We start from the raw sequence: 115,343 nt of genomic DNA on the forward strand, positions 1-115,343 counted from the left end.
CGCAGAGCAACTAACGCTAGAGCGACTTTTTGACGATCCGTCTCTTTCAGGTAAAGCACCTGTAAAACTGCAATTTTCTCCTGACGGTTCTCGTGTTACTTATCTTCAAGGTAAAAAAGAAGACTATAACCGTTACGACCTTTGGGAATACAATCTCAAAGACAATACAAACCGCTTGTTGGTAGATTCTGCGGCACTATTTTCTGGCCCAGAGAACCTCTCAGATGAAGAAAAAGCACGTCGTGAGCGTCAACGTATTTTTGGCCGTGGTATTTTAGAATACAAATGGTCAAAAGATGGCAAAGCGCTACTTTTCCCACTCAATGGCGACTTGTACTACTATGAAATCGCTTCTGGTAAGAGTAAGAAACTAACGGAAACTGAAGCATTCGAAACCGACGCTCGCTTCTCGCCAAAAGGCAATTTTGTTTCTTTTATTCGTGAGCAAAACCTCTATGCCATTAATCTTAAATCGGGTAAAGAAACGCAATTAACTAAAGACGGCGGTGGCGTAATTAAAAACGGCATGGCTGAGTTCGTTGCTCAAGAAGAAATGAGCCGTATGACAGGCTATTGGTGGTCGGGTGATGAGCAACAAATTGCTTTTACTCGCATTGATGAAAGCCCAGTTCAGGAAGCCATTCGTAACGAAATCTATGCCGAAGAGGTCAAGCTATTCAATCAACGTTATCCATACACCGGGACTGCTAACGTTGAGATTGAATTAGGTGTTGTAAAGATCAATGACCAAAAGGTGGATTGGATTGATTTAGGCGAAGATAAAGATATCTATATTGCCCGTGCAAATTGGTTAAAAGACAATAAAACATTGTCATATCAGTGGCAAAATCGCTCACAGCAAAAACTGGAACTGCGCTTTTACGATACTAAAAGCAAAAAGCAGCAAGTCGCCCTAACCGAAACCAGTGATACTTGGATTAACCTACACTTTGACCTTGAATTCTTAAAGGACAAAAAGCATTTCGTTTGGGCATCTGAGCGCGATGGCTTTAAACACCTTTACCTGTACAGAACCAATGGCCAACTGGTGCGCCAAATCACTAAAGGCGATTGGATTGTTGAGAGCCTTCAGGGAATTGATGAGAAAAAAGGCATCGTATACTTCTCCGGCCGCAAAGACACGCCGCTTGAAAGCCACCTATACAGCGTACCACTTTTTAAAGATGGCGATGCAAAACGTATTACCGAAAAAGGCAGCTATCATAGTGTCGTACTGGCAAAAGATAACCGTACCTTTATCGATAAAAGCTCTTCTGTAAACCGTCCACCAGCGGTTGCGCTACGCAAAGTGAATGGTGACTTTGTGACTTGGCTTGAAGAAAATGCGCTGAATAACGAACATCCGTTAACGCCTTATTTGAGCAATCTAGCTACGCCAGAATATGGCACACTTAAAGCGGAAGATGGTCAAACTATGTATTACCGCTTATTTAAGCCAGCAAAGCTTGAAAACGGTAAGAAATATCCTGTTATTGTGAACGTGTATGGCGGACCTCATGCACAACGCGTGACCAACAGCTGGCGTAGTAAAAACTTGTACTTCCAATATCTTGCCCAGCAGGGTTATGTGATTTTCCAATTAGATAACCGAGGTTCTTACAACCGTGGTAAAAAGTTTGAAGATCCAATCTACAAGCACTTAGGTGTAGTGGAAGTGGCTGACCAAATTAAAGGCGTTGAGTTCTTACGTACACTAGAGTACGTCGACCCTGAGCGTATCGGTATTTATGGTCACAGCTATGGTGGTTATATGGCGCTGATGACAATGTTTAAAGCAGGCGACTACTTTAAAGCTGGTGTCTCTGGTGCGCCAGTAACAGATTGGGCTCTATATGACACCCATTACACTGAGCGTTACTTGGGTCACCCAGATACAAATGCTAAGGGCTATGAGCAAAGCGCGGTGTTCCCTTATGCTGATGGACTAAAAGGCCCGCTGATGATCTATCACGGTATGGCGGACGATAACGTGCTATTTACCCATGCAACGAAACTATTTAAGCAGTTGCAGGACGAGGTTAAGCCATTTGAAATGATGACTTACCCTGGATCGAAGCACAGTTTACGTGGCAAAAAAGTACAAACCCACTTGCATCAAACCATTACTGACTTCTTTAATCGTCATTTTGAGGTTGAAGCTAAGTAAACACTTAATAGCGCCTAGCTTCCTATGAGCTGGGCGCTTCTTCTTTTCTCTCCATTTAGTTCTAATCCATTGGTCTAATTGTTTATTCTTCTAGACTAAGAAAAACTGAAATTATTGTTCTATCTCAAGTTATATATCAATTGCATTAAGCAAATGAGCTATTTGAAGCGGAGAAATAGCTTTAGTAGCAAGGCAAAAATTTTGCTATTTAGTTGTTCTAAATGAGAAATTTTTAACTAAGCTAATATGGTATTTCACCCTTCAAATTGGTTGGAGAATTAACGCAATTGGTATTACTACTAAGATTAACTAGTATGAATTGATGAGGCGTTCGCGCTTGCTACTTTCAATAATAAAAACGACATAAGGATTGCGTTATGTCCAAACAGTTTTTTCGAAATCTCACCATTTTCCAGCGCCTCGCGTTACTGATCATTGTCGTTATTATCGGCGTTATCCTTCAAAGCGCAGTAAGCTTATCGCAACAGTATGATGCTCTCGAAAAGCAGCAATATCATAAAACTCAAAACCTTGTTGAAAATGCCTATAGTTTAGTGGCTTACTTTCACCAACAATATGTATCTGGGAAACTCCCAGAGGCGCAAGCGAAATCCGCAGCCCTTGATGCCGTTGCCGCTTTACGATACGAAGGAAACAATTACTTTTGGATCAACGACTATCATCCAAAAATGGTGATGCACCCATTTAAAAGCGAGCTCAACGGTAAAGATCTCAGCCAATCAAAAGATCCCACCGGCAAGCGCTTATTCGTTGAAATGGTACAAGTGGCAGAAAAAAGTGGTGCGGGATTTGTTCCCTACCTTTGGCCAAAGCCTGGTAAAGAAGCCCCTGTCGAAAAAATATCTTACGTCAAAGCGTTTACACCTTGGGGTTGGATCATCGGCTCCGGTGTATACCTCGACACTATCGAAGCTGAGTTTGCCTATATTCGAAATTTGCTATTAATTGAGATGGCTGCACTCATCGTGCTGCTATTCCCGTTTAGCGCAGTCATTAGTAAGAGCATAATCACCCCCATTCAACAAGCCAAAGACATGATGAAAGATATCGCTCAAGGCGAAGGCGATTTGACTCGACAACTCGACGAAAGCGGTAAAGATGAGATAACCGCGCTTGCCAAATACTTTAACTTGTATACTGAGAAGATGCGTCATTCCATCGCGACAGTGGCCCATAACGCTAAAGAAGTTGAAACACTGGCTAATCAGGTAAAAGCGGCTGGCGAAGAAAACTTGGCATTTATTGAGTCGCAAAATGACAATAACCGCCAAGTCGCCACAGCTGCCGAACAAATGACCATGCAAGTTCGCGAGATCAGTAGCAATGCAGATACTGCAGAACATTCCGCCGCAGACGCACGCAATTACAGTGAAAAAGGCAAACAAACGATTTCTCAAACCATTGCCGCCATTAAAAAGCTGTCGGAGCAAATTCAATCTGTGAGCGTGACAACGACAAGCCTTGCACAAGAGAGTCAGCATATAGGATCGGTGCTCGATGTTATTCGAGGTATTGCGGAGCAAACCAATTTACTTGCACTAAACGCGGCAATAGAAGCCGCTCGAGCAGGTGAACAAGGACGAGGCTTTGCCGTAGTTGCAGATGAAGTTCGCACCCTTGCAAGTCGTACAGGTCAAAGCACAGATGAAATCCACAACATGATCGAGCGACTGCAAAAAGAAGCGCAGCAGGCCGTAGCAGCAGTTAAAGTTAGCCAACAAATCTCGGAGCAAACGGTTGAACAGGTACAGCTTGCCGATAACGCATTAACCGAAATTGAGCGCCTTATTGACGCTATCTCAGATATGAGTACCCACATCGCCAAAGCCACCGACGAGCAAAGTCTTGCAGCACAAGAAGTTAATGAGCGAATAGCTCAGCTTTCTGACTCCACCCATCACTCTTTGGATACCACGCATTCGCTCAACAACACCAGTGAGCAACTAACACGAGCAAGTCACGAATTGAGTGACATAGTTAACCGCTTTAGAGTATGATATCCACCCTGCAGAGCACCTGTCAGTGCTCTGCTTCTTGCCCAATAGATGATTGATATTCCTTATCTTGTCGATAAAAATAATCCGTGAGCGTCTAAGCTATTTTACCGCTATATTGCCAATTTATTTGCTGAGCAAAAATAGCCCGTGAAAATCTGTTTTATTATGTACCCTTGGGAGCGTGTAGAAGCTGAAAACGACAGCACGCTAAGACTTATCCACGAAGCCGTATCGCGCGGTCACGTCGTTGCCATCACCACCGTAAACAACCTCACTATTCGCGAAAGTGTCGCCAGTGCCTTCTGTGATGTATTTGTTGCGGGCCAAAAAGTATCTGACAACTTAGTGAGCTTTTACAACAAAGCTGAGTTTAAAAAAGTACAGCTTCCTTTGGCAGGTTTTGACGCAATATTTATGCGCGCCAATCCGCCGCTTGATACCTTGGCGATGAACTTTTTAGACTCTGTTCGTGATGATACTTTCATCATCAACGACATCGATGGCCTGCGTATCGCAAATAACAAGCTATACACGGCATCTTTCCAAGGCATCGCGAGAGAGTTTATTCCAAATACGCATGTATCTAAAAACAAAGAGTATTTAGAGCGTATATTCTCTGAATCAGAGCAAGAGAAAATGATCTTAAAGCCGCTTGATGGCTTTGGCGGTCGCGGTGTTATCGTCGTTGAAAAACGCGCGAAACAAAGCTTTAGCTCACTCCTTGAGTTTTATATTGGTGGCGACGAGGCTGGTAAAGGCAGCAACTACGTCATTTTACAAGACTATGTTGAAGGTGCCGACGAGGGTGATGTTCGTATTCTAATGCTTAACGGCGAACCGATTGGCGCCATGAAACGTGTGCCTGCAGCAAATGAAGTGCGTGCCAACGTACATGCCGGTGGCAAAGTAGTGAAACACAAACTCACCAACCAAGAAAAAGCGCTATGTAAGCACATCGGCCCTAAGCTTGTGCGTGATGGTTTGTATTTTGTTGGCATTGACGTGATAGGCGGCAAGCTTATTGAAGTTAACGTGCTCTCGCCTGGCGGGATAACCCGTATTAACCGTTTAAACCGCTGTAAGCTGCAAGTGCAAGTTATCGATTTTGTAGAGAGTGTGGTGCACGCCAAAGAGCTAGTAACGCATCGCAAAAACCAATTCCGTCAAGTAATAGAAGATGCTCATGCTATCTGAACAAGCCATCATTGCCGCGCTTGAAGCCGGCAAACCCATCAATGGACAATTTGCTGAAGGTGCTTTTCACCTCGAAGTGAGGGAATACGTGCCTTATGTCGCCACTGCTGTACACGCAGGCCACCGCACCCGTGCTAGCCTAAAAGGCTTGTTCGCCATTAGCGATGCTGAGCGTTTACAAGAGGAAGATCCGTTTACCGACGGCATGATTGAATCATTACCCATCACGCTTATCGCGCGTGACTCACGTTACGAATACGATCTTAACCGTGCGCCAGAGCTTGCGATATACAAAGAAGCATGGGGTAAACAAGTGTGGAGCCAAGCGCTACCAAATGCAGACATAGATGTTAGCTTGTCTAAGCATGCAGCCTATTACCGTGTGCTCAGTGCGCTGTTAACCACGCTTGAGCGCAAGTTTGGTGCCTGCTTGCTATTTGATGTGCACAGCTATAATTATCAAATTCGTAGCTACCCTTATGCACCAACCTTTAATATTGGCACTGCACAACTTGATACCTTGCGTTTTCGCGCCGTATTAGATGAGCTGAAAAAACAGCTAGGACTGAAAAAACTGGCAGGCCAGCTGGTGGATTGTGCTGAAAATACCGTCTTTCAGGGCCATGGTTATCAAGCGCAATATATTACCAGCCACTTTGATAACACCTTAGTGGTACCGCTTGAAGTAAAAAAAGTCTTTATGGACGAAAACAGCAGCGAATTATTCCCTGTAGTGTTTGAAAAACTACAGCGCAACATGCATGTTGCTTTGAGCAAAACGGCAAAAACATTTGCTAAAAATCACTGCTATAAGCCACTTCGCAAAGCAAAATCAACGTCGCAGCTTGACCCTGCGCTGATTAACGTGGACTCTGCGCTGTACCGCATAGCCAGAAACCTTGAAACGCTGCATTATGTTAACCCAAGCAATATCGCACAAGAGAAACGTCGCTTTTTCTCGAAACGTCATTATCAGCCTGCGTTTAAATATCGCCCGCTGAAAATTGACCCGTATGAGTTTAAAGAGCAACTCTATCGCTTGCCCGTTGGAAAAATCCAAGATCCGATCGTAAAAGATTTATATCGTAAAGTGATCGACAGCTACGCGACTAAAATCGAACTGATCACCCAAATTGGTCGCGAAGCCTTTTTGTATAACTCGCTACGCTATTATGGTGAGCCGGATTACAACGATATAAATAATGCGACCTTCTTGCTGCACGCGCGCGAAACAGAGACCTTGCCAAAAAAAGACATTACAGCCGAGCAAGCCTTGGTACGTTTTAATCAAGCGATTGAGGCTATGGGCTTACCTTGTAAGGTCGCTATATCAAGCAAGCTCGTTGCCAAAGCAATGGTCGACAATAGTAAGCGTCTTCTGCTTGTAAATAGCAGTGCGATGCTATCTGAGCTTGATATCAATGCCTTGATAGAGCATGAAATTGGCGTGCACTTACTCACGACTTTAAATGCTGACGCCCAGCAACTTAAAGTGCTGCACTTAGGTTTACCTGGCAATACCTATACTCAAGAGGGCCTTGCCATCTACCGCGAGTATCAATCTGGGCAAATAAATCTGACACGATTGAAAGTATTAGCGCTTAGGGTGATTGCGGTTAACATGCTACTTAAAGGCGATAAATTCTATCAAGTGTATGAGTTTTTAGCTGACTCGGGTGTATTAAACGTCAATGAAGCCTTTGCGCTGACCACTCGGATTTTCCGTGGTGGTGGCTTTACTAAAGATCATCTCTACTTAAAAGGCTTTAAAGACATAGTGCAGCTTGCCAATACCCGCAGCTTAGATAATTTATATCTCGGTAAAACGGGCATTGCGCACTTAGATGCACTGGACGCGTTAGTAGAACAAGGTATATTCACAAGACCTAAATATCTGCCGGATACGAACCGAGATCCCGAGCCAGATGCAATCCTAAGTTATTTAATTTCTTCAATTAAATAGGCCAAATTCGCCACTGTGGTTATACTAGTGCCATCTAGTATCTACCCAGTGGCTTTGTTTTGACACAACAGGAAATAGATTTACTCGCTTTTGAGCTGGCAAACCTTCGTCTCAATGCCGATCTCACGCTCGCACCAAAGTACAGTTATTTTTCAGATAAACCCTACCCGCTTGGTCGCTGCCTAGAAATTCGCGATGAAATGTTTAAACTCGTCACCACGGAGCTCAAGCAAAATTCAGAACGTTTATCTGTGCTCAGAAATTACATGCTTAAAGAGAATGCCGAGCTCAAAAAAGTATGGGGTTCGCTACGCGATGAGTACTTTCAAAATGCGATGTTGGTGGGAGATTGGTATATAGATACCGCAAACGATACGGTGAATGCAAACAAACCCAGAGTTGAAATCAAACCCATCGCACAATCAGGCTTTTCAGCCATCACTAATTTCGAGCAGTTTGTTAAGATTGCTCGCGCTTATTGGCAAGTGGAGGTGTTTAAAAACACCGCCTTTCCAGCTATCGCGCCTTATTTACCGTTAATTTGTGTCAACGCAAAAGGCGCTACTTGGTTAGCTGCGGCCAATGACGATATGATCAAGGTCGCTACCAACAGTGAGTTTAGGCTATCTGAGCAAATCCTCTGTCAGCTGCCAGAGCCTGACTCTGTTATCGTATCTCGCTGGCAACAGACCCTAACTGGCATCGATGCTTTAGATGACATCTTATTGCAAACAGGAAAGCCCGAGGGGTTTTGCCAACTATACAGAGCTGCCGAAAAGGCAACGGATTTAGCATTTAGGGATAGGGTCGTACGCGCCTATATGAGCTTACCCAAAGGCGCGTAGTGAATTAGAAGGAAGTGGGATAAGTCGGTTTTTCGTCCGTAATTTCCCATTTATCTTCTGTTGGTCTATCCACTCGACATTGATTTTGCTGTTGGAAACACCTGTCCTCACAGTTTTGTACTTGCATCGGATCTGAGTAATCTTTGCGACAGCTCATAGAACACGAACGTGAATCACCTTCGCAATCGACCGGCACATTGCTGACTCTAGTTGTAAAATGTCCACTACAGCCACTCACAAACGCAGCGGCGAACACTGCTGCTACACATAATTTTGTTGTCATTGTTCTGCTCTCAAAAACACCGGTTCTTGAGCCTTTTGCGTTGCTTCTTCACTAAAGCGGTATCCTGCAATATCAAACGCTTTCAGGCTTTCCAAATCCGATACTTGGTTCTCAATGATATACCTTGCCATCATACCGCGCGCTTTCTTCGCGTAAAAACTGATGACTTTGTATTGACCATTTTTACAATCTTTAAAGATAGGAGTGATAATGTCACCTTTCAGCGCCTTCTTATCTACCGCTTTAAAGTACTCATTTGAAGCTAAGTTCACCAAGTATTGTGTTTGTGCCCCTTCCATGACCTTATTCAGTTTTTCAGCGATAATCGTGCCCCAAAACTCATACAGGTTTTTGCCACGCGGGTTACTTAACTTTGTACCCATTTCTAAACGATAGGCCTGCATTAAGTCAAGTGGTTTTAGGATGCCATACAGCCCAGATAAGATACGTAAATGATTTTGCGCATAATTTAAATTAGCCTCAGTTAGGCTTTGTGCTTCTAAACCGACATACACATCGCCATTAAAAGCAAAAATAGCTTGTTTAGCATTGTCTTGTGTAAAAGGCTCTGACCACTCGGCAAACCTTGCCGCATTTAAGCCAGCGAGCTTGTCGCTTATCTTCATTAAGCTACCGATCTGCTGTGGTGATAAATCGCGACAAACTTGAATAAGTGACTCGCTATGCTCCAGCAGCTCTGGCTGTGTGTGCATCTTGGTTGGTGCGGGTGTTTCATAGTCTAGGTTTTTCGCTGGAGAGATAACTGTGATCATGGTTTGCCTATTGACTTAGCTAGTAATTAATGTCAATTTCAACACTATCCCCAAGTAACTTCAAGTGTTTGTCCGCTTTCACTTGGGTTTAAGCAATTCGCTGTTAAAGTACAGCTTCGCTTTACAACTCGACCTTATATAACAACAACCTCAAATAGCGAGTGTGATATGTCGCCCGATACGGACATATGACCTATTCAGCTATTTCACGGTGTTGCAACATAAGGCGTCTAATATCACTTCGCTGTTATCAATATTGGAATGAGGAACACATGACTTCAGCATTAGATAGGCTAAAACAACATTCATCAATCGTCGCTGACACCGGTGACATTGAAGCCATCCGCAAGCTACAGCCTGAGGATGCAACAACTAACCCTTCTCTTTTACTTAAAGCGGCAGAGACGCCTGCTTATCAGCCTTATCTAACAGAAGCTTGGGATTATGCCAAAGCCAATGAAAGTGACGCTGACAAGCAATTAGCGCTTGCTTGTGACTATTTTGCCGTTGTGATTGGTAAAGAAATCGCAAACTCTGTGCCGGGATATATCTCAACCGAAGTAGACGCACGTTTATCTTTTGATACCGAAGCGACTATCGCAAAAGCAAAAACGCTATTAAATTTATATGAAGCGCAAGGCGTAAGCAAAGACAAAATCTTGATTAAGATTGCATCGACTTGGGAAGGTATTAAAGCCGCTGAAGCACTGGAAAAAGAAGGTGTTAAGTGTAACCTAACGTTGCTATTTAGCGAAGCGCAAGCACGTGCATGTGCCGACGCAAACGTATTTTTAATCTCACCATTTGTTGGGCGTATTCTAGATTGGCACGTTGCCAACGGCCTAGAAAAACCAACTAACCCACTACAAGATCCGGGTGTGCAATCTGTTCGTAGTATTTTTGAATTCTATAAACAGCACGGTTATAAAACCGTTGTAATGGGCGCCAGCTTCAGAAATACAGGTGAAATTCTAGCCCTAACAGGTTGCGATAAGCTCACGATTAGCCCTTCTCTATTAGAAGAGCTTGCTGCAATGCCTGCAAACGAAGATTACCTACTTGAGGCTGACTTTACGCCTAAAGCAAAACCTGCAGCGCTTAGCGAAAGTGAGTTCCGTTGGTTACATAACCAAGACGCAATGGCCACAGAAAAGCTTGCTGAAGGTATTCGCTCATTTGCCGATGCACAAGAAACACTAGTCGCACGCTTTAAAGCACTGTAAGTGCCTTAAACATTCGATTTCGAAACGCCGCAATATGCGGCGTTTTTGTTATCGCTCTCAATACAAAACTTTCTGAACACCTCCTAGATATCACCCGAATTGACCTTCATCAAACTGTCACTTGCTTTTAACCCAAAAGACACAATTGTGTTTTATTTTTATCCCGTCTGTGGTATATCAATATCACTTGAAGTGAAAATTGATGCCGCTACTTTCTGGTTTTGGTACAAAAAGCAAGCAACGCGGGGTTGTTTGTAGCGTACTTTAGCTATCAGACTTTTATCGGTTCCTCATATTGAGGTTTGCCAAATAGTATGAAGAGATCAACGGTGTCATTGCAGTTGTAATGCTAACAACAGCCAAAGCAAATGCCACTTTAGGTTGTTTTTATCAATAGGAGATTTTCATGGATACCCTAGACGAGTTATTAGAATTATTAGAAAGTCCGGATACTAGGAAAAAAACTTCATCTAAGGGCAAAAAAAGAAAATGGCGTGAAATTGAAGCGCTAAAAGATAAACAGCGACTACGCAAAGAACTACAGGAATTGGATATTTTCGCAGACAATGTTGATTTAGACGAATTTGATTTTAACTAAAAAGAGCGCCCTTCACGGCGCTCTTTTTGGTTTTTATCTGCTATAGCTCGGCCAATCGCCAGTCGATTGGCTGCTTACCCATTTGTGTGAGCAGCTGATTGGTTTTGCTGAAATGGCCACTACCAAAAAAGCCGCGATGTGCTGAGAGCGGCGAAGGATGTGGCGCGTGTAAAACATGGTGACGGTTTGTATCTATGCTTTTACCCTTTTTCTGGGCGTGTGAGCCCCAGAGTAAGAAAATCACACCTTCGCTGTGGGCATTCAGCCTTTCAATCACTACATCTGTAAAGCGCTCCCAGCCCAAATGCTTGTGTGAATGGGCTTGGCCTTGTTCTACCGTCAACACCGTATTTAACAGCAGTACGCCCTGTTTAGCCCAGTCAATTAGGTAGCCGTGATTAGGTATGCGAAAGCCGTCAATATCCTGCACTAATTCTTTATACATATTATTTAACGACGGCGGCGGCTTAATCCCTGGTAACACAGAGAAACATAGACCATGAGCTTGATTGGGGCCGTGATAGGGATCTTGCCCTAAAATCACCACTTTAACCTGATCAAAAGGCGTGACTTTGAACGCGTCAAATACTTGTTCATGGGGCGGAAACACATTTATACCTTGAGCACGACGCTCTGCCACGTAATCCATGGTTTGTTTAAAGTAATCTTGTTGTTTTTCCTGACCTAACACGTCACTCCACGTTGTCATGCTTCACCTTTTTTCATCATATTATAATGGCTTCGAGAAACGTCGAGTTTACCACATAAATCCGATATTCCCTCAAGCATACGATAGCTGTAACGATGGAGCAGATCGGCATCTACCGAAATAGTTTGTTGATACTTTACCGCAGGGATCGACGGCCATTGCTGCCATGCAATTGCTTTAACCTCTTGTTTGGTCTTTTCTTCAGGGATCACAATCACTTGCGGTGATTTCAACAGAACATTCTCAATGCTAATTTGTGGATAGTCCGTGGTGGCGTCGGCAAAAACATTTTTCACATTACACACAGTAAAGACTTGCTGTAACCAACTTTCGCCTCCTACGGTCATCAGCGGTGATGGCCACAATTGATAAAATACAGCTAAGCTAGCGCTTTGTTTATACTGGGCCTTTAGTTCATTTAAACGTTTAGCAAATAAATCAGCCTGTTGCTGAGCTTGAGCTCCAAGGCCAGTAATTTTACCTAGGCGTAGTAACTCCTCGGGTAGTTTATCTAGATATTTCGCTTCACTATAAATCACGTCAACACCAAAACTCTCCAGCTTTTCAAGCATAGGAACGTGACTTGCATTTTTCCACGCAATGATAAGATCAGGCTTAAGTGCCAAAATTTTCTCAACCGAAATGCCTTGATAGTCGCCAACTTGAGGCAGTTGCTTGGCTGATTCTGGATAATCGGCATAGGCGACCGTGCCTACAATCCGCTCCCCAGCTCCTATTGCATACAAATTTTCGACAATATGAGGCGCAAGCGCGATGATCCGCTCTGCGGGCTTAGCACTAACGCTAAAGGCAAAGCCTAGTACAATAAACAAGGCGAATTTTAGCATCAGTAGTCAAACCCTTTTTGCGCCTTAATGCCGGCCTCAAACGCATGCTTCACATTACGCACTTCGCTCACGGTATCTGCAAGCTCGGTCAGGCGACGATGTGCACCGCGTCCAGTTACAATCACTGACTGCATGGTAGGACGGTTTTCTAGCGCCGTTATGACTTCGTCCAAATCTAAATAGTCATAGCTCAACATATACGTAATTTCGTCAAGCAATACCAAATCGATGCTTTCATCTTGTAGCCATACTTTTGCTTGCTGCCACGTCGCCTGCGCAGCGGCAGTATCGGTTTCACGGTTTTGCGTTTCCCACGTAAAGCCTGTTTTCATTACCGCAAATGGCACGCCGACTTTTTCGAGCAAATTGCGTTCACCGCAATCCCAAGTTCCTTTAATAAACTGTACAACCGCAGCGTTCATACCATGACCGACACAACGCGCAACGGTGCCAAAACCAGATGTTGACTTACCTTTACCGTTACCTGTGATCACTTGCAAAATGCCCTGCTCTTGCTGCGCCGCGGCAATTTTTTCATCGACTTGTTGTTTTACTTTTTGCTGTCGTTGCTGATGCTTATTTTGTTGTTCGCTCATGTTATTCCTCAATTATTTTCATCAATTTTTGCCAATCTAAATGTGCTTCACAGCTGTCGGCAAGACGCGTAATTTGCTGCTCTCTGTGCCTCGCTAAATCAATCGCGGCAGTGCCCGCTTGCTTACTACCGGCCCAAGACAAGATAGCCTGTGTGGCGGCGACCGTATCAAATAAACCATGTAAATAGGTGGCTGCAATTTGATTATCTCGGGAGATAAAACCGTCCTGCACACTGTTATTTGGATGTGTGTTAAATCGCAAGAATGGCACCTTTAGTGCCGCTCCAGAAGAAATCCCAGCATGGATCTCGTAACCACAAATTTCAGCACTTTGCTCATCCAATTGGCAAGTGCCAGACACTTGCGTCAGTACTTTTTGCTCTGAGAGTGTGGTCTCAAAGTCAGCCAGACCAAGTCCTGCAACTTCACCGAGTGTTGATTCCACCGCATTTGGATCTCTGATGAACTTACCTAACATTTGCAAACCGCCACACACACCTAGTACCTTACCACCGTACCTCAGGTGCCGTTTGATTTCTTCTGCCCAACCCTGTTTGCGTAAGAAGGTTAAATCGCTCAACACATTTTTGCTGCCAGGCAGAATGATTAAGTCACAAGGACCGATAGATTCTTGATAGCGTACGTAACGCAAATCCACTTCAGGGTTTAAGCGCAAGGTGTCAAAGTCGGTGTGATTGCTAATATGAGGAAATAGTAAAACCCTGATGCTTAACGATCCCCGTTCACAGATATTGTCCACCGTCACCGCATCTTCTGCATCGAGCGCTAAGCCATGCAAATAGGGCAATACCCCAAGTACAGGCTTACCCGTTTTTTGCTCGAGCCAGTCAAGTCCAGATTGCAATAACGCAATATCACCACGGAAGCGATTGATCACAAAGCCTTTAACTAAGCTTTGTTCATAGTCACTTAATAGCGCAAGTGTGCCAACCAAGTGTGCGAACACCCCGCCTTTGTCGATATCAGCGATAATGATCACGGGGCATACAACTTCACAGGCAAACCCCATATTGGCAATGTCATTTTCACGCAGATTGATCTCAGCAGGGCTCCCCGCCCCTTCCACTATGCACAGCTCAAATTGTTCGCTGAGGCGTTGATGTGAGGAAAGTACGGCCTCCATCGCTACCTTTTTGTAATCATGATAAGCGGCTGCTTCCATATTGCTAATGGCTTTGCCGTGAATGATCACTTGTGCGCCAGTGTCAGAGTTTGGCTTAAGCAAAATAGGATTAAAGTCTGTGGATAGCGGGACTTTTGCGGCTTCGGCTTGGAGTGCTTGTGCCCGACCAATTTCACCGCCACAAGGTGTGACGGCACTATTTAGTGCCATATTTTGCGGCTTAAAAGGCGCAACAGATAAGCCTCTTCGTTGCAGCACCCGGCAAAGTCCCGCAACCAGTGTACTTTTACCGGCATCAGACGTGGTGCCCTGCACCATTAAGGTTTTCATACGTCTTGACCTTTTAAACATTGTGGCAAGCCTGCAATAACAAAATCGACTCTGTCGGCCACTTTAGCAATGTCTTGATGGAGCCAACCAGATTCATCAACAAACTCACGGCTTAGCTCGCCAAGCGGAATTATCCCATGCCCCACTTCGTTACTCACCAAAATAACAGTGGCAGCACAGCTTTCTAGTGCCGCCAGCACATGTTCTTTTTTGTCTATGGTCGCGGCCTTACCCATTTCGCATAAGCCAAAACTCAGCCATAAGGTCAAACAATCGATAAGTAACAGCGCATCTTCGCGTGCAGTAGCAATAAGCTTATCAATATGCCACGGCTCTTCCACTAGCTGCCAGCGGCTATCACGCTGCATCTGGTGAGCAAACACTCGGCTTTTCATTTCTTCATCTTGGGCTTTTGCAGTTGCAACATAGTAAAGTTCGTTCACCGCACCTTGCTCTAACAATAGAATAGCGCGCTGCTCTGCCAAGCGACTTTTGCCTGAGCGAGCACCGCCCAGTATTAACTGTATTTGTGCCATTAGAGATGACCCACAATAAAAAGCAAAATAACAAGCTCAGCAAGCTGTTGCGCAGCCCCTAAACAATCTCCGGTGTAACCACCAAGCTGAGCGTTAAACCATTTAATGCACACACGCCTTAGCACAAACAAGCAAGTACACAGCATCAACAAGTCGAACAGTGAAAGCGCAAGCCATGACCAACAAAAAATTAAAATCGCGATGGTAGTGAGCGTAAGGCGGGTCGCCGCAGCACTCGATAGATGTTTCGCTACCGGCTTAACTTTGCTCAGCTCATCAGCCTGTACATAGTTAAGCGCACCGATTAAAGACACCGCAAAGGCACGGCTTAGGCTATGGGCTAAAATAAGTGCAGCGAGTGTCACAGCAAAGTCATTAAAGAGCATGGTCAAAAGCGAAAATTTGGCCAATAACAGCAATATCAGCGCACAACTACCGTATGTACCAAGACGGCTATCTTTCATGATCTCAAGCTTTTGTTCACGGCTCCAGCCACCGCCAAAACCGTCAAAAACATCGGCAAGACCATCTTCGTGAAAAGCCCCGGTAAGTAAGATACTCGCAGCCAGTACGATAACGGCACCAAACATCGGCGATACACCACTACTGGCAACATAGCCAAGCATGGCCGAGAAGCTACCAACAAATAAACCAACCAAAGCAAAGTAACCACTCACTTCGCTGAGTTCATCAGAAGAAGGGGCTGGTTCCAAACGAATTGGCACCCGCGTTAAAAACACCACAGCAAACTTAAACAGTCGCCACTCTTGTTGCCACTGCATTATGCGTCTACCACTTGCGTAACATCGGCATCGGCAAAGCTTGCCATTTCGCAAAAGAAGCCTAGCGCAGCTTGTAATAATGGAAGCGCTAGAGCGGCGCCCGTTCCCTCACCCAAGCGCATATCTAAATGCAGTAATGGCTCAGCGTTTAACTGCTCTAACATTAACTTATGGCCTTGCTCCATAGAGCCGTGAGCAAACACCATATATTGCTTACTTTGCGGTGCTATTCTACTTGCCAACATAGCCGCTGTGGTAGAGATGAAGCCATCCACTATGATTACTTTTTGTGCCCGTGCAACCGCCAGCATGGCACCAACCATTTGCACAATTTCAAAGCCACCTAGGCGCTGCAAAATTTGTTCTGGTGTCGCAAGCTTATCTTGATGATATTCTAGAGCCTGTTTGATAAGTGCCCGTTTTTTGCAAAGCGTTTCATCGTCAATGCCTGTACCGCGCCCCACACATAATTCCACACTCGCCCCGCTGAGCGCCGCTAAAATTGCAGCTGCAGAACTGGTATTGCCAATCCCCATCTCACCAAAAGCAATCACGTTGCTACCCGCTTCAATAGCGGGCATCACCACTTGCTCTCCATATTCAAGTCCTTGCTTGAGCTGCATTTCGCTCATCGCGGGCTGTTTATGGAAAGCATGAGTAATATCGCCAAGTCGCTGCGAGCGCAAATTCGGCGAAGGCTCGCATGGCACTAATGTGCCACAGTCTACTACGGTTAACTGCCAACCAAGTTGTCGACAAAAGACATTGATCGCGGCCCCCCCCTGCACAAAGTTTGCAACCATTTGCCCAGTTACTTCGCTTGGCGCAATAGAAACCCCTTGGCTTGCAATACCATGATCACCCGCAAAAACAAACATTGCAGGGCGTGTTATTGCTAACTGCTCTATGTCTAATTGCGTCAGCCCTTGTGAGAAGATCTGTACTAGCTGCGCAGCCAAGGCTTCAAGCTTACCAAGCGCACCTAGCGGTTTGGTTTTTAAGTCAATGCGCTGTTGAATAAGTGTGTTTAAGCGAGTATCTAACGGTTTAACCATGGGTAACTCCGACGCCTCCAGAGCGGCGATTTTTGAAAATAAGCAATGCTAAGAAGAACACGCTGCCAATGGCGGCGGTGATCACACCCACAGGAAGTTCCTGATTATCGATAAGAGTGCGCGACAATACATCCACCCATAGCATCAAAAGCGAACCGCAAAGCGCGGTGGCCACAAGCCCAATGACCTTTGCTTGCGAGATAAAAAAGCGTACGATATGCGGGATCATCAAGCCTACAAATCCGACTCCGCCGCACGCAGCCACAAGTACTGCGGTGAGTAAGGAGCTCAATAACAACATACCTATTCGCACTCGTCCTACATTCACGCCAAGCGTGGTGGCGCTCTCATCTCCGAGTAACAAGGCGTTGAGCGGCCGACGCATCACTAAAAGCGTGATAAAACTCAGCAACACGACCAAACATGGAAGCCATAGCCATTGCCAGCTCGCCCTTGCAAACGAGCCTAGATTCCAAAACAAGATTGCACTGATGGCTTGAGGGTCACTCCAATAGAGCAACAAGCTAGTAAAGGCACTGAACAGAAAAGAAAGTGCGACGCCCGCCAAGAGCATAGTTTCTACCTGCTGTAGTGCATTGCGTTTTGCCACAAATAAAAGCAGCAAGATAGACAGCAAACTTCCGACAAATGCAGCCCCAGACATCATTAGGCTAGACTGTGCACCAAATAGCGCAATAAGCACCACCACACCGAATGAAGCACCTGAAGAAATACCAAATAAATAAGGATCAGCTAGCGGGTTACGCGTCACGGTTTGTAAAATAAGACCCGCTATCGCCAGTCCTGCTCCCGCGCTCATCGCCAGTAACGTCCGTGGCAGACGAAGCTCAACTACCACCCGTTGTTGAAGTACGTTGGGATCGAAATTAATAATCGCTTGTATAACCGTATGCCAAGATAAATCAATCGCACCGATCTTAAGTGCCATCAGCATGCTAAAACAGCACAAGCTCAATAGCAGTATCGATATCAACGCGATCCGCTTTGCGGCAATCATAATTGATACCCGTAATGAAAGCGTATATGTGGGATCTCACTGTTATTTGGCGGATGGCGGACAGTAGAAACCTCTGTACATACCCCAAAAACTTGGCTTAATAGGCTTTCGGTAATGACTTCAAGTGGCGACCCATCTGCAACAAGCTCACCGTTATTTAATACTAATAAGCGGTCGCACAAGGCGCTAGCCAAATTTAAGTCGTGAAAAGACGCAATGATAGTAACACCAAGCTGTTTGGCCAGCTCCATAATTTGGATTTGATATTTAATGTCCAAATGGCTGGTGGGCTCATCCATTATCAATACTTGAGGCGCTTGCACCATGGCACGTGCGATCATTGCCCTTTGCTTCTCCCCACCAGACAAGGAGCTAAAACATTGCTCTAATTTATGGCTCAATCCAACCTGCTCAATGGCATGTAAGATTGCCTGTTTTTCAGCAGCCGTCGTTGTCGCGAGCAGTGATTTGTTCGGTGTTAGCCCCATCAATACCATATCAAATAATGGCAGAGTAAACTCAGCGGGGATCTCTTGTAGCACCACAGCAACATGTCTCGCGTAGGCTTTACGTCCATAACTAGCTAGCGGCTTACCATTGAAAAGTAGCGACCCAGAACTTGGCGCTGTGTATTGATATAAAGTGCGCAGCAAAGTCGACTTTCCAGCACCATTCGGTCCGAGCAAACCAATAAATTCACCCGAATTAATAGCAAAGCTGAGTGCCTTTAAGATGGCTTTACCACCAAGCTGCACGCTAAGTTTATCGACTTGAAACTGTGGAGTGACTGCCATAGCACCTCTGATTGGGCACGGCAAAGTAGTAGCTTATAGACAAGCGACAACTTTGACTTAAGTCTGCCCGCTTAAGTATATAGATAGGCCTTGGTATCTGACTTATGCAAGAGGTAACACTCATACACTTACAGTTGCGGGGACAGTTGAGGACTCACACCTCATTCCCAATATCTGCCTATCACGAAATTTGCAATATTATGAAGTCTAGACGTCTAAAATACAACTTTTGGCCAAGCAGTTTGGCTGCTGTCGTAAAACACCTCAACTTTTACTATACCCGCATAAGGAATATCTATCTTCGATTGGTATGCAGTAAGCTCAGGCGATAGGTCAAGAATAAGTGCTACAAGCGCTTTTATTACTCCAGCATGCGCTACGACGGCGGTACACTCTTCACTTGGCGATTCCAAAATGCTGTGCCACCATGTGGCAACCCGATGATGAAAATCATACATAGACTCGCCCTCAGGAGGCGTGTGCAGCCAAGGGTTTTGCCAAAAGTCACCAATACTTGGAAATTGGGTTTCTCGCCAAAGCGTATCATAAGGTTGTCCATCCCATAATCCAAAATCAAATTCGGCGAGATTTGGCTCCACCTCAACGGGGAGTTGATACTGCTTTGCAAAGGCTGTGGCTGTATTCAGGCAGCGCTTCCTTGGAGAGCTAATAATACCCTGCAGGCCACTTAGGCTCGTTAACGATTGCAGCAATTGCTGAGCACCAGTACTACTGAGTTCGGGATCTGTCACTCCAAGTAAATGGCCTGATAGGGTCGTTTCACCATGACGAACAAAATATAGCTGCCGCTGCATTTTTACTTAACCTGAGGTTTGTTACCCAAAAAGCAAAAACGCAAGCTAAGCTTGCGTTTTCAATTAATACCATTCTACGGTTATAGGATCTGGTTTTCTTTCCACATCTCTTCTTTTGCTAACCGCTTTTTGCGTTTGTCGCATGGATCGTCGCAATCACAAATTTTGTCAATGCCCATTGAGCCCAAACCACCACAGCTACTTGCCATGGATTTCTTTTGTACGATAACGCCTACAGCCATCGCAACAGCGATAAGCATAAGTAAACCGAAAGTAAGGAGGAATAAAGACATTATCTAGCCCCTTTTATTGCTACATTGAATTGAGTGACGACGCGCAAATTATACGCTTTCATGGCGTCACTCACAATTAAATTATGGGGTGTTGTACAGCTTAATTCAAGTACGGCTGAAATGCTTCACTCGCGTAACTCTTGATCCCTTCAGGACTTTTATACATCAAATACACGGGGAGTTGATGCTCAGTGGCATACGCCTTTGCACGCTCAGTGCCCATCACAGTCAATGCTGTCGCTAGGCCATCAGCCGTCATCGCAGATGGATGTAGTACCGTTACAGACACCAGCTCATGTTTAACTGGGCGACCCGTTGTAGGGTCAATAAGGTGTGTAAAGGTTTCACCGTCCATTTCATAAAAAATACGGTAGTCTCCTGAAGTTGCAATACCGTTTTTACCAGGCTCTATCACGCGGTGAATTTGGCGTTGACCAACAGGCGCATCGGGTTTCTCGATAGCAATACGCCACTCACCATCCGGCTTCTTGCCAGAAACGCGAAGCTCGCCACCGATTTCTACCATATAGTCATGAATATCATGACTCTCAATCACCTCAGCGACCTTATCTATGCCATAGCCTTTAGCGGTTGCAGAAAATGATAATTCCAGCCCCGTAACTGTTTTCGCAAGACCACGGTCATTTAAAATAAGCTTATCAACACCGATACGAGTGCGCATATCGTCTAACTCGACCTGTGACGGACGCATTGTTGGTCTTTTGTCAGGACCAAATCCCCACAAATCGATAAGCGGTCCCATCGTAACATCAAGCGTTTTGGTCGACTTTCCAAGGCGGATAGATTCGGCAACTACCAAGCGAAAGTCTTCACTGATAGGCATAACGGTATTTGCGGCTAAACGGTTGAACTGGTTAATCTCAGAATCTGGGATATAGGTGGACATAGATTGATTAACAGCCTTTAATGCTTGCTCGACCTCATCGTGCAACTGCGCTTGTTCGAGCGGCTTTTCACCGGGGAATACCTTGATGTTGTAAGTCGTGCCCATGGTTTTACCAGACAGCACAATTTCCTTGGCTTCAGGTTTGGCGTCTTGGCACCCTGTTAAAAAAACGAATAAAAACGAAATAATAAAAAATCGAGATAAAAAAGCGTAACTTGCTTGCATCAGAATTCCCTGAGTTTAGTACCAACGGGTATAAAAAAGCCCTCGAGCAAAGTATTTTGCTGGAGGGCTTATATTCTAACTTAAGTTCATTGTTAGACCGAAACCTAATTAACCACCGAAGTCATCAAGTAGGATGTTTTCGTCTTCAACACCTAAGTCTTTAAGCATGTTAATAACTGCCGCGTTCATCATTGGAGGACCACACATGTAGAACTCACAATCTTCTGGCGCTTCATGGTCTTTAAGATAGTTTTCAAAAAGTACGTTATGAATGAAGCCAGTGTAACCTTCCCAGTTATCCTCTGGTTGAGGATCTGAAAGGGCAACATGCCATTGGAAGTTATCATTTTCTTCAGCTAGACCGTCAAAGTCTTCCACGTAGAACATTTCACGCTTAGAACGTGCACCGTACCAGAAAGACATCTTACGCTTAGAGTTAAGACGCTTAAGCTGATCGAAGATGTGTGAGCGCATTGGCGCCATACCAGCACCACCACCAACAAATACCATTTCTGCATCTGTGTCTTTCGCGAAGAATTCACCGAATGGACCAGAAATAGTAACCTTATCACCTTCTTTAAGTGACCAGATGTACGATGACATCTTACCACAAGGTAATGTTAGGTTATTTGGCGGCGGAGTTGCGATACGTACGTTTAGCATGATGATGCCAAACTCTTCTGGGTAGTTAGCCATTGAGTACGCACGGATCGTTTCGTCGTCAACTTTAGACTCTAGCTTAAAGAAACCAAAACGTTCCCAGTCAGCACGATATTCTTCAGGAATATCATAGTCTGCATATTTAACATGGTGAGCTGGTGCTTCAATCTGAATGTAACCACCGGCACGGAAAGGTACAACTTCACCTTCAGGGATGCCTAGTTTTAGCTCCTTGATGAAAGTTGCTTTGTTATCGTTAGAGATAACAGTACATTCCCACTTTTTAACACCGAAGATTGATTCTTCAACTTCGATTTCCATGTCGTTTTTAACATTAACCTGACACGCTAGACGACAGCCTTCACGTGCTTCACCTTTAGAGATGTGGTCAAGTTCGGTTGGTAGAATATCACCACCACCCTCTTTAACATGTACGCGACACTGACCACATGAGCCACCGCCACCACATGCAGACGATACGAAAATACCCGCGTTTGCAAGTGCACCTAGTAGCTTACCGCCAGCAGGAGTCTTGATCGCTTTTTCAGGATCGCCGTTAATATCAATTGTAACGTCACCGCTTGCTACAAGCTTCGATTTCGCTGCAATGATGATAAGCACTAGCATCACAACGATAGCGATGAACATGCTTACGCCTAATACAATAGTTTCCATCGTATAGTTTCCTCGCTACCTTACAGTGAAATACCAGAGAATGACATGAAGCCAAAGCCCATTAGACCTACAGTAACAAAGGTAATACCTAAGCCACGTAAACCATCAGGAACGTCTGCATACTTCATCTTCTCACGAATACCTGCTAACAATACGATAGCAAGTGCCCAGCCCACACCTGAACCTAGACCATAAACTACAGATTCACCGAAGTTTAAGTTACGCTCAACCATGAATGATACCGCACCGAAAATCGCACAGTTAACTGTGATTAGCGGTAGGAAGATACCTAGTGCGTTATATAGCGCAGGGAAGAACTTATCCAATGTCATTTCTAGAATTTGAACAAGCGCTGCGATTACACCGATAAACGTCAAGAAGCGTAGGAAGCTAAGATCCACTTCAGGGAAGCCTAACCATTCCAATGCGCCCGGCGCTAGCACTGCGTGATAAACCAAGTTGTTTACTGGTACAGAGATACCAAGAACTACAACTACCGCAATACCTAGACCTAGCGACGTTGTTACTTTCTTAGATACCGCCAAGAAAGTACACATACCTAAGAAGAAAGACAAAGCTAAGTTTTCAATGAAAACTGCTTTTATAAATAAATTGATATATTGTTCCATCTCTCTCCCCTTATGCCTTCGCTTCTACTTGCTCTTTCTTCCAAGTACGTAGTGCCCAAATAAATGCACCTACGATGAAGAACGAACTGAATGGCATAACTAGTAGACCCATAGGCTGATACCAACCACCTTCAGAGATAAGTGGTAAGATTTCAACGCCAAACAATGTGCCCGCACCGAATAGCTCACGGATAAAGCCAACTGTTAAAAGCACAACAGAATAACCTAAACCGTTACCAATACCGTCAAGGAACGACATTGTTGGTGGTGACTTCATTGCGTATGCTTCTGCACGACCCATTACAATACAGTTAGTAATGATAAGGCCGATGAACGTTGATAGTTCTTTTGCTGTTGAATAAACAACGGCTTGAAGCACTTGGTCTACAACGATTACTAAAGATGCAATAATCGTCATTTGGACAATGATACGCACACTTGAAGGAATGTGATTACGGATCATTGAGATAAATAAACTTGAAAACGCAGTAACCAATGTCAACGCAATTGACATGATAAGTGCATTTTTAAGGCTTGAAGTTACCGCTAGTGCAGAACAGATACCCAACACTTGCAGTGCAATCGGGTTGTTCGCAAAAACAGGACCAAACAAGACTTCCTTCATTTCTTTTGCATTAGCCATTAGTTCAATGCTCCTTTACGTACTTTCGCAAGGAATGGACCAAACGCTTTGTCGCTTGTCCAGAAATCTACTGTATGATCAACACCATTAGAAGTAAGTGTCGCACCAGATAGACCATCTACCTTGTGTTCGTTACCGCCAGCACTACCTTTAACAACGTCGATAGGAAGCTCTTTTCCTTCCCAAAGTGCAGTCCACTTAGGGTTTTGGATTTCGCCACCAAGACCAGGAGTTTCACTGTGCTTATAAAAGTTGATTGACTTAATCGTCTCACCATCAGCTTCTAGCGCAATGAAGCCATACATCACACCCCAAAGGCCATAACCTTGGATTGGTAGAATGATAGTGGACACTTTACCTTGGTCATCTTTTGCAAAATAAACTGGAGAGTTATTTGTGATACGTTGAATACCCGCTTTGTCTTCTTCTTTTGAAAGCTTGTAACTACGTTTGGCATCAAACTTAGTCGCTTCAAAATCAAAAGTTTCCGCTTTAACGTCTTCAACAAACTCACCCGTTTTAAGACTAACAACACGTGATTCGATATTTTGGTTAAAAACTTCAGATACGTTTTTAACTTTATCGTAGCCAGCAACGGCTAAAATGTTACGCTGAATATCTTCGTTTTTGTTTGCTTGCTGCATAGGACGAAGCTGAACCGAAGCAAAAGATACTACGATTGCACACACTAAACATAAGCCAACAACTACGCCGAGCGTTTTGCCCATTGATTCATTATTAGTTGACACGTGCCAATCTCCTCTTCACATTTGACTGCACTACGAAGTGGTCGAATAGTGGAGCAAAAAGGTTAGCGAATAAGATTGCTAACATCATGCCCTCTGGGTATGCCGGGTTAACAACACGGATAAGCACAACCATTACACCGATTAGCGCACCGTATAACCACTTACCTTTGTCTGTGAAAGACGCAGATACTGGGTCTGTTGCCATAAAGAACATACCAAATGCAAAACCACCAAGTACTAAGTGCCAGTGCCAAGGCATAGCAAACGCAGCGTTTGTTTCAGAGCCAATTGCATTTAGAACGAATGACATTACAACCATACCAATGAATGTACCTAGTACGATGCGCCATGAAGCGATACGAACATAAACAAGGAACAAACCACCAAGTAAGATTGCTAGTGTTGATGTTTCACCTACAGAGCCTTGGATAAAACCGTAAAACGCGTTAAACCAAAGGTCCATATTGCTGTAGTCTAGTGAACCTGCAGTCGCTTGACCTAAGTAAGTTGCACCAGAGAACGAATCAACAGCTGTCCACACTGTGTCACCAGAAATGTCAGCAGGGTACGCAAAGAATAAGAACGCACGGCCTGCAAGTGCTGGGTTTAGGAAGTTACGACCTGTACCGCCGAAGATTTCCTTCGCGATTACAACACCGAACGTAATACCTAAAGCAGCTTGCCATAGCGGAATTGTTGCAGGCAGGATAAGCGCGAATAACACTGAGGTTACGAAGAAGCCTTCGTTTACTTCGTGCTTGCGAACTGACGCGAATAACACTTCCCAGAAGCCACCAACCGCAAACACAGTTGCATAAATAGGCAAGAAGAAACACGCACCATAGAACGTCTTGGCGCCCCACCCGGCATCAGCGGTTAATTCTCCGCCAAGCGCTTGGAAGATAGCTACCTGCCAAGTATTAGCAAGCTCAAAACCGTTACCTAGTGCAAGTGCAGCTTGGTGACCGATGTTGAACATACCAAAGAACATTGCAGGGAACGTCGCCATCCACACTAAAATCATAATACGTTTTAGGTCGATGTTATCACGAACGTGCGTTGCACCTTTGTTTACATAACCAGGAGTATAGAAGATAGTTGCTACGGCTTCGTAAAGCGCGTACCACTTCTCGTGTTTACCACCAGGTTCAAAGTGAGGTTCAATGTCTTCTAAAAATTTCTTTAAGGCCATTTTTAACCTTCCTTCTCGATAGTAGTCAGGCAATCGCGCAGGATTGAACCGTACTCATATTTGCCCGGACATACGTAAGTACATAGTGCTAAATCTTCTTCATCTAGCTCTAGTGCACCCAACGAAATCGCAGAATCTAGATCACGTGAAATAAGATCACGTAATAATAGCGTTGGCAAAATATCGAGTGGCATAACACGCTCATAGTTACCGATTGGTACCATCGCACGCTTAGAACCACCAGTAGACGTTGTCATCTTGAACAAACGGCTAGGTGTTAAGTGTGAAATGAATGTACGTGTTACTGAGAATTTGTCACTACCCGGAGCGATCCAGCCAAATAGCTCTTTCTCGCGACCTTCAAGTAAAACTGATACTTGAGTATGGTAACGACCAAGGTAAGCGTGAGGGCCAGTTGCTGTTTTACCAGCTAACACAGAGCCAGAAATGACTCGGTTATCACCGTCTTCAAGCTCGCCTGCAACTAAATCTGTTAGCGACGCACCGACATGAGTTTTTACTAAGCGAGGGTTCTTAACTCGAGGACCTGCTAGAGCAATAACTCTGTCTGAGTAGATTTCACCTGTCAGGAACAACTTACCAAACGCGATGACATCTTGATAACCAATGTGCCAAACTTGCTTGTTTGTACCTACAGAATCTAGGAAGTGAATGTGAGTACCCACGTTACCTGCTGGATGCACACCTGCAAACTCATGAACTTCTACTTGTGAGATAGAAGAACTAGGTACATTAGCACCCGCTTTCTTACACACAAATACTTTGCCTTCAGTCAAACGAGATACAACCGCTAGACCCGCTTCAAACGCTTCCACGTTTTCTGCGATGATAACAGCAGGATCTGCTGCTAACGGATTAGTATCTGTTGCTGTCACAAAGATTGAGCTAGGTGTTGCACTCGGCACAGCGACACGGCTGAATGGACGTGCACGAAGCGCTGGCCATTGACCAGACTCGATTAGCACTTCCTTCACTTTTTCAGAGTCTAAGTTGCTTAAATCAGCAGCTGAAAACTTCTCGAAAGTGATTTGCTCGTCGCCTTGAACTTCGATCACAACGGATTGAAGTACACGCTTAGCACCACGGTTAATTTCTTTAACTACACCAGAAGCTGGCGCAGTAAACTTGACGCCTGGGTTCTTTTTATCTTCAAAAAGAACTTGGCCTTTTTTGACTTGGTCATCCACACGAATATGCATGGTAGGACGCATACCGATGAATTCTTCACCTAGCACAGCTACTCGTTTGACAGCAGAACCATCATGAATAACTTGCTGAGGTGCGCCCTCTATTGGTAAGTCCAGACCTTTTTTTATGTTGATCATACGCACTTGCATTACATTAACGGAAAGAAACTGAAAATATCTTTAGTCACCACAGCGCCACCTCGTTTGTACTAAGTATTAGGTATAAAGAGCAGAAAGTTATGAGTCCGGATAGGGTTCCCAAACAAGCCCCTTTAAAATACCTCTCAACGCGCACAAAAAAGCAGCGTCGTGATAAAAGTCCTCACATATTTCTCTGATTTTAACATTAATCGTACTGAGTATGCGAGTGGAATTATGAAATTAATACGACTTTAACGTGGATTTAGATTAGTTGAAAAATCCATCACTGGAAGGAGTATAGACCAAAGTTGCATAGATAAAATTTTTCTTACCCTAATCTGCAAAATAAGTAAAAATTCACGGTCAAACAAAAACGGGCAAAGTACCAATTAGCACTTTGCCCGCAAAATCAAAAACAGTGAGATCAAAAACCGTGAAATTAAACTAGGTGATTAATTTCTACCGTTGCATCCACATCAGCTTCGTAATCTACGCCGTCAACCCCGAAGCCGAATAGCTTCAAGAATTCGTTGTGATAACCAACATAATCCGTCAATTCATCAATTGTATCTGTGTCAACAGTATCCCAAATAGTTTGCACACGAGCTTGAACGCCGTCTTCTAGTTCTTTATAGTTTTGGAACAAGTGACCGCCATCATCAAAGCGTGGTGATTGACCATATAGATTTTCAGTAAACAACCCATGGATTTGCTCAATTGTGCCCTCATAAGTTCCATCACCTTTCATCACTTTGAATAGCGCAGAGATATAAAGAGGCATAATTGGAATAGCAGAGCTCGCCTGTGTCACTACCGCATTCAAGGACGATACATACGCTTCGCCTTTAATATCCGCTGTGGTTTCACGAATTGCCAGCGTCGCACGGTCCAAGTCTTCTTTTGCTTTACCAATCGTTGCATGACCGTATATTGGCCAAGTCAACTCTTTACCGATATAAGTGTATGCCGTTGTTTTGAAACCATCAGCCAGTACATCAGCTTGCTTAAGCGCATCAATCCAAAGTTCCCAGTCTTCACCACCCATCACTTTAACCGTATTGGCGATTTCGTCTTCGTTAGCAGCTTCAACTGTCATTTCATCAATAACGCGCTTTGAAGTATTTAGATTTTTAGTCGTGATAGCTGAGCCAATTGGCTTAAGTGTTGAAGAATAAACTTCATCTGATTTAGGATCTTTACGACGAGGAGACGCAAGGCTATATACCACTAAATCTACTTTACCCAATTCAGCTTTGATTGTGTCGATAGTTTTTTGCTTCAACTCATCAGAAAACGCATCACCATTGATATTTTTAGACCATAAACCCGCTTCTTCTGCAGCTTGCTGGAATGCAGCCGTATTATACCAACCCGCTGACGCGGTTTTCTTCTCTGAGCCTTCTTTTTCAAAGAAGATACCTAGCGTTTTCGCACCGGCACCAAATGCAGCGGTGATACGCGACGCCAAGCCATAGCCTGTCGATGCACCAATTACTAATACATTCTTAGGACCATTTTCGATTTGGCCTTGTTGTTTTACGTATTCAATCTGTTCTTGAACGTGTGCAGCACAGCCTACTGGATGCGCATTAGTACAAATAAATCCACGAATTTTTGGTTTGATGACCATAAGAGATCCTATCCATTGATTTGATACAAAATAAAAGTGAGATTGGTCTCACTTTATTAAAATTACTGCGTAGTGTACTGGCAGATATGTAAAACACACATCTGATCAGCTATCGAACTTAGAGCCACCCAAGCATTTTGGTGACTCTGGCGTCTGACCTTCTTTGTCCGAAAACTCTTCTGGTGTATAGGCATGAATGGCCAAAGCGTGAATATGGTTTTGTAATTCATCTTTTAGCACTTCATTGATCTTTCGGTGACGTTGCAGCAGCCTCTGGCCGATAAATTGTTCGCTTACAACAATGACTTTAAAATGAGACTCTTCGCCACGGCTGTGCATATGGCTTTCATTGATAACGTTCAGATGCTTGCACGCAACGGCTTCAGCTATTTTGTCATAAATCTGTGATTGCATTGACATTATACTTTGTCTCCTTGAGCAATTCGTGACGCTACTATACGCCGTTCAGCGCGTATTTCCAACACTTCGAAAAGTGAGATTAATACGCCCCTGAGTCACCTTGGCCTGCTTTGGCAAAGCATGTTGATAATCGCGCTGACTATCACCTTGCATTACCAATAGGCTGCCAGTTTCCAATAAAATGTCGGTTACAGAGTGGCTTACTTTGTGGCGTATTTTAAATTTGCGGGTCGCGCCAAGCGACAGTGAAGCGATTGTGGGCGTCAAACCAAGTTCGGGTTCATCATCACTGTGCCAGCCCATACTGTCTTGACCATCACGATAAAAATTAGCCAATACCGCATTAAAAGGAATATTAAATCTGCGTTCTAGCGTTTGTCTCATCCCAAGCAATACCGAAGGCCAAGGAGCATTTTCAAGTCGCTTTCCAGAATAACTGTAATGCACGTCAGGGTCGGCAATAAATCGTTCAAGTCGAGGCGTTTGATGGGTCTTACCAAATAAGGTGATGGTATTTTGCTGCCACGCAAGGGTATTCAGTAGTACATTATATAGCGCTAGACTTTTATCGAAGCTAATAGCCTGTGCTTGATAGCTAAAACCGCACGGCAAGTTCCGTGCTTTGTCTACTGCTCTCATGTTAAACTACCCGCTGCTTTTATTTATAGAACATTCACATGACGACTGATGCAATTCTAGCCGGAAACCCTTTTACGCTACATAGGTTTCCACTCGATCAAAAAAATCGTAGCTTACAAGCTTGGGATTCAGCCGACGAATACCTGTTAGATTATGTCTTTGAACATCACCGCGATGCAAATCGTATTCTCATTCTCAACGATAGTTTTGGCGCATTATGCTGTGCACTTGCTGACAAGCACTGTACGGTAGTGACCGACTCTTATGTGAGTACCCTCGCCTATGAGTATAATTTAGAGGCCAACGAACTTGCGGACGCTAAGGTTGATGTACTCACTAGCATGGATGAGCTGCCAAAAGATATCGATCTGATATTAATAAAAATTCCCAAAAACTCAGGGCTATTGCAAGCGCAACTTGCACAGTTAAGTAAACTGACTACAGACATTCCCGTAATTGCGGCTGGCAAAGCAAAAGAAATTCACACCTCAACATTAAAAAGCTTTAGCCACTTTTTGACGGAGCCAACGACTAGCTTAGCGGTAAAAAAATCGCGTTTAGTGTTCAGCAAGACGTCAGCCAAAGCCATTGATAGTAAATTCCCTGTGTCTTGGCCGCTGGAAAAAACCAATTTTGCCTTGTCGAATGAAGCAAATGTCTTCTCACGAGATTCTCTTGATATTGGCGCACGTTTTTTTATCAATTACCTTCCTATGGGGAAAAAACCATTGAAGGTCATTGATCTCGGCTGTGGTAACGGTGTTATTGGATTGATGACGCTCGCAAAAATGCCAAATGCCACCGTCACCTTTATCGACGAGTCGGCGATGGCTGTGCATAGCGCGGAGCAAAATATCGTCAATAACCTACCCGAGCGTGTTGCTGATTGTCAGTTCGTACAAAACGACTGCCTTACGGGTTTTGAAAATTACGGTGCGGATCTGATACTGTGTAACCCGCCATTCCATCAGGCCAATGCAATCACCGATCACATCGCTTGGCAGATGTTTTTACAAGCTAAGGCAGCGCTTCGCCATGGGGGAGAGTTAAGAATTATCGGTAACCGCCACTTGGAATATGACGACAAACTCAAGCGCTTATTCGGTAACAGCAAGACACTAGGCAACAACAAAAAATTCACTGTTTTAAGTGCAATAAAAAGGAGCTAACTTCATGCGTTTTTCATTGCTGATTATTCTGCTAACCTTGATACTCGTGGGCTGTGAAAGCTCACCACGCAGTGTCATTCTTCATCCGGAATATCAAGGTCCTTCGTCAAACGCGCTTGCCGCCAACGTGGCGGTACAAGTAAACGACCTACGGACTACAAAATACACCATTCGCGTGAAGAACCAAGAACCCGCACTTTACGTACCCGATGCTAATTTACCGGTTAACTTCAATCAGGTATTAACGCAAGCACTCACTGCACATGGCGCGCAAATAACACCGGTTGCAGCAACGCAAGTCACTGTGGATATCAATCGCTTTAAAGCCATTATTGAGGAGTCTTTCTCGACTCACCAAAGTGATGCTGAAGCTGACGTCACCGTACTGATAAAGCAAGGCACTCGCAGTTTCAAAAAGCAATATAAAGGTAGCGCTAATTTAAATGGTCCACTAAAACACGACCAAGCTAAAATCGAAGAACAGCTCAACAATCTAGCTCAACAGGTTGTTACTCGAATCATTCAAGATCCTGAATTTATTCAATTTGTGAGAGGAAGTTAATGAAAAAAATAATTCTAAGCTTAACCATCCTATTATTAAGTATGAATGTATTTGCCGAAATGAACGGTAAATTCGTACAAAAGAATAACCTATTCCCTCGAGTTCAAATCAATACTAGTAAAGGGCCTATTATTGTCGAACTAGACAGATCGAGAGCGCCTATAACAGTAAATAACTTTTTAACTTACGTTATTAACAAAGATTATAACGGCTCTGTCTTTCATCGAGTTGAGCGTGATGAAGCCAACGAAAAAGACTTTGTTATCCAAGGTGGAGGTTACGACAAAGAGTACGATGGTATGTTTGAGCGCGAAGCTATCTTCAATGAAAGCGGTAATGGCTTGAAAAATGATATGTACACCATTGCCATGGCCTACCAAGACAACAAACCACACTCAGGTACTAGGCAGTTTTTCTTTAATATGGATGACAACGATCACTTGAACCCGGGAAGAGGCTGGGGTTTTGCCGTATTCGGGAACGTCTCTGAAGGTTATGAAACACTGGACGCAATTATGAAGGTGGAAACCGGCTACAATGAAAAACTTGGCTATACCTTTATACCTAAAGAGCCCGTCATTATTCTTTCAGTTGAAGTATTAAAGCAGCCAGAGTAATTACCTTTTATGTTGATATCATCTAGCTTTTCGCAATATCTCGGTTATTACAAAGACAAACGTCTATTAACTGTCTTTGCTTTTGGAATAAGTAGCGGTTTTCCTTGGGTATTGATTGGCTCTGTGATGTCAGCTTGGCTTAAAGATGAAGGGTTAAGCCGTAGCACCATTGGCCTATTTGGCCTAGTATATGGTGCCTATACAATCAACTTTTTGTGGTCCCCACTCGTTGACCGAATAAAAATCCCCCTACTGTACAATCGCTTAGGGCAACGACGAAGTTGGATAGCAGGTTGTCAGTTTATTATTATTATTGCCACCTTTGCATTAGCCACTATTTCAATTAAAGACCATCTTTCACATGCCGCATTATTGTGCTTTATTATTGCGTTATTTTCAGCTACCCAAGATATTGCAATAGATGCTTATCGCATCGACATTTTACCAGAAGACGAAAGTGAAAAGGCAACGGCAGCGGCAGCGATGGCGACTTCAGGTTGGTGGTCTGGCTATGCCTTACTTGGTGCAATTCCATTCTTTATGGCTGATTTACCCGGCTTTAGTTGGCCCATTATCTATCAGATGCTAAGCGTCATCGTAGTGTGTTTATTAGTTGTCACTTTGTTGGCAAAAGAACCAAAATCTCATCGGGAGCAAGTACAAGCACAGCTACAGAAGAGTTACGAGCATAAACTTAACCACAGCGCATCATCAAATGCTTCTAAAAAGATCTATGCCTGGCTTGCTGTGACTCTGGTTGAACCCTTTAAGCGATTTTTTGAAAAGAATGGGGTTAAAACTGCATGTGCACTACTCGCCTTTATTTTCCTATTTAAGATAGGAGAAGCTTTCTTAGCCCGTATGTCCATCGTATTTTATAAAGAAGTGGGGTTTTCAAACACCCAAATTGGGCAATATTCTAAGCTTGGTACCGGTGTGATCACTATCGTATTTGCTTTTCTTGGCAGTATCTTTAACCATAAATACGGTATCGTAAAGGGCTTATTTATTAGCGGCGTTGCTATGGCCGCATCAAATTTAATGTTCTCTTGGATTGCAATTGCAGGACCTAAAGAACACCTTTACGCACTGGCAATTGTAGTGGATGGCTTTACCCAAGCTTGGTCACTAGTAGCGATGGTAGCATTTATTTCTATGCTCTGTGATAGAGCTTTTAGCGCAACCCACTATGCCTTACTTGCATCACTTGGCAGTTTAGGCCGTACTGTGCTGTCTGGCTATAGTGGTTTTGTGATAGATGATTTGCTTGGAGGTAATTGGGCACTCTTCTTCGCGCTAACTGCGCTTATGGTGCTTCCGTCGTTATTGTTTTTATATTTAATTCGGCACAAGCTTTATGCTATTGAAAAGGCGTATCATGCTAACAAAGACTAGAGGTGCAGGTCCTTGCACCTTTTACGTTTTTGCTAACTAAACGCTTATTGATCTTCTTTGATTAGCTGTAAGCCCTCATAAGGATCAACTTCTAACGCTTCGCAGTAACGTAAAAACTCAATGACATCCAATCGACGCTCTTGGTTTTCAATTTTACCGATGAATGAATGAGGCGTACCCAACACCTGCGCAAGACTACGCATTGTGTGACCTTTCTCGTGGCGCTTTGATTTTAGCCACTTCGTTAGTTTGCCGTTTTCTTCAGAAGAAACCGTTTTACCCATCATAATTAAACATCTCCTACTAGATGAAAGACTAAATTATCTAAATGAAATATGCCCGTCTCATTTAGCTATTATCTAAATATTACAGTTGTAGCTTATCGAAGAACTCTACAATGCAAAATGTTAAGCCTGTATGAACTCAGCACTTTGTCTTTAGAACTCGATCAAGCCTACAGTTTACCCCGAATGCGGTACAACTTACCAGCTAGCTGCGATAAATTGTGCCAAACCAGTGACACGTAGACAAAATGTTAACTTGTCCCTATGTACCCAATTAGGTATAGACTAAAACACGCGTAACACCTAATTAATTTTTACTTTTTATTAATTCATTAAGGGTTGTAATATCCAGTAACACTTTAACAAATTTTTTAAAAAATGTACCAGTATTTGAAATAAATTATTTTTCTTTAAAAAATAAAAACTTACAGCTAACATTTACTAAGTGGTTAAAAAAGAGGCTATTACTAGATGATTCGATTACTGTTTTTACTGCCAATTCTATTGTGCTTAGGCTGGGTTTACTTCCTTCGTTCAAACGGCGTGCCGCTTAAGCAAGGGAAAAAAGGCTTTATCTACATCTTAGTATTTTCATCTTTTGTTTTAGGTTTTTTTGTCTTAATGATGTATCTAACAGGTAGTTTGTGAAAAATAAAGCAAATTGAGTTTTGATGGGCAGAAACAAAAAGAGCCATGACAAAAGCATGACTCTTTAGCTTAGCAGAACGTAGTGCGAATAATGTCTAGACGCTGAAACTTGCACCACAGCCACAAGTGGTTGTTGCATTGGGATTATTCACAAAGAAACGTGCGCCCTCAAGCCCTTCGGTATAATCTACGATACCGTCAATTAGATACTGAATACTCATTGGATCGACAACCATAGTGACACCGTTTTTTACGATTTCCAAATCACCTGGATTTACTTTTTCATCGAAAGTGAAACCATATTGAAAGCCTGAGCAACCGCCACCCGTTACATACACGCGTAGCTTAAGATTGGCATTCTCTTCTTCTTCAATAAGTTCCTTTACGCGGCTTGCAGCAGCGTCAGAAAACTGAATTGGTAATTGTTCAGACATAGATTTAGACCCCTAATCCTGTAATCTGCAAATTATCTAATACCTGAGTATTTTAATCAAGTATAGCGTTTGTACCAGTCACATTTGTTAAGCTACCTCTTTTTAAAGAAAAAGAGAGCCCCATTGATTACACCGCAAAATTTTTCTATTTTTTCCCATCGAGAAACTTTTAACTCTATGTGCTGCAAACTTATGCGCCCATATTGATATAAATTGGTAATAGCACGTTTAACCAAGGAAAATATGACTATTGCCTTAGTTAAGTTGCGTTGGCACAAGGACTTAGTATAAAAAATTTGATATTCTTAAACGGTTTACTATTGTGGAATGACGTTCATGTCGTTGGATACATTAAGACGAAGCCTTGCAAAACCTAAAACTTCAGCGCAACTGTGCCTACTTGGTGCCGGTGCAGGCCTGCTTGCAGCGATACTTATCATTGCTTTTCGTCTTACTATTGAATTAATCCAAGGCACATTTCTCGATAAACCAGATGACTTTACTGAGCTTTCTGAGCTACATCGACTATTTTTGCCTGTCCTTGCCGCGCTACTCATCGCTGTCTTTGCTGCTTTGACAGGGTTTAAGCACTACCGTTTGGGCATTCCATATGTGATCAATCGGATCAAACACCACTACGGTCATATGCCAATTTGGAATTCTGCCAACCAGTTTTTTGGTGGTGCTGTTGCTTTGATCAGTGGTTTCTCTGTTGGTCGAGAAGGACCATCTGTACACATGGGGGCTACAGCTGCAAGCGTTTTATCAGAGCGTTTACATCTACCACTCAATGCTGCGCGAACTTTGGCCGGATGCGGTGTAGCTGCAGGTATTGCCGCCTCATTTAATACCCCACTCGCGGCAGTGATATTCGTCATGGAAGTCGTGCTCCGGGAGTATAAAATCCACATTTTCGTTCCCGTGATGTTGGCTTCAGTGATCGGTGCGATGAGCACACAATATGTGTTTGGTAACAGTTCCGAGCTGGCACTAATTCATATCACCCCGTTGAGTTTTTGGCATTACCCTTATTTAATTATTTGTGGTGCAGCATTAGGGGCAGTTGCTTTTGCCTTTAATCAAAATCTAATGCTGATCATCAAAACTTTTAAGCCCATCAGTATGTTTCCTCGTCTTCTATTAGCGGGTTTAATTGCGGGATTAATTGGCTATGCCGTACCAGGGGCCATGGGCTCAGGTATGAGCGCTATCACCCAAGCAGTTGAATCTCCGCATAACTTACAACTACTTACCACAATTTTGATTGCCAAGCTGATGGCAACTTTATTTGCGATTGGACTTGGTATTCCCGGTGGTATTATTGGTCCAGTGATTGGGCTTGGGGTTATCATGGGCACCTTAATGTCTTTCTTTGCCCAGTTTATAGAGCCAAGCGTTGATGTTGCAGGAACTTATGGTGTACTCGGTATGGCAGGCTTACTTGCTGCGACTTTGCACGCCCCGCTTGCTGCGCTTACTGCGGTGATGGAGCTGACTTCAAACCCAAAAATAATCGTTCCAGCTATGCTGGTGATCACCACCGCTTACGTTACGGCTTTACAGGCGTTTGGCAATCGCTCCATTTTTATTCAACAACTGGACTTTCAAGGACTACCTTACCAAGTATCGCCCGCAAAAGAGGCATTGCAGAAAGTGGGGATAGTGGCTGAGATGGATGAGAATTTTAAACTGCTCTATTCCGACGACAAAGAGCAAATAAAAGAAACCCTATCCGCGGTTGATAGCCAAACACCGCTTATTGTTTATGACGAACAAAGCGGCTACCGCTTAGCCGAATACGATTTGAACTTAATCTCCGAGGGCAGCGTATCGGTCTCTTATATCGAGCTGCAAGGATTAAGCACACAAGCGACCTTAGCAGATGCTTTTGATGTGCTAAAAGATAAACGTTCAGGCGCGGTGTATATATACAATCAAAAGGATGATAAACAAATACTTGGATTATTGCGATGGGACCAAATTCGTCACATACTCACCACCAGAAACAGTTTACTCTAGCCTAAAAAGTGGAATTTATAATGAGCTTATTGCTAACGTATAAAGCCTTACATATCTTTTTTATGATTGCCTGGTTTGCAGGGATTTTTTATCTGCCACGCCTCTTTGTATACCACGCGATGACTGAAGAAAAATCTTGCAGCTCAATGCTCAAAATCATGGAGCGCCGCCTACTCTATTTTGTAACCCCATTTGCTATTCTCACCGCTGTGTTTGGGGTCTTAACGATTACAGAATACGGACGCGAATGGTTTAAGCACAGTATGTGGCTGCACTACAAGCTGACTTTAGTGATTTTACTTTATATTTATCATGGCTATTGCTTTAAATTGCTTGCCGATTTCAAACATGATCGCAATCGTAAAAGTGACAAGTTCTATCGTTTTTTCAACGAATTTCCCGTGCTAATCCTATTAGCCATTGTCTTTCTTGCCGTTTTAAAACCTGCACTGTAACCGTGCATTATTGGGGGTACTTGGGTATAATATGCGCCCAAGTAACCGCCCACAATCTGCGTGTTATCTGGTTGGGTAAGCGACCTGCAACCCGGTAGTCAATTTGTCTTTAGGAATCGCCAAATGTTCAGTTTCCAAGGTGAAAACATTCTTTCTGTCAATCAATTAGACAGGGATTCTATTGAACACATCTTCTCCATTGCCAAAAAAATGGAACCCTATGCTAAAAAGCAAAAACGTACCCAAGTACTCAATGGGGCGATTTTGGCAAATCTATTCTTTGAACCAAGTACGAGAACACGCGTAAGTTTCGGCACCGCATTTAACCTGCTCGGCGGCCTAGTCCGTGAAACCACAGGTATGCAAAGCTCAGCACTGACAAAAGGCGAATCTTTGTATGATACCGCCCGTGTGATTTCCGCTTATGCTGACGCGGTGGCAATGCGCCACCCAGATGCAGGTTCAGTAGCCGAGTTTGCAACCGGTTCCGATGTTCCTGTCATAAACGGGGGCGATGGCCCTAATGAGCACCCTACCCAAGCTCTGTTGGACTTACTGACAATTGACCGAGAGCTTAGCCGCTTTGGTACTGGAATTGATAACATGCACATCGCCCTAGTCGGGGATTTAAAATACGGCCGCACCGTGCATTCTTTATCAAAGTTACTTAGCCACTACAAAGATATCCACTTTACAATGGTTGCACCGGATGGCTTACAAATGCCTCAGTCAATTTTAGATGTCGTAGACAATGCCGGTCACCGTATCGAAGTCGTGTCTAAGATGGAAGGCAATTTAGCTGCCGATATCGTTTACCAGACCCGTATTCAAGAAGAGCGTTTCCCTTCCCAAGAAGAAGCAAACAAATACCGTGGTGGCTTTAGGATCAGCCAAGCGATTTATGACGCTCACTGTAAACCTAGCTCAGTATTAATGCACCCGTTACCTCGCGACAGCCGTAGCGATGCAAACGAGCTAGACAACGACCTAAATAATAACGACAACCTAGCTATCTTCCGCCAAGTTCAAAATGGTGTATTGATCCGTATGGCACTTTTTGCCCTAACGCTAGGTGTTGAAAACCAAGTGGAAAAACACGAGGTAGAAGTACCTTGGTTTAGCCGCAAACGTGAAAGCTAAAAAGGATCGACAATGACAATCAGTCAAGACTTATTCAAACGCGCCCAAGACTCAATCCCTGGAGGCGTTAACTCTCCTGTTCGCGCTTTTAATGGTGTAGGTGGTACGCCACTATTTATCACCAAAGCCGAAGGCGTTCACACCTTTGATGCCGATGGTAAACAGTACATTGATTATGTGGGTTCTTGGGGCCCGATGATCTTAGGTCATAACCATCCTGAGATTAAACAAGCAGTGCTTGAAGCGGTTGAAAATGGCCTATCGTACGGCGCGCCGACGGAAACTGAAATCCTAATGGCGGAAAAAGTAAAAGCGCTAGTACCATCTATTGAAAAAGTACGCATGGTAAGCTCTGGTACAGAAGCGACCATGAGCGCTATTCGCCTTGCTCGTGGTTACACCGGCCGCGATAAAATCTTAAAGTTTGAAGGCTGTTACCACGGTCACGCTGACTCCTTGCTTGTTAAAGCAGGTTCAGGTGCACTTACCATGGGCGTGCCTAACTCCCCTGGTATTCCTGCCGACTTTGCTAAGCATACGCTAACGGTTTCATTTAATAACCTTGATGAAGTAAAAGCGATTTTTGAGCAGTACAAAGATCAAATTGCCTGTGTGATCATCGAGCCTGTTGCTGGAAACATGAACTGCATTCCACCGGTAGAAGGCTTTTTAGAAGGCCTGCGCGAAGTATGTACTGACAATCAAAGTGTGCTTATCTTTGATGAAGTCATGACGGGTTTCCGTGTTGCTCTTGGTGGTGCTCAACAGTACTACAACATCACCCCAGACTTAACCTGTTTAGGTAAAGTGATTGGTGGCGGTATGCCAGTGGGTGCGTTTGGCGGTAAAAAAGAAATCATGGATTACATCGCCCCAGTTGGTCCTGTTTATCAAGCGGGCACGCTATCTGGTAACCCAATAGCCATGGCTGCTGGTTTAAAAGCACTAGAGCTACTTTCAAAAGAAAGGCTACACGCAGAGCTTGAAGCTAAGAGTAAAGCCCTGTGTGAAGGCTTCCAAGCGGCTGCTGATGAAGCAGGTATCGCACTTACGACTAACTACGCAGGTGGTATGTTTGGCTTCTTCTTTACTGACGCTAAGAAAGTAACCAGCTATCAACAAGCAACTGAATGTGACCTAGAGCGCTTCAAAAAGTTCTTCCATCTGATGCTAGATGAAGGCGTTTATTTGGCCCCATCTGCATTCGAAGCGGGTTTCGTGAGCACAATGCATTCTGACAAAGAAATTGCTAACACTATTAATGCTGCAAAGCGTGCATTTGCCAAGTTGTAATCACTGATTGTAACCCACATTAGTTTGTATTTAAAAAGCCCGTTCAGGGCTTTTTTTGTTTTTTCAGCTACGCTTTGAATAAGCTTTTCAAAAGCTTCGGTCTAGTTAACCAAGGCGTACTTAATTAATAACGCTGTGCTAAGTTAAAACTATCATACAGAGGAAGTGATGGCTGGATTTAATACACTAATTAATCCTGCAACCCGTTTGATGGCGCGGTTGCGATACAAAACCAAAATGGCCGTTGTATTTGGTATTTTATTACTACCGCTAAGCCTCAGCTTGTTTTTTCTAAACAGTGTACTTAACCATTCTATTTCTGTAAGTGAGATGCAAAGGCAAGGGCTCACGCTTTACCCTAGTATGTTGGAAAACATTTTAGCGGGTAAAGCTTCCGATAATTCAATTTTATTGCAACGCGCTAAGTTACCCAAAGTGAGCGCCGCAGGTGCAAGCGCCCTTGAGCAGCTCTCAATTGCCTCTCAACTTGCCGTCGATGATGATCTTGGACGCAGTTACCTGAATCGCACACTTGTTGAGTCTGCGCCAAGACTTATATCGCAAATCAATGAAATTGAAGCGCAAGCAAGCGATATCATCAGTAGAGGCAGTTTTACTCCAGATAGTTTTATTGCGCTGTCCAATTTAAACAAAGGATTGCCAGGCGTCACGACACTATTTTCAGGCAAACTTAACATTGCTATCAATGATAATCAGCAACTCAAAAAGCAGCTTAGTCAGCCCTTAGCTGAGCTTGAGTCTAGCCTCTCTGATTACCAGCAAGCGGTGAAAACAGGTTTGTTAGACCCTGATGAACTGGCACTCTCACAAGCGCAATTTAACCGTTACTACCAAAGTGCAAGTGATGCTATCAAGCAGTTTGTTAATGTTGCAACACCCACGCTTGCCGGGCTTGTCGCCGAAAAACAAAACCAGCAACGGTGGATCAGAAACACCGTTGCCATGGCTTCGCTACTCGCACTGATCATCGCTATTTATCTTATGGTTGGCTTTTACTTGTCGGTCATGGGCACCATCACGACTTTCTCACATGCCGCGCAGGCCGCCTCTCGAGGGGATTTAAGCATCAAAGCGCAGGCAACTGGCTCTGACGAGCTTAGCCAAATTATTGAACAATTTAATGCGGTACTACATGCCTTTATCTCTTTACTTGGTAGCGTTCGATTAAGTAGTGACGAGCTACAGCAAGCAACAAAAACACTCAATAAGATAAGCCAAGATACTGAGAAGGACGTCGCCCAGCAGGAGAATAAAATCCAGTCTATTCACCACTCACTCGAGAATATGGCGCAGTCCGCTCGCTCGGTTGAGGATGCCGCATTTAGCGCCACAGAGTTGGCCTCCGTAGCAGCCAAACAAGTAAAGCAAAGTAGCGTCAATACCACAGCCCTTGCAGAGCAAATGACCGAACTACAAGCTGAGTTTCAACAAAGTCGAGCGGCCTTAGATAAGCTCGCGGAAGACACGCAAAACATTAGTCAGGTGAGTTCCGCGATTAGAGAGATTGCCGAGCAAACCAATTTACTCGCGCTCAATGCCGCAATTGAGGCTGCTCGTGCAGGTGAACAAGGCCGAGGATTTGCGGTGGTAGCGGATGAAGTTAGAACGCTTGCGCAAAGAACGCAGCAACAAACAGAAGAAATACACAATATTATTCAATCTTTACAAGCTGCATCCAGAGACACGCAAGACAAAATGCGCAGCAGTGAAGACAATATGGCACAAAGTGTTATCTCCGCGAATGATACTAATGAAGTCCTACAGCACGCAGAGCAAAGTATGCGAGACATAGACGAGCAAGGAAAACTGATAAGTCAGCTGGTACAACAACAAACTCAAGCAACAGAGCAGGCTTTAAATGAATCCTCTGAGATTAACGAGCTTGCTCAACACACATTGAGCTCAGCACGAGAAACCCAAGCTAATGCGTTCTCACTTACCGATACTGCAGCCGTTATGGAGGAAAATATAACTAAGTACAAAACGGAATAAAAAAGGGAAGCTAAGCTTCCCCTATAACATGGTATTAAGTATTAAAACTTAAATGTCGCACTCAAGCGAATCTTACGAGGCTCTTGGAAGTACTTAGGTAACAGGTAGTCTGGGTTTGAAGCACCACGATACCCTTTGAAATTATCACCGTCATCAAGTACTGTTTTTCTAATTTCAGAAACTTCATTATACTTGGTCGGTTTATCGTTATTAAACACGTTGAATACGTCCGCTCTGAATGTCAGGTCGTGATCATAAACAGTCGTGTTATATTGTAAGCTCAAGTCTAGACTCCAAGTGTTAGGGGTAGTCCCTAAAGAGCCACGAGGTACAAGCTCGCCACCGCGATAAAATGACTCTGCATCATAAAAAGATGCGAATACATCTGTCGGATGGTATCCATAAGCCCCATATGGACGACCCGTCTGCCATAAGAAGTTTGAACCTAACAGAATATTTTCTGTGATTTCGTAAGCAAACTGAGCTTTGATCTGATGACGTCTGTCATTAGGCAAGTTGCCTTTTGCACCATCAGTCAAGCCTGGTTGGTCAAAGTTGGTTGTTGCACCCGCATCATCTTGCTCGTTATCTGAGCGTACGAAACCTTCATTATTACCCCAGCTATGCGCCCAAGTATACGTTAGATCTAACATCCAACCATCGCCCCAAGCTTTGCTAAGGTTGATGTCAACTGCCCCATATTGACGCTCTGACTCTGGATAACCTAGGTATGAAGCTGGAATAGTATACTCTTGGTTTGCTAGCGGTCCATCACCATCAGGGTCAGTCGCAAAGGTTACATCTGAACCAGGGTTGGTTAGCACATAGTAATGGAAACCATCACACAGGGTACAACCACTGCCAAACTCAGCTTTTAAATAGTCGTCAAAGCCTTTGTCAACCGCAATGTCCTCAAGCGAGCTACCAAGATTACGGTAAGTCCCTTTAACACCTAAGCTCCAATCATCATCAAGTATCATCTGAAAACCTAAAATAAATTCATCTTGATACATAGGATCTAGGTCTTGATTAACGGTTTCAGCGGTGTTTTTCAAAGTACCATCTGCTAGTACCAATAAGCCATCTTTCGCTTCACCTAAAATTGGCTCTTTAGAAATATCATCGGCGATACCAAGTACTTCAAATTGCTGGCGAGTATAAAGCTCATCACCTGCCATACGAACGTTTGTATTCGTTGCAACCGGTAAGAAATAGCGGCCAAAATTAGCAAATACTTTAAACTCACCTTCCCCGTATGGGTCCCAACTTAACCCAACTCGAGGAGCCCATTGGTCGCTCACATCAATAAACTTTTCACCTGCTTTATTATAGTTTTCAAATGTTTCGTTTCTTAAGCCTAAAGTAACCGTTAGATCGTCAGTGACAGTCCACGTATCAGTAATATAATAGGCTGAACTCTTGGTTTCAAAATCACCGATATTGCGGTATATCTCTTTACGTACTGACGTACACGATGAAGGGTCTCCTGCACGTACAGCGTCAATATCCGCACAGTCTTCGTAACGATATGAAGCACCGCCAGCACGCTGTGTCTGGTTAACCGCCTCTAACTCTTCTCTATCAATACCAAAACGTAGAGTATGATTATCCGTCACATACCAATCAAAATCTAAGCGGTAAGCTGTTCGTTTATCTTCTTCCAAGCTAGGTGTACTTAGTGCCCAATCACCCAGATCGGTACTAGAGAAGCGCTCGTATACACGTGGATACTCACCAAAAGGTGAACTACCTGCGTTAACGTTACTGTAGTTTGCTTCATTTACACCATACATTGCACTCATTGTGAAAGTATCAGTCAAAATACCTGTATATTTGAATGAGTAAGTTTTACCACCACGCTTTTCAGTGTAGTCTCCTCGGCGAGAAGTCGTTTTGTGCGCTTTTGAATCCCAGTTATATTTCACACTATCAAGATCACTTGAGCTATCCCACCCAGTAAACTCAATAATGTGATCATCTGTAATGTAATAATCTAATTTAAGAGCAAGGAACAAATCGCCTGATTCACGAACGTATTTTGTGGACTCCTCTGCGTAATCAGAATCACGTTCGTTATAATTTGCAAGGCCAAAGAAGAAAAGCTTATCTTCTATCAACGCACCACCAGCGTACAGTGTATATTCGTTTTTACCTACTTTTCGTTCTTCTTGGTCACGGTGATAGATGTCCGTACCATAAAGTGCTTCACCTTCCGCCGAACGATAAGCCTGAGGACTAGTCTCGCGCAGTGAGCTTGGCTCTAAAACTACCCCGCCACCGTATTCAAAAGTATTGCTACCGCGACGTGTTGTGGCATTAATTACACCACCCGTTGAGCGACCAAACTCGGCAGAGTAACCACCTGTTTTCACCTCAAAGCTATCGTAAAAGTCAAACGGAACATCTGCACCACCTAGACCATTACGGAAGTTTGTGACATTCATACCGTTAACATAGTAGCTGTTTTCACCTACTGATGACCCACCAAACGAAGCGATATTACCGAATGATTCATCACCTTTTGTCGTGCCTGGCGCTAACATTGCAACTGAGGCAATATCTCGCGAAACAGGAACTCGAGCAAGGAACTCTTGGTCGACAATAGTCACCGCTTCACTGGATGCCACATCTATCGAACTAATGCGAGATCCTACAACTTCAATCACTTCAGTACCATTGCTAGAAGTAACAGAGAGTGGAATATTTGTACGTGTACCCACTCTAACATTTACATCTGTTTGCTGGTGTAATATTTGGCCATTCTTTTTAACGGTCACATCATAGGTACCCGCTGGCAACAACGGGAATCGGTAACTACCGTTATTACCTGTAGTAACTACACGCTGCAGTCCAGTATCTTTATTAAGTATCTCAATAGTAACGCCTGATACTGATTCTCCCGCAGTGTTCTCTACAACACCGTATAGAAACCCTGAAGATGTGGCATCGGCTGCGATCGCGGTACCTGAAACCAAGGCACCAACTACAGCCAAAGAAAGGATATTTCTTTGAAATGTCTTCATTATTATATTTCCTTTGAACATTGTAATTGTTATATGTTCAGTTTCTGTTCCCTGAACGGAAATATACTATGATAAACAAGAGAATAATTAAAGATTAGTTTACAAAAATACTTTCAAGTTCCTAAATTACTAACAATCTGGTCTGGGTTCAAACATACTCTCTCTAATAGGTAGCTGTAATACAGGACCACAACTCGGAGGCGACTGCTTACCCGTTTTCGGATTGATAAAGGCCCAGCGAATGGACTTTGGACGCTCATCAACAATCGCTTGTGGATTCAGCGGCTTGAGATACCGAATATAAAGTTCAAGCGCTCCTTGACTGCCCGTTAATCCCGTTGGCTTATTATCATCACGGCCAATCCAAGCCACGGTGACCGTATTTTGGTCAAAACCTGCAAACCAGCTATCTCTTAAATCATTACTAGTCCCCGTTTTCCCTGCAAGTTGAATTGAGGGGAAGTGAAGGTTAAGACGTTTAGCAGTGCCTTTTTTAGTTACACGCTTCATACCGTATTTCGTCATGTATACCGCATCGCTGTCTAGCGTTTGGCTTTTTTGTACTGGATGTTCGTATACCAGCTTACCCAGTGAATCGGTGATCGCCATGACACTAGTCAACTCGCTCTGCTTACCATCTGCAGCAAGTGTGGTGTACGCCTGTGCAACATCAAAACTGGATAACTCTAACGCGCCCAACAATAAAGAAGGATAAAGTGGAATCGACTTAGAAACACCAAGGTCATTCAAAGTTTGCGCGACTCGATTCACACCCACATCCAAGCCAAGGTTTACTGCTGGAATATTGATACTATTGCTGAACGCTTCAAACATTGGTACTTGGCCTCTGAATTTATGATCAAAGTTCTCTGGAGACCAAACTTTACCTGAACCGTCAGTCACTTCGAGTGGACTGTCATCAAGTAGCATACCCAAATGGTAGTTTGGATTCGACAAAGCGCTCAAATAAATAGCGGGTTTAACCAGTGAACCTATATTGCGCTCGGTGTCTAATACCCGATTAAAACCTGAAAACTTCAACTGGCGACCAGCAACTAACGCCGATACGCCCGCTTTTTCAACATTAACTGACAGCATCGCGGTTTCTAACTCTTCCGTTTTGAAACGGCGTTCTAAGTAAGGTAAGCCTTTTTTAACAGCATCTTCCATCGCCGTTTGCTTTTGTAAATCGAGATAGGTAAAAATCCGAATTCCAGAGTCGACAATGTCATCATCAGGCACCAGTTTCTTTAACTCGCGATTCACCAACTCCAAATATCCAGGATAAGACTGCATACGGCTCGCTTTTAAAGGCTGTACATCAATCGGCCTAGAGAGCGCCGCGCGATACTCAGGGGTTGTGATGAGGCCATTTTCCACCATCAACCTTAAGACTAAATCGCGCCTTTCCATTACCCGCTCAGGATATCGTCTTGGGTTATAAAAAGACGGTCCTTTAACCATTGCAACTAACATAGCGACTTGGTCAAACTCAAGCTCGTCCACTGGTTTACCAAAATAAAAATCGGCCGCAAGCCCCATACCATGAACGCCTTGATTATAGGCTTGTCCCAAAAACACTTCGTTTAAATAGGCTTCAAGGATTTCATCTTTGCTGTAACGGAAATCTAAAATCAATGCGATGAATGCTTCATTCACCTTGCGGATTAAGGTGCGATCTCTGGTGAGATAAAAGTTCTTTGCGAGCTGTTGCGTAAGCGTACTGCCACCTTGCACAGTTCGCCCCGCTTTGATGTTGGCATACAGCGCACGCAAAATAGACAGCGCAGAAACACCATGATGTTCGTAAAAGTCTCGATCTTCTACCACCAGCAGTGTTTCTTTTAAAATATTAGGGAATTTATCGAACGGAACAAACTCTCTGTCTTGGCGCGATTCATTGCCGATCCGAGCAATCTGCACCGGCTCTAAGCGAGCGCCGGCTAAGCGCCGACCTTGATTATCAACAATATTGGCAAGCTTTTTACCAGCAAAATTAAGCGTAAAAATACGCGCCACTTCTGGGCCATCGTAGAATTCGAACGCGCGACGATGGATGGTGATTGTGCGACCTTGAACGATATATTGACCGGTACGGCTGATACGATTTACACGAGAATAGTTAAGCCGCTTCAGCTCCCACAGCACTTCATCCTCATTAAGGAATTGATCGGGGAAAAACTGCATCGATCTGGCATAAACCTGAACGGGAAGTTCCCACTTATTGCCCTCAAACTGCCGGCTTATTTTGGCGTCTAAGTAGATGATATAAATTGCAACAAGGAATATCGCCGCAATAGTCCCTTTCCAAAAGAAAGACCACAACGTGCTCAGTACACGGCTTTTAACTCTTTGCATCTTAGAACCGTTTTGCTGGGTATTGTTTTTACGCGAAGTGTTCGCTTTGACGTTTGATTTGTTGGCAGGTTTTCGTTTCTTTTTATCCGTCATGACCCAAGTAAAACTAAAAAATGAATCGCAAGATGGTAGGGTAACCTAAATTAACAACTGCTGAAAGTAGAATAATATATATAAAGAAAAGTGAGCCCTGTTGGACTCACTTTGTTTAGACAACGAGAACTTTACAATATTGACTGAGAGCCAAATTGGTATTATTGTCCGCGAACTGTCACGAACTCGGGATAGGCATCTACGCCGCAATCATGTTGATCCATACCGCTTAGTTCTTCTTCTTCGCCAACGCGGATCCCCATGCTCGCTTTCAATACACTCCAGACAATATAAGAAGCAATGAAAACAAAACCTAAAATAGTGATAAGTCCCACAGCCTGACCTTGGAAAGTAGCGTCTGAGTTTGAAAATGGCACCATCATCACACCTAGCGCACCACATATACCGTGAACAGAGATAGCACCGACAGGATCATCAATTTTTGCCTTATCTAGTGCAACGATACTAAACACCACCAATGCACCGCCTATGGCACCGAGAATAAGCGCTAATACAGGTGTTGGAGAGGCAGGCTCAGCGGTAATAGTCACCAGACCTGCTAGCGCACCATTAAGTACCATAGTTAAATCCGCCTTGCCCCACATTAATTTACACACCAACAGTGCAGCAACCGCACCTGCCGCCGCCGCCGCATTGGTATTTAGCATGATTTGGCTGACCGCGATGGCATTTTCTTTGTCGGCAAGGAACAGTTGAGAGCCACCGTTAAAGCCAAACCATCCCATCCACAAAATAAAGGTGCCTAGTGTAGCCAGTGGCATGTTGGAACCAGGAATTGGGTAAATCTCACCATTTTTGCCATATTTTCCTTTGCGCGCACCAAGTAACAGAACACCCGCTAGTGCCGCAGCAGCACCGGCACCATGCACAATGGCTGAACCGGCAAAGTCAACAAAGCCAAGCTCAGATAAGAAACCACCGCCCCACGTCCAATAGCCTTCTAACGGGTAGATAAAACCAGTTAACACCACACAAAATGCTAAAAACGCCCACAATTTCATACGCTCGGCAACAGCGCCAGAGACAATTGACATAGCCGTTGCAACAAATACCACTTGGAAGAAAAAGTCGGATTGCAGTGCATGGTCGGCATCATCAGCAGCACTGCCAATGAGCGCACCAAGACTTGGTAAAACCCCACCTTCGGCATTATCGACATACATGATGTTGTAACCAATAAGCAGATACATAGTACAAGCAATGGCGTACAGTGCGACGTTCTTGGTAAGGATTTCAGTGGTATTTTTTGAGCGTACTAATCCCGCTTCAAGCATAGCGAATCCGGCAGCCATCCACATAACTAAAACACCAGAGATCAAAAAGTAAAAGGTATTTAATGAAAATTTTAGTTCTATTATTGTATTTTCCATTGCTTGGCTCCCCTTAAATGGCTTCTTCATCAAGTTCGCCGGTACGGATCCGAACAACTTGATCTAAGTCGTAAACAAAGATTTTTCCGTCACCAATTTTTCCAGTGAACGCAGCCTTTGTAACCGTTTCCACAACACGCTCGGCGTTTTCGCTTAACGTCGCAATTTCTATTTTTATTTTTGGAATGAAATCGACTTGATATTCTGCACCGCGATACAGTTCGGTATGACCGCGCTGACGTCCAAACCCTTTAACGTCAACAACCGTCATACCTTCAATCCCTAGATCGGCTAACGCTTCACGTACCTCATCAAGCTTAAATGGTTTTATTATTGCACTTATCATTTTCATGCTGAGTCCCCTTAGGACAGTTGATCCTGTTGTATGCAGTAATCCAACCTTTATGCCAAATTTTTTATTCCTTAATTAACAATGAATTAAAGTGGGAGGTGGAATTTCACGCATAAAAAATGCACCATCTAGGTGCATTGATATTAAGTCTGAACTGAGTTGGTGCATAAACACCCAAATAACGAAAAGCTAATGCGCGATAACGCAATTTCGTTGTTTGTCCTTCGCTTTGTAGAGCGCCTTATCTGCCTTGCGCATTACTTCGCTTAAACTCTTTGATTGGCAAGCCGCGAGGCCAATACTGATGGTGCAATAATGCTTACCCTCAGGAATTTTGAATGCTTGCTGTGCAAGGCGCTCTCTAAAGTCTTCTAGCATGTGCTTTGCCATCTTCATATCTGAGCTTGGAATAAGCAAAGCAAACTCTTCCCCACCAATACGTGCGACAATGTAGTGACCAAATGCACTACGCAGTAAATCAGCAACTTGTTTAAGTACATCATCACCGCTTTCATGACCATATTGATCATTAATAGACTTAAAGTGATCGAGGTCTAACAATGCCAATATATGCTGGCTCGGTTTGTTCTTGATTAAACGCTCTGCTTGCTGACAAAAATAGCGGCGGTTATAAAGCCCTGTTAAATAGTCTCGATGCGCATATTCTTTGATTTCTGCGATCAAATTGAGCTGTTCCATCGTCTGCATGATACGACAATGAAACTCTTCACTCATAAAAGGTTTTGCCAAAAAGTCATTGGCGCCGTATTTGATAAACTTTGCTGACAAGCCATGACTTCCTGCGCCAGACAGACCAATAATCGCCAACTCATCTCGTCCACGACTATTACGAACGGATTTTACCAACTCAAAGCCATCCATCGTCGGCATCGCAAAGTCCGTCAGCAGTAGCTTAATTTCATGGTCAGATAGCAACATCTCCAATGCCTGTTCGCCATCTTGCGCCTCAAGCACTGTAAATAATTGCTTTTCAAGCATCTGCTTCATTACCGCTCGACTGATCACAGAATCATCGGCGATCAGCGCCTTGCAACCTTGGTTTCTCAATAGTCTAGATGCTAACTTGACCGCGTATAGGTATGAATCGCGGTTATCTTTAATCACATAATCCACCACACCCATTTCAAGCATTTGCTGGCGGCTATATTCATCTATTTTTGAGGTCAACACCACGGTGGGTATTTTGTGGCTAAGCGTGAGCTGCACGACCTCTGCGTCCATCGCATCGGGCAGCGTTAAATCTACCAGCGCCAATGTATATTGGTGCTGTGCTAAGAAGTCCTTACTTTCCTTGAGGGACCAAGCAAAATCGATTTCGACATCTAGATGCTGAGCAGCAAGGTGTCGCAATACCTGTTGTACGACTTTACTGTCTTCAACAATTAAAATTCTTTGCATGGATTGAGATCTCTTAAGTACAACGAGAAGCGCAGTGAAACAAGAATTTAACGAGGCTAAATACTTTATTACTACATAATTAAGTATTAAATATACGCGAATCTTGCACTAAAAAAAACCAAATCGGCTCAAATTCGTTACTTTTCGATAAACGAGGTTACAACAGCCTATTTTTCAAACCTGCCGTTTTTTTTGTTGAGTTTGTCTCAACGGCTTTGAATTTCAGATGAAATACTTCTTTAATGCAGACATACCTAATGCAATACCGAGGAAGCAATGAAAAAACTACTACCACTATTGCTCGTGAGTTGTGCCCTACTCTCAGCACCAAGCATAGCTGAAGAGCACAACCGCGCAATTGAGATAGATCATAAAATAACAACTGAGCATAGAGCCGAAATAAAAGGTGAACGTATTAACTACACCGCGACAACAGGCACGCAGCCGGTGTGGAATGAAAACGGCGACGCAGTTGCAACGTTGCATTACACCTACTACAAGCGCACAAAAATCAAAGATATGAGCAAACGTCCGCTGCTGATCTCATTTAACGGTGGTCCGGGCTCTGCTTCCGTGTGGATGCACATTGCCTATACTGGCCCAAGAGTATTAAAAATTGATGACGAAGGATATCCACTGCAACCTTACGGCTTGAAAGACAACCCATATTCAGTGCTAGATGTTGCCGATATTGTTTATGTAAACCCAGTCAACACAGGTTATTCTCGCGTACTCAAAAATGCTGAAGGTAAATATCCGAGTAAAGCCGAACAAACAAAGATGTTTTTTGGCGTCAACGCGGACGTGAAGTACTTAGCCGAATGGCTCAATACATTTATTCATCGCAATGAGCGTATGCTTTCTCCTAAGTACCTGATTGGTGAGAGCTACGGCACGACTCGAGTGTCAGGTCTTGCGCACGCGATGCAAAACAATCAGTGGCTTTATCTCAATGGCGTGGTGTTGGTATCTCCTACAGAAATCGGCATTAAACGAGAAGGTCCGGTTGAAGTGGCAAACCGTTTACCGTATTACGCTGCCGCCGCTTGGTACCACAAAGCGCTGTCTTCTGAATTGCAAAATAAAGATTTACTCGAAGTACTTGCAGAGGTTGAACAATATACGGTTGATCAGTATCTTCCCGCACTCGCCAAAGGCGCATTTATCAGTGCCCAAGAAAAGCAAAGTGTGACACAGGCCGTTGCTAAATATAGTGGCTTAAGCGAGCGCTTTGTAGCTCAAAACAACCTAGATATTCCTACTGCGGCATTTTGGAAAGAGCTATTGCGTGAGCGTGGCTATACCCTAGGTCGGTTGGACTCACGCTATCTTGGTATTGATAAAAGAGACGCTGGTTCTCGCCCTGATTATTGGCCTGAGCTGACCTCTTGGTTGCACTCATTTACGCCAGCGATTAATCATTACTTCGCTACAGAACTCAACTATAAAACCGATGTAAAATATAATATGTTTGGTTCAGTTCACCCTTGGGATAGCAGCGATAATAATGTCGGTGAACAATTACGATTAGCGATGGCACAAAACCCTTACCTAAACGTGATGATCCAGTCTGGCTACTACGATGGCGCAACGAATTACTTTGATGCCAAGTACAATATGTGGCAACTCGATCCGAGCGGAAAAATGCGTGATCGCTTAAGCTTTAAAGGTTACCGCTCCGGGCACATGATGTACCTGCGTCATGAAGATTTACAAAAATCGAACGAAGATCTCCGCGAGTTTATCTTAAAAACAACACCCAAGGCGGATCAGTCAGCGCTTTACTAAATTCCCAACCCATTGTGGCCGCGCAAGCGGTCACTTATCTTAATGCTTACCAGGTTGCAAAAATTTCCTTTTATCCTTCTACAGTTACCTATAATCTAGATATACTCAATACTATCTCTCTACAACTTAGGCACGCACCATGAACGAGCAGTTTAAAGTCGTCTTCGTTGGCATGGCCGACGGTAAGGATCAACAAAGCGCCGCTATCGCGATGGCAGACAGGTTGAAAACCTCACCCTCAAAGATCCAGCAATTTTACGCTGGCAAAAACTTGTTTGCTCCTGCAGATAAAGCCAAAGCGCTAAAACAGGTAAAATTACTTGCAAGCGCGGGGATCAACGCCAAGCTACAAAGCCAAACAGCCGCTACCCCAACTAACGCAGATCAAGAGCGCGTATTTGAAGCGCTGGATTACATCACAAGCAGTCTAATACGTATCGAAGAGCGATTAGAAGAACTTGAGCAACGCGTAGCACCAACCGCTCATACTGAAATTGAAGATACAACAGACGAAGAGTGGGAGACGAAGGAGCTATTCGATGAGCTGGACTTTGAGCCTAGCCCTCCGGCTAAATCTAAAACTTGGCTATATTATCTGCTCGCTGTATTAATTATTTTATTTATTCTGCTTGGTGTAAGTTTGTTTTTCCCTGAGTGGCTCGCGTTAGAATGAATAAAACTAATAACAACATAAATAAATCTCAAGTTACTCGTGCTGATTTGAGAAAAATGATTAGAAACGCAAGAAACTCGCTATCAGCAGAGCAACAGAAGACAGCCGCGGCACATCTCAACATTAATTTTTTTCAACAAATAAACCTCCCAAAAAATGCCAATATAGGGGTCTATATTCAAAACGATGGCGAACTAGATACATCCCTTTTAATTCAATCGCTTTGGGATAAAAATCATCAGGTTTTCTTACCCGTAATCCATCCCTTCAACCCTGCAAATTTACTCTTCCAGAAGTATGAAAAAAACTCACCCATGAAGGCAAATCGCTATGCTATCTTGGAACCTAAGTTAGATTGTTCAGCTGTGGCACCGCTTGCATCACTGGATTTACTTTTGATGCCTCTGGTTGCTTTTGATGAGCAAGGTAATCGCCTCGGTATGGGCGGTGGGTACTACGATAGAACTTTAGCGTTACACTACGCTGAGCAGCGAGCTAAACCAGCACTTGTTGGCCTTGCTCATGATTGCCAGCAAGTTCCGAGCTTACCAACAGCAGCTTGGGATGTACCGCTCCCAACTATCCTCACTCCGACCAAACTGTACACTTGGCCAAAAAATAATTGAGCAGGCAAATAGTTAAGCGCATTTTGAGGCACTTTTGACCATGACGCTGACACTTTGATTGAGTTATACTCCATACAACTTCAATGACAACTAAGTGTAGCGTTATGACTCAAGATGAAATGAAAAAAGCCGCAGCATGGGCAGCTTTGAACTATGTAGAAGAAAACACCATTGTTGGGGTTGGTACAGGCTCAACGGTAAACCACTTTATTGATGCGCTTGGCAGTATCAAGGATCAAATCAAAGGGGCAGTATCAAGCTCTGAAGCTTCAACAGAGAAGCTAAAAGCACTTGGTATTGAAGTTTTCGAGCTAAACGATGTGTCAGAGCTTGCGGTATATGTTGATGGCGCAGATGAAATCAACAGCACCAATGAAATGATAAAAGGCGGTGGCGCAGCACTGACACGCGAGAAAATCGTTGCAGCCGTTGCCAAGAAATTTGTTTGTATCGTTGATAATACAAAGCATGTTGAGACGCTAGGCGCATTTCCACTACCTGTTGAAGTGATCCCAATGGCGCGTAGCTACGTGGCAAGAGAGTTACTAAAACTAGGTGGCGATCCAGTTTACCGCCAAGGCGTTATCACTGATAACGGCAATGTCATTCTTGATGTGCATGGCCTAGAAATTAGCGCAGCAAAAGCGCTTGAAGAAAAAATTAACCAGATTGTTGGCGTCGTGACTAATGGCTTATTTGCCGCGCGTGGCGCTGACGTTGTAATAACAGGCACTCCAGAAGGGCCTAAAATCAACTAGTGAGATTACAGATGAGCAAGGTTTCGTTATCAAAGGATAAAATTCGAATTTTGTTGTTAGAAGGCGTGCACCAAAGCGCCGTTGAGACACTAAAGCGCAACGGTTATAGCAACATAGACTACGTTAAAACATCCTTACCGGAGCCTGAGCTGATCGAGCGGATCAAAGATGCTCACTTTGTCGGGATCCGCTCACGTACCCACCTTACGGAAGCAGTATTAGAACAGGCTGAAAAGCTGGTCGCTGTTGGCTGTTTCTGCATCGGCACCAACCAAGTGGATTTGGATGCCGCTAAAAAACGTGGTATCGCCGTATTCAACGCACCATTTTCTAACACCCGCTCTGTGGCTGAGCTCGTACTAGGTGAAATTCTCTTGTTATTGCGCCGTGTTCCTGAGCGTAACGCAAAGGCGCATCGCGGTGAGTGGGATAAATCTGCCGACGGTTCATACGAAGCTCGTGGTAAAACGCTAGGTATTATTGGTTATGGTCACATTGGCACCCAGCTTGGCATTATGGCTGAGAATATCGGGATGAACGTCGAGTTTTATGACATCGAAGATAAGCTCACGCTCGGCAACGCAACGCAGTTACACACGCTTACGCAATTGTTACAAAGAGCGGACGTGGTCAGTTTGCATGTACCGGAGACATCACAGACCAAAAACCTTATCGGCATGGCTGAAATTGAAGTGATGAAGCAAGGCGCAATCCTAATTAACGCATCACGTGGAACGGTTGTTGATATCGACGCCTTAGCTGAAGCATTGGCGGCCAAGAAGCTTTCCGGCGCTGCTATTGATGTATTCCCCGTTGAGCCAAAATCTAATCATGAAGAATTCGTCTCACCACTACGCGAGTTTGACAATGTACTGCTAACCCCACACGTTGGTGGTTCTACCCAAGAAGCACAAGAAAACATCGGTGTAGAAGTCGCGGGTAAGTTGGCGAAATATTCAGATAACGGTTCAACAGTCACGGCAGTTAACTTCCCTGAGGTTTCTTTACCTGAATTATCAAACCGAAGTCGTTTATTACACGTACACGTAAACCGCCCAGGCGTACTAACACAAATCAACCAAGCGTTCGCTCAGCACGGTATCAATATTGCGGCGCAATACCTACAAACGGATGAATCTATTGGTTACGTGGTTATCGACGTCGATAGCGACCACTCTGAAGTGGCGTTGAAAGAGTTAAGTGCAGTTGAAGGAACTATCAGAGCACGTATTCTTCACTAAGAATAATCACACATAAAAAAACCAGTCACTGTGAAGCGACTGGTTTTTTTGTATCAATCTGGCTTACGCCATGAAATCAACACCTTCTTTGATGTCTTTTTCAAGTGTCGCTAGCATGTCGTCTTTTGCTTTTTGCTCAAACGCGCTTAGCTCACCGTAAGGAAGTAACTGCTCTACACCGTTTTTACCAAGGATAACTGGCTGTGCAAAGAATGTTGCATCGCCTGTGTTACCTTCAACGTATGCGTACTCAAGTACTTCTTCACCTTGTAGACCTTTCACTAGTGAGAAGCAGAAACGTGCTGCTGCTGCTCCCATTGAAAGTGTAGCTGAACCGCCACCCGCTTTAGCTTCAACCACTTCAGTACCCGCGTTTTGGATACGAGTTGTTAGTGCAGCAACTTCTTCGTCAGTGAACTCAACACCTTCAACTTGAGAAAGTAGAGGTAGAATTGTAGTACCTGAGTGACCACCAATTACTGGGATCTTAACTTCAGCAACGTCTAGACCTTTAAGCTCTGCGATGAAGGTTTCAGCGCGGATAACGTCAAGGGTTGTTACACCGAATACGCGAGCTGGATCATAAGTACCTGCTTTTTTGAACACTTCAGCAACGATTGGTACCGTCCCATTTACTGGGTTTGTGATGATACCAACAAGTGCTTTAGGGCAGCTTCTAACGATACCTTCAGCAAGTGTCTTGATGATACCTGCGTTAACGTTGAAAAGGTCAGCACGGTCCATACCAGGCTTACGAGGCATACCAGCAGGGATAAGCACTACGTCAGCACCTGCAAGAGCCGGGTCTAGGTCGTCTTTACCATAACCCGCTACTTTTACCGCAGTTGGGATGTGAGATAAGTCAACTGCAACACCAGGTACAACAGGTGCAACGTCATAAAGCGCTAACTCCGAGCCAGCTGGAAGACCATTTTTAAGCAATAAAGATAGAGCTTGACCGATACCGCCAGCGGCACCTAATACAGCAACTTTCATTTGAATTCTCCATAATTTGAAGGTGGAATTGAGTGTGCAGTAAAGATAATGAAAAGCGCTGTTAAACACAAATTAATCACGGTTATTTTCGAGATTTTTTGACTAATGTCTTAAATAAAAGTGTAAAGATCGCGACACTTTGTCCACTTATGCTTTACGACTGCCATTTTGGTCGCGCAAATTTGGGAATCTCGGTGGTTTTGTGTAGAATTTAAAGATTAGCCGTAAAAGAAGACAGACTATGCAGCCGCAAGAAAAACAAGAAGCACTGATCAAAGCATTTAAAGCCATTTTAAAAGAAGAAAACTTTGGCTCTCAAGGTGAAATTGTTGATGCTCTAAAACAACAAGGTTTTGACAACGTCAGTCAGAGTAAAGTATCGCGCATGCTGAGCAAGTTTGGTGCTGTACGTACACGTAATGCTAAGCAAGAAATGGTTTACTGTTTACCCGCAGAAATGAGCGTTCCAACAGCAAAAAGCCCTTTGCGTCAGTTAGTCGTTGATATTATGCACAACGAAATGATGATTATTATTCGAACCAGTCCTGGTGCTGCACAATTAATTGCAAGACTACTTGACTCATTAGGCACCGCAGATGGTGTATTAGGTACCATTGCTGGCGATGACACGATTTTTATTGCGCCTGCCAAAGTATCTGAAATCGACGTTACTCTAGATAAAGTAAAAACGCTGTTCGATAACGTTTAGTCTATTATTTTTATCGGTGCTAACTCACAAGTTAGCACTTACTCTGGTACTTTCCTCCCAACAAACACGCTTTCCCACTATCACAATAAACAGAATAAACTGCTTATCTTTACAGCAAAAAAATGTTTGACATAATATGTCCTTGTGTGGCAACTTTAGAAACGCAAGGTGAGATTTTTCTCACTACGCATGGATAGTTTTTAAGCAGATTGACTAGCTTCTCGGACTTGTTTCCTGCGATGTCTATAACCCATCGGACACGCACGCTATTCTTTTCACTCATTCATCTCACTATCCTATGATGCGGAACTCACCGCTTTGATAGGCCCAAAAAGCGCCTGATGACGTTGAGTGGGCCAGTTTACTTGCTTACTTAACCACTTAAAAAGGAAAAGCAAGGAGTCAAGGAGCAACAATGGAATTTTTAAATACTGTATTTACGTTTCCCACTGTTATTTTTTCAACACTATTACTCATAGTGCTATTGTTCTGGTTAATTGCTTTACTCGGTTTTGCTGATATCGATATCTTAGAAGGCGATGTTGATATTGAAGCCGAAGGCGCAAGTTCTGGTTCTTTTTGGGAGGTTGCTTTTGGTGGCGTCCCAGTGAGTATTTCACTGAGCCTAATCATCGCGCTGGGCTGGATTGTCAGTATTTATGTACAACAATTTTTTGCTTACCTACTGGGTAATGGCATTTTTTACTACCTGGTGGGAACGGCATTTATGCTCGTCAGCCTCATTGTTGCACTACCACTAACCGCCGTGATTGTACGGCCATTACGGCGCTTTTTCGAAAGCCAAGAAACCACATCGAAGCAAGCGCTGGTTGGGCTCGAATGCGTCATTGCAACATCAAGAGTCAGTAACACTTTTGGCCAAGCCCGAGTATATATTCAAGGAACGGATCAACTCATTGAAGTACGCTCGGATGAAGATAACACCTTCACACTAGGAGACAGTGCCTTACTTATCGAACACGACCCCCTTACACATAGCTACACTATTGTGGCTAAACCTTGGTAATAATACAGAAAATAACGGAATTTAGGAACGAGTTGATACAGCTAATACCAACTCAAACAACATAGCGCAACGCAGGAAAAAACATGGAATTTCTAAACAACCTCGGACCAGTGCTCACAATCGTGGGTATATCCATCGTCATTATTTTTGCCATTCTACTTCTGATTGGAAAGTTCTACCGCAAGGTTGAACAAGGTCAGGCACTGATCATCAACAAGATGAAAAACGAACCTGATGTTACGACAACGGGCGGCATCGTACTACCTGTGATCCATAAAATGGAAGTCATGGATATTTCAACTAATCGCATGGTATTAGAGCGTCGTGAAAACAGCGGCCTGATCTGTAAAGATAATATCCGTGCTGACATCGCCATTACTTTTTACATTCGCGTAAACGAAAACAAAGAAGATATCCTACGTGTTGCGAAACAAGTTGGCTGTGCCCGCGCATCTGCACCAGAAACCTTACAAGCATTATTTGAGGCAAAATTCTCCGAAGCCTTGAAAACCGTTGGTAAGCGCATGAATTTTGAGGAGCTATTTACACATCGTAATGAGTTCCGAGATTCTATTAAAGAAGTGATTGGACAAGATTTATCTGGCTATACGTTAGAGGATGTGGCGATTGATTATCTTGAACAAACCTCTATCGAAAAGTTAGATCCAAATAACATTCTTGACGCTGAAGGTATTCGCCGTATTACCGAAAAAACCTCGCGCCAAAACGTGGAAACTAACCAACTTAAATGCGATGAAAAAGCGCAAATCGACAACCAAAACCAAGCAGCCTTTGAAAAAGCCGCAGAAGTCGAGCGTCAACGAGAAGATGCCAGCGCGAGACAGCGCCGTGAAATCGAATCAGTGCGCGCTCGTGAAGCCGCTGAAGCTGAACGTGTTAAGCATGAAGAGCGCTTAAAAGCCGAAGAAGCACGCCTCAAAGCAGACGAAGCAATTGCAATTGCAGAACACAACAAACAACGCGAAATCGATGTTGCAGAGCAAAATCGCCTTCGCTTACTCGGCATAGAAGAAGAAAAAGTCACGCGTTCTCGCCAAATTGAAATTATCGAACGCGAACGCGAAACCGAAATTTTACGTATCCAAAAAGCCAAAGCACTGGAAGTCGAGCAAAAAGAAATCGCCGATGTTCAGCGTGAACGGGTTGCCGTAGAGAAAACCGTTGCCGAGGAACAAGAGCGCATCAAAGACGTGCAATGTATTGCTGAAGCCGAGCGTGAGAAGCAAGCGAAAATTATTCTTGCTCAAGCTGAGGCCGAAGAAGCGTTGGTTAAAGATATTGAAGCGGCTAAAGCTAAAGAGCAAGCTGCCGAATTTAAAGCCCGTGAAATGGAAAAAATGGCCGCAGCAGAACTACGTATTGCGAACCAAACCGCAGAGTCGAAGAAGATTCTTGCCGAAGCTGCCCAAGTTGAAGCGGCTGCGCCTGGTCTTGCAGAAGCAGATATCATCAAGGCAAAAGCAACTGCTAGTGCGATACAAGGCGAAACAGACGCTAAAGTGCTACAGCAAAAACTAGAAGCCGAAGCACAAGGCAAACGTGATATTGGCCGCGCCGAAGCCGAAGTACAAGCTGCAATGGCAGAGGCAACCAAGAAGCAAAGTGAAGCCGAGGCACAAGGCAAACGTGAAATTGGTTTAGCAGAAGCTGAGGTTCAATCAGCAATGGCTGAAGCAATTGAAAAACAAGGTGAAGCAGAAGCTATCAACCTTGAGCGTAAGATGTCAGCAGAAGCCAAAGGTCTTACAGAGAAGCTGGAAGCACTTAATAAGATGGATAAAGACGCCCGTGAATACGAAGGCTTTACACTACAGCTAAATCAACAGAAAGAGCTGACGCTTGCGAGTATCGAGGCAAACAAACAAGTTTCTGCAAGTCAGGCTGAAGTATTAGGTAAAGCACTAAGCGGTGCTGATATCAACTTTATGGGCGGCGACGGCCAGTTCTTTAACCAGTTTATGAATGCCATCACAGTGGGCAAGTCAATTGACGGCTTAGTCGGCGAAAGTAAGACGGTACAAACCGTATTTAAAGATCACCTAAACGGTGAGCGTAATTTGATGGACGACCTAAAAGGGGTGTTGGCTGGTGCTAATGCGTCGTCGGAAACGCTAAAAAACATCAACATGAGTAAGTTCTTCCAACAACTAAGCAATAGCTCAGATGCGGACAAACAGCAGCTACTCAAGTTACTTGGCGGCTCGTTAAATGGCAGTAAACAAAGCGAACCACTAGAGTAATTAACCCTGAGGAGTCAATCTGCTTGGCTCCTCTCCCCCATTTGCGACAGCGCACATAGGAAAGCAAAGAATGACGGAAGCAACGCAACAAGCGCCAGAGCGAACGCTCGAACAAGACTCTTATCAACTGATTAAACGCCGACTTAGTAACTTTGGCAGCGAACTGAAAAGTCAAATAGATAAACTCAACCAACAGCGTGTTGATACTTTTGGCAGCACCGAGCTTAAAGTGAAAGGTCGAGCAAGAGTTCGTACTGAGCATAACTGCGTACCGCGCGACATCGTACTGATCGGCGACAAGCTTATCTTTGCTTATAATGTCTTTATGGGGCTTAAACAAAATACCCAAGTCAGCGATGTATTCACCGTACAAAAGCTACACTTGCAAGAAGATCATTACGAAATAGAACCTTACCCGCAAGAAACCAAATTCCTCACTGATCAACGTTTCTTACGGGACTTCGACGAACTATACACGTATTACAAAGACACCCGTCTACAGCACCTATTTGTTAAATCAAACAAGCTTTTTGCACTATTTCAGATTGGCGAAAAGCTCTCTGATGTCCGCGTGTTTCGCTGGCAAATCGCCAAAGACGAAACCTTAGATTACATTGATAACCGAGGAGAGCGTGACCTAGGCGAAGTGGAAAACTTTGACTTTGAATGGCAAAAAACCGATCGCGCCGATCACGTCGAAGGCCGTCACCCACATATTAATGTAAACGACAAAGTATTTATTGAAGTATCGAGTGGCAAACTCACCGTAAAAATAGAAAACAATACCCAAAGCGGTGAAGGTATTTATCAAGAACCCGTTGATGACGCCAGTCAATCACTCGCAGATTGCGATTTACGTTTTGCCGAAGTTGGCGAAATGGTGTTGTTAAAGTTACTTCCCTACCGAGAAAAACAATGGCGTTATTTTATTTATAATTGCCGCACCCAACAGGTATTGCGCCAAGATGCGCTGGGTGGTGCCTGTGTTCAATTACCTGAGAACCAAGGAATTATTTTTCCTGGTGGCTATTATTTACAATCTGGGCAAACACGCTATTTTGACGACCAACTGGACGATTTAATTTTCCATCGCCAGATCAAATCACCCAATGGTGAAGATGTACTGTATATCTTCTACGAACCAAACGAGGGTCGTTACGCACTTTTCTCTTACAATATTATTGAGAAAAACCTGCAAAATCCTATCTATTGTCATGGCTATGGTATCTATGACGATGGCTTAGCGCTAACCTTTAAAGCAGAGCCTGAGCCTGAGCGCGTGCACCCTATTCAAATCTGGCAAAGCCCATTTTGTGGCAGCGAGTTTGCCGCACAAGCCCCTCGAGCAACCGGCTTATTTGGCCGGATAGGCAATCCGGATTTAGTACGTGCAATTTCTGATTTATACAGTGTGTTCAAAGCCATTAACGAACAAAGCCCCACGGTCTTTCATTATGAAGATTTAATTGCTCTCACCCGCAGTATTTTAGACCGCTATCATTGGCTTGCTGAAGCGGACTTTGCAGATGTCACAGCAAAACTACATGAAATTTTTGAAACCTCGGAGCAGGTACTAGACGAATTTGAAAAGGTAAGCCAAATTGAGGCCGACGCTCGGCGCGCAGAAACCGAAATAGAGCAAGCCATGCAAGATGTGCTTCGCGAGGTGAGACCAGATAGCTTTAAAACAGCAGAGCAATTCGTTCAGAGCTTAGAATCTCTCAAACGCTTAAAAGGCAAAGTGATAAGCCTTGAAGAAGTGAAGTATATCAATCTTGACGCGCTATCTGCCATGCAGCAGCAGGTTGATGAGCAAACCTTAAGCTTAAGCCATAAAACCGCGGAGTTTTTGCAGCAAGATAGTGCTTTGGCGCCCTACTACGAGCAGCTAGACTCCTTAGAGCAAACCAGAGCGCAAACAGAGAGTGTCACCGAGCTTAACGGCTTTTTGGCGACCTTGGAAACCTTAAGCGCTGAACTTGATTTGCTCAACCATACCATGCTGGATCTCGACATTGACGATAGCCGCATTCGCACTAAAATTTTGGAAGATGTCAGCGCCATTTATGGTCAAGTAAACCGCGCCAAAGCAGCGTTAGAAATCCAGAAAAAGAGCGTGGGCAGTGTTGAAGCAAAAGCCGAATTTGCGGCTCGTTTTAAGCTTTTCAGCCAAAGTATTACCAGCGGTCTAAGCGCTGCCAAAACCCCAGAGCAATGTGATGACCAACTATCTCGCTTACTCATTCAATTAGAAGAGCTCGAGTCTCAATTTAGTCAGTATGATGAATTTTTAACAGAGATCTTGGCTAAACGTGATGACGTTTATGAAAGCTTTGAGGCGCACAAACAGCAGCTCATTGACGAAAGACAGCGCCGCGCGCTGAGCCTAGCAAACGCAGCAGAGCGGATTTTACAGGGGGTGACGCGACGCTCGCAAAGTTTTAAAACCTTAGATGACATCAATAGCTATTTTGCCTCCGATCCTATGATTGGCAAGCTTCGCGATTTAACGCAAGAGCTAAAAAGCCTAAGCGATGAAGTGAAGGCGGATGATATTCAAGCCAAACTCAAGGCCTGCAAAGATCAAGCGATCCGCGCTTTGCGAGACAAGCAAGATATTTATATTGATGGTGGCAATACCGTTAAAGTCGGCAAACATGCGTTTAGTTTCAATAAACAAATCCTTGATTTGACTTTGCTGCCTCGTGGTGAACAGCTGATGTTACACCTCACTGGCACTGAGTATTTTGATACCATTCCTGACGCCAAGGTCAATCAACAACTCAATGACGCAAGCACATACTGGCAGCAAAACCTGATCTCAGAAAATCGTCACTTATATCGAGGCGAGTACCTTGCAGCTCAAGTATTAGCGGCTGCAGAGCAAGATGGCAACGACTTTAGTCTAGCGGATTTAGAACTTGCCGTTGATGAGGGAAGTTTACTGTCTATCGTACAAAAATTTGCAGAACCTCGATATCAAGAAGGCTATGAAAAAGGCATTCATGATCAAGATGCCAGCCTGATCTTAGTTAATTTACTAAAACAAAAACGACAGCTTGAGTTACTCGTCTACCCTGCCAGCTGTCGAATTGCGGCACAGCTCTTTTATACTCAACAAAGCAAGGCTGAGCTAGCTGAATTGGCGTTTCAGGCCACACAAGCAGAGCTGATGGCAACGAAGTTAGATGACCATAGTTTTAGCCAACAGCTAAGCAAAGAATTGAGTGAAAAGATCACGGCATTTTGCCAACAAAATTTATCGAGCTATTTAACCGAGCTACACCGCTTTTCAGGCGAGTTAAGCGCAACTTACTTAATAAAAGCCCTTGCCAAGCAAGTCAAGCCGAGACAATTTGATTTGGCTTCACCTGCAAAACACACCAGCGAGCAGTTTATCTCGATGGCAAAGGCCAAAGGCGTTTGGCAACAGCTTGAAGACTCATTAACGCATTTGACTAAACTTGCGGACAAATGCCGCCTGTTAAGCAGCTGGCTGCGCGCCTATGGCAGTAAGCAAAATGAAAGTACTGAGACCTTGCTTGAGGCCGCTAACTGCATTTTGCTTTCCACCCAGTTAGATATCACATACCAAGTCAAAGAAGCCGAAATAAAAACCGAAATTTCAGGTTTGATGGGCCAACATCCACGTATCGAGAACCAAGTGCTACACCTAGATTATGCAGACTTTTTTGCCCGTAGTAACGAGTATCTCACGGTTCATGTTCCGGCCTACAAACAGTACCAACAGTTAAAAGCACAAGTGCTTGAGGCACAAAAGCAGCGCTTGCAATTGGATGAGTTTAAACCCAGACCACTAAGCTCATTTGTACGTAACCAGCTGATTGACAAAGTCTACTTCCCTATTATTGGCGATAACTTAGCAAAACAAATAGGGGCTGCAGGAAACAATAAACGCACCGACTTAATGGGCATGTTGCTGCTTATCTCCCCTCCGGGCTATGGTAAAACCACGCTAATAGAGTATGTAGCCAACCGCTTAGGACTCACCTTTGTTAAGGTCAACTGTCCATCCATTGGTCACGACCAAGTCTCTTTAGATCCAGCTCAAGCCATCAACGCGACTGCCGCAAAAGAAATTGAGAAGATCAACCAAAGCTTTGAGATGGGCAATAATGTGATGCTGTACCTTGACGATATTCAGCACACCAACCCCGAGTTTTTACAAAAGTTCATCTCTTTATGTGACGGTTCAAGACGCATAGACGGGGTGTGGAATGGCCGCAGTAAAACCTATGATCTGAGAGGCAAAAAGTTTGCCGTTGTGATGGCAGGAAACCCCTACACCGAATCCGGTGAATCCTTTAAGATCCCAGATATGCTTGCCAACCGTGCGGATATTTACAACCTCGGTGACACTCTCAGTGGCTGCGAACAAGAATTTGCCATGAGCTTTATTGAAAATACGCTTACTTCCAATGCGGTGCTCGCACCACTTGCCAATCGTGGTATGGAAGACTTGTACAAGCTAGTGCGCATTGCCGACGGAGAAGACATCTCCATCAATGAATTGGAATTTAATTACTCTCAAGCGCAAGTGAATGAAATTGTCAGCGTACTGAAAAAGCTGCTCACCATTCGCAACACCGTGCTCAAAGTAAATGCCCAATATATAGCCTCAGCAGCGCAAGATGATAACTATCGAACCGAGCCGCCGTTTAAGCTACAAGGCAGTTACCGTAACATGAATAAGATGGCTGAAAAGGTGGTTGCTGCCATGAATGACAGTGAACTTGAAAATCTAATTCAAGATCACTATCGCGGTGAAGCACAAACACTTAGCAAAGGCAGCGAAGAAAACTTACTGAAACTGGCTGAATTACGCGGTACCTTAACGGCTGAAGAAGCTACGCGCTGGCATGAAATCAAGGCCGAATATGCCCGCCTGCACCGCAATAGCGACGAAGGAAGCCCTGCGCAATTGGCAGTTGAACAACTAAGCTTTGTCAATAAATCCCTTTCGCAAATCGCCGCTAAACTCGATAAAGAGCAGCTTAGCTTTGATTACAGTGCGCTGTTGCAACAATTGGCTCAAGTGCTTAACGAGCAAGAGTTTGCCACGCAGTTAACTGAGCTACGTGAGGCCTTAACGCAGCAACCTTACGCTACACCGCTAAAGCAATTGATAGCTTCACAGCAACAAGTCGCAGAAGAAATTGCGGGGCTGCAAAACGCTATCAAACGCACTGCGAACAACGAGCAGCTACTCGCTAACCTTGGCAAACTCAATGACTTGCTCAGCACCCAAGCGCAGATACAACAAGCGTTGGGTCAACAAGGTCAGCAGCAAAATACGCTATTTGAAAACCTGTCTGAGCGCTTAGAAGCGGTGGCACAACCGCATATTCAAGTCGACAATCACGTTGATGATAGCAGTGCAAAAGCGCTTGAAGCCGTCACCACTTTGCTGACAAATACCTTAGCAAACTCAAGCGCTGAACAAGTCCAGCAGCAACAGCTAAAAGACATTTTACAAAAGCTGGAGGATATTCAATCAAGACCTGTTGTTAGTAACGGATCACCTGCGAAAAACCCGTATATGTTGTAACGGCGGAAAAACGCTTGCGAAACAAGTCAAAGCCCATGGATGGGCTTTGGAGATGTAAAGCTAAAAAACCTGAACTCGGGTTAAAAAGTAACTTACTCCGGCATTTTTGCCATCACCGCCAAAAACTCTAGTGAGGGTGCAAAAAACGCAGAACCCATATCGGCACTGGAATAATCCAATATGGGATCGTATTCATCCCCTTCACCCAATCGACTTCTTAACACCTGCTCAAAAGCATCACCCTTGGCGCTGCAACTTAGCGACAAGCTTCCTTGTTCAAATACATCACCAAATGGCATGCTTTGGTTAAGCAGTAGCGCATTACCATTTACGTCTTTCAATTCGGTTAATGCCGCATGATTACAGGGTTCGCAATCTTCAATTAGGTCATTGTCTAGACGTGTACGCCCCATTAATTGCTCTTGCTCAGCGAGCGGCAACGCCTGCCAGCGCAGTAAATCAAACTTCACCCGCTGTACGTGAATATAACTACCAAGATGGTCGGCTGCATTCGGGTTGTGCACAAGTGCAACTTCCCGTTTATTGCGCCCTCTAGGTGTGTCTGCACCATAAATAAAGCCATTAAAATCACGACCGTCTAAGAAACGAAAGGCGCGCACATGTGCCACCATTTCAACTAGGCCGTTTAGCATATGCAGCACACTTTGAGCAAAGATATGATTAACATCTTCTCGATCGGAGCGGATCACATAAAGCAAGTCAAAAGGCTGAGTATGCACGGTGTGCTCAGCCTCAACAATATGTGGAAAGCTTTTTAACTCTTTAGGAATAAACTCAGGATAAATGTGCGGCCAGTATTGCGCACCAACCGCGATAAAGCTCGACAGCATAGACTCAGAGAATCTGTCTTCTAACTCCTCTTGCAAGCGTCCACAATTGGCGAGCGCCGCTCTTAGCGCCTCGTCTTGCCCTTCAAGCACATTGAAGAACAAGTGTAAGCCGTGCAAATTGGCTTCAGCACACACACCTGATTGGGCAAGCGCCATGCTCTACTCCCTGCGTTTATTCATTTGCTATTAAGAAAAGAAATTTACAGCATGTGCCTTAATTTTTAAAGAGATTGGTTGATTTAAGTCGAGTGGCTCATGCGCTGGATGCGGGACTTCGAGCTCTTGTCCCTCTAATGCAACACGATAAATGTACTCTGTTCCCATAAAGCGCTGATTGAGTACTTTAACGCTGCCAAGCTCGGCGTTTTCTAACGTAATGTGCTGTGGCCTCACATACATTTCGCCCTTCGCGTCGATATTACCGAGCTCAACGAGAGACTTTACAGCACCAAATTGGGTTTCTACCGAAGCGCCATTCATTCGCTGTGCAGGAATATAAATTCCCTGACCCAAAAACTCAGCAACCATTTTGCTCTTTGGTCGTTGGAACAACGTTCTCGGCTCGCCCACTTGTGCGATCTTCCCTTTATCCATAATTGCCAACCGATCGGCAAAAGCAAAAGCTTCTTCTTTCGAGTGACTAACAAAAATCGCGGAAACTTGCTGATCTTTGATTATACGGCGAATATCGTTAATTAACTGAAACCGCACTTGAGCATCTATATTTGAAAATGGCTCATCAAGCAGCAACAGATTTGGCTTGTACGCCAGTGCTCGCGCAATTGCGACACGTTGTTGCTGGCCACCTGATAGCTCGTGTGGAAAGCGGTCGCTATAGTCTTGCAGCTGCACCAAATGGAGCATTTCAGCTACTCGGTCTTGACGTTCACGCTTGCTTTTTGAGGTTAAACCAAACGCCACATTTTGCGCCACAGTGAGGTGTGGGAACAGCGCATAGTCTTGAAACATCATGCCAATATTGCGTTTTTGTGGAGGTACAAAAGTGCCATGACCATTCATGGCTTTGCCTAAAATACTCACCGAGCCTTGAAATGGTTCAATCAAGCCCGCTATCGCCTTCAGCGTGGTCGTTTTACCGCAGCCACTGGCACCAAGCAAACAAACAATCTCGTTTTGTTCTACGGTCAGATTTAGGCTATCCACAACGGCTTCACCGTCATAGCGATAAGAGAGATTTTCAAGCACTAAACTATGCATTAACTTCGCTGCTCCATAGAACGGTTTACAACATAAAGCGGAATTAAACCAACCAACACAATAAATAACGCAGAGACAGAAGCCAACTCCAGCTGCTCATCACTCACATATTGGAAAACATGTGTTGCTAGTGTTTCATAATTAAAGGGTCGTAATAACAATGCCGCTGGAAGTTCTTTCATACACTCAATAAAAACCAGCAGTGCTGCGGTTAAAATACCGCGACGCAGCAATGGCAAATGTATTGATAACATGGTTTTGAAACGATTGCGACCCAACGAAAAACTTGCCATATCTAGACTTGGACTGATCCGCTGATAACTTGATTCGACCGCGCCTTGTGAAATCGCATAAAATCGTACAACGTAAGCGAAAACCAGCGCAAAAATCGTCCCGCTGAACAGCAAGCCAGGCTCAAATGAAGTACCTTCAAGCCAAGCATTTAGCTTGTCGTCTAATAAAGTGAGTGGAATAAGTACCGCAATTGCCAGCACCGTGCCCGGTAGCGCATATCCGGTACTTGCAAGCTTGCCCGGTAGCGTGACCCGTTTACCACTACTAACTCGCTGGTTAAACACCACCAGCATGCTCATGATAATTAACACCACACTCACCCAAAACGCTATTTTTAAACTTTGCCACGCATACAAGAAAAAATCGTCATTCCAAGCTTGTTCAAAATAGTCGACGGCGTAATCTGCAAGCACCCATGTAGGCACGATAAAAGCCGCAATAAGAATAAGCCAACAAAAAGCGCTAGCGAGCCAAGCCTGCGCGCCTTTAAGATGATAAAGCGTGGTACTGTTAACACTCGATTGGCGCTCATGCACTACCTGAGTTGGGCGACTCACTCGCTCCAGTGTTAGGGCTAAAAATAAAAATAGTAGCATAATGCCTGAAATTTTAGCCGCTGCGGTAAGTGAATAATAGCCCAACCAAGTATCGTAAACGGCGGTGGTTAGTGTGCTCACAGCAAAGTAATGTACGGTTGCAAAATCTGCCATGCTTTCCATGGCGATCAGTGCCAGCCCCGCCACAATCGCCCCTCGCGACAGAGGTAAACTTACTTTAAAGAAGCTCTGTGAAGGCGACTTGCCCATCAATTGGCTGGCTTGCACCAGCTTAAACGACTGCTCTCTTAGCGCCGTTCTAAAAATCAAAAACAAATAAGGATAAAGCACCAGTGCAATCATCACGATAGCACCTGACAAAGTGCGAATATCAAAAAACCAATAATCGTCTGGAGATTGCCAACCAAACCACTCTCGCAGCGCGATTTGAACAGGCCCTGCATAATCTAGCAAATCGGTATACACGTAAGCAATCAAATAGGTTGGCATCGCAAGGGGTAGCATCAACGACCATTCGAAAAAGCGCCGTCCAGGAAATTCACAATATGCAGTTAGCCAGCCAAGTGGTAGCGCGATTAAAGCGCAAAGGATGCATACACCCACAATCAGCAAAATCGTATTGCGGACATAATCCCACAGAACGGTATCCCAAAGGTGAGCAAAGACTTCGGAGTCAGGTTGTAGCGACTCAAAGATTAAAAACATCAGCGGGACTGATAGACTAAGCCCTATCAGCCACGCAAAACTCTGCCATTTAGACAGTGAAAATGATAATTGCATTAAAGGTCAAATTTTACCTCATCGATTAGCTTAAGCGCTAACGGACGGTATTTACTGATCTCTGACAATGGTAGGCTGTCTTCCTTAAACTCACCCCAAGATGCCACAAGTTTCGATAACTCGACGCCAGGTTTAACCGGGTATTCCATATTCATCGACGCATACATATTTTGCGCCTTATTGTCGGTCATAAACTCAATGAGTTTCAAGGCATTTTCTGTATTTTTAGCGTGCTTGGTCAAGACAACACCAGAAACGTTGATATGTGAACCACGATCTTGTTGATTTGGGAAGTTGATATATACCGCTTCGGCCCAGGCTTTTTGTTTCTCATCTTCCATCATCTTACCGAAGTAATAGCTGTTTCCGATGGCCAAATCACACAGTCCTTCTTTTACTGCTTTGACTTGTGCACGGTCGTTACCTTGAGGCTTACGAGCTAAATTTTTCTTCACGCCTTCAAGCCATTCTTTGGTTTTTGCTTCGCCATGATGGGCAATCATAGACGCCACTAAACCAAGGTTATAGGGGTGTTTACCTGAGCGCGTACATATTTTACCGCGGTATTGTTCATCCGCTAGCGCTTCATAAGTAAGCGCATCTAACTTGCCTACACGGTCTTTTGCAGAATATACATTGCGCACACGCTTAGTAAGCGCAACCCACTGACCTTCAGGATCTCTGAAGTTCGCTGGGATATTCTTAGTGACGGTTTCGCTGTTAATTGCTTGTGTTAGGTTTTCGTCTTCAAGTTGAATTAGCGCACTGAAGTTTGAAGTGAGTACAAGATCGGCACGGCTATGCTTGCCTTCACGCTTAACACGCTCGATTAAGCCTTTTTTTGCAAAAACCACATTGGTCTTGATACCGGTTTGCTTGGTGAAGTCATCCAAAATAGGTTGGATCAGAAAAGGTTGTCTAAACGAGTAGATATTAACTTCCTCTGCAGCCATTGCTGGTAGGCAAGTAAGCGTTGCCAGTATAGTAACAAGTGCTTTTTTCATAAAGACTCCATTAGGTAAACAATAATTATTATCAACTAATTCTACCTGTAATTGTGCCGTTTTACACCCTGAATATTTGAAACTACGCTCAAGATAAAATTAGCGTTGTAGAAAACGGGAGAATCACCTGTGAGATATATCTCACTTAGCTACCAGAAATTGAGTAAAGACGCGTTGAAATAACACTCAGAATTAAGGTAACTAATTAAAAAATAAAAAGTTATTTATTATTACCAGAAAAAGACGCAAAAAAGATTGAATTTCACTGCTCCCGATTTTTTTTAGTCTGCTTATACTTAAAAACATCTCAGGAAGAGAGATAAAGGATACACAGGATACGCTCAGGGCAGGATTTGCTAATGGATAAGCACCCACTTAAAGGAATATAGGGAAAAGCGAGCGAGATTGTATGTCACATGGTGTGATTACATTAAAGGACAGGGATTAAAGGTTCATGATGAACCTAAGGATTGCTTCAGGGGAGAGGCTAAACGTTGAGGGATAACGTTACTGCATTGGATATGCAGGTGGTTAAGGATGAGGAAGGAAGGTACATTGGATGTACTGGTAAAATGTGGCTTAGGAGATGCCAATTGTTGCAATTAACAGCGCAACACCTAGCTTGAAGCAACACGTTCAGGCTACCAAGTGCCAAGGTAAAACAAGGTGATGATTGGCACTGCTATTTTGGAAAGTAGCAAACAAGGACAATTAGAACAAGGGCTTGTTCTTAGCAAGTGGATGGCAATGGATAAGACAGCGGACGTGTAAAAGGAAGATGGACACAGGGCAAGATGCCTTTATTCGCAAAACGAGAACACCAAGCGATGCCATGGAAGAGGAAAGATTCAGGACGTTGAACTACTCAACTTTGCAGGATGCATTTAGAAGATTCCGTAAGCGCGACTCAGCAATGAGTCGCGCGCTTCTTGTTTTATTTTTATTCCTATCTGTCGCGTGATATTGCGCTTGTGTTGTCGAAATAAATTTCGACCTACAGTTTGCTGCGCTTACCTTTTAAGTAGGCATCTCTAAAATCGATAAAATGCGCGGTTAATTTATCTGCCGCATCCTGCTCGCCGCATTCGGCAAACAATACACACGCAACTTCCGCCGTACCAAGCTGATGTTCATGCGGCGCGACTCGAAGCTTGTAATCCGAGAGCTTTTCAGGGGCGATGGATAACACGGGTAAATTATCGAGGTAAGGGCTCTTTCTGAACATTTTCTTAGCTTCACGCCATGTGCCATCCAAAAAGATGAATAGTGGTGTTTTACTTTCAGTGCGAGTCACCTTAGTAATTACTCGTTCAGGCTCCACGCCCTGCTCTGGGAAAACGACTATTGGTGCATATTGCTCGTCCGAAAGAAGCGCTAAAAACGCAGCGTCAGGCTCAGTTCTGTCCCAACGAAAGGCATGATTATCAGGGATCACATCGGCAATTAAGCGTCCAGTGTTAGAGGGCTTAAAGCTTTCATTATGATACATAAGCAAACACACTGCACAGTCAGCTTTGGCCATTTCGACTTTGTCGCAAATACATAGAGTCGTGGCTAATAAGCAGCATTCACAACGCGCAAGCTTTGATCCCCTTGCCTTATATTCCCGTTGAGCCGCAGCGATTTGACGCTGTCTAAGCGCTAGTACTGAATTATTCACTCTGTTCCCCCTCTAAAAATGCCGACGTATTTTAGTAAAGCGCTCGGCTGGCGTCTACGCAAACTTATGCAACATCTTTACTCATGACGTAAGCTTTTGTACTCTAAAGTTTTATTGGGTTTCATTAGGAGTAAAAAATGCAAGTAAAGGACTCTGCAAGACTGAGTTACCGCCTACTCACCCCACAAGATGCACAGCTGCTCGCCGATCTTGATAGCGACCCTGAAGTAATGAAATACATCACAGGCGGTCAGACTAACTCACTTGAAGAAGTAAAAGCCGTATATATTCCACGTTTAACCGAGTATACGGACGAGATCAAAGGTTGGGGGCTTTGGGGCTGTTTCGAGCTGCCAAACAAGGCATTTATCGGTTGGATTTTGGTTCGCCCTGCTAACTTCTTTTCAGAACAAAGAAACGATCAGGATTTAGAACTCGGTTGGCGTTTTAAACAAGCTTCTTGGGGCAAAGGGTTTGCAACAGAGGCCGCACAACATATTCTTCCAGACCTAATAGCAGCAAATCCTACTTTGACGCACTTGAGTGCTATCGCTGAAGAAGAGAACCATGGCTCCATCAATATTATGAAAAAACTTGGGATGAGTTATGTGAAAAAAGGGCTTCACAAAGATATTTTAGGAGATATGGAAGTCGTTTATTATCATAAAGTTCTTAATTAACCGAACAAAAGCGCAACCACTTAACACCACGGTTGCGCATGCTCACTACTATTAAATGCCTTTGCGACGCAGTGGTTCGGCATACATGCTCAACACCAATTGCTTCAGCTCTTCCGGTACAGACTCTAGTTTAGAGATAAAGTCCTCTTTATCTTCTGGACTAACTTGCGCATCATCGCCTGCTGCTAGGTGATTGGTTGAATGCAGATAGTATAAATCTAAAATCTGTTTATCAATGACATTCGCCAGCTCATCTGGGTTTTCAACATCCGCAGTGATAGGGTCGCCAAATGCGATATGCACATGGCCTTTATCTGAACTAAAGCCCTCAACAATGCTAGCAATGTCTTCGCCTTGTGCTTTCACATATTGGCCAAACTGCTTTTTATGGTATAGCTCTTTAGCCTTAGCAACCGCGCATGGCTCATATTGATAGGAGATGGCAACGGGCACTATCCTGAGCTGCTTTACATATTCTGAAAAATCTAGCTTCTGTTTGCGGCCATTGAGCTGTAGCATTTTTAACAGTGCCGGATCGGTTTGATCCACTCCATCCTTCGCACGCCCCTCTTTTTGCGCAATCCAAATGGAGTTACCTTCACTTAATGAGTCAGAAATATAGGCTGAAAGCTGGGTTAATGCTTTTAGCATTTCTTTCGGCGCCTTTGCCGAGCGTTTTACAATAAAACTCTTATTAAGGCGCATAAGCTCAGTGATATAAGGTACTTGCAGTAAGTTATCACCAATAGCGATACGCACCGTGCGCATATCTTGCTGATGCAAGCCCCAGTTAACAAGTGCAGGGTCTAATACGATGTCACGGTGATTTGAAATAAATAAATACGAGGTATTCGAGTCTAATGTTTCAAGGCCAGAATAAGTCACTTTAGACGTCGTTTTATTGATTAAAATTTGCAGATAGTACGCCACTTCATCTTGTACTTGTTCAATCGTACAAAAATCTCCCCACTTCTTTTTTAGTTTCATTCTTACGAGTGGGCGTGCAATAGCAGGCCAAGCATTTAACCAAGCTGGCAGGTTATATTTGGCGATCACATCAATGAATTGATCATCACCTAGTAGACGTGCCAGTGCTGGCACTACTTCATCATCATTATACGGTCTAATGTCAGCGTATTTATCCACTCTACTTCTCAAATTGTCGGATTAACGAATACTGGAACGCATTCTATCGTGTCAAATAAACAGACGCTAAGCATTTCATGTCTGACCACCAAGGCGATATACCAAGTTGGAACATTAAATGCTTAAGCGTCATGCAATTGTAATACGGTAAAAAGTACCACAATAGTTTATCTTCTAACAACTTTACCTAATTTGAGTATAGCTAATCTTAGTAAGAGTGCTGCTAATAATGCGCCCATCGATACTGTTAACCAATGTGGTAGCACTTCGTGTTCTTCACCTATCATCGGCGTTACCACAAAACCGTAAGTATTGACCAAGTAATCAGTTAAATAGCCAAAGATAAGCGCAACCCCGATAACACCGCCCAAGTAGGCAAACACGGCACGACGCCCTAATTCTTTACCAACCACCCCAATTGTGGCGATGTTAGTTGCAGGGCCTGCGAGCATAAATACCAATACAGCACCGGGTGAAACACCAGCCATTAATAAACCCGCAGCGATTGGAGTTGAAGCGGTGGCACAAATATACATTGGGATACTGATAAGGATAACCACTAGCATGGCGATAATACCGTCGCCCCACTGCGATAAGAAAGACTCAGGCACAAAGGTTTGCACTAGCGCTGCAAAGAATAAACCGATAAGTAGCCAAACTGCGGTGTCGGACAGTAATTGATTACAGCTGAACTTAACAGCTTCTACAATTTTACCAAAAACCCCTTGGTTTTCAGGTACAGGGGCAGGCTCACAACAACTTGTCGTGGCTGATGCAGAATCGCAACAACTGGTTACGGTAGGCTCCGTAGTATCACAACAAGACATATTCGCCCCTGCCATTGCTAATTGCGGGCCTACAGGCTCACAGCAGCTTGAGCTTACTTTTACGGTTTCCACTTTAGTACTGGCGCAACAGCTATCATGGCTGTGATGTTTTTCAGCAGGCTTTGACTCTGAGTGATGATTAGCGTCACAACAACCGCGAGTCGCGCTTGCTTCCTCTGAGGTATTAAGGTGCTTTAGCGCCACAGGCTTATCATCTTTCTCACTGCCAACGAGCAACCCTGCCGCAATTGCGCTAACCACAGCTGCAATTGGCCTAATTACCGCCATAAAAGGACCAAGTAGCACATAAGAAACCGAGATAGAATCCACTCCAGTTTCAGGCGTTGAGACTAAAAATGCGGTTGTCGCACTTTTTGAACCCCCAGCCCTTCTCAGTCCCACCGCAGCAGGAATAACGCCGCAAGAGCAAAGCGGCATAGGCGCCCCAATCAGTGCTGCCTTTATCGTCGTCCAAAACCCTTCTTTCCCTAAATGCTTTTGCAACAAATCTTTTGGAATAAATACATTAAGTAACCCGGCCAATATTAGGCCAAGCAGTAACCACGGGGCAGATACTAAAAATAGCTGCCAAAAATTTACTATCAGTTCATTCATCGATAGCCTCCAAGGCCGTTAAAATCGAGCAGCTCACTGCCGCTTCCTTACCGCCGCAGCACTGCTCTGCTAGCGTCGATAACGATTGTTCAAATTTTTGTAACTCAGCGATCCGCGCTCTCACTAAATCCCGTTTAGTGATAGTCAGTGTTTTCACTTCTTCACAACTGTGCTGATGTTTTTCAAACTTTATCTTCAGCAAGTCTTGCACTTCTTTGAGGCTGAAACCCACTTCCTTCGCGCGAAGAATAAATCGCATTTGCTTTTCACTTTGCTCATCAAACAACCGATACCCGCCCTCGCTCCTTGTGCAAGGGTGTAGGAGATCGTTTGCTTCATAATACCTTAACGTGTCAGTTGATACGTTAAGCCGCTTTGCCAGCTCACCAATCTTTACCACTTTACACTCCCAAGTCCTGAAGATTATCCTAGTCGACATCACAAGTATAAACCTTAGAGTTAACTCCAAAGTCAAGAAAAGGATAAAAATAATGCAAATCGTGGTATTAGACGCTAAAACCCTTGCAGGAACTGATCTTTCCCCCATTGCCAAACTAGGCACATTAACGTCTTACGACACCACATCCAGTGAGGACATCATCACACGCTGTAAAGATGCAGCAGTCATCATCACCAATAAAGTACAGTTAACTGAACAAACAATCGCGGCGTTACCACAATTACAATTGATTTGTGTTGCAGCCACAGGCGTCAACAACATCGACTTAACAGCCGCAAAAGCTCATCAAATTGCGGTAGCCAATGTGGCTGGTTATTCGACCCCTTCTGTCGTGCAGCACACCTTTACTATGCTTGGTAACTTAATGACAAATATTCATCGTTACCAGCAAGACTGCCGTGCAGGGCTTTGGCAGCAAAGTGACATGTTTTGTCGCTTGGACTACAGCATCAACGAAATTGCGGGCAAAAACTTTGTGATCGTAGGCCATGGAACGTTAGGAGAAGCCGTTGCAAAAGTCGCACAAGCATTTGGAGCTCAGGTAATTGTTGCCGAACGTAGGGGCGTAACTGAGGTTAGAGCAGGACGAATGGCTTTTGAAGAAGCACTGCAGATTGCGGATATTGTATCGATTCACTGCCCGCTTACCGCTGAAACAGAAAACCTGATTTCGAGAGCTGAATTCGCTCTACTTCCAAATCATGCTTATCTTATCAACACCGCAAGAGGCGGAATAGTCAATGAGCAAGCGCTGGTGGATGCGCTAACTAACAAGCAAATAGCTGGTGCTGCTGTGGATGTCCTCACACAAGAGCCGGCACAAGCAAGCAACCCACTCGTTCAATACCAAGGGGAAAACTTGCTTTTAACACCGCATACGGCATGGGCAAGTAAAGAAGCCATCGAACGTTTAGTCGGCGAAATTGCCATTAATATTGAAAGTTTTGTGGCAGGCACAACGAGAAACCGAGTGGTCTAGATTATTGTTTTAGTGAGTGATATCGCTAAAAGTTAGTGAAAACCATCAACCACAAACTGATTAAAAAATAACAATAAACTGATATTTATAAACTTTATTAGTTGGCAAAGAGTTTGCACTCTTGTGATAATTAAAGCAAAAAATAAATGGCTGTTTGCATTACTTGCTCAGCAACAAAATTAAAAAGGAAAACAACAATGAAAAAATTAATGTTAGTGGCTGCGCTTAGCTCTACTCTATTATCAGGCTGTATCGTTGCTGTATCCGACGGTGAAGTAGAACACGGTTGGGCTTCTGAATACAACTCGTCTAACTGGGAACATAAACAGCGTAAAAATCGTGAAAAGATTGCTAACCTTGAAATGGGTGCATCTTACTCATCAGTAAAAGATATGTTTGCAACTCCTGACTTTAGCGAGTTGGTGTCAAAAGACGGCGACAACTATCAAGTGCTGTACTATGCAACCAACAGCAAACACTCAGACGGCAAAGTAACAAAAGATGAGTGCACGCCATTGGTATTCAAAAACAACCAACTGGTTGGCTTTGGCGACAACGCACTAAAGCAAATTCAGTAAGACTTTATCGCACCAAGGATGGTGAATAATGCGGATATGCTTTAGCCCCCGCATATGGCTTTAGATATTTATAACACTTTAATAAAAACCGTACTTTGCTGTTTTTGTGCAACGGCAAGTGCGCTATCGGCCATTTTGATCAGCTCACCGAGCTCATTACTACAGTGATTTTCAATATGAACTGCACCAATACTAACACTCACATGCGCACATATGGGTGAGGCAATATGGGGGATTTTTAACGCGTTAACCGAGTCGTGCAACGCTTCTGCTATTTCATTAATTATGTCGATATTATGCTGAGTTAGCACCAACGCAAAACGGGTACCGTCAAAACGGCCAATAAATAAAGAACGTCGGGTTGCGGCTTCTTCTAGCGCTTTGGCGACCTTAAATAAGCAGTCATCACCATGCATATAGCCATAATGCTCATTAAACGTTTTAAAATAGTCCACCTCAACCAGCATTACGGTAAACGCACTGCCATCAGCTTTTGCGCTCTCTAAAGCTGATTTCATCGCTTCATCTAGATACCTGCGATTGGGCAACTCTGTTAAACCATCGATAGAGGCTAGCTTTTCTAGCAGATCATTTTTCTTTTTTATTGCTAAATGGTTTTTGATTCTGGCTTTTACAATCAAAGGGTTAAAGGGTTTAGTAATATAATCCACTGCCCCTAACTCCAAACCTCGTGCTTCATCTTTAAAGCTCACACTACCGGAGATCACGACAACGGGAATACCGTAAGTGCTCGCATCCTTTTTCAGGCACTCTAAAACAGCAAAGCCAGCGCCGTCAGCCATTAACACATCTAAAATAATAAGATCTGGTTTGCTTACTTTTAGTTCATCAATACATAACTTAGCGTCAGTGCTATGGGATAACCGATGACCGTCACCTAATGTATTACTTAGGACCATCTTATTTATTGGGTCATCATCAATAATAAAAATGTGCTCAGCTTGCTGCATCTTATGACGCTACCTTTTTAGCTCGATAAAGCACACCACCTGTGAAAGTGCATTTGTTAACACATCCAAGTCAGTGCGATTTGTTATTGTTGTGATCGTTTTGCTTTGCGTTTCAAGGTCTTTTGCAACTTTCGCCAGTCGCTTAAAACCCAGACCAGCAGCTGCGCCCTTAATTCCGTGTGCTAACTCGAATAATGCTGAACCTTGCTCTATTTCAGCAACCTGTTCTAGGTAATCATGGCAAAGTTTAGCAAATTTATCTAACATTGTTTGCAAAAACGTTTCATTTTGCATCATTTGTGATAAAGCAAACTCATAATCGAAAAAGATTTCTTCTGTTTTATCTGACTGGAAAATATTACTTGCCAATGCCTTGCACGCCTGTGTGCTATTGATCGGCTTTACCAAATAATCATTCATGCCAACGGCTGTGGCTTTCGCCCGCTCTTCTTTACTTGCATTGGCGGTCAAGGCGATAACGGGCAGCTCAGTTTCAGACCATACGGCTCTGATCTGCTTGGTCGCTTGATAGCCATCAATGTTTGGCATATGGATATCCATCAGGATGATATCTGGTTGCAGTGAGCGGCAAACTTCCTCAATATGTTCCGCGCTTTGTAGCCCTACGGTAGAAATACCATTCTGCTTCAACATATTCTCAGTAATATCCAAATTTAAGTTGTTATCGTCGACCACCAAGCAAAGCGCACCAGCAACTTGCATACACACGTTGTCGACGGTTTGCGTCATATGGGCAAACTCAGCAAGCCAAGTATAAGCTGATTGGTAAAACACACTTTGATTAAGCGCAATATGGTTACTTTGCTCAGGGAATACCCCTTCACAATGTAGTAGTAATGCGGTATTTTCTGGTAGCGCATAAGCGGGGTCAAGCGAGGTTTCCGGCGGAATAACAACAATAGACTTGTCGAGCTGAGCATGCATCGCGTGCAATCGCTCAACAGATAAAGATTCCGCAAGACCAGCAAAATAGCTTGGTAAGCTATGTGCTTCGGTGGTGAGACAGTAAACTTCTTTGTGACTATCCACAACTGGACAAGCGCCTTTATCTAGCACCAATTCAAAGAAAAAGCAGCTTCCTTCGTTCGGGGTTGAGTTAACCGCAATATCGCCACCTAAGAGTGCAACTTCTTGCTTCACAATCGCAAGCCCCAAACCAATGCCTTCGTGACGACGTGTGAAGCTTTCATCACCTTGGGTAAATGCATCAAAAAGGTGTTCAATCTCTTGCGATTTGATCCCAACTCCAGTATCCCAAACAGCAAACTTTATGGTTTGTTTTGCAGCTCTATCATTAACTAACGCCACCTTCAAACCAACCTTCCCTTGATTGGTATACTTTACCGCATTGCCAAGCAGGTTTACCAAGATTTGCTTTACCTTATCTTCATCACTGTACAGGTAAGGCCAAACTTGAGGGGCGACTTGTAACTCAAATTCCAAACCTTTTTGTATACATAAAGGCTTAATTAGTGATTCTATCGTGGTAAATACATGACAGGTTTGAAATGTCTCATATTGAATTGTACCTTGGTGGCTTTCAACTTTGGCAAACTCTAAAATACTGTTGAGCATGGTAAGCAGCTCATTTGCAGCCCCAGAAAGCTGCTGCAGTTTTTTATTTTGAACTCGAGTCAGCGTCTCACTTTTGATCATATCCGCCAGACCTAATATGGCATTTATCGGCGTTCTAATTTCATGGCTGATATTCGCGATAAAGCGACTTTTGGCAAGCGTTGCGCGCTCAGCATCTTGCTTCGCTAACAACAAACCGGTTATATTTTGAATATGGATAACGTAATACTTAGGGCGCTTATTTTTATCCCAAACTAACGAAATACTCAATTGTAACCAGCGGTGCTTACCCGACTGTGAAATCATGTGTTCAACGACTTTCTTTTGCTCTTTTAATAGCCCAGCTAAGACAGGCTTCAGTTCTTGCCAGTTTTGTTCATCAAACAAGCGCTCTAGCTGCTTTTTTCCCGTATTCTTATCAAGTGATAAGTAACGCTTGGCAGCCTTGTTCATCTCCAAAATTTTACCGCTGATCGCAGCCAAAATGACGCCATTAGGTGCAAACTCAGTCGCTGCCCTAAAGTTTTCTTCAGAGTCTCTTAGGGCATTATATGCCTCTTGTGCGGCGGTAATATCTCTCGCAACCCCCAAACAACCAATGAGCTTTCCAGTTTCTGATTTTAATGGCGTGATAGTCAAAAAGTAGGTATTTGCTCCAAGGACAAAGTTCGTTGCCACTTGTTCTTGCGAGCGCTCCATCGCCACTTCTTGTTCAAGTAATATGGTTAATCCAGATGTCACTTCAGGTTGTGTTTTCGCAACCAAATCCGACTTATCAACCCCCATAAACTCTTCAAACGCGCGATTACAGCCTATGAATGAACCGTCGATATTTTTGAAATAGATAATATCGGGCACTGAGTCAAGCACTGCATTAAGTAAAGCCGCTTGACGCTCTTTTGCCTCAAAGCTTTGCTTTAATGCCTGTTGTTTGCGTTTAATTTCGTCATCTAGTTCTTGATTATGTTGCTTAAGAGTATGCATTAAGCGCGATTTTTGCTCCACCACCTGCTTGATTTGTATAAACCAAGGTTGCCATTCTGAGGGGATGGGATAATTTAAAGTGGCTTGTGGTGTATGCTCTTGCAAAGATAAATAATTCACAAAATGCTTTAAAGGTCGGACAAATATTTGTCCGCTTAACCACACAATGGTCACAAAGGTAAAAAGAATAAAAAACAGTAATAATGCAAGTTCGAGCAAGATCTCCTGCTGTAGCGGAGCGGCAAATTGCTCATAGCTTTCATGATAGTTTAAGCTAATAGGCTCTTTGGCGGGCTTTGCAATAAAGTGCAGTCCGTACTGCCAAGGTGCTGATGAATTCACAACACCATCGTGGTCGTGGTCATAACGCTTCCCCGCGATAATCTCATCGCTTTGGTTTTTAAATTCCATCGTACCGTCTAAGGAGCCGATGTTTAACAACCACCTATCAATAATATCGCTATCGTAGATCATCAATACATGGGCGTTATCCACCGTTGATAATTTCTTACCGAGCGCAAACATTTGTCTATCGAAAAACTTCACGGGTGGACCAACGACTATATTGCCCAAGCTAAAGTCGGGTTCGAACTTACCTTGAACTAACCGGGTGATGAAATGGCTGCTTGACGCATCTCGACGCTTAACATACGCAAAACCATCATCTTCTATGTATGCGACCGCATACAATCCACCTTGCAACGCGAGTGCGGCATCAAAAGCGGTATTAAGCGATAATACGGTTTGCCATCGTTTAGTGGCAAAAAGCGCTTCACTGACTTGCCCACGACCAACAATCTCTCCACCATTGTTTGGTAACGCATGATAATAATGTTCAGGGTGTTGCTCTATATCTTCTAACCACTCTGGCGGCTTTTGAAAAGAAATTGGCTGCGCTAGGTTAACGGCGATACTATCAAGAACGACATGTGCAGCATAAAACTCTTGTTTCAGCTGCTGAGAAACATATTCATACTGGCCAAAACGTACTTTGTACTGGCGTTCGAGTTTAATTTGATAGAGATGGTAAGCTAAGACGAGGACAAGTAGGATGGGTATTATTACCGCCACTAAAATTCCCTTTCGGTAACTTTTTAGTGGTAAAAATTCTTTTGTCGCATCCATTTACTGGCTCGTTCCCGTTTGCACACAGTGTTAGCAAAAGAGTAACGAGCCAGTCGGCTCAAGGCAAGTTATAAATTTTCTTCAGCAAAACTTGCCAAGCGGCTTCGTACTACACCGTTTAAGTTAATGGTAGCGCTACCTTCAAAGTCTTTAAAGCGCTCGACAATATAAGTTAATCCTGATGTCACTGGGGTGAGATAATTACTATCAATCTGGGCGAGGTTTCCCGTACAAATTAATTTGGTTCCCTCACCGCAGCGAGTGATGATGGTTTTTAACTGTGATGCCGTTAAGTTTTGGCTCTCATCTAAAATAACGACTGCATTTTGAATACTTCGGCCACGCATAAAGTTCACCGATTTGAACTGAATGTTCGCCTTTTCCATAATATAGTTTCGGCTAGTCACTGGGCTTTCATCGTGTTTGTGAAGCACTTCTAAGGTATCTGTGATTGCCGCAAGCCAAGGGGCCATTTTCTCTTCTTCCGTGCCTGGTAAAAAGCCAATACTTTCAGCTATTTCAGGCGTATTTCGCGTCACAATTACCTTGTCGTAAATTCCTTTTTCGATGATCATTTCAAGCGCACTGGCAAGCGCCAATAAGGTTTTTCCGCACCCCGCAGGTCCTGTTAATATCACCAGCTCAATGTCAGTATCAAGTAATGCATCCAGCGCCATACCTTGGTTGATATTCTTCGGTTTCACTCCCCATGCTTGACGGTGCATCAAACGTTCAACGCCTAAGTCTTTTAATCGAATGTGCTCAGAATCGTATCCCACAACCCGAGCTGCGAAGTGATTAGTATCATCTATCAGATACTCATTACAGAACACATCTGGTACGAGTGATTTTGGCACATCATGAACCGTGTATCGCCCTTCCTGCTGCGTTTGACACTCACCAACATTTTGCCAAAAATCGCCTTCAACCTTTTTAAAGCCACTGGTTAAAAGCGCAATGTCGTCAATCAGCTGATCGGTACGATAATCTTCAACATACTTGAGTCCAGCGCCTTTCGCTTTCAGTCTCATATTGATGTCTTTGGTAACCAGCACCACTTTTTTGTCGCTGTACTGAGTTTGCAAATGTACCGCACAATTAATAATGCGGTGATCATTTTCGTTGCCGGGTAACCCGGAGATGGAATCAGGAAACAAGTGATCGTTTACAATAATCAATTTACCTGAACAAGGCGTTCGGTGACTTTCTATCCTCAATGTTGGTAGCGCTACCCCCTCTAGCATTTGCTCTGGTGTTGCATCGCGAAGCACATCATCTAACCCACGAATGGCAACTCTTGCGTCTCGGCTCACGTCACTCTTTCGATCTTTAATGTGATCGAGTTCTTCAAGGACAGTCATGGGAATCACAACATCGTGTTCTTGGAAGGAAAGGTAAGCGAGTGGTTCATGGAGAAGTACGTTGGTGTCGAGCACGTACACTTTATGGTCTTTGTCTTGTTTTACCATAGCGCATTCCTGTTGTTTACAGATTATTATGCTATACCCAATACACAACACTGCGGTTAATTATGTTTTGGGTATAGTTCAAGTTTAGTCTATTTGTCGCAAAAGTCGCTTTTATGACAGTAGAAAATCCAACTTGCATATTCATAAAAAACAACTAGTTAGCGATTGCCATGCCAACTAAATAGAAAAGGCGTCAGTGCCTGATAAATAAAGGCTTGAGTCACTGTTGTGTATTGAACAAACCGACATGAATAGGTAACATAGCCGCCTTTTTTCTGCATAGACGAGATAACCATGAATTTTTCCTTAGGTCAGCGCTGGATCAGTGATACGGAATCAGATTTGGGATTAGGTACAATAGTGGCACTTGAGGGGCGTCAAGTGACTATTTTATTTCCCGCTAGCGGAGAAAGCCGTGTTTACTCAGTACAGGAAGCGCCTGTAACTCGAGTTGTATTCAACCCAGGCGATGTGATCCGCCATGTTGAAGAGTGGGAACTACGTGTTGACAGCGTGGAAGAGCAAGATGGACTATTTTGCTATCATGGTACTCGAGTTGATAATGAAGAAGAGACTTCATTCAAAGAGACCTTTCTTGATCACTTCCTCAAGTTCAATAAACCTCAAGATCGTCTATTTGCAGGCCAAATCGACCGTTTTGATCGCTACACACTGCGCTATCAAACTTGGCAACACCAGTTTGATAAAGAACAATCTCACCTTAAAGGATTGATAGGTCAGCGCGCTAGCCTTATTCCACACCAGCTCTATATTGCCGATGAAGTCGGTAAGCGCTTCGCACCTCGCGTACTTCTGTCTGATGAAGTAGGCCTAGGTAAAACCATTGAAGCAGGCATGATTTTACACCAGCAAATTCTCTCTGGTCGTGCCAACCGCGTGTTGATTGTGGTTCCAGAAAACTTACAACACCAATGGTTAGTTGAGATGCTACGCCGCTTTAACCTACACTTCTCTATTTTTGACGAAGAGCGTTGTAGCGAAGCTTATGCAGATGCACCGAATGTATTCGAAACAGAACAACTAGTACTGGTTAGCCTAGAGTTTATTACCAAAAAGCGCCGCTGGTTTGAACAAGCCACACTCGCTGATTGGGATCTACTGATTGTTGATGAAGCACACCATCTGACGGTCACAAAGGAAAAGCCAAGCACTGAATATCAACGTATTGCTGAGCTTTCTCAGGACATTCCTGGACTTATCTTGTTGACTGCAACACCTGACCAACTGGGTCACCGCAGTCACTTTGCGCGTTTACAGCTACTCGATCCAGACCGCTTCTACGACTACGACGTGTTCGTTGAAGAAGAAAGTCATTATAAAGAAGTCGCAGAAGCCGCAAACAACTTACTGCAAGACAAAAAGTTAGATGCAAAAGAAGAACAAACACTTTGTACACTGCTAAAAGAAACCGATATTTCTGAGCTACTAGCAAAGGCACAAAGTGGCGATAGCGACGCCAAAGCTGAAATCTTGTCTATGCTACTAGACCGTCATGGTACTGGCCGTATTCTATTTAGAAATAGCCGCAGTGGCATTGATGGCTACCCAAGTCGTTTGTTACATCAATACCCAGTACCTTTACCGAAGCAATACAAAACAGCAATGTCGGTAATGGGTAACATTGGTGGTATTCAAAGTCCTGAATTTAACGCGATGCGTGCTTTGTTCCCTGAAAAAATCTTCCAAGAGTTTGAAGGTGAAGGAAGCAGCTGGGCGCAGTTTGACCCGCGCGTCGAGTGGTTGATTGCTAAATTAAAAGAGTTAAAGCACGAAAAAGTACTGCTTATTTGTGCCAAAGCGGAAACCGCAATTAGCCTTGAACAAGTATTACGTGAGCGCGAAGCGATTAAAGCGGCGGTGTTCCACGAAGGCATGTCTATCATCGAGCGCGACCGCGCAGCAGCGTTTTTTGCTGATGAATATGATAGCGCGCAAGTATTGCTCTGCTCTGAAATTGGCTCTGAAGGTCGTAACTTCCAGTTCTCACATCATTTGGTGCTATTTGACCTACCGCTTAACCCTGATTTACTTGAGCAACGTATTGGTCGTCTTGACCGCATTGGTCAAAAGCACGACATTAATATTCACGTGCCTTACTTTGAAAGTACCGCACAAGAAGTATTACTACGTTGGTATCACGAGGGCTTAGATGCGTTTGAAACCACCAGCACCACGGGGCAAATGCTGTATAAGTCTTTCTCTGATGATTTGTTAGCGCTGATCGCTGAGCACAACTGTGACGAAGACGAATTAGATCCTCTATTGGAGCAAGCCGCAAAAGAAAATGCTCAGCTGCGCACAAAGATGGAGCAAGGTCGAGACCGCCTACTTGAGCTTCACTCAAGTGGTCAAGGTAAAACAGATAATATCGTTGCTGAACTTGAGGCACTTGATAACGACGTCATTTTGCCTGCGTTTATGATTAATGTGTTTGATACTTTTGGTGTTAACCAAGAAGACAAAGGCGAGAATACGATTATTCTCAAACCTACCGAGCACATGCTTAACCCTTCTTTCCCTTGTTTGAAAGACGATGGCATCACAGTGACTTTTGACCGTAACACCTCACTGTCACAAGAAGACGCGCATTTCATCAGCTGGGATCACCCCATGGTCAGCGGCGTAATGGATATGATCTGTAACGATGACTTTGGTTGTGCGTCAGTGGCACTGCTTAAAAACAACAAGCTACCTGTCGGTACTTTCTTTGTTGAAATGATCTTCGTTGCAGAAGCTTCTGCGCCTAAGTCTCTTCAAGTAGGTCGCTTTTTACCGCCAACACCAATTCGTGTTCTAATGGATAAAGGTGGCAATGACTTAGCCCAAAACGTGGCGTTTGATGCATTCAATCAACAGCTTTCTGCCGTTGGCAGACAAACCGGCAGCAAGCTAGTTAATGCGCTACAAAGCGCTATTCACCCGCTTATTACTCAAGCTGGCGATATTGCACAAACTCAACTTGAAAGTATTCAAGCCAACGCGATGGATAAAATGCAAAAGCAATTAGGTGATGAGCAAGGTCGTTTACAAGCACTTAAGGCTATCAATCCGAACATCCGTGATGAAGAAGTTCAAGTATTTGATAAACAAAGGGCTGAGCTGAGCACACACATTGAAAAAGCGCAGCTTAAGTTGGATGCGATTCGTTTAATTGTGGTTGCAAACCAGTAAACCTCCCACACCGAAAGAGAGCTGCGGCTCTCTTTCTCGCTACCGCTCACTTAGCAACTCATATATAATACCCGGCTTCGTTCTGTTCATGCTGAGGCAGCTGGTGTTACTAAATTACGCTCCCCCCCTTTCTCCCTATCTTGATATTTTGTACCAAGATGAAGATATGCTGGTGATCAACAAACCAAGCGGGTTACTCACCGTACCTGGTAAAGATCCAAAGCATTGGGACTGCGCTATCGCCAGAGTGAATTTTGTCTACCCTACGGCAAGAATTGTGCATCGCCTTGATATGGCAACATCCGGCGTGCTGTGCCTTGCTATGAATAAAGCAGCGCATCGCCATCTGAGCATTCAATTTCAAGACCGCTTAACCCGCAAACACTACATCGCCCGAGTTCATGGTAAATTACAACAGCAAACGGGTTCTGTTGATTTACCGCTGGTGTGTGATTGGCCTAACCGCCCAAAGCAAATGGTTTGTCATGAGACCGGTAAACCTTCGTTAACGCATTTTGAAGTCATGGAATATGAAGCACAGGCAACACGCGTTAAGCTAATCCCCATCACAGGACGTTCTCATCAACTCAGAGTACATATGCTTTCGCTTGGGCACGTTATCCTAGGTGATAGGCTATACGCTACGGGAGAGGCGTTAGCGGCGGCTTCACGTCTACAGTTGCATGCAGAGATGCTGCAAATTTCGCATCCAACAACTGCTGAGATGATGGCCTTTACCGCACCGGTTCCTTTCTAAGTAACCTGTTTACTCTGTTAGTTAGAAACGGTCCAGAAGCTGTGGCCTTCGAAAAATTAAGCAAATTTAGCGTTGCCAGCAAACGCTCAGATTAACGTTTGCTTAGTCACTAAACAAAGCGAGTAAAAAGCACGCGGTTAACACATAAATTGCATTACTATGGTTTCGTGATCGGCAGATGTTTTATATACTGTAATTGTTCCCTAGCTCGTAGGACAGCTGATTAAGTCCCTGAGCCGATAAATTTCGTTTAGGATAGCAGTTTGTTTACTATTGAGCATGCTCGGCATGTACCGAGAAGCCTACGGTAGGCTGTTGCTCTCCGCCTTGAACCTCAGGGTTCAAGGGCTGACATCGGCATCCGCGAAGCCGGGGAACAACCTTTCCCACTCTACGCTTGTCATTGCCTCAGAGCTAACTCGCTTTTACACCTACTCAATAAACCGTATAACCCAACTCCATACTATAAAAGCGGCCACACGGTTAACGTCGCAAAGCAAAAGAAATCGCGAAATAAACTCTAGAAAAGAGTCACGAGATAACTCTAGAAAAGAGTCGCGAGATAACTCTAGAAAAGAGTCGCGAGATAACTCTAGAAAAGAGTCGCGAGATAACTCTAGAAAAGAGTCGCGAGATAACTCTAGAAAAGAGTCGCGAGATAACTCTAGAAAAGAGTCGCGAGATAACTCTAGAAAAGAGTCGCGAGATAACTCTAGAAAAGAGTCGCGAGATAACTCTAGAAAAGAGTCGCGAGATAAACTCGCTGCTACGAAAGATTATTGTAAGCTAAGTGCATATCTCAGTGTTTTTAATTACTATGAGTTAGTACCAACTCACTACAAAACATCTTTATATGAAAGGAAAAACCATTAAAAACTTTCATTTTTATTGATAACCTTTTGTTCTATTCCATAGTCAAAGAATATTTTAGCCAAATCAACAAAACCTCTATAGTAGCGCGTTATTTTCATATATTTCGAAAGGTATTCTGATGTCTTTTGCTGTTATCGCCGCGTTTGCGGTTTTTATTGCCATACTTTTCGGTCTTTATCGCTTTCAACAGCGCTCCGAAACCCTGTCACGAACGGTATTACTAGGCTTAGTTGCGGGTAGCCTATTTGGACTCGCCTTACAATTTGTTTTCTCAGGTGATTTAACCACCAAACAGACCGTACTAGATTGGGTTGCGATTGTTGGTAGCGGCTATGTCAATCTTCTCAAAATGGTGATTATGCCATTGGTCTTAGTTTCTATGATTGCCGCGGTCGTAAAATTAGATAATCAAGGCTCTCTTGGAAAGATCTCGTTTGTCACCATCGCAATTTTAGTTTTTACCACGGCCATTGCAGCGCTCATTGGTATTTTTATCACTCAAGCATTTGGTTTAAGCGCACAAGGCTTAGTTGAAGGTGCACGCGAAACGGCCAGAATAGCGGTACTTGAAGAACGTGCAACAACCGTTGCCGATTTAACCATTCCACAAATGCTGCTTAGCTTTGTACCAACCAATCCGTTTGCTGACTTGACTGGCGAGCGCTCGACCTCGATTATCGCAGTGGTGATTTTTGGTGTGTTAACTGGTATTGCTGCTCGTAGAGCCATCATGGAAGAGTCAGATTTAAGTAGTCCAATAAAAAATGCAGTTGAAGGCGCACAGGCAGTTGTGTTGAGATTAGTACGTATGATCATCGCCCTTACACCTTATGGTGTAGCTGGTTTGATGGCCAAAGTGATCGCCACATCAAGCATGGCTGACATTATTAGCTTACTCGGTTTTATTATTGCCTCTTACGTTGCCATTTTACTGATGTTTGTGGTGCATGGCTTACTAGTTACTTTGGTTGGTGAAAACCCAAAGCATTTCTTCCAAAAAATTTGGCCTGTTTTAACTTTTGCTTTCACCTCTAGAAGCTCCGCGGCAACTATCCCATTGAATGTTGAAGCGCAGATCCACAAGCTTAATGTTCCCCCTGCGATTGCAAACCTTTCTGCATCGTTTGGTGCGACAATCGGACAAAATGGCTGCGCTGGCATTTATCCTGCAATGCTTGCTGTAATGGTTGCGCCGACTGTAGGAATTGACCCGTTCGCACTCGACTTTATTGTCTCATTAGTGGCTATGGTTGCAATTAGTTCGTTTGGTATTGCGGGTGTTGGAGGTGGTGCCACTTTCGCGGCGTTGGTGGTACTGCCTGCGATGGGACTACCAGTGACAATTGCAGCGCTGCTTATTTCTATTGAGCCACTAATTGATATGGCAAGAACGGCACTCAATGTATCGGGCTCAATGACCGCAGGTACAGTGACAAGTCGCTTGTTAAAGCAAAAGCATACCAACGAAGCTATTTAGTGCTATAACAGCTTAAGGGCCAGCTAGTTATTCTGGCCCTTCACTTCTAATCGATCACGAGCTTTGCAGTGCCAAGCCAAAAGGACAGCAAGGACTTCATTGAATCAACCAGCTCATGATATTGAGACGGTTTGGTCATATAAGAATTTGCCCCAAGCAAGTAACACTGTTTTATATCTAGCTCAGAATCCGATGTACTGAACATAATAACCGGAATATGCTTAAGGTTTGCAGCCCCGCGCATCTCAGCCAATACATCTTTACCGCTTTTTCGTGGCATATTTAAATCAAGAATAATAAGGCTAGGTAATAGCTCAGTGCTATTGAGTTTCTCAATCAACTCAACGCCATCACTTACGAATTGTAACTTAGCCTCCATCACGCCGTTGTCTTCAAATGCATCACGGATTAATTCTTGGTCGTCGAAATCATCATCCGCAACCAAGATATAGTTTACAGAGTGAAGCTGTTTAATTAAATCATGATGATGAACCATACACACTCTCCTTAAACTCGCATTAACCTCGAGTTTGTATGCTGATATCAGAACCGCATCAATGGTTCTACAGCTAAGTTAACTCTCTTGCGCTGAAATCGGCAAGCTAAAATAGAAAGTAGAGCCTTGCCCTACTTCCGTTTCGACCCATATGCGACCATGGTGTCTTTCGACGATTTTTTTACAAATAGCAAGTCCAAGTCCTGTACCGGCATATGCGCTACGACCATGTAATCTTTCAAAAAGATTGAAGATCTGCTCACTAAATTCAGGATCAAAACCAATCCCGTTATCCTTAACGGCAACGATCAGTTCATTTGCTTTACGTTCGCTGCTAATCGAGACCCGCGGCGTTCTTTCTGGCGCACTAAATTTAATCCCATTATTGATTAAGTTTAGCAGCACGCGTTGCAACTGCCTACGGTCTCCAAAAACATCACCAAGCCCTGTGGTATCCACTTGAGCGTTTGACTCTTTAATCACTAACTCAAGATCCAGTAAGGTTTCAGCCAACGCATTATCGCCATCAAATGATTTAAATGACTCACCTTTACGGTCAATCCGTGAAAAACTTAGTAGCCCTTTGATCAACTTTTGCATTCGCTCCGCAGAATCCATCATACGCTTAAGGTAGGACGCATGTCTTTCATTTAGTCCCTCTGCAGAGCATTGGATCCGATCACCGAACATTTGGATTTTTCTAAGCGGCTCTTGTAGATCATGGGATGCTAAAAAGGCAAAACGCTCCAGCTCTTGATTCGACTCATGTGCTTTTTCAAGTGCTATCGTCAGTAATTGCTCAGCAGTACGACGCGAAGTGATCTCATTTTCCAACGCTTCGGTACGCTTAGTAACTTTTTGCTCTAGAATTGCATTGAGCTTTTTATATCGCTCTGATTTAGCCAACACATAATTAACCAACGTATTACGAAATTTCAATGCACAACTTACTTCAGCTTCCGTCCAAGGGTGAGATTTGCACTTAACATTCTCGACCCACAACTTAAACGAACTACGCGGCATTAAACGGTGGCTACCATCATCCAAAAACTCAATGGATTTTTCAGGCTTCCCTCCCCAGTTTTTGGTTTGAATAACTTCCTTTCTAAACCACATAATAAAGTGATTAGCATCCGCAGAAAGTGGCATCAATAGCACGCCACTCGCGGTTTTAGCAAAGACTTTAAATGTTTCGTTAAGTTCACCTAAGCTATGACAATAAAAAATGGAGTCATCACCAAGTTGATGCTCCGCAAGCCAGCGGTAGATACTCTCAATATCCGCCTTCGCAGGAGTTTGCCCGTAGCACTCCAAATCACTTTCAACACGCCACGCAACACCGCTGGATTTCATCATTTCTTGCAATGCCGCGGATTCATAGCGCAAGCCATCTACAAAAAAGATCTCTTTTGCCATACGCTCAGTAACAGACGAGCTCAATGTCAGGGCTTTGGCTTCTGCCATTGCTTCTAAAGACGAGATTTTAAGAGAAATTAAGTAAGATAGCATCAGCCCCATATACTGAGCGACTTCACGGATGTTAAATGGCACTACGTGCTTTTCGTAGTGGTGGCAAGCAATCAGCCCCCAAAGCTTACCAGCAACGATAATGCTGATAGACATGGTTGCCTGAACGCCCATATTACGTAAATATTGGCAGTGAATTGGCGAAACACTACGTAAAATACAGGCACTTAAGTCAATTGGCTTATCTTGCGGATAAAGCAGTGAATTTTCACTGTCAACATCAGCAAGCAAACGAATAGGGTTTCTTAAATATAGCGCTCTTGCTTGCTTTGGAATGTCAGACTCAGGAAAATGTTGGTTTAAAAAGGAATTAAGATCATTACGCTTCGATTCTGCGACCACCTCACCATTATACTCGTGATCAAATTTATACAGCATCACCCTGTCAAATTGCGTTAACTCTCTAATTTCTTCCACAGCCATCTCGAACGAGGCTTGTAAAGATTGAGAGTCAACCATACTAGACAGTGAGTGCTTCATAAGGTGTTGCATTGAATGATTGATTTCAACGCCTTGCGCCGTGTTTTGCTCAAGCTCTAAAATGAGACCAGCTTCGTTTTGACTTGCAACTACAGAAAGTTCAACCCACTTTGCATCCTTGGTTTTTATGGTGGCCGTCATCGGATTCAAACGATGGATTTCAGAGGAGTTAGCATTACTGGCTAACAACTCAAAAAAAGGAGACTCAAAAATCGTTTCAGCATGAGTATTGACTAAAGCGCTAGGCTCAAGCCCTACAAGTTCGGCAAAATTTTCGCTAAAGTAGCGTAGTGTTAATGTGTTGGTGTCGAATAGCAATAAATAGCCATGCGGCTGAATTGAACCTGGAATATGAATTGGCTCTTTATGACAATTGTCTAGTGTTGCTTCGAACTTCTCCACCTTTTATACATCCTCTCCTTTTACCTAGCTTTACCATCCTATCACGGATCCCCACCTAGCATGCAAGCTGTTCAGAGTAGATATGCGTTCAGTTCACAAAGCGATAAAATGCGATTAGACTTACACAATCACGAAGTAAAAAGTAAGTGTATTATGACAACCACAGTAAAGTGTCCAACCTGCCAACAGGCTGTTGAATGGTCGGATAAAAGTCCATTTCGTCCGTTCTGCTCAAAACGCTGTCAATTAATTGATTTAGGTGATTGGTCTGACGAATCAAATACGATTTCTACACCGATGAAAAGTGGTGAACTTACGCCTCAAGATGCGGAAAGTTTGATTGAAGATATAGAAGCGATGCTGGCAAAAAACAACGAAAACTTTTTTAAAGAATAAATCTATAGGCCGAGTATCTCGGCCTTTACTCACTCATAACTACTTGCTTAGAAAAGCAAAAACCAAGCACAGTAAAATCACTAGTCACCTTGTTCTACTTGCTCTTCTTCCGTCTTTGACTCTGAACTTCTCACTTCATTTTGGTAAGTTTTAGCAATATGCCCTGCTCCTTCCAAAATATCACTTAATTGGATCCGACAAATTTCCGACAATTTAATTAAGGTACCTAAGCGAAATGAGCTTGTTCCGTTAAGATAGTCGTCTAGTGTGGTGAGACCTATTCCGAGCTTCTGGCTAATGGTTTTTTTAGTATAGCCTTTACGCTTTTTGAGTTCTTTTAGCAGTTCTCGGATCCTAAGTGTCACCTCGTATTCTTCAGGTGTCTGCATGTCTCCCTCAGTGATACCTAGTAACAAACAGCCAACAACAAAGAATACCCTTAGTTACTCAGAAGAAAGCAAAAGTTATTGGAAAGTTTGTGCGCGTAAATTAAGAATTTTTCAATTCGACACTATTTCAAAGAGTTGTCCGCAGACTTGCTAGATGTACTCTTAATCGAAAAATATCACAACGCAAACATGTTATCAACATGTAACTTAAACCAGTACAAACCGTTGTAATATTTTATACACTGATTCCAAGGGGTCAGTTCTCTACATCAATCTGGAATACAAGCTCTCATTTTATAGGAAGGTGACAAAGGCTTGAAAATGATAAGGTCCTTACTGGGAAGGTAAGGACTAAGTTAGAAAGACTTAATTTGCTTTTTTATGGCCTTTGTGGCTACGACGTGACTTAAGTGCTTGGAGCTTATCGCGCTGCTCTTCATTCAATACATGGAATACTTTGTGACGAGTTTCCATTGAAAGTAGCGCCCACGCTTGCTTTTTATCTTGGCCTTTTTCCAGTAAAAGTTGCGCTTGAACCTTATCAAAGGCTGGGGCTGCCATAAGTGCTTTCATTTCTTCACGATAAGTTGAATGTGCTTCTTTCCCGCTTTCTTTTAACGCTTTTTTTGCAGTTTTGTAATCCGCATAAATCGTCTTTAGTTGGTCTTGCTGCGCTTCTGTTAGCTCTAATAACTTCTGGCCTTTATCAGATAGTAGCAACCTTGCTGAGTGCTCAAGCTGCCCGCCCATAGGTCCCGCGTTTGCAGTGAAGCTAAAAGTCGATACACCAAGTGCTGTAACTAATGCTAAAGTAGATAGTAATTTCATGGTATTGGCTCCTTGTTCGCCATTGCTTTGTCACTTCCAAATTTAGCAAGCACAAAGAAAAGGAACGTCAGACAGAGGTAAAGTTTTGTCAGTGCTTTGCAAAAAAAAGCAAAGGCAATTTACATAAGGCGTTGAAGTAAGGTGTAATATGCTAGAGCCGAACTATTCAGGCCAACGCCAATCAACAATGCTGGACTAAGTATGACAATGAAACATTCCATTTTACTTATTGATGACGACCAAGAACTTTGCAGCCTGTTAAAAGAATACTTTACTGCAGAAGGCTTTGAAGTGGCGATGGCCCACACAGGAACAGAAGGTCTACAGCTGGCATTAAAGCAAAATTTCGACCTGATATTGTTAGACGTAATGCTTCCCGAAATGGATGGTTTTGAAGTACTAAAGGCGTTACGTGTCCAGAAGATGACACCTGTTATTATGCTAACGGCAAAAGGCGATGACTTTGACCGCATCTTTGGTTTGGAGCTAGGTGCTGACGATTATATTCCAAAACCGTTTAACCACCGCGAACTACTCGCACGCGTTAAAGCTATTACCCGTCGCGTCGATCATTATAAACAACACAGCCCGGATGATACCTTTACTATCCACCAGCTGCGTTTAGATGTTGCTTCGAGAAGCGCTACTGTTAATGGCGAGGTGCTGTCGCTGACGGGCACCGAATACGAGGTACTACACTTGCTGGTCAGAACTGCAGGAGAAGTGGTCGACAAGCAGACAATTTCACGACAAGTATTAGGCCGGCCACTCGTGCCTTATGATCGCTCTATCGATATGCATGTCTCTAACGTTCGCAAGAAAATTGCCGCATTAAGTGAACACACTTATATCAAAACGATCCGCGGCGCTGGCTATATTTTTCTAAAGGCGTAATGAATGAAGCGGTACTTACTTGTTAAGGTTTTTGCCTGGTTTTGGCTCACTATCATTGCCACTATGTTGTTGTTGCTTGGGATCAGCATGTTACAACCTGATGTTGTAGAAACTCACCGCATCTCAAAACCCATGCTGCAAAATCTAAAACAATTAGAACAAGCGTTAATACGCGCAAGCGAGCGCCCCAACTTTGAGTTGAATAAGGTCGCCAAACTGCGTAAAAGAAAGGCTCGAAATATCTACTTGAGCCACCGCGATGCCGAAAAAAGCGTTGCCGCCGATCCCAATATAAAAACGCTGAATTTAGATTTACTCAGCTTTACCGAAGATGCCAAACCGGTCGCTATTTTTACCCCAGAGTACAAGGCTTTTGGCCCCCTAGAACTTACACTTCAAGGTGAAAGTTATCGTCTTTATTTAATTTTTGAAAACCATACCCCAAGTGCACTCATCAAATTAAGAACCCTACCGCTTTGGGTAAAAATCGCGGTCGTGCTAGGCGCAAGCTTATTACTGTGTTTTTGGTTTACTCGAGATCTATTGTCGCCAATTAAAGAGCTACAAAAAGCCGCTGCAAAACTTTCCCGTGGAGAATTGTCGAGCAGAGCCGATATAAATACCAAGCGCCAAGACGAGCTCGGTCAACTGGGTCATGATTTTAACTTAATGGCTGATAAATTAGAGTCTTTAGTTAACAATCAAAAACGCTTGCTTGCTGATATATCCCATGAACTACGCTCACCGCTCACCCGCTTACAAATGGCCACAGGCCTCGCTGCAGGCCATGCCACAGCGCAAAGCCAAAGTTATATCGAGCGCATTGAACGTGAAGCTCAGTTAGTTGAAAATATGCTCAGCGATATTTTGCATTTATCTAAGCTCGAAGCGGATCAAGTGCCAATCGATAAGCAGATAATTAAGTTCAATGAGCTGCTCGACCCGATATTGGAAGATGCACTGTTTGAGGCACAACAATTAGGGAAGGACCTTGTCGTCACAGCACTACCCGAGGCAACACTTTATGGCGACCCAATGCTACTTAACCGCGCATTCGAAAACATTATTCGTAACGCAATTAAGTATGCGACTAGCCTTATTAATGTCGATATTGAGAGTGACGGTAATCAGTTGCTATGCACTATCAGTGATGATGGTAAAGGCGTAAGTGAAGACATGCTCGACAAGCTTTGCATTCCATTTTTCAGAGTGTCGAGCGCACGTACGCCAAGCAAAAATCAAATGGGCGGGTTTGGGCTGGGTCTTGCCATTGCGCAGCACGCGTTAAAAGTACATGATGCCCATATCGAATTTAGTAATAATGTTGGTTTGCAAGTCAGCATTCGAATTCCATTACACAGGTAGCCATGTTTTATAGCCAAAGTCAGCAACTTGAATCACACCTTCCGGAAATTGATGAGCACTGGCAAGGCTGCCAAAAAGGCTTTTTTGATACCCCTCATGGTAGGCTATTTTACGCCTACCACATTCCAGAAAGGGCAACGTTCAGCCTGGTGTTGGTTAATGGCCGTATTGAGTCTGCTCATAAATACAGAGAATTGCTGTGGGAGTTTGCGCAAAACAACATAGCGGTATTTACCTATGACCATCCAGGACAAGGCTACTCGCCGCGATTACTTAAAGATAAGCAAATCGGCTATGTTAGACGCTTTGAAGATTATGCTGCAACGCTGCACTGCTTTATGGATCAAATCGTTGCCAAGCAGAACACCTTGCCACTTTTTATATTGGCACATTCAATGGGCGGTGCCATTACCTGCGATTATTTAACATTATTTGCGCCTCATAACATAGAGGGAGTCTATTTATCAGCCCCGATGCTTGGGATCAATACGACTCCCTACCCGACTTGGTTTGCCGAGGGACTTGCGGGCGCAGCTTGTTTATTTGGGCTAGGTAAGCATTATGCGTTGGGACAGGTGCACTACCACAACAAACCTTTTCAAGATAATGACCTTACTGATTGTCCAATTAGATATGCGCTATTTAGAGGTTTGTACGATCAATTTCCCGAGCTACAACTCGGTGGTGTTAGCTTTGCTTGGTTATACACGGCTCTACATAAATGCCGCTCGTTTCAAGATATTAAGCTAGCTCTGCCAATCCGTATCGCGACAGCCAGTGAAGACAGCATTGTTGATAATCAGGCGCAAAGTCAATTTGCCGCGCACAGGGATAATGTGACAGTTACAGAGTTTATCGGGAAACATGAACTACTTTGCGAGCAAGATAATACCCGCAAAGCCGTGTTAGATGATTTTTATGCGTTTACAGACGAGCTACTTAGTGCTAAAGAAACTGGGTCTTGATGGATAAGCACGTCCATCTCACAATCAAACTCTTCTTTAATGCTAGCAACTACCTCATCCGCAACCTGATGCGCTCGCATCAGCGGCATATCGTCATCAAGCTCTAGATGCAGTTGAATAAACTTGATTTTGCCACCTTGCCTGGTACGCAAATCATGTACTCCATAAACGTCCTCATGACTCGACGCGATAAGTATGATCTGTGCTTTTTCTTCGTCTGGCAGCTCTTTATCCATTAAGTGTGCAGCACTTTCCTTGGCAATATCCCAACTGTTGTAAAGTAAATACACCGCCACCAAAATACCAAAAATCGGATCGGCGTAACCTACGCCGTAAAAGTTAAGCAATACCGCTAGGAGCACCGCAAGGTTTAATAAAATATCGCCCTTATAATGCAACGAGTCGGCCTTAATGGCGATGGACTGCGTGCGTTTAACGACTTGATACTGCACCGCAACCACCAACAAAGTACAAACTATCGCAAATAAACTCACCCACACACCAAACAACGAATGTGGAATTTGGGTTGGATTGATAATGCGCTCTACGCCATGAAAAGCCAATAAACTCGCAGAGCCCGCGATAAAGGCCGCTTGTCCAAGCCCGGCTAATGCTTCTGCCTTTCCATGACCAAATCGATGATCATCGTCCGCAGGACGCAGTGCGTAGCTCAGTACAAAGAAATTCATTAAAGAGGCGCTAATATCAAGCAGTGAATCAGTTAAAGAACCGAGCATAGCGGCACTACCTGAAGACAGCCAAGCCCAACACTTAGCTGCGATCATCAATCCCACCATTATGATGGTAAAGACACTTGAAAACCTAACCCAAAACTCATAGCTGCGATCCACTGGCACCTCATTTCTTCATATTATTTAATCTGACGTTTGGCTAACTGAAATGATTAGTCGTCAAACCACTCGCAAAATGCCACGGCATCGCGATGCTACTATATTACAGGGTAATGCTTTGAAATGAAAAACAGATTACGGTTGTATAGTTTTTATCAACAGTCGTACTTTAAAAACTGGGTAATGGATTTCGCTCTATCAAGCGCAGCACATATAAATGTCGACAAGTATCAGCTATACTGCCGGGCAAAATTTAATTGAGGCCTATCATGTTAGATATCGTTTTATACCAACCCGAGATCCCGCCTAATACAGGCAATATTATTCGTTTGTGTGCTAATACAGGATATTCACTACACCTGATAGAGCCGCTAGGATTTGAATGGGATGATAAACGGGTAAGACGTGCAGGCCTTGATTATCATGAATTTAGCGAAGTAGAGCGCCACCCTAACTTTGAAGCATACTTAGCCAAACGAAATCCAAAGCGAGTATTTGCTTGCACGACAAAAGGTAGCAAATACCATCATGAAGTAGCCTATGAAGCAGGTGACTGCCTATTGTTTGGCCCTGAAACTCGAGGTTTGCCAGAAGACATTATTTTTTCACTGCCTGAGCCTCAGCGAGTCCGCATTCCAATGCGCCCCGATAGTCGCAGTATGAACCTATCTAATGCTGTTTCCGTTTTTGTCTATGAGTCTTGGCGACAACTCGGGTTTGCTGGCGCAAAGTAAAAATAGCGCCTAGCCTCTGCTGCATAGGAGCAAACTTGAGGCACAAAAAAGGCGCCTTACGACGCCTTGCTAACTTTAATTTACATTAACTATAGGGATTCTTTTAAATTTCTGCGTGGTGCAAAATCGTACCAACAATATCACTGAATTTATTTGCTGGTTTCATTGAGTTTACTGCACGTCCACAGGCTTTCATCATATCGATTAGGTCAAAATAACCGACTGGATGCTGAGTCACTTCATCAATAACAAGTAAAAACTCGAAGCCACCTTCTTCCATTGTTTTAAGCACATTGCCAACCACAGTTTGGCTAGTTTGTTTTAAGGTGATTTGACGAAGATCTGATAGTGGGATCATGACATCATTGACGTTTAAATCACGTCTTGTACAACCGCGTCTTTCTGCAATACTCAACACGTAGCGACTGCCAATTCTTGCATTAGAGATCATACCAACAAGCTTTTCTTTGCTATCAACGACAAAGCTTGCTCTGCGGTGCGTTTTGTCCAGCACTAACGTAGCTTCATCTATGCTACTGTTTTCATCAATATGCTGCATAGGTGCCAAATGTAGATTGTGCATTAGGCAATGTGCTGGCGCTTGCTCTAGGTTGTCAGTGTTACAAGCTGGGAAGTTATTTTCAGCAAGTTCATAATTTGCAACAGGTTGAGTTTTCAATACTGTGTAAGTGTTCATAGATCACCTCTATCTTTAAAATTAATTAAGCACGGAAAAGGACTAAATTAATTTGCGACAGGTGGTGCTCTAATAGACTCACATACTGAGTTTGAATAAGAATAGGTGGGTTGCGATTGCGCTATGATAAAGCTACTAGCAACCACGAAACGATGGGTTGTTGATACAACGCAATCATCTAAATCAGGGCTGGAGTTCGAATTGTCTAGGTCAACAACGATAGGCGCGATTGAAAGCGTGGTATCACATTTAGCAGCATCGGCCGTTGACACTGTCAACAGACTCAACATACAAAATGTAATCATCCAACGAATTAACCGCATAGTATTCTCACTTCTACTGCCTTACTTTGAGTGTATGGGCAGTTTCTTGCGTTTACAAGTATTATTTCTAATCTATTTACTAAGCTTCTAAATATACTGAGGTTAATTTTCATACGCACACTCAGGCACTATGTGGGCTGAGATGAATTGTTACTAATCTCCTATTTGTAGCCCGCTGTTTAGCGTTATACTAACGCCAACATTTTTGGTATGTGCCTTAAATCAAAAGAATTAAATCATACCAATTTGCTTAATTAAGTGAGCTATTTTGGGGCGAGAAAACCTTGTCGATAACCAGGCGAAAACTTTACTATTTAGTTGTTCTAAATGAGAAATTTTTAACGCAGTTAGCGTCAGATTTGCTCCTTCAAATTGAGCCAGTATTAAGACTAATTGGTATTACAACACGAGGTGTACAGTGCAACTATCACGCGGTATCGAGTACTTTATTGCCGGTTTTTCTTTAATCACCCAAAAAGGATTAAAACGTTTTGTATTTATTCCTTTAACAATCAATGTACTGCTATTTGGTGCATCACTCTTTTTTCTTTATGACTGGCTGACTCAAGGATTTACTTATCTCAACGGATTGTTACCAGATTGGCTCAGTTGGCTGGAATGGCTAATGTGGCCAATTGCTATCTTAGTGATACTTTTCAGTTATAGTATGATTTTCACGGTGATAACCAACTTTATTGCTGCGCCTTTCAATGGCTTACTCTCCGAAAAAGTAGAACTTTACCTGACCAACCAACATATCAATGATGATAAGTTAATTGATACCATAAAAGATGTGCCGCGAATGTTGGGTCGAGAATGGACCAAACTCTGCTACTACCTTCCACGTGCACTCGGCTTTTTCATCTTACTTTGGATGCTGCCTATCGTTGGGCAAATTTTATGGATTATGTTTACGTGTTGGATGTACAGCGTGCAATATAATGATTATCCGTTTGATAACCATAAAATTCATTTCAAGCAAATGAAAGATGATTTGAAAAGTAAACAAGGGCTGTCTTATGGCTTTGGCTTTGCGGTGTTTGTATTGACCTCAATCCCATTTGTTAACCTCATCGTGATGCCTGTTGCCGTTTGTGGCGCCACTAAGTTGTGGGTAGAGAACTATCGTCAGCAATATCGTTAAACAAATTGAGGTATGACATCGGACTGTAAAAATTCCATGATTTACTTACGCCTTTTACGCTTTGTTAGAATGAGGCAGGTATGCGCCAAATAATATGGATGATATGGTTGGTGGTTACGCTAACGGGATGCCAGGCAACAAAGCAGTTTGATGTCGGTACACGGCCTCAATTTTTAGTCTCGCAACTTCCAGATGGTGAGCTTAAGGAAAAGCTTGCAAGCTGTTTAGATAAACCAATCAAGCGCACACGTTTTTCCATTGGACATCGCGGTGCACCACTTTTCTACCCTGAGCACACCAAAGAATCATACATTGCCGCCGCAAAAATGGGAGCTGGCACGCTCGAATGTGATGTTACTTTTACGAAAGACAAGACTCTCGTTTGCCGCCATGCACAATGTGACCTTCATGCGACAACCGATATCTTGCTACAACCTAAGCTTGCTAGCAAGTGTAGACAACCCTTCACACCAGCGGATCCAGACTCTGGTAAACTTGCGTCTGCTCAATGCTGCACCTCAGACATTACCTTAGCAGAATTCAAGCAACTAAAAGGAAAAATGGATGGTGTGAATACTCAAGCAACCACAGTAGCAGAGTTTGTCAAAGGCACTCCCAATTGGCGTACAGATCTTTATGCCAGTTCTGGAACCTTAATGACCCACAGTGAAAGCATTGCTTTATTTAAGCAACTTGGTGTAAATATGACTCCTGAGTTAAAAACACCAGAAGTGCCAATGCCATTTAATGGGTTAAGCCAAAACCAGCTCGCACAAAAAATGTTAGACGAATATACTGATCACAATGTCCCCCCATCTCAAGTTTTTCCACAATCCTTTTCTTACCAAGATATTCAGTACTGGATAAAGCATGCACCAGAGTTTGCAAACCATGCCGTATTTCTTGATGGTAGAGAAGCTGGCGAACATTTTGATATTAACAAACCAAGTACTTGGCAACCGTCAATGGAAGACTTAGCCAAAAATAAGGTAAAAATTATCGCCCCACCAATTTGGATGTTAATTAGCGAAGATAAAAACGGCGATATCATTCCGTCGCAGTACGCCCTAGCCGCTAAACGTGCAGGATTAAAGATAGTTGCTTGGTCTTTAGAGCGCTCAGGCCCTTTAACGAACGGCGGCGGTTGGTATTATCAATCTGTAAAAAACGCAGTTAAGCATGATGGCGATATACTTAGGGTGTTGGACATATTGGCAAAACAAGTTGGCGTAGTTGCTGTATTTAGTGACTGGCCTGCCACCACCAGCTTTTACGCCAGCTGCATGGAAATTGAGTAAATCAGTTGCATTAGACTAAGGCCCATTAGAAAGTCATTAGCACCTATTTAAAAAACTGAAAAATTTAGGTTTGTAAGTCCACAACAAAACCACCAAAATTGATGTAAGTGTTGCTGTGGCGAACCAATAAACTAGCCCTAAAGAGACACCCCACATCGCTGTAACAAAAGCCACCGTAATGAATAAAAGTAAGTATCCGAGTATCCTAAATCGTCGTTGTTGACCCACATCGAATGCTCCGGCTCTGTTAGAGAGCTTCACCCTATGTCGTGACAAGGATAAATTCAACAACGCAAAGGCTAAGAAAAGTAACACAAACAAAACAACAATTAACTTCATTGGGCCGCCTTAACACTGATGCCTTCTTGTCGGCAACGTACAACCCAAAAAGCTGCTACAAAGCATATAGAGATAAATAACACCGTTAAATCAAATCCAACCATCAGCCAATCACTATTTATCCAACTAAGCCATATATTATGCTCCGTTGTTAGTGCGTTAAGTATAGGTAGTAGCCCATATACCAAAGCAGCACAGCATAACATTCGCTGCCAAAGCCATTTTTTTGAGGCTAATCCACAATAGAGTATGCATAGGCCTAACGTTATAAAAAGTATATGCATTTCCCAAGCTGCTCGGCTTGGAAAGCCTATTGGCAATAACCGATTACCAGCAAAGTAAGACGCTATCGCTATAGGAACCCCAATGATCATCGCAATATTTATGCGCTCTATAATACTCGTCAGGATCTTATTAGTACTAGTCACTGCCTTGCGCTTTTTCAACCATATCATAAGACCAGTAGCAACCATCGCTGCGCCAAATAAACCTGATAAAAAGTAAATCCATCTAAGGTAAATATCAGCAAATAGCCCCTCATGTAAATGCTCTAAGAAATCATAAACACTTGCAGCTCCCCCAGCTTTTCCGAGGGAGGTTTCGAGCATAACTTTATCTTCAATAGCACGATACTCAAGCAACGAGGCGAATTCGATTCCACTTTTCGATTCAAACCAGATCTCAATGTGTTCTTTTTCTGTATTTCTCTCAATGACGCCAACATAACTAACTTTATGTGATTTGAAGCGACGTTTAGCATCAGCCAAAGCAGATTGAACGCTTAACTCTGTGGGGAGCATCTCGATTATTTGCTGTGACTTTTGCTCTGTCTGTGATTGCACATAAAATTGGCGATGATTTTGCTGACCTTCTCCATAGCGCAGGTCAATAACTGGAGACATAGTGATCCCCATCAGCAGCAATAACCCGCTATAGGTGATCATCAAGTGGAACGGTAGTGGTAGCACACTAAAAATATTGTGAATATCTAGCCAAGAACGCAACCCTTTTTGAGCTCGAAACGTAAAGAACTCAGCAAAAATTTTCTTGTGAATAATTAAACCAGTAACTAACCCTATAAGCATTATCATTGCAGCAATACTGGTTAATATGTAGCCTACAAGTTGTGGTACATAATGTAGATTGTAATGCAAACGGTAAAGCGCCTCACCTCCGCTAGTTTGTCTATTACGGATAAGCGTTCCCATCACTGGATCGAGGCTGCTTTCGTGCCATTGTTTGGGTGTTTTGCTTTCGGTGTTATCAGGTTCTAACCAAGAGATTTCAATAAATGGATCTCTTGATGTGGGAAAACTTATGTACCACTGAGATGCATTATCACCATGTATGCTGAGTTGTCTGGTCGCGATATTCGTTATTGCGCTATCCTCAAGTCCTTTCGAAACCATGATTTCAGGTTTCATCCAACGATCAATTTCGTTTTCAAAATATCCGACACTGCCAGTCACAAAAATGAAGTACAACATCCACGCAAAAACAACGCCGGTCCACGTATGTAGCCAGCTCATAGACTGTCGAAATCTCGCTTTCATTCTCAAATAGCCTTTTCTAGATACATGACTAAAACGCTTAGCAAAACAACTAAAAGCGCAATAAAAAATATTGCTCTAGTAGTGCTTTTAACAGCAAACACAACGATCACAATCAAAGTGTAAATAATAAAACTGGACATCATTCCTGCGACAATACCATCGACTTTATTATCTGATGGTAAGTACGAAATAAGCATGGCACTCAAGTTAGCGATAACATAACCACCAATCACGCTAAGTAAAACTCGGCAAGTAATATGCGCAGCTGGCGTTGGCTTAAATAAAGGTTTCATTAGCATAATAACCAAATGAAAAGAGCTAACCCTTTAAGTTAGCTCTTTTGACAATAACACTAGAACTGATAGGCAACTGTCAGCCTAATATCGCGACCTGCTTCTTTGATCCCGACAACACCTTCATAACCAGGAATATGACCGTAATCGGCAACACTACCATGGCTGCGGTAAGACTCATCTAATAGATTTTGTATTGAAAGGTCGACTCTCAAAGAGTCGAATGGCTCGTAGCTAACATAAGCATCGACTAACTGGTAGCTTGGTTTGTCAATTGTCTCAAGCTTTTCAACCCAACCTAGCTCAATTGAACGGTGAAATACTTCAATATCATTTAAGCTCGCCACATACTTGTAATTCCAGCCAAGTTTAATCTGATCGTTTAAGTGATAGTTAAAGTTTACGTTCAATGAGTCTCCAACCGCATTACCTAGACCACCGTATTCGTAGGCAGCCAAGTCAATGTTGTCAACTTCGATGCGGTTTGTGGATGTCGCGTCTGTGGGATCTGGCCAATTAAATATCACATTATCCAATTCAACGTTATTATGGTTAAAGCTGACAATTACATCAAAATTGTCCGCTTGATAACCACCAACTAGTTCAAAACCTTCACTCCCCAAATCACCGATATTTTCGTAGAAAACCCCTTCACGCCCTTTAAACTTGTCGAAGACAACACCATTAATTGTGCTAGAGTATACAGATGCTTCAAACATCCAAGCGCCATCATTATATTGAATACCGAGTTCAACATTTTCTACTTCTTCAGGAACCAAGTTTGCATTCGGCGTTAGCTCACCGACTGTGAACGCATCTGCGATTTGTCTGCCTCGCAGCGCTTCCGCATAGCCAAGTGACAACGTCAAGTTATCAGCAAGGTTGTATAGCAATCCAACATTTTTACTAAAACCATCCTGTTTTTTGGCTGAGAACTCACTGGTTGATGTAACTGGTGCACCAGCTGCATCAGTCTCAACAACCCAAACACCATCAACCTTTACCCAGTTTGCTTCTATACCTTGATGATCCAACTCATAGGAATCAAAACGTAGACCGAAACTTAAACGCAGATCAGGAAAAACTTGCCAATGATCTTGGACATAAGCTCCTAACACAGTACCATCTTCGTCAAAAATCCCACCAAAGTCTTCATAGGACTGCGAATGTACCTTATCGTTTTTGTGCTCAATTCCATAAGTAATAGAGTGAGTACCGATATCACTGGTATTGCGAATATCAAAACCTATCGTTTCAATTGACGCATCCCAGGTATATAACTCACGCTTGAATGATGATTTTGTTTGATACACTGTTGTCTCTAAATTCACCAGAGAATTTAAAAACCAGTTGTGGTTAAGCACTAAAGTCTCGCGCTCACCCCAAGATGCAAACAGTGGGTCGCTTTCCAGAGGTGCCCAGTTTGTTTGCTTGCCAAACTCACCGTCCTCTTTTCTTTGCTCGTAGCTAACTGTAATATCTTGAGATTCTGTCAGCTTGGCATTCAGCTTAATAAATCCTAATGTTTGATCTGCTGCGGTTCCTGGAAGCGTATTACCGTCACCATCTTCCATATTTTTGCGGCTAACTGTTACATACGAAGCTAAAATGCCGATTGAATCAGTTGCCTTACCATACAAAGATAGACTCTCTTTATGCCCGTCATTGGTAAAATAACTTACTTTGGCAGTTCCACCGAACCTGTCATTTTCATCCAATAGATCCGCCGCACTTTTCGTTTTAAAACGTATTGCGCCACCAACTGCACCGCTTCCTGCTGTTGCTTCACCAGCACCTGCTTGTACCTCTACACTTTTCAATAACTCAGGTTCAATGGCAACACGACCTATGTGATGAAATAGTGTACTAGTTTGTGGAGCACCATCTACCGTGACATTCACCATTGAGTCTTCCACTCCACGAACAAAGATTTTTTGTGCAATCCCCAGCGATCCACCTACAGTAACAGAGGGGGTATGGCGGAAAATATCTTCTAGGTCATTTGCTTGGTAGTTAGCTAATACTGCAGGTGTAATTTCGGAGTTTGTTGTTGCCCCAACAACGGTAATTCTTTCGACTTTTTTTAGTTCATTTTCTGTATCGGATTGCTCTGCGAGTACGCCAAAGCTAAGGCTAAAGCAAGCAAGAGAAACGGCTGACGCTATAGTAGTTTTTCTAAAGAAATGACTTTTTTGGGATAAAAATGGCATGATTCATGTCTCAAACAACAGTTAAAAGGCTGAATCAGAATTATTACCATTTAGCTTTCTCAAGCAATCACTTTTACAATTGTTACATTTTACGAAACCGGAATTATTACTTGTACAACCAACCCTCCACTGGCTAAATTACGTGCTGACACGCGCGCTCTAACACTTCTCAAGTGTCGCTTAGCAAGTGCTAAACCAAGACCAAAACTATCACTTTGTGCGAGACGAGCATTGTCCACACGGAAAAATGGCTCAAATACTTTCTCAATAAACTCTTCGGGGATCCCAGGCCCCTGATCTAGCACTTCAACTAAATAATCGTTGCTTATTCGTTGTAGTTTTATCTCGACTTTTTTACCTTCAGGCGTAAAACGTAAGGCATTACGAATGATATTCTCGATTGCTGGACACAGTGCTCTATGGCAACTATTTACAACAACGGCACTTTTTGGCGACTCAAATAACAGCGTTCGATCTGGAAACTCAAACTTGGCGTCATCGATCAACACATCCAAAAGGTCTACTAAATCTACGCTTTCCTTCTGTAACATTGGGTTTTCATTATCTAACCAAGCCAAAGTGAGTGAATCTTCGACCAACTTTCTAATCTGTTGAGATTCACGTGCAATACGTTCTAAGTGTCGTCGGCTATCATTCTCTTCAAAGTTACTAACCGCAATATCTAGTCGAGTTAGCGGAGTTCTAAGTTCATGTGACAGATCAGCGATTAGCTGACGTTGACTTGCAATTAGCTCCCCGATCCTTGATGCCATCTGATCGAACGTTGAGGCTAAATGTGAAAACTCGTCATTGCGCTTGCCAAGATACTTTCCAAGTCTTACTTTAAAATTGCCTTTACTAAAAGCATTTGTTGCACTATCCAGCTGTCGCAATGGAATAATGATATGTCGATAAAGAAAGATGGATAATACGGCCAACACTGCCATAGGAATGAGTACCTGAAGCATAAATTTAGTCGTATTCCAGTAGATCCCAGGCCGCATTCGCTCTGGTAACTTTATTAGTAAGCTTGCATTAGAAGACTCGAATGGAAGCTCCATTATTGGATTTGATTCAAAATATAAATGTATTTTCCATTCGATGCTTCGACCAAAGTGATAGCTGCCAACGATATTCTGATCTATTGGCTCTCCGGCTAAATGAATAGCGTCAAAACTCGCTATTGATACCCATGTAGATTCCTCTTTCATTAGGTTTTTTATCCAAGTCTCTAGCGCTTCTTGGTTGTTAGCCAAGTAGAGTCTTTCAGCTTCAGACTTCCAATTCTTCATTTGGATTCTATCGCTTACTGCTATCATACTCATACTTTCTTCTGTTTTAAGTGTTAAGGCATGCAGTAAATAGAAAAAAGCAACCAGACCAGCAGCTAAGATTAAGCTCAGTTTCCAAAAAATATTTCGTTTCATTTAAAACAGTAGCCTTTTCCATGCACAGTTTGTAAACGCTCACCATGCCAGTTTGCTTCATTAAGCTTTCTGCGTACTCGACTTAAGTGCATATCTAAACTCCTATCATATGCTCCTAGTTTTTTATTAAGCACAGACAGATATAAGTCAGGTTTAGTTATGATTGTATGTGGCCGTGAAGCAAGCTCCCAAAGCAACTTGAACTGGATTGGTGTGAACTCTAATATTTCACCATGGACATAAACGGATTGAGTCTGTGAGTTTAGTGTTAAGCCATCAATGGAAATCTCTGACGGTATAGAGAGTTGAATTATATTTTGGCTTCGCCTAAGGATACTTTCCATTCTCAAGAGCAACTCAGTGGAGTTAAAAGGTTTAGCAATATAGTCATCAGCCCCATGCGCTAAACCTATAATGCGTTCTTCCTCAGCCCCTTTTGCAGACACCATTACAACAGGGATCTGACTCGTAGATCGCAGCTTTCTCAACAAGGATACGCCATCTAATTTTGGCAACATATTATCCAGAAGGATCAAATCATGCTGCTGCAACTGAGCGACTTGTAGTCCCGACTCACCATCAAAGCACTGCTCAACTTGATATCCTGACTTTTGCAGCAAATCTACTAAGTAGGTACCTAAAGTACAGTCGTCTTCAATTAGCAAGACCTTGCTCTCTCTCACGTCAAACCTTTTAAAATGCAAATGATAACTAGTTTCATTTTTGCATATTAAGCACTGTATTTTGAAAAGTAAATCTCAGTTGTAACCAGATGAATCTATTTTTTGCAAAAAAAATATAAAGTATCAGAAAGCAAAAAACCTCGCGATTGCGAGGTTTTTTAAAGGATGGTGCCCAGAGGCGGAATCGAACCACCGACACGAGGATTTTCAATCCTCTGCTCTACCGACTGAGCTATCTGGGCAAATTTTTTCTAGTATCTAAATCCTTAAAAGGATTTTCAATACAACTCCAAACGGCTCTACCGACTGAGCTATCTGGGCAAATTTTTTCTAGTATCTAAATCCTTAAAAGGATTTTCAATACAACTCCAAACGGCTCTACCGACTGAGCTATCTGGGCAAATTTTTTCTAGTATCTAAATCCTTAAAAGGATTTTCAATACAACTCCAAACGTCTCTACCGACTGAGCTATCTGGGCAAATCTTTTTTATTCTCTAAATAACTAAGCTATCTAGAAAATATAGGCTTTCGCCTAAATAAAATGGTGCCGACTATCCGAGTCGAACGGATGACCTACTGATTACAAGTCAGTTGCTCTACCAACTGAGCTAAGTCGGCACACTAAATTATTGGTGCCCAGAGGCGGAATCGAACCACCGACACGAGGATTTTCAATCCTCTGCTCTACCGACTGAGCTATCTGGGCAAATCTTTTTTAGTATCTAAATAACTAAGCTATCTAGAAAACACAGGCTGACGCCTAAATTAAATGGTGCCGACTATCCGAGTCGAACGGATGACCTACTGATTACAAGTCAGTTGCTCTACCAACTGAGCTAAGTCGGCACACTAATTCGTGTACCATGCAGTTTCTGCATGCACCACATTGCTAATGCAATGATTTTAATTTGGTGCCCAGAGGCGGAATCGAACCACCGACACGAGGATTTTCAATCCTCTGCTCTACCGACTGAGCTATCTGGGCGTGCGGCGTATTAAACGGGTTTTGCGGTTCTAAGTCAACCCTTTTTTTAAATACATTTATCGTTTGCACAGTTTTCAGACAAAGCGGTTAAAATACCGCTTTTTCGATGGAAAAACACTCGACTAGCTATGTTTTACGGTATTTAACGACTTTTATCTTTGAGTAAGGCAAACGACTCTAGACCTATAATAAAGAGAAAGCCAGCTCTTGAGGCTTATATACCTATAAAGGAGTGAAACAAACAAGAAGGTATGTGCTTTTGCTGTTCTGATACCACAGTTAGACGACACTTATTCACTCTTTTTGATTCTCGTCTTTATAGCACGTCTCCTGTTTCACGCCGCGCTTCGTTTTAATGTCGCGAAAGTTTCATTACGAACACCTTATTCATACCAAATTTGAAGCAACTAACGAGACTGTCTTTCAAGAAAATCGAAGCTACAGAGACTTATCTTATCAATCCCCAAGGACTCCCCCCTGATTGTAAAACGAATTTACACGGCAATATAGCAAGGTAACATGTAAGCCATTCGTTTACCGCAGCTCTAGTTCACCTAAATTACCTATACCTCACTTGGCGAGCAATATTGTCTCTGAACTAAAGTTGATATTAGCCTGCGTAATTACCGTCATGGACACTTATCATTTAACAAAAGCATTAAGTAGAATTTAATTTTTATTAAAGCTTACTGCTTTGCACATCGCAGGCGTAGTGAAAATTATCGAGATAACAACCTGATTATTTTAAGATTTAAAACAATCAGATAATCTTAGGCTATTGCCACTATTGATTGAAAAACGAGAGGTAAAAACTTGCCGAAGGTGATAGGATTGCTACAACTAATAAGTATAAATAATTCTTTCGGGATTAAGCATGCCAAATAGCGCGAACACCAATGCAAATGGACGGATACTTTTTTTATTTATCGCAATATTGATTGTTGGACTATGCAGCGCCGTAGGTGCTTACCTACTGCCAAAGCAGGCTGACGTCCCTACCGCACCAACCGTGAATCTGCAGCAGCAAGCAACAACAGTTGCAACTCCCCTTGCTAAGGTGGTCACACAACACGGTTTTGACAGTGCCAAGCAAATTGTATCCGCATTATTAGCTTCTAACGAGCATTTGGGCGCCTATTTGTATGTCAATACAGGGATGGGGCAACCAAACCTGGTATTTCAACAAAGTGCAGGTGAGCAAATCACTGCATTGAATCGTGAAGAGTCTTATAACAAAGACACAATGCAGGTTTACCACATGCCACTGCTACTAGATGAGCAAAACGTCGGTGAACTCATTTTGACCTATACGCCACCCGTAGCAGCTGCGTCATCGAGCGACCCATTCATTGCTTATGTATTACTCGCTGCTGCTATTATTAGTGCCTTGATGATCGTTGTCATTGCAGCACGTCGGCTTTCTGGCGCATCAAGCAACGATACTGAAGAACTCATCGCAGAAATCAATCACCTAACGATGGATAAAAACTACAAGTCGACGGTTGGTACTTATTATAGTGGCGGTCTGGCTGAGGTTGCTGAAGCGATAAATGCACTGTTAAAGCAAGTACAGTCATCCATAGAGTCCGATCAAGCAACGCAAAACGAGTTAAAACAGCTTCAAGAAAGTCTCGAAACTGAAGTTCAAGCCCGCACGCTGGCGCTGGAAAAAGCGATTTTAAATGCGGAGCGTGCAAGTGATGCCAAAACCACTTTCTTAGCCACTATGAGCCATGAGATCCGCACACCAATGAACGGCGTCATTGGTACCATTGATTTACTGCGCCAAACCGATCTTGACGGTGCTCAACACCGCCTCACCACGATTATTCGCGACTCGGCATTTTCTTTACTTGGTATTCTTGATGATATTCTCGACTTTTCTAAAATTGAGGCAGGTAAATTACGTATAGACAATAGTGCTTTCTCGGTGGCTGAAACCACAGAGGAAGTCGCACGTGTGCTTTCATCAGTAGCGAAAAAGCGTAAATTAGACTTACAGCTGTTTGTTGCTCCTGACATTCCAACAAATTTAGTTGGTGACACAGTTCGCGTTAGGCAAGTACTTTATAACCTTTGCAGTAATGCCATTAAATTCACGACTACAGACGACTCAACCCAAGGTTATGTAAAAATCTCCGTTGAAGTTGCACAAAACACCTCGGAGCATTACACCCTACGCTTTACCGTCACTGACAATGGTAAAGGCATGACAAAAGCTCAGTTGAGAGAAATTTTTAATCCGTTTATTCAAGCTGAAGGCTCTATCACCCGAGAATTTGGCGGTACAGGACTTGGCCTTTCTATTTGTAAAAGTTTAATCGAACTCATGCTAGGTAGTATCCATGTTAACTCAGATATTGGCATGGGAAGCGAGTTTGTTGTGGAATTACCATTTAGTGTGGATGGCAAAGTTAATTACGTAAACAAACAAATGTTAAACGGTCGCACTGTTGCTCTGCTCACCCCAAATAATGAGAGACGCACCATTTTAAATCGCTACCTTTCATTTATGGGTGCGAACGTGATTACTATTGATGAAAGCGAGATAGCCGAACACCAACACGAGGACAAATTGATTTGGGTGTTAGACGGTTTAGACGGCATGGATAAAGTCAATGAAGAGCTAAGAACCGTAGTCTACTCGCTTGAGAAAAACGAACAGCAAGTTGTTGTCTTAAGTAAAATGGACGAAGCAGCGCTTAATCACAAAAATATTTTCTATCTCAATGCATCACCGTTGTGTAAGTCTAGCTTTATGACGGCTATCTTGGTCGCTGCCGGTTTGCATAAACCAAAGGAAATTAAACCTTCTCGCACCATCAACGACTTTTTAAGCGTTGATGAAGCCAGAGCAACCAACAAGCTGGTGTTGTTAGTTGAAGATAACGTATTAAATCAGCAAGTGCTGACCGACCAATTACACCTGTTAGGCTATGGTGTCGAGGTTGCAGAAAATGGTGAGGAAGGCTTAGAACTTTGGAAAAAAGAGCACTTCCCAATCGTACTAACTGATTTACATATGCCTAAGATGTCAGGCTACGACATGGTAAAACATATTAGAGACTATGTAGAAACTGCAACCGATACCATTGAGCAACCATACATCATTGCCGTGACAGCTAATGCACTAAAAGGTGAAAGAGAACGTTGTGAGGCGGGTGGTATGAATGACTATATCACCAAACCAGTAGAGTTAAATGTACTAGAAGCAACGCTTAATAAGTGTATAGAAAGCTTACCAAAAACACAGCAACCACGACAAAGTACTGAGCCATCAGCTGTCGCACCAGTAGCCGTTAGCCAAGTACAGGCAGGATCAGAACAAACGTCCGAGTTAGAGCCAGTTGTTGATGAGGCTATCGTTGTAGAGTCTGAAATTATTGAAGCTGAGGCCAGCGAACCAGCTCCCGCTATCAATATGGACATGCTCAACAAGTATGTGAACCATGATGAAGCGAAACGAAATCGCTTTTTCCGAATGTACTTAGAACAAAGTAGCCAGTTAACACGAGATGTAAATGGTGCGGTGATCACGATGAGCCAAGAGGAAATCATTGAAGCTTGTCATCAACTTAAGTCCATCTCCAAAACTATCGGTGCCGAAAAAGTAGCAGAAACTGCCATAGAGTTTGAGACTTTGTGTAAGGAAGGCACGCTGACCACCGATCAGCTGATCCAAATGCGTGATAAATTGGAGCAGGACTTTTTAGCTGCAACCGAGTTTATTCAACAATATTTGAGTCAAGAAGCGTAATGATATGGGGCTGGGGTAGCACTGCCCCCACAAATCTTATCGCTAATTGGTTGGAAGCGTTTTTCTCGACTAGGTAAAGATAAATGGATCGCAGGGACAACCTGCTCCCACACCTGCAACAAATGGTAAATATCAGCGATAAAAAGATACATAACCTTAATGGTTACGCCATTCATTGAGATATAACCGCCACCTAAAAGAATGATCCTCCCCTGAATCACTGACCGCATTTTATGCGCTTTCTGACTCCAAACACTTCCCCTATTAATTCTCACTGAGTATACTGACGCACTTTTTTAAATTAGTTAGTCGTTACATACAACAAACGCTAGTTGAAATAGGTACTGGTCACCCGTTCAAAAAAAGTACAGGCATGCCTGAGCTCATACAAGCAAATATCTGATTGAGATTTTTACTCGGTGACTCGATGAGCAATGCCAATCTGCATTGAAAAGTGTTCTATTTACCGCGCATCGCTTCAAACGTTGCATGTTAAGTACATGGCTCATTATTCAGTGTTGATTGAAAAACATTAGATGCAATAACGCATCCTTTATAAAAATGGCCAGATACAACACATTGATTAGATTAGGAAGTACATATGAATTCAGTTCCGAAGGCCGGAGAATTTCTGGGTCACCCTAAAGGCCTCTTCTTATTATTTGGTACCGAAATGTGGGAGCGCTTTGGCTACTACGGTATGCGTGCCATCTTAGTTCTTTATCTTGTAGCACAAGTTCAAAATGGTGGCTTCGGTTGGAGCAATGCCGACGCACTAAGCCTTTACGGCACATTTACGATGGCCGTTTATCTCACCCCACTGTTTGGTGGTTGGCTTGCAGATAACGTATTAGGTCAGCGCAAAGCCATCATTATTGGTGGTATTTTAATGGCTACAGGCCATTTTATTATGGGTATTCCTCACAGCGTTGTGGCAGGACAAGAAGTAAATGTCTTCTACCTTGGTTTAGCACTGCTTTGTTTAGGTAATGGCTTATTCAAGCCAAACATCTCAACAATGGTTGGTGATCTATATCAAGAAGGTGATAAGCGCCGTGACGGTGCATTTACTATCTTCTATATGGGTATCAACTTAGGTGGTGCATTAGGTCCACTTGTTGCGGGTTATGTAGCAGCAGTCGTTAACTGGCAGGCAGGCTTTATCGCAGCCGGTGTTGGTATGATCATTTCTGTGGTT

97 protein-coding genes, 5 tRNA genes, 1 other RNA gene and 1 riboswitch (2 of these 104 only partly in view) are annotated in these 115,343 nt (G+C 43.5%); of the genes, 41 read left to right on the plus strand and 62 right to left on the minus strand.

Annotated features, from left to right (window positions below; genetic code table 11):
* From PNC201_RS13515 to PNC201_RS13535, 5 genes are all read left to right on the plus strand, one after another.
* Positions 1-2,167: the 3' portion of a S9 family peptidase gene (locus tag PNC201_RS13515; RefSeq protein WP_102057356.1), read on the plus strand. The gene continues 65 nt to the left of window position 1, outside the view; only the last 2,167 of its 2,232 coding nucleotides appear in the window; its start codon lies off the left edge, out of view; its stop codon occupies positions 2,165-2,167.
* A 377-nt stretch (positions 2,168-2,544) separates the two neighbouring features.
* Complete coding sequence (locus tag PNC201_RS13520; protein WP_102057357.1) at positions 2,545-4,185, plus strand: methyl-accepting chemotaxis protein; 1,641 nt, start codon at positions 2,545-2,547, stop codon at positions 4,183-4,185.
* A 147-nt stretch (positions 4,186-4,332) separates the two neighbouring features.
* Complete coding sequence (gshB, locus tag PNC201_RS13525; RefSeq protein WP_010606117.1) at positions 4,333-5,379, plus strand: glutathione synthase; 1,047 nt, start codon at positions 4,333-4,335, stop codon at positions 5,377-5,379.
* Entirely contained in the window at positions 5,363-7,342 is a 1,980-nt protein-coding gene (locus PNC201_RS13530) for a flavohemoglobin expression-modulating QEGLA motif protein (RefSeq protein ID WP_199539661.1), read from the plus strand. The genes gshB and PNC201_RS13530 overlap by 17 nt, the downstream gene beginning before the upstream one ends.
* A gap of 59 nt (positions 7,343-7,401) precedes the next feature.
* A complete protein-coding gene (locus tag PNC201_RS13535; RefSeq protein ID WP_102057359.1) occupies positions 7,402-8,187 on the plus strand; it encodes a hypothetical protein in 786 nt (261 codons plus the stop codon).
* Between the two features lie 4 nt (positions 8,188-8,191).
* On the opposite strand, the gene PNC201_RS23270 is transcribed toward PNC201_RS13535, so the two are convergent.
* Positions 8,192-8,470 (minus strand): hypothetical protein, encoded by a 279-nt coding sequence (locus tag PNC201_RS23270; RefSeq protein WP_158299126.1) that lies wholly within the window; start codon positions 8,468-8,470, stop codon positions 8,192-8,194.
* Positions 8,467-9,243 (minus strand): peroxide stress protein YaaA, encoded by a 777-nt coding sequence (gene yaaA, locus PNC201_RS13540; protein ID WP_010606114.1) that lies wholly within the window; start codon positions 9,241-9,243, stop codon positions 8,467-8,469. Before yaaA ends, PNC201_RS23270 begins: the two co-directional genes overlap by 4 nt.
* 272 nt (positions 9,244-9,515) lie before the next feature.
* Between yaaA and tal the strand changes: the two genes are divergently transcribed.
* A complete protein-coding gene (tal, locus tag PNC201_RS13545) occupies positions 9,516-10,466 on the plus strand; it encodes a transaldolase (protein WP_102057360.1) in 951 nt (316 codons plus the stop codon).
* Positions 10,467-10,872: 406 nt separating this feature from the next.
* Positions 10,873-11,064 carry a DUF3545 family protein gene (locus tag PNC201_RS13550; RefSeq protein WP_010606112.1) on the plus strand — a complete coding sequence of 64 codons (192 nt, stop codon included), beginning with the start codon at positions 10,873-10,875 and terminating at the stop codon, positions 11,062-11,064.
* Between the two features lie 40 nt (positions 11,065-11,104).
* On the opposite strand, the gene ung is transcribed toward PNC201_RS13550, so the two are convergent.
* The 21 genes from ung to PNC201_RS13655 all read right to left on the minus strand — a co-directional run bounded on the left by ung (position 11,105) and on the right by PNC201_RS13655 (position 29,702).
* Complete coding sequence (ung, locus tag PNC201_RS13555; RefSeq protein WP_039493728.1) at positions 11,105-11,773, minus strand: uracil-DNA glycosylase; 669 nt, start codon at positions 11,771-11,773, stop codon at positions 11,105-11,107.
* Positions 11,770-12,621 (minus strand): cobalamin-binding protein, encoded by an 852-nt coding sequence (locus tag PNC201_RS13560; protein WP_102057361.1) that lies wholly within the window; start codon positions 12,619-12,621, stop codon positions 11,770-11,772. The genes ung and PNC201_RS13560 overlap by 4 nt, the downstream gene beginning before the upstream one ends.
* Complete coding sequence (gene cobO, locus PNC201_RS13565; RefSeq protein WP_102057362.1) at positions 12,621-13,217, minus strand: cob(I)yrinic acid a,c-diamide adenosyltransferase; 597 nt, start codon at positions 13,215-13,217, stop codon at positions 12,621-12,623. Before cobO ends, PNC201_RS13560 begins: the two co-directional genes overlap by 1 nt.
* A 1-nt stretch (position 13,218) precedes the next feature.
* The gene (locus PNC201_RS13570) at positions 13,219-14,691 is read right to left on the minus strand and encodes a cobyric acid synthase (protein ID WP_102057363.1); all 1,473 of its coding nucleotides are present in this window, start codon (positions 14,689-14,691) and stop codon (positions 13,219-13,221) included.
* Positions 14,688-15,227, minus strand: a complete 540-nt coding sequence (gene cobU, locus PNC201_RS13575; protein ID WP_010606107.1) for a bifunctional adenosylcobinamide kinase/adenosylcobinamide-phosphate guanylyltransferase — start codon at positions 15,225-15,227, stop codon at positions 14,688-14,690. Before cobU ends, PNC201_RS13570 begins: the two co-directional genes overlap by 4 nt.
* A complete protein-coding gene (locus tag PNC201_RS13580) occupies positions 15,227-16,009 on the minus strand; it encodes an adenosylcobinamide-GDP ribazoletransferase (protein ID WP_102057364.1) in 783 nt (260 codons plus the stop codon). Before PNC201_RS13580 ends, cobU begins: the two co-directional genes overlap by 1 nt.
* Positions 16,009-17,064 (minus strand): nicotinate-nucleotide--dimethylbenzimidazole phosphoribosyltransferase, encoded by a 1,056-nt coding sequence (gene cobT, locus PNC201_RS13585; protein WP_102057365.1) that lies wholly within the window; start codon positions 17,062-17,064, stop codon positions 16,009-16,011. The genes PNC201_RS13580 and cobT overlap by 1 nt, the downstream gene beginning before the upstream one ends.
* On the minus strand, positions 17,057-18,082 hold the full coding sequence (locus PNC201_RS13590; protein ID WP_102057366.1) for a FecCD family ABC transporter permease: 1,026 nt from the start codon (positions 18,080-18,082) through the stop codon (positions 17,057-17,059). The genes cobT and PNC201_RS13590 overlap by 8 nt, the downstream gene beginning before the upstream one ends.
* The gene (locus PNC201_RS13595) at positions 18,079-18,876 is read right to left on the minus strand and encodes an ABC transporter ATP-binding protein (protein WP_102057367.1); all 798 of its coding nucleotides are present in this window, start codon (positions 18,874-18,876) and stop codon (positions 18,079-18,081) included. The genes PNC201_RS13590 and PNC201_RS13595 overlap by 4 nt, the downstream gene beginning before the upstream one ends.
* A gap of 69 nt (positions 18,877-18,945) precedes the next feature.
* Positions 18,946-19,073, minus strand: a riboswitch (cobalamin riboswitch).
* An 18-nt stretch (positions 19,074-19,091) separates the two neighbouring features.
* On the minus strand, positions 19,092-19,691 hold the full coding sequence (locus PNC201_RS13600; RefSeq protein WP_102057368.1) for a histidine phosphatase family protein: 600 nt from the start codon (positions 19,689-19,691) through the stop codon (positions 19,092-19,094).
* Between the two features lie 80 nt (positions 19,692-19,771).
* Entirely contained in the window at positions 19,772-19,984 is a 213-nt protein-coding gene (gene nqrM, locus PNC201_RS13605) for a (Na+)-NQR maturation NqrM (RefSeq protein WP_010372193.1), read from the minus strand.
* Positions 19,985-20,084: 100 nt separating this feature from the next.
* On the minus strand, positions 20,085-21,116 hold the full coding sequence (locus tag PNC201_RS13610) for an FAD:protein FMN transferase (RefSeq protein WP_102057369.1): 1,032 nt from the start codon (positions 21,114-21,116) through the stop codon (positions 20,085-20,087).
* Positions 21,117-21,224: 108 nt separating this feature from the next.
* Positions 21,225-22,451, minus strand: coding sequence for an NADH:ubiquinone reductase (Na(+)-transporting) subunit F (gene nqrF, locus PNC201_RS13615; protein WP_102057370.1), 1,227 nt, complete (start codon positions 22,449-22,451; stop codon positions 21,225-21,227).
* A gap of 20 nt (positions 22,452-22,471) precedes the next feature.
* On the minus strand, positions 22,472-23,080 hold the full coding sequence (gene nqrE, locus PNC201_RS13620) for an NADH:ubiquinone reductase (Na(+)-transporting) subunit E (RefSeq protein WP_010372198.1): 609 nt from the start codon (positions 23,078-23,080) through the stop codon (positions 22,472-22,474).
* Between the two features lie 10 nt (positions 23,081-23,090).
* Positions 23,091-23,723, minus strand: a complete 633-nt coding sequence (locus PNC201_RS13625; RefSeq protein ID WP_010372200.1) for an NADH:ubiquinone reductase (Na(+)-transporting) subunit D — start codon at positions 23,721-23,723, stop codon at positions 23,091-23,093.
* Complete coding sequence (locus PNC201_RS13630) at positions 23,723-24,472, minus strand: Na(+)-translocating NADH-quinone reductase subunit C (protein ID WP_102057371.1); 750 nt, start codon at positions 24,470-24,472, stop codon at positions 23,723-23,725. The genes PNC201_RS13625 and PNC201_RS13630 overlap by 1 nt, the downstream gene beginning before the upstream one ends.
* Positions 24,462-25,664, minus strand: a complete 1,203-nt coding sequence (locus PNC201_RS13635) for an NADH:ubiquinone reductase (Na(+)-transporting) subunit B (RefSeq protein ID WP_010372204.1) — start codon at positions 25,662-25,664, stop codon at positions 24,462-24,464. Before PNC201_RS13635 ends, PNC201_RS13630 begins: the two co-directional genes overlap by 11 nt.
* Positions 25,665-25,666: 2 nt before the next feature.
* Positions 25,667-27,010: a Na(+)-translocating NADH-quinone reductase subunit A gene (locus tag PNC201_RS13640; protein ID WP_010372207.1), complete on the minus strand. Its 1,344-nt coding sequence runs from the start codon at positions 27,008-27,010 to the stop codon at positions 25,667-25,669.
* Positions 27,011-27,452: 442 nt separating this feature from the next.
* Complete coding sequence (gene fabV / locus PNC201_RS13645; protein WP_102057372.1) at positions 27,453-28,643, minus strand: enoyl-ACP reductase FabV; 1,191 nt, start codon at positions 28,641-28,643, stop codon at positions 27,453-27,455.
* 105 nt (positions 28,644-28,748) lie between these two features.
* Positions 28,749-29,063 carry a BolA family protein gene (locus PNC201_RS13650; RefSeq protein WP_010372214.1) on the minus strand — a complete coding sequence of 105 codons (315 nt, stop codon included), beginning with the start codon at positions 29,061-29,063 and terminating at the stop codon, positions 28,749-28,751.
* Between the two features lie 45 nt (positions 29,064-29,108).
* The gene (locus PNC201_RS13655) at positions 29,109-29,702 is read right to left on the minus strand and encodes an alpha-ketoglutarate-dependent dioxygenase AlkB family protein (protein WP_102057373.1); all 594 of its coding nucleotides are present in this window, start codon (positions 29,700-29,702) and stop codon (positions 29,109-29,111) included.
* Positions 29,703-29,740: 38 nt separating this feature from the next.
* Between PNC201_RS13655 and PNC201_RS13660 the strand changes: the two genes are divergently transcribed.
* From PNC201_RS13660 to PNC201_RS13675, 4 genes are read left to right on the plus strand one after another with little or no spacing between them, the layout of a single operon-like run.
* Complete coding sequence (locus PNC201_RS13660; protein ID WP_102057374.1) at positions 29,741-30,871, plus strand: methyltransferase; 1,131 nt, start codon at positions 29,741-29,743, stop codon at positions 30,869-30,871.
* A 4-nt stretch (positions 30,872-30,875) separates the two neighbouring features.
* The gene (locus PNC201_RS13665; RefSeq protein ID WP_010606093.1) at positions 30,876-31,433 is read left to right on the plus strand and encodes a YajG family lipoprotein; all 558 of its coding nucleotides are present in this window, start codon (positions 30,876-30,878) and stop codon (positions 31,431-31,433) included.
* Positions 31,433-32,050, plus strand: coding sequence for a peptidylprolyl isomerase (locus tag PNC201_RS13670; protein ID WP_010606092.1), 618 nt, complete (start codon positions 31,433-31,435; stop codon positions 32,048-32,050). The genes PNC201_RS13665 and PNC201_RS13670 overlap by 1 nt, the downstream gene beginning before the upstream one ends.
* Positions 32,051-32,059: 9 nt before the next feature.
* Entirely contained in the window at positions 32,060-33,445 is a 1,386-nt protein-coding gene (locus tag PNC201_RS13675) for an AmpG family muropeptide MFS transporter (RefSeq protein ID WP_010606091.1), read from the plus strand.
* Between the two features lie 44 nt (positions 33,446-33,489).
* Here PNC201_RS13675 and PNC201_RS13680 read toward each other — a convergent pair whose 3' ends face one another.
* Together PNC201_RS13680 and erpA are read right to left on the minus strand one after the other, a co-directional pair.
* The gene (locus tag PNC201_RS13680) at positions 33,490-33,732 is read right to left on the minus strand and encodes a helix-turn-helix domain-containing protein (protein WP_017216404.1); all 243 of its coding nucleotides are present in this window, start codon (positions 33,730-33,732) and stop codon (positions 33,490-33,492) included.
* Positions 33,733-34,472: 740 nt separating this feature from the next.
* Positions 34,473-34,811, minus strand: coding sequence for an iron-sulfur cluster insertion protein ErpA (erpA, locus tag PNC201_RS13685; RefSeq protein ID WP_010372235.1), 339 nt, complete (start codon positions 34,809-34,811; stop codon positions 34,473-34,475).
* Between the two features lie 336 nt (positions 34,812-35,147).
* Between erpA and PNC201_RS13690 the strand changes: the two genes are divergently transcribed.
* From PNC201_RS13690 to PNC201_RS13710, 5 genes are all read left to right on the plus strand, one after another.
* On the plus strand, positions 35,148-36,830 hold the full coding sequence (locus PNC201_RS13690; RefSeq protein WP_010606088.1) for a chloride channel protein: 1,683 nt from the start codon (positions 35,148-35,150) through the stop codon (positions 36,828-36,830).
* A 20-nt stretch (positions 36,831-36,850) separates the two neighbouring features.
* Positions 36,851-37,285 carry a CopD family protein gene (locus tag PNC201_RS13695; protein ID WP_010606087.1) on the plus strand — a complete coding sequence of 145 codons (435 nt, stop codon included), beginning with the start codon at positions 36,851-36,853 and terminating at the stop codon, positions 37,283-37,285.
* Between the two features lie 123 nt (positions 37,286-37,408).
* A complete protein-coding gene (locus PNC201_RS13700; RefSeq protein WP_010606086.1) occupies positions 37,409-38,425 on the plus strand; it encodes an aspartate carbamoyltransferase in 1,017 nt (338 codons plus the stop codon).
* A 12-nt stretch (positions 38,426-38,437) separates the two neighbouring features.
* A complete protein-coding gene (hemL, locus tag PNC201_RS13705; RefSeq protein ID WP_102057375.1) occupies positions 38,438-39,718 on the plus strand; it encodes a glutamate-1-semialdehyde 2,1-aminomutase in 1,281 nt (426 codons plus the stop codon).
* Between the two features lie 168 nt (positions 39,719-39,886).
* A complete protein-coding gene (locus PNC201_RS13710; protein WP_102057376.1) occupies positions 39,887-41,731 on the plus strand; it encodes a methyl-accepting chemotaxis protein in 1,845 nt (614 codons plus the stop codon).
* A gap of 41 nt (positions 41,732-41,772) precedes the next feature.
* Here the strand turns inward: PNC201_RS13710 and PNC201_RS13715 are convergent, their stop codons facing one another.
* The 5 genes from PNC201_RS13715 to PNC201_RS13735 all read right to left on the minus strand — a co-directional run bounded on the left by PNC201_RS13715 (position 41,773) and on the right by PNC201_RS13735 (position 50,367).
* The gene (locus PNC201_RS13715) at positions 41,773-44,754 is read right to left on the minus strand and encodes a TonB-dependent receptor (protein ID WP_102057377.1); all 2,982 of its coding nucleotides are present in this window, start codon (positions 44,752-44,754) and stop codon (positions 41,773-41,775) included.
* Between the two features lie 129 nt (positions 44,755-44,883).
* On the minus strand, positions 44,884-47,205 hold the full coding sequence (gene mrcB / locus PNC201_RS13720; protein WP_102057378.1) for a penicillin-binding protein 1B: 2,322 nt from the start codon (positions 47,203-47,205) through the stop codon (positions 44,884-44,886).
* Positions 47,206-47,366: 161 nt separating this feature from the next.
* Positions 47,367-48,596 (minus strand): ammonium transporter, encoded by a 1,230-nt coding sequence (locus PNC201_RS13725; protein ID WP_010606081.1) that lies wholly within the window; start codon positions 48,594-48,596, stop codon positions 47,367-47,369.
* A gap of 13 nt (positions 48,597-48,609) precedes the next feature.
* Entirely contained in the window at positions 48,610-48,948 is a 339-nt protein-coding gene (locus PNC201_RS13730) for a P-II family nitrogen regulator (RefSeq protein ID WP_010372259.1), read from the minus strand.
* Positions 48,949-49,137: 189 nt separating this feature from the next.
* Positions 49,138-50,367, minus strand: a complete 1,230-nt coding sequence (locus tag PNC201_RS13735; RefSeq protein ID WP_010372263.1) for a GGDEF domain-containing response regulator — start codon at positions 50,365-50,367, stop codon at positions 49,138-49,140.
* Positions 50,368-50,643: 276 nt separating this feature from the next.
* Here PNC201_RS13735 and PNC201_RS13740 point away from each other — a divergent pair, with 276 nt between their 5' ends.
* The 5 genes from PNC201_RS13740 to serA all read left to right on the plus strand — a co-directional run bounded on the left by PNC201_RS13740 (position 50,644) and on the right by serA (position 55,453).
* The gene (locus tag PNC201_RS13740; protein WP_102057379.1) at positions 50,644-52,155 is read left to right on the plus strand and encodes a S10 family peptidase; all 1,512 of its coding nucleotides are present in this window, start codon (positions 50,644-50,646) and stop codon (positions 52,153-52,155) included.
* A gap of 139 nt (positions 52,156-52,294) precedes the next feature.
* Positions 52,295-52,828, plus strand: a complete 534-nt coding sequence (locus PNC201_RS13745; protein ID WP_010606079.1) for a hypothetical protein — start codon at positions 52,295-52,297, stop codon at positions 52,826-52,828.
* Positions 52,825-53,454: a 5-formyltetrahydrofolate cyclo-ligase gene (locus PNC201_RS13750; protein ID WP_102057380.1), complete on the plus strand. Its 630-nt coding sequence runs from the start codon at positions 52,825-52,827 to the stop codon at positions 53,452-53,454. Before PNC201_RS13745 ends, PNC201_RS13750 begins: the two co-directional genes overlap by 4 nt.
* A 104-nt stretch (positions 53,455-53,558) precedes the next feature.
* Positions 53,559-54,212 (plus strand): ribose-5-phosphate isomerase RpiA, encoded by a 654-nt coding sequence (rpiA, locus tag PNC201_RS13755; RefSeq protein ID WP_010372275.1) that lies wholly within the window; start codon positions 53,559-53,561, stop codon positions 54,210-54,212.
* A gap of 11 nt (positions 54,213-54,223) precedes the next feature.
* Positions 54,224-55,453, plus strand: a complete 1,230-nt coding sequence (serA, locus tag PNC201_RS13760) for a phosphoglycerate dehydrogenase (RefSeq protein ID WP_039493776.1) — start codon at positions 54,224-54,226, stop codon at positions 55,451-55,453.
* 63 nt (positions 55,454-55,516) lie between these two features.
* On the opposite strand, the gene mdh is transcribed toward serA, so the two are convergent.
* The gene (gene mdh, locus PNC201_RS13765; RefSeq protein ID WP_095729865.1) at positions 55,517-56,449 is read right to left on the minus strand and encodes a malate dehydrogenase; all 933 of its coding nucleotides are present in this window, start codon (positions 56,447-56,449) and stop codon (positions 55,517-55,519) included.
* Positions 56,450-56,690: 241 nt separating this feature from the next.
* On the opposite strand from mdh, the gene argR reads away from it, so the two are divergent.
* The 4 genes from argR (at position 56,691) to PNC201_RS13785 (ending at position 66,015) form a co-directional block, all read left to right on the plus strand.
* Entirely contained in the window at positions 56,691-57,158 is a 468-nt protein-coding gene (argR, locus tag PNC201_RS13770) for a transcriptional regulator ArgR (RefSeq protein WP_010372285.1), read from the plus strand.
* 415 nt (positions 57,159-57,573) lie between these two features.
* Complete coding sequence (locus PNC201_RS13775) at positions 57,574-58,185, plus strand: OB-fold-containig protein (protein WP_010606077.1); 612 nt, start codon at positions 57,574-57,576, stop codon at positions 58,183-58,185.
* 83 nt (positions 58,186-58,268) lie between these two features.
* Positions 58,269-60,446 carry an SPFH domain-containing protein gene (locus PNC201_RS13780; RefSeq protein ID WP_102057381.1) on the plus strand — a complete coding sequence of 726 codons (2,178 nt, stop codon included), beginning with the start codon at positions 58,269-58,271 and terminating at the stop codon, positions 60,444-60,446.
* A gap of 70 nt (positions 60,447-60,516) precedes the next feature.
* Positions 60,517-66,015, plus strand: coding sequence for a DNA repair ATPase (locus tag PNC201_RS13785; protein WP_102057382.1), 5,499 nt, complete (start codon positions 60,517-60,519; stop codon positions 66,013-66,015).
* Between the two features lie 92 nt (positions 66,016-66,107).
* On the opposite strand, the gene PNC201_RS13790 is transcribed toward PNC201_RS13785, so the two are convergent.
* The 5 genes from PNC201_RS13790 to PNC201_RS13815 all read right to left on the minus strand — a co-directional run bounded on the left by PNC201_RS13790 (position 66,108) and on the right by PNC201_RS13815 (position 72,379).
* Entirely contained in the window at positions 66,108-67,022 is a 915-nt protein-coding gene (locus PNC201_RS13790; RefSeq protein ID WP_102057383.1) for a Dyp-type peroxidase, read from the minus strand.
* A gap of 30 nt (positions 67,023-67,052) precedes the next feature.
* Entirely contained in the window at positions 67,053-68,084 is a 1,032-nt protein-coding gene (locus PNC201_RS13795; protein WP_102057384.1) for an ABC transporter ATP-binding protein, read from the minus strand.
* Positions 68,084-69,715 carry an ABC transporter permease gene (locus PNC201_RS13800; RefSeq protein ID WP_102057385.1) on the minus strand — a complete coding sequence of 544 codons (1,632 nt, stop codon included), beginning with the start codon at positions 69,713-69,715 and terminating at the stop codon, positions 68,084-68,086. Before PNC201_RS13800 ends, PNC201_RS13795 begins: the two co-directional genes overlap by 1 nt.
* Complete coding sequence (locus PNC201_RS13805; RefSeq protein WP_039493791.1) at positions 69,715-70,719, minus strand: Fe(3+) ABC transporter substrate-binding protein; 1,005 nt, start codon at positions 70,717-70,719, stop codon at positions 69,715-69,717. Before PNC201_RS13805 ends, PNC201_RS13800 begins: the two co-directional genes overlap by 1 nt.
* 994 nt (positions 70,720-71,713) lie before the next feature.
* Positions 71,714-72,379: a tRNA-uridine aminocarboxypropyltransferase gene (locus PNC201_RS13815; RefSeq protein WP_102057387.1), complete on the minus strand. Its 666-nt coding sequence runs from the start codon at positions 72,377-72,379 to the stop codon at positions 71,714-71,716.
* A 137-nt stretch (positions 72,380-72,516) separates the two neighbouring features.
* On the opposite strand from PNC201_RS13815, the gene PNC201_RS13820 reads away from it, so the two are divergent.
* On the plus strand, positions 72,517-73,059 hold the full coding sequence (locus PNC201_RS13820; RefSeq protein ID WP_102057388.1) for a GNAT family N-acetyltransferase: 543 nt from the start codon (positions 72,517-72,519) through the stop codon (positions 73,057-73,059).
* 51 nt (positions 73,060-73,110) lie between these two features.
* Here PNC201_RS13820 and PNC201_RS13825 read toward each other — a convergent pair whose 3' ends face one another.
* The 3 genes from PNC201_RS13825 to zntR all read right to left on the minus strand — a co-directional run bounded on the left by PNC201_RS13825 (position 73,111) and on the right by zntR (position 76,047).
* Positions 73,111-74,205 carry a 1-acyl-sn-glycerol-3-phosphate acyltransferase gene (locus PNC201_RS13825; RefSeq protein ID WP_010606068.1) on the minus strand — a complete coding sequence of 365 codons (1,095 nt, stop codon included), beginning with the start codon at positions 74,203-74,205 and terminating at the stop codon, positions 73,111-73,113.
* Positions 74,206-74,372: 167 nt separating this feature from the next.
* Complete coding sequence (locus PNC201_RS13830) at positions 74,373-75,647, minus strand: SO_0444 family Cu/Zn efflux transporter (protein WP_102057389.1); 1,275 nt, start codon at positions 75,645-75,647, stop codon at positions 74,373-74,375.
* Positions 75,640-76,047, minus strand: a complete 408-nt coding sequence (zntR, locus tag PNC201_RS13835; RefSeq protein WP_010606066.1) for a Zn(2+)-responsive transcriptional regulator — start codon at positions 76,045-76,047, stop codon at positions 75,640-75,642. Before zntR ends, PNC201_RS13830 begins: the two co-directional genes overlap by 8 nt.
* A gap of 91 nt (positions 76,048-76,138) precedes the next feature.
* On the opposite strand from zntR, the gene PNC201_RS13840 reads away from it, so the two are divergent.
* Together PNC201_RS13840 and PNC201_RS13845 are read left to right on the plus strand one after the other, a co-directional pair.
* Positions 76,139-77,086: a D-2-hydroxyacid dehydrogenase gene (locus PNC201_RS13840; RefSeq protein ID WP_102057390.1), complete on the plus strand. Its 948-nt coding sequence runs from the start codon at positions 76,139-76,141 to the stop codon at positions 77,084-77,086.
* A 197-nt stretch (positions 77,087-77,283) separates the two neighbouring features.
* A complete protein-coding gene (locus PNC201_RS13845) occupies positions 77,284-77,664 on the plus strand; it encodes a DUF3192 domain-containing protein (protein WP_010606064.1) in 381 nt (126 codons plus the stop codon).
* Positions 77,665-77,732: 68 nt separating this feature from the next.
* On the opposite strand, the gene PNC201_RS13850 is transcribed toward PNC201_RS13845, so the two are convergent.
* From PNC201_RS13850 to PNC201_RS13865, 4 genes are all read right to left on the minus strand, one after another.
* Complete coding sequence (locus tag PNC201_RS13850) at positions 77,733-78,635, minus strand: GGDEF domain-containing response regulator (protein WP_102057391.1); 903 nt, start codon at positions 78,633-78,635, stop codon at positions 77,733-77,735.
* Positions 78,636-78,644: 9 nt separating this feature from the next.
* On the minus strand, positions 78,645-82,286 hold the full coding sequence (locus PNC201_RS13855; protein ID WP_233525178.1) for a hybrid sensor histidine kinase/response regulator: 3,642 nt from the start codon (positions 82,284-82,286) through the stop codon (positions 78,645-78,647).
* A 122-nt stretch (positions 82,287-82,408) separates the two neighbouring features.
* Positions 82,409-83,809, minus strand: coding sequence for a PhoH family protein (locus PNC201_RS13860; protein WP_010606061.1), 1,401 nt, complete (start codon positions 83,807-83,809; stop codon positions 82,409-82,411).
* A 158-nt stretch (positions 83,810-83,967) separates the two neighbouring features.
* Complete coding sequence (locus tag PNC201_RS13865) at positions 83,968-84,105, minus strand: hypothetical protein (RefSeq protein WP_227386905.1); 138 nt, start codon at positions 84,103-84,105, stop codon at positions 83,968-83,970.
* On the opposite strand from PNC201_RS13865, the gene rapA reads away from it, so the two are divergent.
* From rapA to PNC201_RS13885, 4 genes are all read left to right on the plus strand, one after another.
* Complete coding sequence (rapA, locus tag PNC201_RS13870) at positions 84,104-87,001, plus strand: RNA polymerase-associated protein RapA (RefSeq protein WP_102057393.1); 2,898 nt, start codon at positions 84,104-84,106, stop codon at positions 86,999-87,001. The two genes, PNC201_RS13865 and rapA, sit on opposite strands and share 2 nt — an antisense overlap.
* Positions 87,002-87,104: 103 nt before the next feature.
* Positions 87,105-87,758: a bifunctional tRNA pseudouridine(32) synthase/23S rRNA pseudouridine(746) synthase RluA gene (rluA, locus tag PNC201_RS13875; RefSeq protein WP_199539662.1), complete on the plus strand. Its 654-nt coding sequence runs from the start codon at positions 87,105-87,107 to the stop codon at positions 87,756-87,758.
* A gap of 197 nt (positions 87,759-87,955) precedes the next feature.
* A non-coding RNA gene (gene ssrS, locus PNC201_RS13880) (6S RNA) lies at positions 87,956-88,138 on the plus strand.
* Positions 88,139-88,749: 611 nt separating this feature from the next.
* Positions 88,750-90,108: an L-cystine transporter gene (locus PNC201_RS13885; protein WP_102057395.1), complete on the plus strand. Its 1,359-nt coding sequence runs from the start codon at positions 88,750-88,752 to the stop codon at positions 90,106-90,108.
* Between the two features lie 46 nt (positions 90,109-90,154).
* On the opposite strand, the gene PNC201_RS13890 is transcribed toward PNC201_RS13885, so the two are convergent.
* Both PNC201_RS13890 and PNC201_RS13895 read right to left on the minus strand, forming a co-directional pair.
* Positions 90,155-90,604, minus strand: a complete 450-nt coding sequence (locus PNC201_RS13890; RefSeq protein ID WP_010372351.1) for a response regulator — start codon at positions 90,602-90,604, stop codon at positions 90,155-90,157.
* 78 nt (positions 90,605-90,682) lie between these two features.
* Positions 90,683-93,013, minus strand: coding sequence for an ATP-binding protein (locus tag PNC201_RS13895; protein ID WP_102057396.1), 2,331 nt, complete (start codon positions 93,011-93,013; stop codon positions 90,683-90,685).
* A gap of 153 nt (positions 93,014-93,166) precedes the next feature.
* Here PNC201_RS13895 and yacG point away from each other — a divergent pair, with 153 nt between their 5' ends.
* Positions 93,167-93,409: a DNA gyrase inhibitor YacG gene (gene yacG / locus PNC201_RS13900; RefSeq protein WP_029215840.1), complete on the plus strand. Its 243-nt coding sequence runs from the start codon at positions 93,167-93,169 to the stop codon at positions 93,407-93,409.
* Between the two features lie 80 nt (positions 93,410-93,489).
* On the opposite strand, the gene PNC201_RS13905 is transcribed toward yacG, so the two are convergent.
* Together PNC201_RS13905 and PNC201_RS13910 are read right to left on the minus strand one after the other, a co-directional pair.
* A complete protein-coding gene (locus PNC201_RS13905) occupies positions 93,490-93,798 on the minus strand; it encodes a helix-turn-helix domain-containing protein (RefSeq protein WP_010606054.1) in 309 nt (102 codons plus the stop codon).
* Positions 93,799-94,164: 366 nt separating this feature from the next.
* Entirely contained in the window at positions 94,165-94,626 is a 462-nt protein-coding gene (locus PNC201_RS13910; protein ID WP_102057397.1) for a Spy/CpxP family protein refolding chaperone, read from the minus strand.
* 207 nt (positions 94,627-94,833) lie between these two features.
* On the opposite strand from PNC201_RS13910, the gene PNC201_RS13915 reads away from it, so the two are divergent.
* Genes PNC201_RS13915 through PNC201_RS13925 form a run of 3 tightly spaced genes read left to right on the plus strand, consistent with a single transcriptional unit; the run spans position 94,834 to position 97,850 of the window.
* The gene (locus tag PNC201_RS13915) at positions 94,834-95,520 is read left to right on the plus strand and encodes a response regulator (RefSeq protein WP_102057398.1); all 687 of its coding nucleotides are present in this window, start codon (positions 94,834-94,836) and stop codon (positions 95,518-95,520) included.
* A 3-nt stretch (positions 95,521-95,523) separates the two neighbouring features.
* The gene (locus tag PNC201_RS13920; protein ID WP_102057399.1) at positions 95,524-96,885 is read left to right on the plus strand and encodes an ATP-binding protein; all 1,362 of its coding nucleotides are present in this window, start codon (positions 95,524-95,526) and stop codon (positions 96,883-96,885) included.
* 2 nt (positions 96,886-96,887) lie between these two features.
* Positions 96,888-97,850: an alpha/beta fold hydrolase gene (locus PNC201_RS13925; RefSeq protein ID WP_010606050.1), complete on the plus strand. Its 963-nt coding sequence runs from the start codon at positions 96,888-96,890 to the stop codon at positions 97,848-97,850.
* Here the strand turns inward: PNC201_RS13925 and PNC201_RS13930 are convergent.
* Positions 97,802-98,635 carry a cation diffusion facilitator family transporter gene (locus PNC201_RS13930; RefSeq protein ID WP_010606049.1) on the minus strand — a complete coding sequence of 278 codons (834 nt, stop codon included), beginning with the start codon at positions 98,633-98,635 and terminating at the stop codon, positions 97,802-97,804. The two genes, PNC201_RS13925 and PNC201_RS13930, sit on opposite strands and share 49 nt — an antisense overlap.
* 335 nt (positions 98,636-98,970) lie before the next feature.
* On the opposite strand from PNC201_RS13930, the gene trmL reads away from it, so the two are divergent.
* On the plus strand, positions 98,971-99,435 hold the full coding sequence (gene trmL, locus PNC201_RS13935; protein ID WP_010606048.1) for a tRNA (uridine(34)/cytosine(34)/5-carboxymethylaminomethyluridine(34)-2'-O)-methyltransferase TrmL: 465 nt from the start codon (positions 98,971-98,973) through the stop codon (positions 99,433-99,435).
* Positions 99,436-99,538: 103 nt separating this feature from the next.
* Here the strand turns inward: trmL and PNC201_RS13940 are convergent, their stop codons facing one another.
* Both PNC201_RS13940 and PNC201_RS13945 read right to left on the minus strand, forming a co-directional pair.
* A complete protein-coding gene (locus PNC201_RS13940; RefSeq protein WP_010606047.1) occupies positions 99,539-100,132 on the minus strand; it encodes a CBS domain-containing protein in 594 nt (197 codons plus the stop codon).
* Positions 100,133-100,179: 47 nt separating this feature from the next.
* Positions 100,180-100,455, minus strand: coding sequence for a hypothetical protein (locus PNC201_RS13945; RefSeq protein ID WP_010606046.1), 276 nt, complete (start codon positions 100,453-100,455; stop codon positions 100,180-100,182).
* A gap of 418 nt (positions 100,456-100,873) precedes the next feature.
* Between PNC201_RS13945 and cysZ the strand changes: the two genes are divergently transcribed.
* The gene (cysZ, locus tag PNC201_RS13955) at positions 100,874-101,599 is read left to right on the plus strand and encodes a sulfate transporter CysZ (protein ID WP_010606045.1); all 726 of its coding nucleotides are present in this window, start codon (positions 100,874-100,876) and stop codon (positions 101,597-101,599) included.
* 98 nt (positions 101,600-101,697) lie between these two features.
* Positions 101,698-102,897 (plus strand): glycerophosphodiester phosphodiesterase family protein, encoded by a 1,200-nt coding sequence (locus tag PNC201_RS13960; RefSeq protein WP_442793315.1) that lies wholly within the window; start codon positions 101,698-101,700, stop codon positions 102,895-102,897.
* Between the two features lie 36 nt (positions 102,898-102,933).
* Here PNC201_RS13960 and PNC201_RS23720 read toward each other — a convergent pair whose 3' ends face one another.
* From PNC201_RS23720 to PNC201_RS14015, 11 genes are all read right to left on the minus strand, one after another.
* The gene (locus tag PNC201_RS23720) at positions 102,934-103,236 is read right to left on the minus strand and encodes a DUF3325 domain-containing protein (RefSeq protein ID WP_102057402.1); all 303 of its coding nucleotides are present in this window, start codon (positions 103,234-103,236) and stop codon (positions 102,934-102,936) included.
* The gene (locus PNC201_RS13970) at positions 103,233-104,789 is read right to left on the minus strand and encodes a PepSY-associated TM helix domain-containing protein (RefSeq protein WP_233525179.1); all 1,557 of its coding nucleotides are present in this window, start codon (positions 104,787-104,789) and stop codon (positions 103,233-103,235) included. The genes PNC201_RS23720 and PNC201_RS13970 overlap by 4 nt, the downstream gene beginning before the upstream one ends.
* 2 nt (positions 104,790-104,791) lie before the next feature.
* The gene (locus tag PNC201_RS13975) at positions 104,792-105,082 is read right to left on the minus strand and encodes a DUF3649 domain-containing protein (protein WP_102057403.1); all 291 of its coding nucleotides are present in this window, start codon (positions 105,080-105,082) and stop codon (positions 104,792-104,794) included.
* Positions 105,083-105,141: 59 nt separating this feature from the next.
* A complete protein-coding gene (locus PNC201_RS13980) occupies positions 105,142-107,292 on the minus strand; it encodes a TonB-dependent receptor (protein ID WP_102057404.1) in 2,151 nt (716 codons plus the stop codon).
* An 89-nt stretch (positions 107,293-107,381) separates the two neighbouring features.
* A complete protein-coding gene (locus PNC201_RS13985) occupies positions 107,382-108,719 on the minus strand; it encodes a HAMP domain-containing sensor histidine kinase (protein WP_102057405.1) in 1,338 nt (445 codons plus the stop codon).
* Positions 108,716-109,402, minus strand: a complete 687-nt coding sequence (locus tag PNC201_RS13990) for a response regulator transcription factor (protein ID WP_102057406.1) — start codon at positions 109,400-109,402, stop codon at positions 108,716-108,718. The genes PNC201_RS13985 and PNC201_RS13990 overlap by 4 nt, the downstream gene beginning before the upstream one ends.
* 166 nt (positions 109,403-109,568) lie before the next feature.
* Positions 109,569-109,644: transfer RNA gene (locus tag PNC201_RS13995), tRNA-Phe, on the minus strand.
* 301 nt (positions 109,645-109,945) lie between these two features.
* Positions 109,946-110,021, minus strand: a tRNA-Thr gene (locus PNC201_RS14000).
* 12 nt (positions 110,022-110,033) lie between these two features.
* Positions 110,034-110,109, minus strand: a tRNA-Phe gene (locus PNC201_RS14005).
* Positions 110,110-110,173: 64 nt separating this feature from the next.
* Positions 110,174-110,249, minus strand: a tRNA-Thr gene (locus tag PNC201_RS14010).
* A gap of 63 nt (positions 110,250-110,312) precedes the next feature.
* Positions 110,313-110,388 (minus strand) — tRNA-Phe (locus PNC201_RS14015).
* Between the two features lie 874 nt (positions 110,389-111,262).
* Here PNC201_RS14015 and PNC201_RS14020 point away from each other — a divergent pair.
* Complete coding sequence (locus PNC201_RS14020; RefSeq protein ID WP_102057407.1) at positions 111,263-114,145, plus strand: hybrid sensor histidine kinase/response regulator; 2,883 nt, start codon at positions 111,263-111,265, stop codon at positions 114,143-114,145.
* On the opposite strand, the gene PNC201_RS23275 is transcribed toward PNC201_RS14020, so the two are convergent.
* Positions 114,133-114,375 (minus strand): hypothetical protein, encoded by a 243-nt coding sequence (locus PNC201_RS23275; protein WP_158299127.1) that lies wholly within the window; start codon positions 114,373-114,375, stop codon positions 114,133-114,135. The genes PNC201_RS14020 and PNC201_RS23275 overlap by 13 nt on opposite strands.
* A 371-nt stretch (positions 114,376-114,746) precedes the next feature.
* On the opposite strand from PNC201_RS23275, the gene PNC201_RS14025 reads away from it, so the two are divergent.
* Positions 114,747-115,343 carry the beginning of a peptide MFS transporter gene (locus tag PNC201_RS14025; protein ID WP_095726716.1) on the plus strand. It continues 840 nt past the right edge of the window, so 597 of the gene's 1,437 nt are visible here — the first part of the coding sequence; it begins with the start codon at positions 114,747-114,749; its stop codon lies beyond the right edge, outside the window.

This window comes from Pseudoalteromonas sp. NC201, from assembly GCF_002850255.1.
GTDB lineage: Bacteria > Pseudomonadota > Gammaproteobacteria > Enterobacterales > Alteromonadaceae > Pseudoalteromonas.

Excerpts from the sequence above, each read along its gene's own strand:
- PNC201_RS13550 (WP_010606112.1), top strand. The coding sequence starts at position 10,873 with ATGGATACCCTAGACGAGTTATTAGAATTATTAGAAAGTCCGGATACT.
- erpA (WP_010372235.1), bottom strand. The coding sequence starts at position 34,811 with ATGTCTGAACAATTACCAATTCAGTTTTCTGACGCTGCTGCAAGCCGC.
- cobT (WP_102057365.1), bottom strand. The coding sequence starts at position 17,064 with ATGGTTAAACCGTTAGATACTCGCTTAAACACACTTATTCAACAGCGC.
- PNC201_RS23720 (WP_102057402.1), bottom strand. The coding sequence starts at position 103,236 with ATGAAGTTAATTGTTGTTTTGTTTGTGTTACTTTTCTTAGCCTTTGCG.
- PNC201_RS13925 (WP_010606050.1), top strand. The coding sequence starts at position 96,888 with ATGTTTTATAGCCAAAGTCAGCAACTTGAATCACACCTTCCGGAAATT.
- PNC201_RS23270 (WP_158299126.1), bottom strand. The coding sequence starts at position 8,470 with ATGACAACAAAATTATGTGTAGCAGCAGTGTTCGCCGCTGCGTTTGTG.
- PNC201_RS13930 (WP_010606049.1), bottom strand. The coding sequence starts at position 98,635 with ATGATCGCAGCTAAGTGTTGGGCTTGGCTGTCTTCAGGTAGTGCCGCT.
- mrcB (WP_102057378.1), bottom strand. The coding sequence starts at position 47,205 with ATGACGGATAAAAAGAAACGAAAACCTGCCAACAAATCAAACGTCAAA.
- PNC201_RS13595 (WP_102057367.1), bottom strand. The coding sequence starts at position 18,876 with ATGGCAGTCACTCCACAGTTTCAAGTCGATAAACTTAGCGTGCAGCTT.
- rapA (WP_102057393.1), top strand. The coding sequence starts at position 84,104 with ATGAATTTTTCCTTAGGTCAGCGCTGGATCAGTGATACGGAATCAGAT.
- cobO (WP_102057362.1), bottom strand. The coding sequence starts at position 13,217 with ATGAGCGAACAACAAAATAAGCATCAGCAACGACAGCAAAAAGTAAAA.
- nqrM (WP_010372193.1), bottom strand. The coding sequence starts at position 19,984 with ATGTCTTTATTCCTCCTTACTTTCGGTTTACTTATGCTTATCGCTGTT.
- tal (WP_102057360.1), top strand. The coding sequence starts at position 9,516 with ATGACTTCAGCATTAGATAGGCTAAAACAACATTCATCAATCGTCGCT.
- PNC201_RS13700 (WP_010606086.1), top strand. The coding sequence starts at position 37,409 with ATGTTCAGTTTCCAAGGTGAAAACATTCTTTCTGTCAATCAATTAGAC.
- fabV (WP_102057372.1), bottom strand. The coding sequence starts at position 28,643 with ATGGTCATCAAACCAAAAATTCGTGGATTTATTTGTACTAATGCGCAT.
- cobU (WP_010606107.1), bottom strand. The coding sequence starts at position 15,227 with ATGGCACAAATACAGTTAATACTGGGCGGTGCTCGCTCAGGCAAAAGT.
- PNC201_RS13830 (WP_102057389.1), bottom strand. The coding sequence starts at position 75,647 with ATGAATGAACTGATAGTAAATTTTTGGCAGCTATTTTTAGTATCTGCC.
- PNC201_RS13735 (WP_010372263.1), bottom strand. The coding sequence starts at position 50,367 with ATGCAAAGAATTTTAATTGTTGAAGACAGTAAAGTCGTACAACAGGTA.
- PNC201_RS13840 (WP_102057390.1), top strand. The coding sequence starts at position 76,139 with ATGCAAATCGTGGTATTAGACGCTAAAACCCTTGCAGGAACTGATCTT.
- PNC201_RS14020 (WP_102057407.1), top strand. The coding sequence starts at position 111,263 with ATGCCAAATAGCGCGAACACCAATGCAAATGGACGGATACTTTTTTTA.
- PNC201_RS13945 (WP_010606046.1), bottom strand. The coding sequence starts at position 100,455 with ATGCGGTTAATTCGTTGGATGATTACATTTTGTATGTTGAGTCTGTTG.
- PNC201_RS13905 (WP_010606054.1), bottom strand. The coding sequence starts at position 93,798 with ATGCAGACACCTGAAGAATACGAGGTGACACTTAGGATCCGAGAACTG.
- PNC201_RS13570 (WP_102057363.1), bottom strand. The coding sequence starts at position 14,691 with ATGAAAACCTTAATGGTGCAGGGCACCACGTCTGATGCCGGTAAAAGT.
- nqrF (WP_102057370.1), bottom strand. The coding sequence starts at position 22,451 with ATGGAAACTATTGTATTAGGCGTAAGCATGTTCATCGCTATCGTTGTG.
- PNC201_RS13980 (WP_102057404.1), bottom strand. The coding sequence starts at position 107,292 with ATGCCATTTTTATCCCAAAAAAGTCATTTCTTTAGAAAAACTACTATA.
- PNC201_RS13750 (WP_102057380.1), top strand. The coding sequence starts at position 52,825 with ATGAATAAAACTAATAACAACATAAATAAATCTCAAGTTACTCGTGCT.
- hemL (WP_102057375.1), top strand. The coding sequence starts at position 38,438 with ATGACAATCAGTCAAGACTTATTCAAACGCGCCCAAGACTCAATCCCT.
- PNC201_RS13680 (WP_017216404.1), bottom strand. The coding sequence starts at position 33,732 with ATGATGGGTAAAACGGTTTCTTCTGAAGAAAACGGCAAACTAACGAAG.
- PNC201_RS13745 (WP_010606079.1), top strand. The coding sequence starts at position 52,295 with ATGAACGAGCAGTTTAAAGTCGTCTTCGTTGGCATGGCCGACGGTAAG.
- PNC201_RS13695 (WP_010606087.1), top strand. The coding sequence starts at position 36,851 with ATGAGCTTATTGCTAACGTATAAAGCCTTACATATCTTTTTTATGATT.
- argR (WP_010372285.1), top strand. The coding sequence starts at position 56,691 with ATGCAGCCGCAAGAAAAACAAGAAGCACTGATCAAAGCATTTAAAGCC.
- rpiA (WP_010372275.1), top strand. The coding sequence starts at position 53,559 with ATGACTCAAGATGAAATGAAAAAAGCCGCAGCATGGGCAGCTTTGAAC.
- PNC201_RS13600 (WP_102057368.1), bottom strand. The coding sequence starts at position 19,691 with ATGCAGCGGCAGCTATATTTTGTTCGTCATGGTGAAACGACCCTATCA.
- PNC201_RS13795 (WP_102057384.1), bottom strand. The coding sequence starts at position 68,084 with ATGCATAGTTTAGTGCTTGAAAATCTCTCTTATCGCTATGACGGTGAA.
- PNC201_RS13915 (WP_102057398.1), top strand. The coding sequence starts at position 94,834 with ATGAAACATTCCATTTTACTTATTGATGACGACCAAGAACTTTGCAGC.
- serA (WP_039493776.1), top strand. The coding sequence starts at position 54,224 with ATGAGCAAGGTTTCGTTATCAAAGGATAAAATTCGAATTTTGTTGTTA.
- PNC201_RS13530 (WP_199539661.1), top strand. The coding sequence starts at position 5,363 with ATGCTCATGCTATCTGAACAAGCCATCATTGCCGCGCTTGAAGCCGGC.
- PNC201_RS13865 (WP_227386905.1), bottom strand. The coding sequence starts at position 84,105 with ATGGTTATCTCGTCTATGCAGAAAAAAGGCGGCTATGTTACCTATTCA.
- PNC201_RS13730 (WP_010372259.1), bottom strand. The coding sequence starts at position 48,948 with ATGAAAATGATAAGTGCAATAATAAAACCATTTAAGCTTGATGAGGTA.
- PNC201_RS13740 (WP_102057379.1), top strand. The coding sequence starts at position 50,644 with ATGAAAAAACTACTACCACTATTGCTCGTGAGTTGTGCCCTACTCTCA.
- PNC201_RS13520 (WP_102057357.1), top strand. The coding sequence starts at position 2,545 with ATGTCCAAACAGTTTTTTCGAAATCTCACCATTTTCCAGCGCCTCGCG.
- PNC201_RS13665 (WP_010606093.1), top strand. The coding sequence starts at position 30,876 with ATGCGTTTTTCATTGCTGATTATTCTGCTAACCTTGATACTCGTGGGC.
- PNC201_RS13670 (WP_010606092.1), top strand. The coding sequence starts at position 31,433 with ATGAAAAAAATAATTCTAAGCTTAACCATCCTATTATTAAGTATGAAT.
- PNC201_RS13885 (WP_102057395.1), top strand. The coding sequence starts at position 88,750 with ATGTCTTTTGCTGTTATCGCCGCGTTTGCGGTTTTTATTGCCATACTT.
- PNC201_RS13710 (WP_102057376.1), top strand. The coding sequence starts at position 39,887 with ATGGCTGGATTTAATACACTAATTAATCCTGCAACCCGTTTGATGGCG.
- ung (WP_039493728.1), bottom strand. The coding sequence starts at position 11,773 with ATGACAACGTGGAGTGACGTGTTAGGTCAGGAAAAACAACAAGATTAC.
- PNC201_RS13940 (WP_010606047.1), bottom strand. The coding sequence starts at position 100,132 with ATGAACACTTACACAGTATTGAAAACTCAACCTGTTGCAAATTATGAA.
- PNC201_RS23275 (WP_158299127.1), bottom strand. The coding sequence starts at position 114,375 with ATGCGGTCAGTGATTCAGGGGAGGATCATTCTTTTAGGTGGCGGTTAT.
- PNC201_RS13655 (WP_102057373.1), bottom strand. The coding sequence starts at position 29,702 with ATGAGAGCAGTAGACAAAGCACGGAACTTGCCGTGCGGTTTTAGCTAT.
- PNC201_RS13970 (WP_233525179.1), bottom strand. The coding sequence starts at position 104,789 with ATGAAAGCGAGATTTCGACAGTCTATGAGCTGGCTACATACGTGGACC.
- yaaA (WP_010606114.1), bottom strand. The coding sequence starts at position 9,243 with ATGATCACAGTTATCTCTCCAGCGAAAAACCTAGACTATGAAACACCC.
- PNC201_RS13860 (WP_010606061.1), bottom strand. The coding sequence starts at position 83,809 with ATGGTAAAACAAGACAAAGACCATAAAGTGTACGTGCTCGACACCAAC.
- PNC201_RS13560 (WP_102057361.1), bottom strand. The coding sequence starts at position 12,621 with ATGCTAAAATTCGCCTTGTTTATTGTACTAGGCTTTGCCTTTAGCGTT.
- PNC201_RS13975 (WP_102057403.1), bottom strand. The coding sequence starts at position 105,082 with ATGAAACCTTTATTTAAGCCAACGCCAGCTGCGCATATTACTTGCCGA.
- mdh (WP_095729865.1), bottom strand. The coding sequence starts at position 56,449 with ATGAAAGTTGCTGTATTAGGTGCCGCTGGCGGTATCGGTCAAGCTCTA.
- PNC201_RS13805 (WP_039493791.1), bottom strand. The coding sequence starts at position 70,719 with ATGAAAAAAGCACTTGTTACTATACTGGCAACGCTTACTTGCCTACCA.
- PNC201_RS13675 (WP_010606091.1), top strand. The coding sequence starts at position 32,060 with ATGTTGATATCATCTAGCTTTTCGCAATATCTCGGTTATTACAAAGAC.
- PNC201_RS13650 (WP_010372214.1), bottom strand. The coding sequence starts at position 29,063 with ATGTCAATGCAATCACAGATTTATGACAAAATAGCTGAAGCCGTTGCG.
- PNC201_RS13580 (WP_102057364.1), bottom strand. The coding sequence starts at position 16,009 with ATGCAGTGGCAACAAGAGTGGCGACTGTTTAAGTTTGCTGTGGTGTTT.
- PNC201_RS13800 (WP_102057385.1), bottom strand. The coding sequence starts at position 69,715 with ATGCAATTATCATTTTCACTGTCTAAATGGCAGAGTTTTGCGTGGCTG.
- trmL (WP_010606048.1), top strand. The coding sequence starts at position 98,971 with ATGTTAGATATCGTTTTATACCAACCCGAGATCCCGCCTAATACAGGC.
- yacG (WP_029215840.1), top strand. The coding sequence starts at position 93,167 with ATGACAACCACAGTAAAGTGTCCAACCTGCCAACAGGCTGTTGAATGG.
- PNC201_RS13610 (WP_102057369.1), bottom strand. The coding sequence starts at position 21,116 with ATGCAAGCAAGTTACGCTTTTTTATCTCGATTTTTTATTATTTCGTTT.
- PNC201_RS13660 (WP_102057374.1), top strand. The coding sequence starts at position 29,741 with ATGACGACTGATGCAATTCTAGCCGGAAACCCTTTTACGCTACATAGG.
- nqrE (WP_010372198.1), bottom strand. The coding sequence starts at position 23,080 with ATGGAACAATATATCAATTTATTTATAAAAGCAGTTTTCATTGAAAAC.
- PNC201_RS13590 (WP_102057366.1), bottom strand. The coding sequence starts at position 18,082 with ATGATTGCCGCAAAGCGGATCGCGTTGATATCGATACTGCTATTGAGC.
- PNC201_RS13780 (WP_102057381.1), top strand. The coding sequence starts at position 58,269 with ATGGAATTTCTAAACAACCTCGGACCAGTGCTCACAATCGTGGGTATA.
- PNC201_RS13635 (WP_010372204.1), bottom strand. The coding sequence starts at position 25,664 with ATGGCCTTAAAGAAATTTTTAGAAGACATTGAACCTCACTTTGAACCT.
- PNC201_RS13920 (WP_102057399.1), top strand. The coding sequence starts at position 95,524 with ATGAAGCGGTACTTACTTGTTAAGGTTTTTGCCTGGTTTTGGCTCACT.
- PNC201_RS13910 (WP_102057397.1), bottom strand. The coding sequence starts at position 94,626 with ATGAAATTACTATCTACTTTAGCATTAGTTACAGCACTTGGTGTATCG.
- PNC201_RS13820 (WP_102057388.1), top strand. The coding sequence starts at position 72,517 with ATGCAAGTAAAGGACTCTGCAAGACTGAGTTACCGCCTACTCACCCCA.
- PNC201_RS13845 (WP_010606064.1), top strand. The coding sequence starts at position 77,284 with ATGAAAAAATTAATGTTAGTGGCTGCGCTTAGCTCTACTCTATTATCA.
- PNC201_RS13775 (WP_010606077.1), top strand. The coding sequence starts at position 57,574 with ATGGAATTTTTAAATACTGTATTTACGTTTCCCACTGTTATTTTTTCA.
- PNC201_RS13625 (WP_010372200.1), bottom strand. The coding sequence starts at position 23,723 with ATGGCTAATGCAAAAGAAATGAAGGAAGTCTTGTTTGGTCCTGTTTTT.
- PNC201_RS13640 (WP_010372207.1), bottom strand. The coding sequence starts at position 27,010 with ATGATCAACATAAAAAAAGGTCTGGACTTACCAATAGAGGGCGCACCT.
- PNC201_RS13790 (WP_102057383.1), bottom strand. The coding sequence starts at position 67,022 with ATGGCGCTTGCCCAATCAGGTGTGTGTGCTGAAGCCAATTTGCACGGC.
- PNC201_RS13725 (WP_010606081.1), bottom strand. The coding sequence starts at position 48,596 with ATGGAAAATACAATAATAGAACTAAAATTTTCATTAAATACCTTTTAC.
- PNC201_RS13890 (WP_010372351.1), bottom strand. The coding sequence starts at position 90,604 with ATGGTTCATCATCATGATTTAATTAAACAGCTTCACTCTGTAAACTAT.
- PNC201_RS13715 (WP_102057377.1), bottom strand. The coding sequence starts at position 44,754 with ATGAAGACATTTCAAAGAAATATCCTTTCTTTGGCTGTAGTTGGTGCC.
- PNC201_RS13690 (WP_010606088.1), top strand. The coding sequence starts at position 35,148 with ATGTCGTTGGATACATTAAGACGAAGCCTTGCAAAACCTAAAACTTCA.
- PNC201_RS13850 (WP_102057391.1), bottom strand. The coding sequence starts at position 78,635 with ATGCAGCAAGCTGAGCACATTTTTATTATTGATGATGACCCAATAAAT.
- PNC201_RS13960 (WP_442793315.1), top strand. The coding sequence starts at position 101,698 with ATGATATGGTTGGTGGTTACGCTAACGGGATGCCAGGCAACAAAGCAG.
- PNC201_RS13985 (WP_102057405.1), bottom strand. The coding sequence starts at position 108,719 with ATGAAACGAAATATTTTTTGGAAACTGAGCTTAATCTTAGCTGCTGGT.
- PNC201_RS13785 (WP_102057382.1), top strand. The coding sequence starts at position 60,517 with ATGACGGAAGCAACGCAACAAGCGCCAGAGCGAACGCTCGAACAAGAC.